General features: G+C 70.4%; 99 protein-coding genes, 3 tRNA genes and 1 pseudogene (2 of these 103 only partly in view). 56 read left to right on the plus strand and 47 right to left on the minus strand.

Translation table 11 applies throughout. The features are described 5' to 3' along the window. The 4 genes from gyrA to DEI98_RS01715 all read left to right on the plus strand — a co-directional run. A protein-coding gene (gene gyrA / locus DEI98_RS01700; protein ID WP_071404135.1) for a DNA gyrase subunit A crosses the window boundary here: on the plus strand, positions 1-956 show its 3' portion. The gene continues 1,702 nt to the left of window position 1, outside the view; the window shows 956 of its 2,658 coding nt (coding positions 1,703-2,658); its start codon lies off the left edge, out of view; it ends in the stop codon at positions 954-956. Then, a complete protein-coding gene (locus tag DEI98_RS01705; protein ID WP_027466922.1) occupies positions 949-1,356 on the plus strand; it encodes a DUF3566 domain-containing protein in 408 nt (135 codons plus the stop codon). Before gyrA ends, DEI98_RS01705 begins: the two co-directional genes overlap by 8 nt. A gap of 75 nt (positions 1,357-1,431) precedes the next feature. Next, a tRNA-Ile gene (locus DEI98_RS01710) sits at positions 1,432-1,508 on the plus strand. A gap of 56 nt (positions 1,509-1,564) precedes the next feature. Further along, positions 1,565-1,637 (plus strand) — tRNA-Ala (locus tag DEI98_RS01715). A 451-nt stretch (positions 1,638-2,088) separates the two neighbouring features. On the opposite strand, the gene DEI98_RS01720 is transcribed toward DEI98_RS01715, so the two are convergent. Next, a complete protein-coding gene (locus DEI98_RS01720; protein ID WP_110863680.1) occupies positions 2,089-2,664 on the minus strand; it encodes a hypothetical protein in 576 nt (191 codons plus the stop codon). A 115-nt stretch (positions 2,665-2,779) separates the two neighbouring features. On the opposite strand from DEI98_RS01720, the gene DEI98_RS01725 reads away from it, so the two are divergent. Next, on the plus strand, positions 2,780-3,319 hold the full coding sequence (locus DEI98_RS01725) for a peptidylprolyl isomerase (protein ID WP_027466924.1): 540 nt from the start codon (positions 2,780-2,782) through the stop codon (positions 3,317-3,319). Between the two features lie 7 nt (positions 3,320-3,326). Then, the gene (locus DEI98_RS01730; protein ID WP_111094124.1) at positions 3,327-4,181 is read left to right on the plus strand and encodes a rhomboid family intramembrane serine protease; all 855 of its coding nucleotides are present in this window, start codon (positions 3,327-3,329) and stop codon (positions 4,179-4,181) included. Between the two features lie 349 nt (positions 4,182-4,530). On the opposite strand, the gene DEI98_RS01735 is transcribed toward DEI98_RS01730, so the two are convergent. Continuing rightward, positions 4,531-4,785, minus strand: a complete 255-nt coding sequence (locus DEI98_RS01735) for a cell division protein CrgA (protein ID WP_071404137.1) — start codon at positions 4,783-4,785, stop codon at positions 4,531-4,533. 81 nt (positions 4,786-4,866) lie between these two features. Here DEI98_RS01735 and DEI98_RS01740 point away from each other — a divergent pair, with 81 nt between their 5' ends. Next, complete coding sequence (locus DEI98_RS01740) at positions 4,867-5,511, plus strand: aminodeoxychorismate/anthranilate synthase component II (protein WP_111022494.1); 645 nt, start codon at positions 4,867-4,869, stop codon at positions 5,509-5,511. A 272-nt stretch (positions 5,512-5,783) separates the two neighbouring features. Here DEI98_RS01740 and pknB read toward each other — a convergent pair whose 3' ends face one another. The 7 genes from pknB to DEI98_RS01775 all read right to left on the minus strand — a co-directional run bounded on the left by pknB (position 5,784) and on the right by DEI98_RS01775 (position 14,966). Next, positions 5,784-7,601: a Stk1 family PASTA domain-containing Ser/Thr kinase gene (gene pknB, locus DEI98_RS01745; protein WP_258370704.1), complete on the minus strand. Its 1,818-nt coding sequence runs from the start codon at positions 7,599-7,601 to the stop codon at positions 5,784-5,786. Between the two features lie 121 nt (positions 7,602-7,722). Then, the gene (locus tag DEI98_RS01750) at positions 7,723-9,489 is read right to left on the minus strand and encodes a serine/threonine-protein kinase (RefSeq protein WP_111099693.1); all 1,767 of its coding nucleotides are present in this window, start codon (positions 9,487-9,489) and stop codon (positions 7,723-7,725) included. Continuing rightward, positions 9,486-10,940 (minus strand): penicillin-binding protein 2, encoded by a 1,455-nt coding sequence (locus DEI98_RS01755; protein ID WP_110863675.1) that lies wholly within the window; start codon positions 10,938-10,940, stop codon positions 9,486-9,488. The genes DEI98_RS01750 and DEI98_RS01755 overlap by 4 nt, the downstream gene beginning before the upstream one ends. Continuing rightward, on the minus strand, positions 10,937-12,382 hold the full coding sequence (locus DEI98_RS01760) for an FtsW/RodA/SpoVE family cell cycle protein (RefSeq protein WP_111099694.1): 1,446 nt from the start codon (positions 12,380-12,382) through the stop codon (positions 10,937-10,939). The genes DEI98_RS01755 and DEI98_RS01760 overlap by 4 nt, the downstream gene beginning before the upstream one ends. Then, the gene (locus DEI98_RS01765; RefSeq protein WP_071404143.1) at positions 12,379-13,731 is read right to left on the minus strand and encodes a Stp1/IreP family PP2C-type Ser/Thr phosphatase; all 1,353 of its coding nucleotides are present in this window, start codon (positions 13,729-13,731) and stop codon (positions 12,379-12,381) included. Before DEI98_RS01765 ends, DEI98_RS01760 begins: the two co-directional genes overlap by 4 nt. A gap of 6 nt (positions 13,732-13,737) precedes the next feature. Beyond that, positions 13,738-14,289: an FHA domain-containing protein gene (locus DEI98_RS01770; protein ID WP_111099695.1), complete on the minus strand. Its 552-nt coding sequence runs from the start codon at positions 14,287-14,289 to the stop codon at positions 13,738-13,740. Beyond that, a complete protein-coding gene (locus DEI98_RS01775; RefSeq protein ID WP_017887797.1) occupies positions 14,286-14,966 on the minus strand; it encodes a DUF3662 and FHA domain-containing protein in 681 nt (226 codons plus the stop codon). Before DEI98_RS01775 ends, DEI98_RS01770 begins: the two co-directional genes overlap by 4 nt. An 86-nt stretch (positions 14,967-15,052) precedes the next feature. Between DEI98_RS01775 and DEI98_RS01780 the strand changes: the two genes are divergently transcribed. After that, positions 15,053-15,139: transfer RNA gene (locus DEI98_RS01780), tRNA-Leu, on the plus strand. Between the two features lie 86 nt (positions 15,140-15,225). On the opposite strand, the gene DEI98_RS01785 is transcribed toward DEI98_RS01780, so the two are convergent. Then, positions 15,226-15,705: a hypothetical protein gene (locus DEI98_RS01785; RefSeq protein ID WP_071404146.1), complete on the minus strand. Its 480-nt coding sequence runs from the start codon at positions 15,703-15,705 to the stop codon at positions 15,226-15,228. A gap of 90 nt (positions 15,706-15,795) precedes the next feature. Here DEI98_RS01785 and DEI98_RS01790 point away from each other — a divergent pair, with 90 nt between their 5' ends. Next, entirely contained in the window at positions 15,796-16,497 is a 702-nt protein-coding gene (locus DEI98_RS01790) for an NUDIX domain-containing protein (protein WP_111099795.1), read from the plus strand. On the opposite strand, the gene DEI98_RS01795 is transcribed toward DEI98_RS01790, so the two are convergent. Both DEI98_RS01795 and DEI98_RS01800 read right to left on the minus strand, forming a co-directional pair. Beyond that, the gene (locus DEI98_RS01795; RefSeq protein WP_111099696.1) at positions 16,480-17,097 is read right to left on the minus strand and encodes a TetR/AcrR family transcriptional regulator; all 618 of its coding nucleotides are present in this window, start codon (positions 17,095-17,097) and stop codon (positions 16,480-16,482) included. The genes DEI98_RS01790 and DEI98_RS01795 overlap by 18 nt on opposite strands. Before the next feature lie 20 nt (positions 17,098-17,117). Next, on the minus strand, positions 17,118-18,653 hold the full coding sequence (locus tag DEI98_RS01800) for a PucR family transcriptional regulator (RefSeq protein ID WP_111099697.1): 1,536 nt from the start codon (positions 18,651-18,653) through the stop codon (positions 17,118-17,120). 92 nt (positions 18,654-18,745) lie between these two features. On the opposite strand from DEI98_RS01800, the gene gabT reads away from it, so the two are divergent. The 4 genes from gabT (at position 18,746) to DEI98_RS18460 (ending at position 23,265) form a co-directional block, all read left to right on the plus strand. After that, complete coding sequence (gabT, locus tag DEI98_RS01805) at positions 18,746-20,107, plus strand: 4-aminobutyrate--2-oxoglutarate transaminase (RefSeq protein WP_111099698.1); 1,362 nt, start codon at positions 18,746-18,748, stop codon at positions 20,105-20,107. 68 nt (positions 20,108-20,175) lie between these two features. Beyond that, positions 20,176-21,663 carry an NAD-dependent succinate-semialdehyde dehydrogenase gene (locus tag DEI98_RS01810; RefSeq protein ID WP_111099796.1) on the plus strand — a complete coding sequence of 496 codons (1,488 nt, stop codon included), beginning with the start codon at positions 20,176-20,178 and terminating at the stop codon, positions 21,661-21,663. Then, a complete protein-coding gene (locus tag DEI98_RS01815; protein WP_111099699.1) occupies positions 21,660-23,057 on the plus strand; it encodes an NAD(P)/FAD-dependent oxidoreductase in 1,398 nt (465 codons plus the stop codon). Before DEI98_RS01810 ends, DEI98_RS01815 begins: the two co-directional genes overlap by 4 nt. 49 nt (positions 23,058-23,106) lie before the next feature. Continuing rightward, positions 23,107-23,265, plus strand: a complete 159-nt coding sequence (locus DEI98_RS18460; protein WP_155896911.1) for a hypothetical protein — start codon at positions 23,107-23,109, stop codon at positions 23,263-23,265. Between the two features lie 333 nt (positions 23,266-23,598). Here DEI98_RS18460 and DEI98_RS01820 read toward each other — a convergent pair whose 3' ends face one another. From DEI98_RS01820 to DEI98_RS01860, 9 genes are all read right to left on the minus strand, one after another. After that, positions 23,599-24,963 (minus strand): NAD-dependent succinate-semialdehyde dehydrogenase, encoded by a 1,365-nt coding sequence (locus DEI98_RS01820; protein ID WP_111099700.1) that lies wholly within the window; start codon positions 24,961-24,963, stop codon positions 23,599-23,601. Positions 24,964-24,985: 22 nt separating this feature from the next. Beyond that, positions 24,986-26,398, minus strand: a complete 1,413-nt coding sequence (locus DEI98_RS01825) for an APC family permease (protein WP_111099701.1) — start codon at positions 26,396-26,398, stop codon at positions 24,986-24,988. 132 nt (positions 26,399-26,530) lie between these two features. Continuing rightward, positions 26,531-27,541, minus strand: a complete 1,011-nt coding sequence (locus DEI98_RS01830; protein WP_111099702.1) for an agmatine/peptidylarginine deiminase — start codon at positions 27,539-27,541, stop codon at positions 26,531-26,533. Then, positions 27,538-28,572, minus strand: coding sequence for a nitrilase-related carbon-nitrogen hydrolase (locus DEI98_RS01835; protein ID WP_111099703.1), 1,035 nt, complete (start codon positions 28,570-28,572; stop codon positions 27,538-27,540). The genes DEI98_RS01830 and DEI98_RS01835 overlap by 4 nt, the downstream gene beginning before the upstream one ends. Positions 28,573-28,611: 39 nt before the next feature. Continuing rightward, positions 28,612-29,265: a DUF1345 domain-containing protein gene (locus tag DEI98_RS01840; RefSeq protein ID WP_111099704.1), complete on the minus strand. Its 654-nt coding sequence runs from the start codon at positions 29,263-29,265 to the stop codon at positions 28,612-28,614. Next, entirely contained in the window at positions 29,262-30,629 is a 1,368-nt protein-coding gene (locus DEI98_RS01845; protein WP_111099705.1) for an NAD(P)/FAD-dependent oxidoreductase, read from the minus strand. Before DEI98_RS01845 ends, DEI98_RS01840 begins: the two co-directional genes overlap by 4 nt. After that, the gene (locus DEI98_RS01850) at positions 30,629-31,993 is read right to left on the minus strand and encodes an FAD-binding oxidoreductase (RefSeq protein WP_110863663.1); all 1,365 of its coding nucleotides are present in this window, start codon (positions 31,991-31,993) and stop codon (positions 30,629-30,631) included. Before DEI98_RS01850 ends, DEI98_RS01845 begins: the two co-directional genes overlap by 1 nt. Before the next feature lie 2 nt (positions 31,994-31,995). After that, a complete protein-coding gene (locus DEI98_RS01855) occupies positions 31,996-33,453 on the minus strand; it encodes an aspartate aminotransferase family protein (RefSeq protein WP_111099706.1) in 1,458 nt (485 codons plus the stop codon). Further along, positions 33,450-33,932 carry an Lrp/AsnC family transcriptional regulator gene (locus DEI98_RS01860; RefSeq protein ID WP_035809531.1) on the minus strand — a complete coding sequence of 161 codons (483 nt, stop codon included), beginning with the start codon at positions 33,930-33,932 and terminating at the stop codon, positions 33,450-33,452. Before DEI98_RS01860 ends, DEI98_RS01855 begins: the two co-directional genes overlap by 4 nt. A gap of 133 nt (positions 33,933-34,065) precedes the next feature. Here DEI98_RS01860 and DEI98_RS01865 point away from each other — a divergent pair, with 133 nt between their 5' ends. The 5 genes from DEI98_RS01865 to DEI98_RS01885 are packed head-to-tail and all read left to right on the plus strand — an operon-like array spanning position 34,066 to position 39,765. Then, positions 34,066-35,520 (plus strand): gamma-aminobutyraldehyde dehydrogenase, encoded by a 1,455-nt coding sequence (locus tag DEI98_RS01865; protein ID WP_111099707.1) that lies wholly within the window; start codon positions 34,066-34,068, stop codon positions 35,518-35,520. Positions 35,521-35,550: 30 nt separating this feature from the next. Next, complete coding sequence (locus DEI98_RS01870) at positions 35,551-36,732, plus strand: ABC transporter ATP-binding protein (RefSeq protein ID WP_375334803.1); 1,182 nt, start codon at positions 35,551-35,553, stop codon at positions 36,730-36,732. Further along, positions 36,729-37,949, plus strand: coding sequence for a PotD/PotF family extracellular solute-binding protein (locus DEI98_RS01875; protein ID WP_220037047.1), 1,221 nt, complete (start codon positions 36,729-36,731; stop codon positions 37,947-37,949). The genes DEI98_RS01870 and DEI98_RS01875 overlap by 4 nt, the downstream gene beginning before the upstream one ends. Next, positions 37,946-38,887 carry an ABC transporter permease gene (locus tag DEI98_RS01880; RefSeq protein WP_146243383.1) on the plus strand — a complete coding sequence of 314 codons (942 nt, stop codon included), beginning with the start codon at positions 37,946-37,948 and terminating at the stop codon, positions 38,885-38,887. Before DEI98_RS01875 ends, DEI98_RS01880 begins: the two co-directional genes overlap by 4 nt. Then, the gene (locus DEI98_RS01885) at positions 38,884-39,765 is read left to right on the plus strand and encodes an ABC transporter permease (RefSeq protein WP_111099709.1); all 882 of its coding nucleotides are present in this window, start codon (positions 38,884-38,886) and stop codon (positions 39,763-39,765) included. Before DEI98_RS01880 ends, DEI98_RS01885 begins: the two co-directional genes overlap by 4 nt. Before the next feature lie 15 nt (positions 39,766-39,780). Here DEI98_RS01885 and DEI98_RS01890 read toward each other — a convergent pair whose 3' ends face one another. Both DEI98_RS01890 and DEI98_RS01895 read right to left on the minus strand, forming a co-directional pair. After that, positions 39,781-41,070, minus strand: a complete 1,290-nt coding sequence (locus tag DEI98_RS01890) for a hypothetical protein (protein ID WP_111099710.1) — start codon at positions 41,068-41,070, stop codon at positions 39,781-39,783. Further along, positions 41,067-41,783 (minus strand): ABC transporter ATP-binding protein, encoded by a 717-nt coding sequence (locus DEI98_RS01895; protein WP_111099711.1) that lies wholly within the window; start codon positions 41,781-41,783, stop codon positions 41,067-41,069. The genes DEI98_RS01890 and DEI98_RS01895 overlap by 4 nt, the downstream gene beginning before the upstream one ends. Positions 41,784-41,869: 86 nt before the next feature. On the opposite strand from DEI98_RS01895, the gene DEI98_RS01900 reads away from it, so the two are divergent. The 4 genes from DEI98_RS01900 to DEI98_RS01915 all read left to right on the plus strand — a co-directional run bounded on the left by DEI98_RS01900 (position 41,870) and on the right by DEI98_RS01915 (position 49,255). Beyond that, positions 41,870-44,455 carry a carboxylate--amine ligase/circularly permuted type 2 ATP-grasp protein gene (locus tag DEI98_RS01900; protein WP_111099712.1) on the plus strand — a complete coding sequence of 862 codons (2,586 nt, stop codon included), beginning with the start codon at positions 41,870-41,872 and terminating at the stop codon, positions 44,453-44,455. Then, positions 44,455-46,248 (plus strand): N-acetylglutaminylglutamine amidotransferase, encoded by a 1,794-nt coding sequence (locus DEI98_RS01905; protein WP_110863657.1) that lies wholly within the window; start codon positions 44,455-44,457, stop codon positions 46,246-46,248. The genes DEI98_RS01900 and DEI98_RS01905 overlap by 1 nt, the downstream gene beginning before the upstream one ends. Beyond that, positions 46,221-48,191 carry a prolyl oligopeptidase family serine peptidase gene (locus DEI98_RS01910; RefSeq protein WP_258370705.1) on the plus strand — a complete coding sequence of 657 codons (1,971 nt, stop codon included), beginning with the start codon at positions 46,221-46,223 and terminating at the stop codon, positions 48,189-48,191. Before DEI98_RS01905 ends, DEI98_RS01910 begins: the two co-directional genes overlap by 28 nt. Before the next feature lie 146 nt (positions 48,192-48,337). Then, the gene (locus DEI98_RS01915; RefSeq protein WP_220034106.1) at positions 48,338-49,255 is read left to right on the plus strand and encodes a GNAT family N-acetyltransferase; all 918 of its coding nucleotides are present in this window, start codon (positions 48,338-48,340) and stop codon (positions 49,253-49,255) included. Positions 49,256-49,276: 21 nt separating this feature from the next. Here DEI98_RS01915 and DEI98_RS01920 read toward each other — a convergent pair whose 3' ends face one another. Next, positions 49,277-50,161 (minus strand): phosphotransferase, encoded by an 885-nt coding sequence (locus DEI98_RS01920; protein ID WP_110863655.1) that lies wholly within the window; start codon positions 50,159-50,161, stop codon positions 49,277-49,279. 237 nt (positions 50,162-50,398) lie between these two features. Here DEI98_RS01920 and DEI98_RS01925 point away from each other — a divergent pair, with 237 nt between their 5' ends. Next, positions 50,399-54,907, plus strand: a complete 4,509-nt coding sequence (locus DEI98_RS01925; RefSeq protein WP_181437894.1) for an RHS repeat domain-containing protein — start codon at positions 50,399-50,401, stop codon at positions 54,905-54,907. A 567-nt stretch (positions 54,908-55,474) separates the two neighbouring features. On the opposite strand, the gene DEI98_RS01930 is transcribed toward DEI98_RS01925, so the two are convergent. From DEI98_RS01930 to DEI98_RS01940, 3 genes are all read right to left on the minus strand, one after another. Beyond that, entirely contained in the window at positions 55,475-56,035 is a 561-nt protein-coding gene (locus DEI98_RS01930; RefSeq protein WP_146243385.1) for a DUF6998 domain-containing protein, read from the minus strand. A 935-nt stretch (positions 56,036-56,970) separates the two neighbouring features. Further along, entirely contained in the window at positions 56,971-57,591 is a 621-nt protein-coding gene (locus DEI98_RS01935) for a recombinase family protein (protein WP_375334804.1), read from the minus strand. 276 nt (positions 57,592-57,867) lie between these two features. Beyond that, positions 57,868-58,617, minus strand: coding sequence for a DUF4145 domain-containing protein (locus DEI98_RS01940; protein WP_181437895.1), 750 nt, complete (start codon positions 58,615-58,617; stop codon positions 57,868-57,870). A gap of 714 nt (positions 58,618-59,331) precedes the next feature. Between DEI98_RS01940 and DEI98_RS01945 the strand changes: the two genes are divergently transcribed. The 9 genes from DEI98_RS01945 (at position 59,332) to DEI98_RS01990 (ending at position 69,153) form a co-directional block, all read left to right on the plus strand. Continuing rightward, positions 59,332-60,360, plus strand: coding sequence for a hypothetical protein (locus DEI98_RS01945; RefSeq protein WP_111099717.1), 1,029 nt, complete (start codon positions 59,332-59,334; stop codon positions 60,358-60,360). Between the two features lie 472 nt (positions 60,361-60,832). Next, the gene (locus tag DEI98_RS01955) at positions 60,833-61,330 is read left to right on the plus strand and encodes a hypothetical protein (protein ID WP_111099719.1); all 498 of its coding nucleotides are present in this window, start codon (positions 60,833-60,835) and stop codon (positions 61,328-61,330) included. A gap of 240 nt (positions 61,331-61,570) precedes the next feature. Beyond that, on the plus strand, positions 61,571-62,287 hold the full coding sequence (locus DEI98_RS01960) for a GntR family transcriptional regulator (protein ID WP_017887786.1): 717 nt from the start codon (positions 61,571-61,573) through the stop codon (positions 62,285-62,287). Positions 62,288-62,379: 92 nt separating this feature from the next. Continuing rightward, positions 62,380-63,402 carry a sugar phosphate isomerase/epimerase gene (locus DEI98_RS01965; protein ID WP_111099720.1) on the plus strand — a complete coding sequence of 341 codons (1,023 nt, stop codon included), beginning with the start codon at positions 62,380-62,382 and terminating at the stop codon, positions 63,400-63,402. Then, the gene (locus DEI98_RS01970; protein WP_111099721.1) at positions 63,399-64,352 is read left to right on the plus strand and encodes a 3-hydroxyacyl-CoA dehydrogenase family protein; all 954 of its coding nucleotides are present in this window, start codon (positions 63,399-63,401) and stop codon (positions 64,350-64,352) included. Before DEI98_RS01965 ends, DEI98_RS01970 begins: the two co-directional genes overlap by 4 nt. Before the next feature lie 15 nt (positions 64,353-64,367). After that, positions 64,368-65,153, plus strand: a complete 786-nt coding sequence (locus tag DEI98_RS01975; protein ID WP_111099722.1) for an SDR family NAD(P)-dependent oxidoreductase — start codon at positions 64,368-64,370, stop codon at positions 65,151-65,153. Between the two features lie 147 nt (positions 65,154-65,300). After that, positions 65,301-66,692 carry an MFS transporter gene (locus DEI98_RS01980; protein ID WP_111099723.1) on the plus strand — a complete coding sequence of 464 codons (1,392 nt, stop codon included), beginning with the start codon at positions 65,301-65,303 and terminating at the stop codon, positions 66,690-66,692. Then, entirely contained in the window at positions 66,689-68,395 is a 1,707-nt protein-coding gene (locus DEI98_RS01985) for a dihydroxyacetone kinase family protein (protein WP_111099724.1), read from the plus strand. Before DEI98_RS01980 ends, DEI98_RS01985 begins: the two co-directional genes overlap by 4 nt. Beyond that, positions 68,392-69,153, plus strand: a complete 762-nt coding sequence (locus DEI98_RS01990) for a triose-phosphate isomerase family protein (protein WP_111099725.1) — start codon at positions 68,392-68,394, stop codon at positions 69,151-69,153. The genes DEI98_RS01985 and DEI98_RS01990 overlap by 4 nt, the downstream gene beginning before the upstream one ends. Here the strand turns inward: DEI98_RS01990 and DEI98_RS01995 are convergent. Then, complete coding sequence (locus tag DEI98_RS01995) at positions 69,146-69,988, minus strand: NAD(P)H-binding protein (RefSeq protein WP_111099726.1); 843 nt, start codon at positions 69,986-69,988, stop codon at positions 69,146-69,148. The genes DEI98_RS01990 and DEI98_RS01995 overlap by 8 nt on opposite strands. 79 nt (positions 69,989-70,067) lie before the next feature. Between DEI98_RS01995 and DEI98_RS02000 the strand changes: the two genes are divergently transcribed. Further along, complete coding sequence (locus DEI98_RS02000) at positions 70,068-70,820, plus strand: TetR/AcrR family transcriptional regulator (protein ID WP_258370708.1); 753 nt, start codon at positions 70,068-70,070, stop codon at positions 70,818-70,820. On the opposite strand, the gene DEI98_RS02005 is transcribed toward DEI98_RS02000, so the two are convergent. Beyond that, entirely contained in the window at positions 70,817-71,488 is a 672-nt protein-coding gene (locus tag DEI98_RS02005) for a response regulator transcription factor (protein WP_056072621.1), read from the minus strand. The genes DEI98_RS02000 and DEI98_RS02005 overlap by 4 nt on opposite strands. Then, positions 71,485-72,696: a sensor histidine kinase gene (locus DEI98_RS02010; RefSeq protein WP_258370709.1), complete on the minus strand. Its 1,212-nt coding sequence runs from the start codon at positions 72,694-72,696 to the stop codon at positions 71,485-71,487. The genes DEI98_RS02005 and DEI98_RS02010 overlap by 4 nt, the downstream gene beginning before the upstream one ends. Before the next feature lie 341 nt (positions 72,697-73,037). On the opposite strand from DEI98_RS02010, the gene DEI98_RS02015 reads away from it, so the two are divergent. Beyond that, positions 73,038-73,919, plus strand: coding sequence for a manganese catalase family protein (locus DEI98_RS02015; protein WP_071404423.1), 882 nt, complete (start codon positions 73,038-73,040; stop codon positions 73,917-73,919). 81 nt (positions 73,920-74,000) lie between these two features. Here DEI98_RS02015 and DEI98_RS02020 read toward each other — a convergent pair whose 3' ends face one another. The 4 genes from DEI98_RS02020 to DEI98_RS02035 all read right to left on the minus strand — a co-directional run bounded on the left by DEI98_RS02020 (position 74,001) and on the right by DEI98_RS02035 (position 77,071). After that, on the minus strand, positions 74,001-74,327 hold the full coding sequence (locus DEI98_RS02020; protein WP_071404424.1) for a hypothetical protein: 327 nt from the start codon (positions 74,325-74,327) through the stop codon (positions 74,001-74,003). 11 nt (positions 74,328-74,338) lie between these two features. Continuing rightward, on the minus strand, positions 74,339-74,794 hold the full coding sequence (locus DEI98_RS02025) for an Hsp20/alpha crystallin family protein (protein WP_071248766.1): 456 nt from the start codon (positions 74,792-74,794) through the stop codon (positions 74,339-74,341). Positions 74,795-74,903: 109 nt separating this feature from the next. After that, a complete protein-coding gene (locus tag DEI98_RS18820; protein ID WP_258370710.1) occupies positions 74,904-75,557 on the minus strand; it encodes a helix-turn-helix domain-containing protein in 654 nt (217 codons plus the stop codon). Next, positions 75,554-77,071, minus strand: a complete 1,518-nt coding sequence (locus DEI98_RS02035) for an APC family permease (RefSeq protein WP_111099728.1) — start codon at positions 77,069-77,071, stop codon at positions 75,554-75,556. The genes DEI98_RS18820 and DEI98_RS02035 overlap by 4 nt, the downstream gene beginning before the upstream one ends. Positions 77,072-77,264: 193 nt before the next feature. Here DEI98_RS02035 and DEI98_RS02040 point away from each other — a divergent pair, with 193 nt between their 5' ends. From DEI98_RS02040 to glgX, 7 genes are all read left to right on the plus strand, one after another. Then, positions 77,265-78,758, plus strand: coding sequence for an APC family permease (locus DEI98_RS02040; protein ID WP_111099729.1), 1,494 nt, complete (start codon positions 77,265-77,267; stop codon positions 78,756-78,758). 49 nt (positions 78,759-78,807) lie between these two features. Continuing rightward, complete coding sequence (locus tag DEI98_RS02045) at positions 78,808-80,841, plus strand: primary-amine oxidase (protein ID WP_111099730.1); 2,034 nt, start codon at positions 78,808-78,810, stop codon at positions 80,839-80,841. A gap of 1 nt (position 80,842) precedes the next feature. After that, on the plus strand, positions 80,843-81,403 hold the full coding sequence (locus DEI98_RS02050; RefSeq protein WP_111099731.1) for a hypothetical protein: 561 nt from the start codon (positions 80,843-80,845) through the stop codon (positions 81,401-81,403). 141 nt (positions 81,404-81,544) lie between these two features. Then, positions 81,545-81,727: a hypothetical protein gene (locus DEI98_RS02055; RefSeq protein ID WP_071248776.1), complete on the plus strand. Its 183-nt coding sequence runs from the start codon at positions 81,545-81,547 to the stop codon at positions 81,725-81,727. Between the two features lie 18 nt (positions 81,728-81,745). Then, positions 81,746-82,282 (plus strand): MarR family winged helix-turn-helix transcriptional regulator, encoded by a 537-nt coding sequence (locus DEI98_RS02060; RefSeq protein WP_111099732.1) that lies wholly within the window; start codon positions 81,746-81,748, stop codon positions 82,280-82,282. A 133-nt stretch (positions 82,283-82,415) separates the two neighbouring features. Continuing rightward, a complete protein-coding gene (locus DEI98_RS02065) occupies positions 82,416-83,030 on the plus strand; it encodes a TetR/AcrR family transcriptional regulator (protein ID WP_027466979.1) in 615 nt (204 codons plus the stop codon). A gap of 59 nt (positions 83,031-83,089) precedes the next feature. Then, complete coding sequence (gene glgX, locus DEI98_RS02070; protein ID WP_111099733.1) at positions 83,090-85,108, plus strand: glycogen debranching protein GlgX; 2,019 nt, start codon at positions 83,090-83,092, stop codon at positions 85,106-85,108. 121 nt (positions 85,109-85,229) lie between these two features. On the opposite strand, the gene ctaD is transcribed toward glgX, so the two are convergent. After that, complete coding sequence (ctaD, locus tag DEI98_RS02075) at positions 85,230-86,927, minus strand: cytochrome c oxidase subunit I (protein WP_258370531.1); 1,698 nt, start codon at positions 86,925-86,927, stop codon at positions 85,230-85,232. Positions 86,928-87,128: 201 nt separating this feature from the next. On the opposite strand from ctaD, the gene DEI98_RS02080 reads away from it, so the two are divergent. After that, positions 87,129-87,404 (plus strand): hypothetical protein, encoded by a 276-nt coding sequence (locus DEI98_RS02080; RefSeq protein ID WP_146237649.1) that lies wholly within the window; start codon positions 87,129-87,131, stop codon positions 87,402-87,404. Here DEI98_RS02080 and DEI98_RS02085 read toward each other — a convergent pair. The 3 genes from DEI98_RS02085 to DEI98_RS02095 form a co-directional block, all read right to left on the minus strand. Beyond that, a complete protein-coding gene (locus tag DEI98_RS02085; protein WP_220035284.1) occupies positions 87,385-88,578 on the minus strand; it encodes a glutamate--cysteine ligase in 1,194 nt (397 codons plus the stop codon). The genes DEI98_RS02080 and DEI98_RS02085 overlap by 20 nt on opposite strands. Positions 88,579-88,779: 201 nt before the next feature. Further along, the gene (locus DEI98_RS02090; RefSeq protein ID WP_111099735.1) at positions 88,780-89,895 is read right to left on the minus strand and encodes a Gfo/Idh/MocA family protein; all 1,116 of its coding nucleotides are present in this window, start codon (positions 89,893-89,895) and stop codon (positions 88,780-88,782) included. Further along, on the minus strand, positions 89,892-90,692 hold the full coding sequence (locus DEI98_RS02095) for a sugar phosphate isomerase/epimerase (RefSeq protein WP_171907779.1): 801 nt from the start codon (positions 90,690-90,692) through the stop codon (positions 89,892-89,894). Before DEI98_RS02095 ends, DEI98_RS02090 begins: the two co-directional genes overlap by 4 nt. Positions 90,693-90,942: 250 nt before the next feature. Here DEI98_RS02095 and DEI98_RS02100 point away from each other — a divergent pair, with 250 nt between their 5' ends. Beyond that, the gene (locus DEI98_RS02100; RefSeq protein WP_111099736.1) at positions 90,943-92,241 is read left to right on the plus strand and encodes an MFS transporter; all 1,299 of its coding nucleotides are present in this window, start codon (positions 90,943-90,945) and stop codon (positions 92,239-92,241) included. 124 nt (positions 92,242-92,365) lie between these two features. Here the strand turns inward: DEI98_RS02100 and DEI98_RS02105 are convergent, their stop codons facing one another. Next, positions 92,366-92,878: a MarR family winged helix-turn-helix transcriptional regulator gene (locus tag DEI98_RS02105; RefSeq protein WP_111099737.1), complete on the minus strand. Its 513-nt coding sequence runs from the start codon at positions 92,876-92,878 to the stop codon at positions 92,366-92,368. A gap of 151 nt (positions 92,879-93,029) precedes the next feature. Here DEI98_RS02105 and DEI98_RS02110 point away from each other — a divergent pair, with 151 nt between their 5' ends. From DEI98_RS02110 to DEI98_RS02125, 4 genes are all read left to right on the plus strand, one after another. Next, the gene (locus DEI98_RS02110) at positions 93,030-93,341 is read left to right on the plus strand and encodes a hypothetical protein (protein ID WP_110863626.1); all 312 of its coding nucleotides are present in this window, start codon (positions 93,030-93,032) and stop codon (positions 93,339-93,341) included. 115 nt (positions 93,342-93,456) lie between these two features. After that, positions 93,457-94,779, plus strand: a complete 1,323-nt coding sequence (locus tag DEI98_RS02115) for a carboxylesterase family protein (protein ID WP_111099738.1) — start codon at positions 93,457-93,459, stop codon at positions 94,777-94,779. A gap of 77 nt (positions 94,780-94,856) precedes the next feature. Continuing rightward, positions 94,857-95,447: a TetR/AcrR family transcriptional regulator gene (locus tag DEI98_RS02120; RefSeq protein ID WP_111099739.1), complete on the plus strand. Its 591-nt coding sequence runs from the start codon at positions 94,857-94,859 to the stop codon at positions 95,445-95,447. A 421-nt stretch (positions 95,448-95,868) separates the two neighbouring features. Next, positions 95,869-96,309 (plus strand): NUDIX hydrolase, encoded by a 441-nt coding sequence (locus DEI98_RS02125; RefSeq protein ID WP_027466986.1) that lies wholly within the window; start codon positions 95,869-95,871, stop codon positions 96,307-96,309. Between the two features lie 286 nt (positions 96,310-96,595). Here the strand turns inward: DEI98_RS02125 and DEI98_RS02130 are convergent, their stop codons facing one another. Continuing rightward, on the minus strand, positions 96,596-96,964 hold the full coding sequence (locus DEI98_RS02130) for a VOC family protein (protein ID WP_071404443.1): 369 nt from the start codon (positions 96,962-96,964) through the stop codon (positions 96,596-96,598). A gap of 54 nt (positions 96,965-97,018) precedes the next feature. Between DEI98_RS02130 and DEI98_RS02135 the strand changes: the two genes are divergently transcribed. Further along, positions 97,019-97,660 carry a nucleoside/nucleotide kinase family protein gene (locus DEI98_RS02135; protein ID WP_110863622.1) on the plus strand — a complete coding sequence of 214 codons (642 nt, stop codon included), beginning with the start codon at positions 97,019-97,021 and terminating at the stop codon, positions 97,658-97,660. 94 nt (positions 97,661-97,754) lie between these two features. After that, positions 97,755-98,588: an SDR family oxidoreductase gene (locus tag DEI98_RS02140; protein ID WP_111099740.1), complete on the plus strand. Its 834-nt coding sequence runs from the start codon at positions 97,755-97,757 to the stop codon at positions 98,586-98,588. Positions 98,589-99,941: 1,353 nt separating this feature from the next. Here DEI98_RS02140 and DEI98_RS18865 read toward each other — a convergent pair. From DEI98_RS18865 to nucS, 4 genes and pseudogenes are all read right to left on the minus strand, one after another. Further along, positions 99,942-100,487: pseudogene (locus DEI98_RS18865) on the minus strand (ArnT family glycosyltransferase); the annotation flags it as partial. Positions 100,488-100,801: 314 nt separating this feature from the next. Continuing rightward, complete coding sequence (locus tag DEI98_RS02150) at positions 100,802-102,082, minus strand: CynX/NimT family MFS transporter (protein ID WP_111099742.1); 1,281 nt, start codon at positions 102,080-102,082, stop codon at positions 100,802-100,804. Continuing rightward, positions 102,079-102,753: an HAD hydrolase-like protein gene (locus DEI98_RS02155; protein ID WP_111099743.1), complete on the minus strand. Its 675-nt coding sequence runs from the start codon at positions 102,751-102,753 to the stop codon at positions 102,079-102,081. Before DEI98_RS02155 ends, DEI98_RS02150 begins: the two co-directional genes overlap by 4 nt. A gap of 101 nt (positions 102,754-102,854) precedes the next feature. Continuing rightward, entirely contained in the window at positions 102,855-103,550 is a 696-nt protein-coding gene (nucS, locus tag DEI98_RS02160; protein ID WP_017887754.1) for an endonuclease NucS, read from the minus strand. Between the two features lie 175 nt (positions 103,551-103,725). On the opposite strand from nucS, the gene DEI98_RS02165 reads away from it, so the two are divergent. The 6 genes from DEI98_RS02165 to DEI98_RS02190 all read left to right on the plus strand — a co-directional run bounded on the left by DEI98_RS02165 (position 103,726) and on the right by DEI98_RS02190 (position 111,835). Beyond that, on the plus strand, positions 103,726-105,123 hold the full coding sequence (locus DEI98_RS02165) for a cytosine permease (RefSeq protein ID WP_110863617.1): 1,398 nt from the start codon (positions 103,726-103,728) through the stop codon (positions 105,121-105,123). Positions 105,124-105,283: 160 nt separating this feature from the next. After that, on the plus strand, positions 105,284-106,840 hold the full coding sequence (locus DEI98_RS02170; protein WP_111099744.1) for a hydantoinase/oxoprolinase N-terminal domain-containing protein: 1,557 nt from the start codon (positions 105,284-105,286) through the stop codon (positions 106,838-106,840). Next, a complete protein-coding gene (locus DEI98_RS02175) occupies positions 106,837-108,021 on the plus strand; it encodes a DUF917 domain-containing protein (protein ID WP_258370711.1) in 1,185 nt (394 codons plus the stop codon). Before DEI98_RS02170 ends, DEI98_RS02175 begins: the two co-directional genes overlap by 4 nt. Then, complete coding sequence (locus DEI98_RS02180) at positions 108,018-109,142, plus strand: DUF917 domain-containing protein (protein WP_111099745.1); 1,125 nt, start codon at positions 108,018-108,020, stop codon at positions 109,140-109,142. The genes DEI98_RS02175 and DEI98_RS02180 overlap by 4 nt, the downstream gene beginning before the upstream one ends. Before the next feature lie 78 nt (positions 109,143-109,220). Further along, on the plus strand, positions 109,221-110,315 hold the full coding sequence (locus DEI98_RS02185; RefSeq protein ID WP_111099746.1) for a DUF917 domain-containing protein: 1,095 nt from the start codon (positions 109,221-109,223) through the stop codon (positions 110,313-110,315). Further along, positions 110,312-111,835 (plus strand): CdaR family transcriptional regulator, encoded by a 1,524-nt coding sequence (locus DEI98_RS02190; RefSeq protein WP_111099747.1) that lies wholly within the window; start codon positions 110,312-110,314, stop codon positions 111,833-111,835. Before DEI98_RS02185 ends, DEI98_RS02190 begins: the two co-directional genes overlap by 4 nt. Positions 111,836-111,847: 12 nt before the next feature. On the opposite strand, the gene DEI98_RS02195 is transcribed toward DEI98_RS02190, so the two are convergent. Continuing rightward, positions 111,848-113,131, minus strand: a complete 1,284-nt coding sequence (locus DEI98_RS02195; RefSeq protein WP_111099748.1) for an MFS transporter — start codon at positions 113,129-113,131, stop codon at positions 111,848-111,850. Between the two features lie 115 nt (positions 113,132-113,246). Here DEI98_RS02195 and DEI98_RS02200 point away from each other — a divergent pair, with 115 nt between their 5' ends. Next, entirely contained in the window at positions 113,247-114,380 is a 1,134-nt protein-coding gene (locus tag DEI98_RS02200; protein WP_111099749.1) for a substrate-binding domain-containing protein, read from the plus strand. A gap of 288 nt (positions 114,381-114,668) precedes the next feature. On the opposite strand, the gene DEI98_RS18200 is transcribed toward DEI98_RS02200, so the two are convergent. Then, positions 114,669-115,094 (minus strand): hypothetical protein, encoded by a 426-nt coding sequence (locus DEI98_RS18200; RefSeq protein WP_146243386.1) that lies wholly within the window; start codon positions 115,092-115,094, stop codon positions 114,669-114,671. A gap of 1 nt (position 115,095) precedes the next feature. Beyond that, on the minus strand, positions 115,096-115,343 hold the 3' end of the coding sequence (locus DEI98_RS02205) for an amidase domain-containing protein (protein WP_181437896.1). It continues 3,325 nt past the right edge of the window; the window shows 248 of its 3,573 coding nt (coding positions 3,326-3,573); the start codon falls outside the window, past its right edge; its stop codon occupies positions 115,096-115,098.

The following is a 115,343-nucleotide window of genomic DNA, read 5'->3' on the forward strand; positions in this document are numbered from 1 at the left end:
ACATCGTCGAGCACTTCTTCGTCACGACGACGCACCACTGGCTCCTGTTCCTCACCGACCAGGGCCGGGTCTACCGCGCCAAGGCGTACGAGCTGCAGGAGGCCGGCCGCGACGCGAAGGGCCAGCACGTCGCGAACCTGCTCGCGATGCAGCCCGACGAGCAGATCCAGCAGGTGCTCGACATCCGCGACTACGAGGTCGCGCAGTACCTCGTCCTCGCGACCGAGCACGGTCTGGTGAAGAAGACCGCGCTCACCGAGTACGACACGAACCGCACCGGCGGCATCATCGCGATCAACCTGCGCGACGGCGACAAGCTCCGGCAGGCGCTGCTCGTCGACGAGCACGACGACCTGCTCCTGGTGTCCCGCCAGGGCATGTCGCTCCGGTTCACGGCGACGAACGACACCCTGCGTCCGATGGGTCGCTCGACCTCGGGTGTGAAGGGCATGTCCTTCCGCGACGGCGACTCGCTGCTCGCGGCCCGCGTCGTCTCCGACGACGGCTTCGTCTGGGTGATGACCGAGGGCGGCTACGCCAAGCGCACCGCGGTCGACCAGTACCGGGTGCAGGGCCGTGGTGGTCTGGGCATCAAGGTGGCCAAGTTGGCGCTCGACCGAGGCGATCTTGTGGGCGCTCTCATCGTCGGCGAGGACGACGAGGTGCTCGTCGTGCTGCAATCGGGCAAGGTGGTAAGGTCTGCCGTGGCCGAGGTCCCTGCCAAGGGCCGTGACACGATGGGCGTCGTCTTCGCGAGGTTCGCGGAGAACGACCGGATCATCGCGGTGGCCCGGAACACCGAGCGGAACCTGGACGACCAGGACGACGCCGAGATCGAGCCCGCGGGCCCGGTGGAGACGGTCAGCCCTGCCGAAGCGGCCCCGGATTCCACTGATCCCATCGACACCGAGCCCGTCGCAGACGAGGCCGGAGAGGACCAGTCAAGCAATGAGTAGTGTCGCCGAGAAGCTCCAGAAGAAGGCGAAGCGACCCGTCGGCACCCGCCAGGTGCGGTTGCGACTGGTCTACGTCGACTTCTGGTCGATGGTGAAGCTGAGCTTCCTCATCGCCCTGGCCGGCAGCATCGTGATCGTGGTCGCCACGGCACTGGTGTGGGTCATCCTCAACCAGACGGGTGTGTTCACCCAGGTCGACGCCCTGTTGAAGGACGTCACCGGGCAGAACAGTTACTCGATCATGGACCAGTTCTCGCTGGGCCAGGTCCTCGGGTTCTCCATCGTCGTGGGCATCCTCAACGTGGTCGTCGGCACCGTGCTCGGCGCCATCGTGAGCGTGCTCTACAACCTCAGTGTTCGGATCACGGGCGGTCTGCTCGTGGGCTTCACGAACAACTGACACACCCGGGCCGGATGGGCCCACTGCTCGATTTCGTTCCGGCGGGATCGTACGGTAGGCTTTCATCCGGTCTGAGGGGCTATAGCTCAGGCGGTTAGAGCGCTTCGCTGATAACGAAGAGGTCCAAGGTTCAAGTCCTTGTAGCCCCACCAGTTCTCCGGAACAGCACGACAATCCCATCCTGTCGCCGATCACCTCGGTGGCACTCGGGGCCTTAGCTCAGTTGGTAGAGCGCCTGCTTTGCAAGCAGGATGTCGGGAGTTCGATTCTCCCAGGCTCCACTCGCATCAGCCCCTGGTTGCCGACTCCGTCGTCTTCCCAGGGGCTTCGTTCTGTGCCCATGCGCGCCGCCGCCCCTGCGGCGCGATCGTCGCGGGCGGCTCGGTCGTCGTGCTGGTCTGCGTGCCTTCGGCGACGCGCCGCTCCGCGATTGCTCGGTCCGCCACCGCGTCATCCTCGTCGAGTGGTCACGACATGCCGCGTGCGGTTCGCCGAGGTGGCTGGAACTGTCGTCTGCGCGTCCTCCGCACGACGGGTTGCGACCTCTCGGTGGCGTCACCGGGGCGCGTTGCGTGAGCGCGTGGCGGACGGGAGGCGCGGTGCCAGGTCGGCGCGGGCCTCCAGGTCGGTGGGTGGGTGCGTTCACGGCACGCGGTGCGCAGGTTCAGTGCGTGCCCGGGGAACGACGAAGGGCCCCGGCAGCAGCCGGGGCCCTTCGTACGAACCGGGAGGTCAGGCGGCGGGCTTCTCCGCCGTGTCAGCGTCGTCGGCGACCCACAGGTCGTCGTCGGCGCGGAGCGTCTGGTACGCGGCGTACGCAGCACCGGCGACGGCGACGACGCCGACGATGATGAGTGCGACTCCGCCGAAGCCGAGACCCTTCTTCTGCTGCGACGGGACGTACTTCGCGGCAGCCTTCTTCGCGCTCTTGCTCTTCTTGTGCGCGTTCTTCACGATCTTCTTGACCCGGGGGTCCTTCGCGAGGTCGGTCACGCTCAGCACCGAGCCAGCGGTCGAGACGAGTCCGGGGACCACCTCGGACTGGAACTTGTGCGAAGCGCTCTGCGCTGCCGAGGTGGCAGCGTGCACGCCGGTGGCGAACGCGGGACGGATCCCGTTGTCGATCGCGTTCTGCACGCGGGGTGCGATGTCCTTGCGAGCTGCGTCCGCGGCGTTCGACCGGGCCTCAGCCAGGATCGCGTTCGCGTGCTCGAGGACCTTGCGCTGCTCGCCGAGGAGCGAGGCGGTCTGGCCCTTGAGCTTCTTGATCTGCTTCCGACGCTTTCGCGGGATCTCGATCGTCGTCATCTGGTACCTCCATCGGATCGGCGTGACCCCATCCTGCCACCACACTGCCTGACAGGTCACGGAACCGCAGCTGTGCAATCCGTCCGCGGTCAGGAGTACATGCGAGAATCGGAACATGTCTCTGCACACCGCTGTCGCAACGATCCACACCAACAAGGGCGACATCCGCGTCAACCTGTTCGGCAACCACGCACCGAAGACCGTCAAGAACTTCGTCGACCTCGCCACGGGCCAGCAGGAGTGGACCCACCCCGGCACGGGCAAGGTCTCGACCGACAAGCTCTACGACGGCGTGATCTTCCACCGCATCATCAAGGACTTCATGATCCAGGGCGGCGACCCGCTCGGCCAGGGCATCGGTGGCCCCGGGTACCGCTTCGACGACGAGATCTCCCCGGAGCTCACGTTCCAGAACCCCTACATCTTCGCCATGGCGAACGCCGGCATCCAGGGCGGCCGCGGCACCAACGGCTCGCAGTTCTTCATCACCACGGTGGCGACGCCGTGGCTGCAGGGCAAGCACACCATCTTCGGTGAGGTCGCCGACGACGAGTCCCGTGCGGTCGTCGACGCGATCGAGGGCGTCCCGACCGACGGTCGTGACAAGCCCGTCGAGGACGTCGTCATCCAGAGCATCGACGTCGAAGGCGTCTGACCAGCACGTGACCGACCAGGCGTACAACCCGAACAACACCTGCTACCGGCATCCGGACCGGCAGAGCTTCGTGCTCTGCCAGCGCTGTGGGCGGACGATCTGCCCGGAGTGCCAGACGCCGGCGGCGGTCGGGGTGCACTGCCCGGAGTGCGTGCGTGAACAGCGCGCACAGTTCGCAGCGAACCGCCGAGCGTCCGGAGCCCCCAGTGGGCTCACGGTCGCTCGGCGGCGCTTCGCCATGCTCGACCAGAAGGGCACGACCGTCATCGTGGCGATCACGGTGGCGATCTGGTTGCTCGACCAGGTCAGCGGGCGGTTCTTCACGAGCTTGCTCGCCTACAACTCGCTGCTGCTGCCGACGCAGCCCTGGCGTGTGGTGACCTCGCTGTTCGTGCACTCGGGCATCTTCCACATCCTGTTCAACATGTGGGCGCTCTGGATCTTCGGTCGGATGCTCGAGAACATGCTCGGCACCTGGCGGTTCGTGGCGCTGTACTTCATCACGGGGATCTTCGGGTCCATGCTCGTCACCTTCCTGGCGCCGGGGACGACCGTGCTGGGTGCTTCGGGTGCGATCTTCGGGCTGTTCGCCGCGTTCTTCGTGCTGCAGCGCAGCCTGGGGAACAACGCCGTGCAGCTCCTCGTGCTCATGGGACTGAACCTGGTCATCGGGTTCCTGCCCGGCGTCAACATCTCGTGGCAGGCGCACGTCGGCGGGATCATCGGCGGCTTCCTGATGGGGTTCGTCTTCGCACAGACGCGCAACATCCGGAAGCGTCCGCTGCAGATCGCGCTGATCATCGGCGCGGCGGTGCTCGGCATCGCGCTCACCGCTGTGGGGTACGCGGTCACGATCGGCTGACACGGGCACAACGCTCCCCGAACGCCCCGTCGCACTGCGGCGGGGCGTTCGTCGTTCCCAGGGCTGTCCGTGTCCTGCTCGTCCACAGCTGTCCACAGCGCTGCTGCGAGTTATCCACCGGTGTGGAGAAGTCGGTGAGTTACACCAGTGTGATTATCCCCACTGTGGAATCGGTTGTGGATAACTCCGGGGTCGGGATGTGGATGACGGTGTGGAGAATGGGGAAAAGTGTGGAGAACGGTGGGATCCTCGAGGATGTGCGTTCCAGGAGCGCTTGAGCTTGTGGAGAACGACGACGCCCGCCGCACCTTGCGGTGCGACGGGCGTCGGGAGAACAGCGGGCTGAGGGTCAGCGCCAGCGGGTGGTCATGAGGAAGCCGACGAACATGATGCCGAAGCCGACGACGATGTTCCACGAGCCGAGGCTCGGAACCGGCAGCGTGGCGTTCGAGATGTAGAAGACGATCACCCACACCAGACCGATGAGCATGAAGCCGAACATGACCGGCTTGAACCACACCGGGTTCGGGGCGTCCCCCGCGGTGTCGACCGAGTCAGCTCGGGTCGTCCGGGCGGGCTTGGTGCGGTCCTTGTCCTTGGCCATGGCCGGTATCCTACCGTGACCACGTGTGTGGATCGGCCCGCGGACCGCCGCACACATCCCCCACGAGTACGGTGAACCGCCATGACCAGGATCCTCGTCGTCGACAACTACGACAGCTTCGTCTACACGCTCAACGGGTACGTGCAGCAGCTCGGCGCCGAGACCGATGTCGTGCGCAACGATGCCTTCCCCGAGTCCGAGATTGCCGACCGCATCGCCGAGTACGACGGCGTGCTGCTGTCGCCCGGCCCGGGAACACCGGCGGCTGCCGGCGTCTCGATCCCTACGGTGCACGCGGCCATCGCCGCCGAGACCCCGCTGCTCGGCGTCTGCCTGGGACACCAGGCCATCGCGGAGGCACTCGGCGCCACGGTCACGCACGCCGAGGAGCTCATGCACGGCAAGACCTCCGAGGTCGACCACGACGACAGCGCGCTCTTCGCCGGTGTCCCGCACCCCTTCACGGCCACGCGCTACCACTCGCTCGCGATCGTCGACGGTACCGTCCCCGACGAACTCACCGTGACTGCGCGCACCGAGGGCGGGGTCATCATGGGCGTCCAGCACCGGGCGCACCCTGTGTTCGGCGTGCAGTTCCACCCGGAGTCGGTCCTGACCGAGGGCGGGTACCGCATGGTCGGTAACTGGCTCGAGACCACCGGGCTGTCCGGCGCAGCTGAGCGCGCCGCCGACCTCGGGCCGCTCATCGCGACGCACCGCGCCTGACGAACATCCCATGGCGGCAGACGCCGTCGTGTCACCGAGACGCCGCCGGATCCGGCGGCGTCTCGTCCGTTCCGGGGCGTCTTGCTGACACGACGGCGTCTCCCGGGCGCTGGATCGCACCGTCTGCGTGACGTGCGGTCGGTTGCGGGCGGGCACCGTGCCTCCAGGCCGTCAGGAGCGGAGGCGACGAGCAAACGTGCCTGTGGGCACGGAGGGCGGACGGGAGGCCCGTCACCCGCCCGTCAGGACGGTCGCGTCACGAGACGGTCGGCTCAGCGGCCGTCGTCACCCTGGTCGTCGCCGCGATCGTTGTTCCCGCCGCTGTCGTTCTTGTCGTTGTTCGACGACGGTGCCTTCGGCGGCGCCGCAGCTCGTGCGCAGTAGGTGAGCGTGACGGCACTGCCCTGGGTGACGTCTCCGGCAGGGGTGTCCTGCTGGGTCACGAGTCCGCCGGTGCACGAGTAGGACGGCGCCGGGTTCACGGTGAGCCCGAGCTGCTCGACGGTGGCCTTCGCCGCCGAGTACTGCTGCTGCGTCACGTCGGGCAGCTGCACCTTGCCGTTGGAGATCGTGAGGTTGATCACGATGCCCTTGGTGTGCAGTGAACCCGACTCGGGGTCCGAGCTCAGCACCGTGCCCTCAGGGACGTCGGCCGAGTAGTCACTCGAGATCGCGCCGAGGCGGAATCCGGCATCGTCGAGGGACTGTTGCGCAGCCGCTTGCGATTGCCCGTTGAGCTCGGGCACGGGGACGCGTTCCGGGCCGAGGGAGACCACGACGTCGACGTTCTGGTTGCGCCCGACGTTCACCCCGGAGCCCGGGTCCGTCCGGATGACCGTGCCCTTGTCGACGCTGTCGGAGTTCTCCTCGACCTTGACGGGCTTGAGGTCCTTCTTGTCGAGGGCGCTGGCCGCGGCGCTGTAGGTCGACCCCGCCACGTTGGGCACGCTGACCGAGGACGACACCGGCGGCTTGCCCGGCTGCAGGTTCGCGACGAAGAACACCACGGCGACGATGACCGCGACGGTGAGCAGGATCCCGACCCAGATCCACGCGACCGGGGGACGGTTCTGCGTGCGCTGCGGTCGGTGCTCGGCGGTGTCGTCGTCGAGCTCGCGGAACGCCGATGCGGCGTTGGTCGTCGTGCGGGGGTCGACGCCGAAGAGCACGGTCGAGGCGTCGTTCGCCGCGTTCTGCTGCTGCTTCTTCGTGGACGCGGGCACCCGGCCGGCTGCGGCCTGCTGCAGGTCCGAGCGGAACTCGGCCGCGTTCTGGAACCGGCGCGTGCGGTCCTTGACCAGGGCGTGGAGGGTCACGGCGTCGAGAGCCGGGGACACGTCGGGCGAGATCGTCGACGGTGCGACCGGCTGCTCGCTGACGTGCTGGTAGGCGACCGCCACCGGGGTGTCCCCGAGGAACGGTGCGCGACCGGTGAGGAGCTCGAAGAGCACGACGCCGGTGGAGTAGAGGTCGGTGCGGGCGTCGACGGTCTCGCCGCGGGCCTGCTCCGGTGAGAAGTACGAGGCGGTTCCGAGGATCGACGTGGTCTGCGCGACCGTCGCCGAGGTGTCGGTGATGGCCCGGGCGATGCCGAAGTCCATGACCTTGACCTGGCCGGTGTGGGTGACCATGACGTTGGCGGGCTTGATGTCGCGGTGGACCACGCCCGCACGGTGCGAGTACTCGAGCGCGGTGAGGATGCCCTCGGTGATGCGCACGGCTTCGTCCGGGGCGACGGCGCCCTCGGCGATGATGTCGGAGAGCGGACGGCCCTCGACGTACTCCATGACGATGAAGGGGACCTGCACCTCGGCGCCCGACGGCTCGGAAACCGTCTCTTCGCCGGCGTCGTACACGCGGACGACGGTGGGGTGGGCCATGCGTGCAGCGGCCTGGGCTTCCTGCCGGAACCGCGTGCGGAAGGCCGGGTCGTTGGCGAGGCTCGGCTTGAGGAGCTTCACCGCGACCTTGCGGCCGAGGCGGGTGTCGTTGCCGAGGTGCACGGTCGCCATGCCGCCCCGACCGATGACGTCACCGATCTCGTAGCGATTGGCGAGGAGCGTGATCCCCGCGGTCACACCTTCTGGCACGTACTCCTCCGTCTGTTCGTCCGGGCTAGTGTACGGCAGCACCACCTGGTGAGACGCTGGTCGGGGATGGGTCGACCGAACCGTTACCGAACGGTGTCGACAGTCCCCTTCCGGGGGTCGTTCACAGGTCGTCTTGCGGGGTCTCGGTGGGGTTGATCCCGTCGTCCGGGTTCGTCGTCTCCTGGTCCGTGGGCTCGGTCCACTCGACCTGGGCGCCCGGCGAGGACTCGGAGACCACCGAGGAATCGGACTGCGGCGACTTGCAGGTCACCTTGTACGACAGGGTCACCTTGCCGTACTGGGCGCCGGCGACGGTCACCGCGGTACCGGAGGTGGAGCCGGAGCTGCTGCCGTTCGAGGGGACGGTGCCGTTGTCGATCGTGTACGTGTAGCTGACGTCCGAGTACCCGGCGGGGCAGCTCGTGTACGCGGGCCAGCTGAAGGTCACACGACCGGACTCGCTGACGGTCCCGCCGGTGGCACGCTCGGGCGCCGCTGCGGTCAGCACGTCGCCGAACGCCTTGACGGTGACGAGCGTCCCGGGGGCCAGACTGCCCTCGGGGCTGAGCGACTCGACGGTGCCGACCTGGTCGGACGACGTCGCGTTCGACCCGGCGACGACCTCGGCCTGCAGGCCCCGGGCGCGGAGCTGGTTCGCGACCTGCTCGGCGTTCTGCCCCTGGTAGTCCGCCGCCGACACCGTGACGCGGGTCTCGGTCGGTTCGGGGGACGGGGTCTGCGTGGGCGTACGGGTCGCCTTCGGCGTGCTCGAGGACTTCGTGGGCTCGGGTTCCGGGGCGTTGTTCGCGTTCAGGGCGTACGCGGCGCCGGCGGCGATGGCGAGCACGACGATGATGCCGACGACCCACCAGATCCAGGCGCGCTTCTTCTTCGGTTCCTCGGGCTCGTCGGAGACGGGGGAGCGGGGCGTGCCCGGTCCGCCGGCCATCGCTCCGGCCTGGGTGCCGAGGAGTGCGGTCGCGGCGTCGTTCCCCTGGCCCTGCGGCGGGTTGAACGCGACGGTGCCGTTCTGCGCGATCGCGGGGACGGCCACGGTGGCCGCGGCGACGTCACCACGACGCAGCGCCTGTGCGGCGCGGGCGAGGTTCGCGGCCGTCGCGGGACGGTCTGCCGGCTTCTTCGCGATGCACGAGATGACCAGGGCCGAGACCGGCTCGGGGATGTCCCCGGGCAGCGGCGGCGGCTGCTCGTTGATGTGCGCCATCGCGATCGCGACCTGCGACTCACCGGTGAACGGACGACGACCCGCCAGGGCCTCGTACGCGACGATGCCGAGCGAGTAGATGTCGGTCGACGGCGATGCGGGGTGGCCGCTCGCCTGCTCGGGCGACAGGTACTGCACCGTGCCCATCACCTGACCGGTCGCGGTGAGCGGGACCTGGTCGGCGATGCGCGCGATGCCGAAGTCGGTGATCTTGACGCGGCCGTCGGGCGTGATGAGCAGGTTGCCGGGCTTGATGTCGCGGTGCACCAGGCCGACCGCGTGTGCGGCCTGCAGGGCGTTCGCGGTCTGCGCGACGATGTCGAGCACCTTGTCGACCGGGAGCGTGTGCTCGCGCTCGATCATGGTCGACAGGGCCTCGCCGGGGACGAGCTCCATCACGAGGTAGGCGCTGCCGTCCTCCTCGCCGTAGTCGAAGACGTTGGCGATGCCCTCGTGGTTGACGAGGGCGGCGTGCCGGGCCTCGGCGCGGAAGCGCTCGAGGAAGCCGGGGTCACCGAGGTACTCGTCCTTGAGGATCTTGAGTGCGACGGTTCGGCCGATGACGAGGTCGGTCGCCTGCCACACCTCGCCCATGCCGCCGATGGCGACCCGGGAGGAGAGCTGGTACCGCCCACCGAAGGTGAGTCCGCTGGTGGGTCTCATTTGTTCAGCACCGCCTCCATGACTTTCTTCGCGACCGGGGCCGCGACCGTGTTGCCGACTCCGGACTGCCCGAGCCCGCCGCCGTTGCCGACGACGACCGCGACGGCCACCTCCGGGTCCTTGGCGGGGGCGAACCCCGTGAACCAGAGCGTGTAGGGATCGCCGGTGCCACCTTCGGCCGTGCCGGTCTTGCCGGCGACGTCGACACCGTCGATCTTGGCATTGGTACCGGTCCCCGCGCTCACGACGCTCTGCATGGCCTCGGTGAGGTCAGCGGACTCGGAGGACGACAGCGGATCACTGTACTGCTTCGGGGAGAAGGACTCGACCGTCTTCAGGTCGCTCGTGGTGATCGAGTCGACGAGTGAGGGCTGCATGACCTTGCCGCCGTTCGCGATGCCGGCCGACACCATCGCCATCTGCAGCGGGGAGACCCGGACGCTCGCCTGGCCGAAGGCGCTCAGCATGAGCTGGGCCGTCGAGTCGACGTCGGGGTACTGGCTGGCGGTCGCCGCCATCGGGATCTCGATCGCGTCGCCGAAGCCGTACTTGTCGGCCATGCTCTTGATCGCGTCGTACCCGAGCTTCTGGCCGAGTTCGGCGAAGGGGATGTTGCACGAGTACTGGATTGCCGTGCGCAGCTTGACCTTGTCGCCGCCGCCGCACGTGCCGCCCTCGGCGTTGTTGATGTACGAGCTCGTGCCGGGCAGCTGCAGTCGCGACGGGTTCGGGAACGTGGAGTCGAGGTTGTACTTGCCACCCTCGAGTGCCGCGGAGGCCACCACGAGCTTGAACACCGATCCGGGGGTGTACAGGTCGCCGCCGATGGCACGGTTCTGCAGCGGAGCGGTGTCGGCCCCGAGCAGCGCGTCGTACTGCCGCTTGACCTCGGCCGTGTCGTGCGAGGTGAGCGAGTTCGGGTCGTAGCTCGGCTTCGACACCATCGCGAGGATCTTGCCGGTCTTCGGCTGGATCGCGACGACGGCGCCGCTGTTGGTGCCGAGCGCGTCGTACGCGGCCTGCTGCACGTCCGGGTCGATGGTCAGGTTGACGTTGTCGCCCTGGACGTCCTGGCCTGTGAGGATCGAGTTGAGGTTCTGGAAGAACGAGGCGTCCGAGTTGCCCGAGAGCACGGTGTTCTCCGCGCTCTCGATGCCGGTGTTGCCCTGCCCGATCGTGAAGTACCCGGTGACCGCGGAGTACAGGTCACCGTTCGTGTACTTGCGCTGGTACTGGTACTGGTCGTCCACCGGGGTCGACTCGGCGATCGGGCTGCCGTCGACGAGGATCGCGCCACGCTTGGTGGAGTAACTGTCCAAGATGGTTCGGGAGTTCCGGGAGTCGGCGCGCAACGAGTCGGCCGCGAAGAACTGGATCGACGTCGTCGACACGAAGAGTGCGACGAACATGAGCACGATGACGGTCGAGACACCGCGGAGCTGTCGGTTCATCGACGACGCTCCTTCCTGGTCGCGCGCGCAGACCGCCCGCTCGCGGCGGGGATCGCGCCCTGCTGGACGCGTTGTTCGGCTGGGATGGAATCGGTGAGTCGCAGCAGCATCGCGGCGATGATCCAGTTGGCGATGAGCGAGGAACCACCGGCGGCCATGAACGGCGTGGTCAGACCGGTCACCGGGATGATCCGGGTGATGCCACCGACGACGACGAACACCTGCAGGGCGATGATGAAGCCGAAGCCGACACCGAGCAGCTTGCCGAAGTCGTCCTGCGCCATGAACCCGACGCGGATGCCACGCGAGGCGAACACGATGAAGAGGGCGAGGATCGCGAAGACGCCGATCAGGCCGAGCTCTTCACCGAGCGACGCGACGATGTAGTCGGCGTTGGCGACCGGCGTGATGTACGGCCGGCCCTGCCCGAGCCCGGTGCCGGTGATGCCGCCGTTCGCGAAGCCGAACAGGCCCTGCACCAGCTGGTAGCTCGCCTGGGTGTCGCGGCTGAAGACCTCTTGGTTGAACGGGTCGAGCCACTGTTCGAAGCGACCGCGGACGTACTCCAGGACGCTCTGTGCGACGAGGGCTCCACCGATGAACAGCGTGAGACCGATCGCGACCCAGCTGATGCGTGCCGTGGCGACGTAGATCATCACCAGGAACAGGCCGAAGTAGAGCAGGGCGGTGCCGAGGTCGCGCTGGAACACGAGGACGGCCATCGCAGCGCCCCACATGACCAGGATCGGGCCGAGGTCACGGGCACGCGGGAACGTCATGCCGAGGAACTTCTTGCCGACGATCGACAGCGAGTCGCGGGCGGTGACGAGGTACCCGGCGAAGAACAGCGCCATGGTGATCTTCGCGAGCTCACCGGGCTGGAACGAGAACGGGCCGATCTTGATCCAGACCCGCGCGCCGCCGATGTTCGTGCCGATGCCGGGCAGCATCGGCAGGAGCAGCAGGACGATCGTCAGCGCCATGAAGATGTACCGGTACCGCTGGAGGAACCGGTGGTTGCGGACGGCGACGAGCGTGATGATCGCCAGGACCATCGCGAGCATCGTCCACACGATCTGCTTCACGCCGATCGCGTCCCAGCCGGACAGGCCGTTGTGGACGTCGATGCGGTAGATCTCGGCGATGCCGATGCCGTTCAGGACGAGCGCGATCGGCAGGATGAACGGGTCGGCGTTCTTGGCGACGACCCGCAGCACCACGTGCATGACGAGCGCGAGGCCGAGGATGCCACCGCCGACCCAGAGCACCGACTGGTCGAACAGCCGGCCCTTGGTGCCGAGCTGCACGAGCGCCATCGCTCCCGCGCAGATGCCGCACGCGATGACGAGCAGGAAGAGCTCGAGGTTCCGCGCGCGGGCGGGCTCCCGGAGCTTGATCGTGATCGCCTGGGTGAAGGACTGGGCGGCCGTGGCGTTGCTCATCGCGGGCTCCGCGTGGGGCTCGGCGAGGGCGAACGGGTCGGCGAGGGCGACGGTGACGAGCTGGCGTCGCCGTCCCCACCGGTGCCGGCCTGGTCCTCGCCGGTCGCGGCGGCCTTGCGCAGGCGCTCGACGATGTCACGTGCGTCGGAGAGTGACTGCGCGTTGATCGTCGAGCGGACGTTCTCGCGGGTGTAGTCCGGCAGCGACGAGACCGTGATGTCGCTGTCCTCGTACACGTCCGACAGCGCCAACGGCCCGATCGACTGCTGCACGCCCTTGTAGATCGCGACGGTGCCCCGGTCGGTGCCGACGTAGTAGTGGTCCTGCGTGATCCGCCAGCCGACGAACACCGCGCCGACGAGCACGGCGACGGCGACCACGAGCGCAACGGTCCAGGACACCCGACGGCGGATGCGGCGTCGGCGGTCCTCGGCGATGAGCTCGGCGAAGAACTGGTCGGACTCGGGCTCGAAGTGCGAGTCCTCGGGGGCGGTGGTGACCTTGAGCGGGTGCAGCAGGATCGTGGGGAGGCGGATCGGCTTGCGACCGGTCGACGCCTCGAAGGTGAGCGGTGCCGCGGCGGAGCCGACCGTGGTGGCCGCGTCGTCGTCGTCCTCGGGTTCGGTGTCCGTGACGTCCATCACCACGACGGTGACGTTGTCGGGGGCGCCGTGGTCGAGCGTCTCCTTCACCAGGCGCTGCGTGACCTGGTTGGCGTCCATGTTCGACGCCAGGGCGTGGCGGATGCGCTCTTCGGCCAGGTACGAGGACAGGCCGTCGGAGCAGAGCAGCCAGCGGTCGCCCGGCTGGATGTCCATGATCGCCGTGTCGACCTCGGGTGCGGCGTCGACGTCGCCGAGCACGCGCATCAGCACGGAGCGACGCGGGTGGACCGCGGCTTCCTCCGGCGTGATCCGACCGCTGTCGACCAGCCGCTGGACGAAGGTGTGGTCGGACGTGATCTGCTGCAGCTCGCCGTCGCGGTGACGGTAGATGCGGGAGTCGCCGATGTGCGCGATCGCGATCTGCTCGCCGACGCGGATCATCGCCGACACCGTGGTGCCCATGCCGGTGAGCTCCTGGTGCTCGAACACGGTCTCGGTGATCAGCTGGTTCGCCGCGATGAGCGCCGACTGCAGCGCGAACTCGGCGTCGTGCGCCGACGGGAACTCGCGGTCGACCTCGCGGATGCGTCGGATCGCGATCGCCGAGGCGACGTCACCGCCGGCGTGGCCGCCCATGCCGTCCGCCACCGCGAACAGGTGCGCCCCGGCGTAGCCGGAGTCCTGGTTGTTCGCGCGGATGCGCCCCACGTGGGACACAGCGGCGCTCAGCGTGCGAGCGGTCATGCCGGGTTACCGCCGCAGCTCGAACGTCGTCGTCCCGATCGTGATGGGCGTGCCCTCTGTCACGAGGACGGGAGCGCTCACCTTCTGACCGTTGACGAAGGTGCCGTTCGTGGACTCGAGGTCGGTGAGGAGCCAGCCGTCGGCGCGGAGGTCGAGGCGGGCGTGGTTGGTCGAGGTGTAGTCGTCACGGATCACGACGTTCGACTCGCTCGAACGCCCGATCGTGATGGGGCCGCCACCCAGCGGCATCTCCATGCCCTCGCGCGCTCCCTCGGTGATGACGAGTCGGGCCGCGGCCGGCGAAGCGGGCCGCTGCCCACCACTCGGCTGACCGATCACGTCGGTGAACGCACCGCTCGACGCGGGCCCGGGGGCCGCCGCAGCGGGGACGGTGGGGGTGCTGGGCCCGGACGGCGCGGACTTGGGATCCGTCGGGATCGTGCGGACGCGTTGGCCGAAGAGATCGCTGCGCAGGGCGAACACGATCACGAAGACGAACAGCCAGAGCACCGCGAGGAACGCGAAGCGCAGGACGAGCAGGGTCAGGCCTGTGGTCATCGAGCACCTCCGTCGTTCTCCGGGATCACCCGGAACACCATACGGGTACGACCGATCTCGATGGTGGAGTCCGGCTCAACGATCGCCTGCTGGAAGTGCTGACCGTTCAGTTTCGAGCCGTTCGTGGAGCCGAGATCGGTGGCCTGGGCGTGCTTGCCGTCCCACAGCACCTCGACGTGCTTCCGGCTCGTCCCGGTGTCCGCGATGGTGATGTCCGCGTCGCTGCCGCGCCCGATCACCGTGCGCCCGCGGTGCAGTCGGTGTCGCTGCGAGCCGATGTCGAGCACCGGGATCCAGGCCACGTCGCGCTGCACGGTGGTGGAGTCGACCTGCAGGATGCCCGTCGAGAGCGTGCCGTCCTGCTGGAGCCGGATGGTGACCGGGCCGGAGAACGAGTAGTTCTGCGCGACGGCGTGTTGGTGCACCATCTGGGTCAGTTCGTCGATGAGCGGGCGACCGACGTCGTTCATGCGCGTGCAGTCCGGCGGCGCCAGGCGCACGGTGAACTCGTTCGGCACGAGGATGCGTTCACGGGAGACCACCGCGGCCTTCGTGTCGAGCTCGCGCCGCAGGGCGCTCGAGATCTCGACGGGCTGCACCCCGGAGCGGAAGGTCTTCGCGAACGCGCCGTTGACGGCGCGTTCCAACCCTCGCTCGAAGTTGTCCAGCAGGCCCATGCGTCTCCCGTGTCGTCGGTCGTCAACCACTGCATGGTAGTGGTTGGCGTTGACACCCGTCTGTGCGTGGTAGTGTTTCGGGGCTGGCGCGAGTGGCGGAATTGGTAGACGCGCACGGTTCAGGTCCGTGTGCTGGAAACGGCGTGGGGGTTCAAGTCCCCCCTCGCGCACCAGGCGAAAACAGGAAAGGCCCCGGAGGAATCCGGGGCCTTTCCTGTTTCTCGGGCCGGGCCGGGGACGGCCGTCGACGCGTCCGGCCTCAGCCCCGGTCGGCGTCCGTCGTGTGGTCGGCATCCGGCCTGGAGGCACGGCTCGGCCCCGACACGCCGGTTCCGTCGAACCCGTGGTCGGCTCTCCGGGCCTGCTGCGGGGCGAAGAACGGGCGCGCGCTGGGCAGGAACAGCAGGACCGCGGCGACGACCGACAGCGCGATCGTCAGGACCGCGAGTTCGCCGCCGGTGACGCTCAGGAGCGCGCGGAAGGCCGCGACGACGACGAGCACGATGCGCGCGACGCGGGAGCCCGCGGCCATCCGGAACACCGCCCACGTCACCAGGGCCCAGAGCACCAGGGCGACGATCCCGGCGAGGACCGGCGCCTGGCCGACCGCCGCGTCCGTCGCGAAGAACTGGAGCACCGTGGCCGCGACGCAGGCTGCCACCCACACCAGCCACAGCACGAAGGACACGGTGACCACCTGCGGTCGGTCCGGTCGTCGGAGGATGAACGTCCTGGTCATGCTGCACCGTCCTCTGCCGCTCCCTGGTGCGGCACGTCGAGCGTACCGAGCGGACGGGGTCCTGCCGAGGTGCCCCGCTACGGTGACCGGGTGACCGACGAACGCACCACCGTCCAGCGTCCGGGAGTGGACGTCCCCGACGACCGTGGTCGGACGGGCCTCGACGCCGTGGGCCGTGCCCTCGACCGCAACCCGGACGTCGTCGTGCGGGACGTCGAGGTGGTGTCGAACGGGTGGCACGTGCTCCGCCGCACGACCCTCGACGTCCGGCGCCGTGACGGTCGGTGGGACCGGCAGCAGCGCGAGACCTACGACCGCGGGAACGGTGCGACGGTCCTGCCGTTCGACGCCGAGCGCGGCACCGTCCTGCTCACGCGGCAGTTCCGGTGGCCCGCGTACGTGAACGGACACCCGGACGGCATGTTGATCGAGGCCGCGGCGGGACTGCTCGACGAGGACGACCCCGAGACCGCGGTCCGGCGTGAAGCCGCCGAGGAGCTCGGCATCCGGCTCGGCGCGCTCGAGCACCTGGGCGACGTGTTCATGAGCCCCGGTTCGGTCACCGAGCGGGTCCACTTCTACCTCGGCGCGTACACGCCGACCGACCGGGTCGAGGCCGGGGGCGGCGTCGAGGACGAGGGTGAGGACATCGAGGTGCTCGAGGTGCAGCTCGACGACGCGCTCGCGATGGTGGCGGACGGTCGGATCGCCGACGGCAAGACGATCATGCTGCTGCAGTGGGTGGCGATGCGGTCAGTGGCACTGCGGCGGGTGTCACCCCGACAGGGCTGACCCGTCCAGGCCCACCGCTCGTGCGATCGTCGTGCGGACCAGGCCCTCGCGGGTCGCGCGGTCGAGGTAGTCGACCAGGGCGTACCCGTTGGTGGCGTCGACGAGCGCGAAGAGCAGGCGTCCGACGCCGTCCGGGTCGTCGGTGTGCAGCACACCCGCGCGCACCCCGTCGGCGACGACCGTGGTGGCGAGGAGCTGCCAGTCGTCCATGACGTCCCGTGCCGCGGTCGCCAGTGCCGCGTTCGTGCGGCCGATGCTCCACGCGTCCGCCCACAGGGTGGCGACGTCGTCGCGGGCGGGATCGGCGATGCAGCCGAGCAGGGTGCGGAGGCCGGAGACGGGGTCGGGCGCAGCGGCGACGATCGCGCGGACCTCGGCGACCTCGGCGTCCGCGACGGTGCGGAACGTCTCGCCGACCAGGTCCTCCATGCTCGGGCGGTAGTGGGCGACGAGCGAGGGTGCGACCCCGATCACGGCGGCGACCCCGCGGAGCGTCACCGCCGCGAGGCCCTCGGCACGCGCCAGGTCGACGGCGGCCGCCGTGATCTGGGATCCGCGTTCGGCCGGGCTCAGGCGCCGGCGGGCCGGTGTCGACGGCATCGTCCCACCGTATCCGCGCGTCACGCGCCCTCGACCACGAAGGCTGCCCAGAGGTCGGCCCGGGTCGAGAAGACGGAGAGGTCACGGTCGAGGAGCCGACCGGCGTGCTCCACCCGGGCGCGGGCGGTGTGCCGGTGGATGCCGAGGACCCGTGCGGCGCGGTCGTACTCGCAGTTCTCCTGCAGCCAGGTCCGGACGGTGCCCGTGAGCTCGGTGCCGGCCGTGCGGTCGTGGTCGAGCAGCGGGGCGAGGAACGCGCGGGCGACGGCACCGGCGTCCACGTCGACGTGGGCGAGGTGGGCGAGCACCCCTTCTCGGGCGAGGTCGCCGAACTCGGTGGTGCCCGGGCGTCCTTCACGACGTCGATCGAGTGCCTGCACGGCCTCGGTGCGGGCGCGCCCGAAGGACCGGTACGCCGCGCCGTCGGACAGGCCGGCGCGCAGGTCGAAGCGGTCGACGAGTTCGGCGACGATCCCGGTGTCGTCTGCGTTCACGCAGAGGAACAGGGCGTCGTCGACCGCGAAGAACAGGTGGCCCGGCCGGTCCTGCACCCACAGTTCGAGCAGGTCCACCACGGTGTCGAGTTCGTGGTCGGGGACGTCGACAGCCGCGATCCGGACGGGTTCGGCGGGCAGCGGCCCCCACACCTCGCGTGACGTCGCCTGCACCACCTCGGGTTCGCCGACGGACAGCATCGTGAGGAGTCCGGTCCGCAGGAGCCCCCGGGCACGGGCGAGCTCGCGGTTCTGCTGCAGGGCGAGGCCGGCCAGGGCGATCACGGCCGTGACGACCTCGCGTCCGGCCCGGTCGAGTGCTCCGCCGTTCGCGATCGCGAGCACGCCGCTCAGGTGCCCGCCGCTGCCGAGCGTCTGCAGGGTGTACCCGACGCCGCGGTCCGTGGCGACCGGCAGGCTGGCCCGCTGCCCGGAGCGCAGCAGCCGCAGCGCCTCGGTGCGCAGGAGGTCGAGGTCGGCAGCGGGCAGACCGTCGGCGGGGTGGCCGCGGTCGAGCCGCCCGGAGACGTCGAACAGGCCGACCCACCCGTCGAGCTGGCGGGACAGCTCGGCGATGGTCGCGCCGAGTCCGTCCGGTCGCATCGCGGCGAGCGAGATGGCACGCTGCGCGGCGAGGGCCCAGGCGCCGCGCGCGTTGGCGTCCCGCGCGACCGCTTCGGCGTTGGCCTGCGCGACCGCGATGAAGGACGTCTCGTAGGGCACCTCGAACAGCGGCAGTCCGTGCCCGGTGCAGGCGGTGACCAGGGCGTCGGGAGTACCGGCGCGGACGACCTCGGTGCCGAACCCGAGCGCCACGACACCGCGGTCCACGAGCCGCCGGACGTAGGCCTCGGCGACGTCGTCGCGCACGTCGACCTCGGCACCGAACTGCGTGCCGGTCGTGAGCAGCCCCTGGCCTTCGGCGAGGAACGGGGTCGGGTCCTCGAGGTCCGAGCTGTGCAGCCAGGACAGCGGGGCATCGAGGGTGTGCTCGTTCGCGTCGGTGAGCGGGCGCAGGCGGAGTTCACGCCGGTGCAGCAGGGAGCGCAGCGTTGCGGGCATGCCGTCACCCTATCCACCGGGTCGATCCGCCCGGGGGTCGATGTACGCCGTGGACAGTACGAGTGTGCGGTGGTGGCTCCTACCATCGCGGCATGTCCTCCACCGCAGCGTCCGCGACCCGAGCGACCACCGGCGGCCCGTCGCTGCCCCAGGAACGACGGCTCGTCACCGCCGTCCCTGGTCCGCGATCGCAGGAGCTGCTCGCCCGGAAGGCCGGCGCCGTCGCGGCCGGGGTCGGCGTCGCCGTGCCCATCGCGGTCGTCGCGGCCGGCGGCGGCGTCGTGGTCGACGCCGACGGCAACTCGTTCGTCGACCTCGGGTCCGGGATCGCCGTGACGTCGGTCGGCAACGCCCACCCCGGCGTGGTCGCCGCCGTCACCGAGCAGGTCGCGGCCTTCACACACACGTGCTTCACCATCGCCGCCTACGACGGGTACGTCGCCGTCGCCGAGGCGCTCAACCGTCTGACCCCCGGCGACCACGAGAAGCGGACCGCCCTGTTCAACTCCGGGGCCGAGGCCGTCGAGAACGCCGTCAAGATCGCCCGGAAGCACACCGGTCGGCAGGCCGTCGTCGTCTTCGACCACGCCTACCACGGCCGCACGAACCTGACGATGGCGCTGACCGCGAAGAACCAGCCCTACAAGGACGGCTTCGGGCCGTTCGCACCCGAGGTCTACCGCGTCCCGATGTCGTACCCGTTCCACGACGGGCTGTCGGGGCCCGAGGCGGCGAAGCGTGCGATCAGCCAGATCGAGAAGCAGGTCGGCGCCGAGAACACCGCCGCGGTCCTGATCGAACCGATCCAGGGCGAGGGCGGCTTCGTCGTCCCGGCACCGGGGTTCCTCACCGCGCTGTCCGAGTGGACCACCGCCAACGGCGTCGTGTTCATCGCGGACGAGGTGCAGACCGGGTTCGCCCGCACCGGGGCGATGTTCGCCAGCGAGCACGAGGGGATCGTGCCCGACGTCGTCACGACCGCCAAGGGCATGGCCGGCGGACTCCCGTTGTCCGGTGTGACCGGGCGTGCGGCGATCATGGACTCCGCCCACGTCGGCGGCCTCGGCGGGACGTACGGCGGCAACCCGATCGCATGCGCCGCAGCCCTCGCGGCCATCGACGCCTTCGAGCACGACGGACTCGTCGAGCGCGCCGGGGCGATCGGCACGGTCCTGCTCGACGGCCTGCGCAGCGCGCAGGCCGACGACCCCCGCATCGGCGACGTCCGCGGCCGCGGTGCGATGGTCGCGATGGAACTCGTCGACCCCGCCACCGGTGATCCCGACCCCGGGCTCACCGGACGGGTGGTGCGGTACGCGTTCGAGCACGGGGTCATCGCCCTCACGGCCGGCACGTACGGCAACGTCGTGCGCTTCCTGCCGCCGCTGTCGATCGACGACGACCTGCTCCGCGACGGCCTGACCGTCGTCCTCGACGGGCTGGCCGCGTCGTGAGCGCGACCATCCCCGCGACTGCCTGGCCCAGCGTCCCCGACGCCACCGGACCAGCCGCCGAACAGGCGGTGCTCGACCGCGTCCCCACGGGCCTCCTGGTCGACGGTGTCTGGCAGCCGGCGGCCGACGACGCGACCTTCGCCGTCGTCGACCCTGCGACCGGCGAAACACTCCTGCACATCGCCGACGCCTCACCCGAGGACGGCCGGAAGGCGCTCGACGCCGCCGTCGCCGCACGGCACGGCTGGGCGACCACGCCCCCGCGGCAGCGCGCCGAGGTGCTGCGCCGCGCGTTCGACCTGCTGCAGGAGCGACGCGAGGAGTTCGCGCTCCTGATGACGCTGGAGATGGGCAAGCCCCTGGCCGAGGCCCGCGGCGAGGTCACGTACGGCGGCGAGTTCCTCCGTTGGTTCTCGGAGGAAGCGGTCCGCATCGGTGGTTCGTACGGCACCAACCCCGAGGGGACCGGCCGCGCCACCGTCTCGCACAAGCCCGTCGGGCCCGCGTTCCTGATCACGCCGTGGAACTTCCCGTTGGCGATGGCGACCCGCAAGATCGCTCCGGCGCTCGCCGCCGGCTGCACCGTCGTCGTGAAGCCTGCCGAACTGACGCCGCTGACCACCCTGCTGTTCGCCGACCTGCTCGTCGAGGCCGGCGTGCCCGCCGGGGTGGTCAACGTCGTCCCGACCACGCACGCCGCCGACGTCTCCGCGCCCGTGATCGCCGACCCCCGCCTGCGGAAGCTGTCGTTCACCGGTTCGACGCCGGTCGGACGCACCCTGCTCGGCCAGGCGGCACAGAACGTGCTCCGGACGAGCATGGAGCTCGGGGGCAACGCCCCGTTCCTGGTGTTCGCCGACGCCGACCTCGACCTGGCGGTGGAGGGCGCGCTCGCCGCGAAGTTCCGGAACACCGGCCAGGCCTGCACCGCCGCGAACCGGTTCCTGGTGCACGAGGACGTCGCCGACGAGTTCACCCGCCGGGTCACCGAACGGGTCGCCGCGATGCGGGTCGGCCGGGGGACCGAGGACGGCGTCGCCATCGGGCCGCTCATCGACGCCCGTGCCGTGGACAAGGCCCACCGCCTGGTCACCGACGCGGTCGAGCGCGGGGCGACGGTCCGGACCGGCGGGCATCCGGTCGACGGGCCCGGCACGTTCTACGCACCGACCGTCCTGACCGACGTGCAGCCCGGCAGCGCGATCCTCGACGCCGAGATCTTCGGGCCGGTGCTCGCGATCCGCACGTTCCGCTCCGAGGACGAGGCCGTGGCCGCCGCGAACGACACCGAGTACGGTCTGGTCGGCTACGCGTTCACCGAGGACCCGGCACGCGGGCAGCGCCTGATGGAGCGGCTCGAGACCGGCATGCTGGGGCTGAACACCGGGGTCGTGTCGAACGCCTCGGCACCGTTCGGCGGCGTGAAGCAGTCCGGCCTCGGTCGCGAGGGTGGCGGCGAGGGCATCGCCGAGTACCTCGAGACCATGTACACGCTCACCCCGGACCCGTTCCGGCACACCGACAGCACCACGACCGCACAAGGAGCAGCTCGATGATCGAGAAGGACGTCGTCGTCATCGGAGCCGGTGTCGCCGGTCTCACCGCCGCGAACCGCCTGCGGGCTGCCGGCCTGCGGGTCGCCGTGCTCGAGGCCCGCGACCGCGTGGGGGGCCGCACCTGGACGAACGACATCGACGGGGTGACCCTGGAGATCGGCGGACAGTGGGTCTCGCCCGACCAGACCGCACTGCTCGAGACCCTCGACGAGCTCGGCCTGCAGACGTACGACCGGTACCGCGAGGGCTCCAGCGTCTACGTCGACGCCGACGGCACCCGGACCGAGTACACCGGCGACATCTTCCCCCTGCCCGAGGCCACGGCGAACGAGATCGAACGGCTCGTCGCCGTCGTCGACGAGTACGTCGCGAAGGTCGACCCGGCGCGCCCCTGGGAGACCCCGAACGCAGCCGCCCTCGACGAAGTCTCGTTCCGCGCCTGGCTGCACGACCTCAGCCCGGACCGGGTCGCGACCGACAACGTCGAGCTGTTCATCGCCGGCGCCATGCTCACGAAGCCCGCGCACGCGTTCTCGGCGCTGCAGGCCCTGCTGATGGCGGCGTCCGCGGGCAGCTTCACCAACCTGGTCGACGCCGACTTCATCCTCGACAAGCGGGTCGTCGGCGGCATGCAGCAGGTGTCCGAACGGCTCGCCGAGCGCCTCGGCGACGACGTGCACCTGAACGCGCCGGTCCGGACGCTGCGCTGGGGCGACGACGGGGTCGTCGCGCTCGCCGACGGCGGGATCGAGGTGCACGCCCGACAGGCACTCGTCGCGGTCCCGCCGCCCCTGTACTCGCGGATCTCGTACGAGCCGCCGCTGCCCCGACGCCAGCACCAGCTGCACCAGCACCTGTCGATGGGCTTCGTGATCAAGGTGCACGCCGTCTACGACCGTCCCTTCTGGCGTGCGGCGGGCCTGTCCGGCACCGCGTTCAGCCCGTACGAGGTCGTGCACGAGGCGTACGACAACACCTCGCACGGTTCCGAGCAGGGGACCCTGGTCGGGTTCGTCTCCGACCAGCACGCCGACGACCTGTTCGCGCTGTCGACCGAGGAACGGCGGGCCCGGGTGCTCGCCTCGCTGGCGCACTACTACGGTGACGAGGCCCTGTCGCCGGTCGTCTACTACGAGAGCGACTGGGGCACCGAGGAGTGGACGCGCGGCGCCTACGCGGCGAGCTTCGACCTGGGCGGGCTCGTCCGCTACGGCGCCGACCAGCGTGCCGCCGTCGGTCCGATCCGCTTCGCCTCGAGCGACCTGGCCGGGCAGGGCTACCAGCACGTCGACGGTGCCGTGCGCATCGGTCGCGAGGTCGCCGAGGAGATCCTGGCGGTCGTTCCACAGGCCGCTGCGACGCGGGAACCACCTCGGTGGGTCACGGCTGGGTGACCTGTCCAGGTACTGACGTACCCAGGCGCTCGCGCGTACCGTCCGGGCCATGAGTGACGCAGCGAACGGGTCCAGCGACCCCACCAAGGACCAGGAGCAGTACACCGAGGACCTGCCGGACGGGTCGCCCACGGGCGACGCGACGGAGGACCCGCAGCAGGACAGCGACACGGACTCCGGCGGCGAGCCCGCCGACCCGCAGCAGTAGCGGCGACCGCACGGCAGCGCGGTGGTGCGGCGGCGCGGCGGCGGGAGACGCCGGCGTGTTCGCTCGACGCCTCCACGTCAGCGAGACGCCGCCGGATCCGGCGGCGTCTCGCGCGTTCCGCGGCGTCGAAGCGTGACGACGGCGTCTTCCGGTGGCGACGTGGGAGCGGCGACCGACGAGCAGACGGGAGGCGCGGTGCCAGCTTGCACCGCGCCTCCCGTCCGTCGTGGGTCCGGCTGCAACACACCGGCGTCTTGATCGGACGCCGTCCCGTCGGCGAGACGCCGGCCGATTCGGCGGCGTCTGGCGGAGACGCCGGCGTCTCCGCGCCGGTCAGCCGATGCGGATCAGCTTCTTGTTCACGAACTCGTCGGCCCCCAGGGGGCCGAGCTCGCGGCCGAAGCCGCTGCCCTTGACGCCACCGAACGGCAGCTCCGGGCTGTCCGCGCCGACGATGTTCACGTAGACCATGCCGGCCTCGATCCGGTCGGCGACCCGGAGTGCCTGGTCGGCGTCGGTGGTGAACAGGTACGAACCGAGGCCGTACGGGGTGTCGTTGGCCAGGGCGATCGCCTCGTCCTCGTCGGCGACGCGGTACATGGTGGCGACGGGGCCGAAGAACTCCTCGCGGTAGGCGTCGTTGTCCGGCGTGACGTCGGTCAGGATCGTCGGCAGGAAGGCGTTGCCCTGGCGGTCGCCGCCCGTGACGACAGTCGCACCCTGCTCGACGGCGGACGCGAGCTGTTCCTGCAGCCGATCGGCTGCGGCCGGGGACGACAGCGGACCGAGTTCGGCACCGGGCACGCTCGGATCCGTCGGTTCGACCGCCGACATCGCCGCGGTGAACTTCGCCAGGAAGTCGTCGTACAGGCCGTCGACCACCAGGAACCGCTTCGGGGCGTTGCAGACCTGGCCGTTGCCCTCGAGCCGGGTGGTGACGGCGGACTCGACGACGGCGTCCAGGTCGTCGGTGGACAGCACGATGAAGGGGTCGGAGCCGCCGAGTTCGAGCACCACCTTCGTCAGGTTCCGGCCGGCGATCTCGGCGACCGCGGCACCGGCGCGCGCCGAACCGGTGAGCGAGACACCCTGCACGCGCGGGTCGGCGATGAAGTCGGCGACCTGGTCGTTCGTCGCGAACACGTTCGTGTAGGCCCCGGCCGGGAAGCCGGCGTCGTGGAAGATCCGCTCGATGGCCAGGGCGGACTCCGGGCACTGCGGTGCGTGCTTCAGTAGGACGGTGTTGCCGATGACCAGGTTCGGTCCGGCGAACCGGGCGATCTGGTAGGCGGGGAAGTTCCACGGCATGATGCCGAGCACGACGCCGATGGAGGCCTTGCGGATGAACGCGGACCCCTCGGACCCGTCCGCCAGGGTGATCGGCTGGTCCGCCAGGAACTCCGACGCGTGATCCGCGTAGTAGTCGTAGATGTCGGCGCAGAAGTCGACCTCGCCCTCGGCCTGGTCGATCGGCTTCGCCATCTCGCGCACGATCGTGGCGGCGAGCTCGGCGTGCCGCTCCCGGTACAGGTCCGCGACCCGGTGGAGCAGGGCTGCACGGTCGGCGACCGTCGTCGTCCGTGACCACTCGGTGTGCGTGTGGTCGGCGACTGCGACGGCATCGTGCAGCTCGGCGTCCGTGATGGTCGGGTAGGTCTCGAGGGTCGTGCCCGTGGTGGGGTCGGTGACGGCGTACATGGCGTCCTCTCGTGGTGGCCGGTCAGGCCTGGTCGGTCAGCTGCTTGTTCACACCGGTGACGGGCTGGTTCTCGTCGAAGCCCTTCGGTGCGACCCGGAAGCCCTTGGTGATGACGAGCAGGTAGACGAACCCGATCGCCGCCCACGCTCCTCCTGCTATCAGGGCGTCGGCATGGAGCTGTGACCAGAGCACCCCGGTCAGGAGCATCGCGACCCCGGGCAGCACGATGTAGCGCCAGCGGTCGCCCGCCGTGTGACGGCGCCCGTTCCGGATCGCGAAGTGCACGATCACGGTGGCGTTGACGAAGGTGAACGCGATGAGTGCGCCGAAGTTGATGTAGGCCGCGATCGTGTCGAGCGAGAAGCTCATCGCCAGCAGGGTGACCGCACCGACGAAGACCACGTTGAACACCGGGGTGTGCGTGCGGGGGTGCACGTAGCCGAAGACCCGCTTCGGCAGCACGTTGTTCCGCCCCATCACCATGAGCATGCGGGCGACGCTGGCGTGCGACGCGAGACCCGAGGCGAGTGCGGCGACGAACCCGGCCGACACCAGGACCGCCTGGAACACCGGGCCGCCGACGAGCAGGCCGATCTGGGGGAGCGGGTCGTCGGTGAACTCGCCGAACGGTGCGTTGGTGGGGAAGCGGAGCTGGGCGAAGTAGGCGGAGACCAGGAAGATCGCGCCGCCGAGCAGGACGGTCAGCATGATCGCCTTCGGCATGATGCGGATCGACTTCGCCTCTTCCGTGTACATCGTCACGGCGTCGAAGCCGATGAACGAGAAGCACACCACCGTCGCCCCGGTGAGCAGGGCAGACATCGTCACGCCGTCGTGCACGAAGGGTTCGGCGCTGACGATCGTGCCCGCACCGGCACCGTGGGTGAGCTCGATGACGGTGAAGACCACGAACGCGATCATCGCCAGGACCGCACCGATGAGCAGCACCATGTTCAGGTTCGACGTGCCGCGCATCGACAGGCAGATCACCGTCGTCACGAACACCGTGTACACGACGACGGTCACCCACGGGGGCAGCCCCGGGAACACCTGCTCCAGGTAGAGCCGGATGATCAGGGCGTTCACCATCGGCAGCAGCAGGTAGTCGAGCAGTGACGCCCAGCCGACCATGAAGCCGAGGTTCGGGTGCATCGACTCCCGGACGTACGTGTACGCGGAACCGGCCGCGGGGTAGACGCGCACCATCTTCCCGTAGCTGATCGCGGTGAGCGCCATGATGACGAGGGCGATCAGGTACGCGCTCGGCACCGCGCCGTCGGTCTGCCCGGAGACGATGCCGAAGGTGTCGAACACGACCGTCGGGGTCATGTAGCCGAGGCCGAGTCCGACGATCGCCCAGAGCCCGAGGCTCCGCTTCAGCGACCCGCCGCGCACCGGTGCTGCCGGCGCGGTGACCGCGATCGGTGATGCCATGTGACTTCCCTGCTCTTGGTGCCGGGCAGCGTCGCCCGGATCAGTTCGGAGCACCATACCGACGGGTCGGCAGTGGGCGGACCGGCCGCGGTGTACAGGTGATCGGCACCCGCTGTACACCGCGGCAGTGGTTCAGGCAACCGGTTGCTGCTGCGTGATGCAGTGCAGCCCGCCACCGCGCGCGAACACCTGTCGCGCGTCGATCGAGCGGACCCGTCGGCCCGGGTACGCCTCGGCGAGGATGCCCCTGGCGCGGTCGTCAGCGACCGGGTCGCCGAACGAGCAGGCGATCACGGCACCGTTCACCACGACGTGGTTCACGTAGTTCCAGTCCACCGGTCCACCGTCGTCCGACAGCGTCGACGGGGCCGGCAACTCGATGATCGTCGCGTCGGTCGCCTGCTCGAGCGCTCGCCGGATCTGCGGCATCACCAGGTGGTCCGGGTGGCCGCCATCCGGCTGGGCGTGCAGCAGGACCGTGCCCGGATCGGCGAAGGTCGCCACCATGTCGACGTGGCCCCGGGTGCCGAAGCCGTCGTAGTCGCGCGTCAGGCCGCGGGGCAGCCAGACCACCCGCGTGGCGCCGATCGTGCGCGCCAGCTCCAGCTCGACGCGTTCCCGGTCGGCGTACGGGTTCCGGCGCGGGTCGAGCTGCACCGTCTCCGTCACCAGGACGGTGCCGGCGCCGTCGACGTGGATCGCCCCGCCCTCGTTGACGAGCAACGACGGGATCCGCGTGGCTCCCGCAGCACCGGCGACCGTGGCGGCGACCTCAGCGTCACGCGTCCAGGTCGACCAGGAGTTCGCGCCCCAGCCGTTGAAGACCCAGTCGACGGCACCGAGTGCACCGGTCACGTCGTCGACGACGAACGTCGGGCCGATGTCGCGCATCCAGAAGTCGTCGAGCGGCGCCTCGAGCACGTCCACGTCGGACGACAGCAGGCGACCGGCATCCCCCCGTGCGACCGGGTCCACGACGACGGTCACCGGCTGGTGCTCGCTGATCGTGTTCGCCGTGGTCGCCCAGGCCAGGCGCGCGGCCTCGGCGCTCGCCGCGTCGTCGCCGAGCGTCAGGCCGGGGCGCGGGAACGCCATCCAGGTGCGTTCCTGCGGAGCCGTCTCGGGAGGCATCACCCAGGTCATGCGCGCGCCTCGCGTCCGGTGGTGGCCGGTTCCACGGCCAGGGCCGCGTCGATCGCGTCGCGTGCGCCGTACGCGTGGCGTTCCTCGTCGACGGGGTCGACGAGCCCGGCGTACAGGTCGGGTCGCCGGGTCAGGTAGAAGGGGAACAGCCGGAGCCACTCCGTCCGGGCGTCGAGGTCGAGGTCGGCGACGAGCACCACGCTCGCGTCACGGGGCGCCTCGACGAGCACGCGGCCGAACGGGTCCGAGATGAAGGACGAGCCGTAGAACGTGATGTCGCCCTCGTCGCCCCACCGGTTCGGCACGACCATGAACTGTCCGGCGGTGATGCCGTTCGCCACGATCACCCGCTGCCAGATCGGCGCGGTGTCGAAGTCGGGGAAGGTCGGTTCGGAGCCGATCGCCGTCGGGTACACGAGCACCTCGGACCCGGCGAGGCCGTAGGACCGGGCCACCTCGGGGAACCACTCGTCCCAGCAGGTCGGCAGCCCGAGGCGCGCGCCGAGTCCGGCCGGCTCGTACACCGGGAAGGCATCGTCGTCGGTCCCCGGGCGGAAGTACGTGTCCTCGTGGTAGCCGGCGCTGATCGGGATGTGGGTCTTCCGGGTCCGGCCGACCAGGGTGCCGTCGGGAGCGACGAGGACCGCGGTGTTGTAGCCGCGGGGGTCGTCGGGCTGGTCGTCGTCGCCCGGCCGCTCGTACAGCGAGGCGTGCACGAACACCCCGTGCTCGATCGCCTGGGCACGGGCGAAGGCGACGGTCGGGCCGTCCTGCAGCGACTCGGCGAGGTCCTTCGGGGTCCCGCTCGCCAGGGTGTCGCCCGGGTAGCGGCGCAGCGTGAGTTCGGGCAGGAACACCGCGGTGGCTCCGTTCGCTGCGGCGGTCGCGATGCCGTCGGCGAGCTGGGCCCGGTGCTCGTCCGGGTCGGGGAGCCACCGCATCTGCACGAGGGCGATGCGGAGGGACCGGCGGGGTGCGCCGGTGTCGGCGTGCAGCGGCGACGGGAGCGAGGGTGCGGTGACGACGTCCATGTCGCCATTGTTGATCATGCGATCAACTGGAGCAAGGCGTCAGCTGATGATGTTGACCGCGCGCGAGATGACCAACGCCAGCAGGATGAACCCACTCAGTGCCTGGTAGGCCATGATCATCTTCGCCCGGACGGTCATCGGCATCGTGTCCGTCGGGCTGAACGCCATCATGTTCGTCATCGCCACGGAGAGGTAGTCGAGGTAGACCGGCCGCCAGTCCGCGGTCTTCGGGTCGGTCTCCTGCGGGAACTGGAAGTCCGCTTCGGCAGTCGCCCACAGTTCGGGGCGCCGCCGTGCCACCGGACCCCCGCGGTCGAGTTCCCAGTAGACGAGCCCGAACACGATGATCGTGCTCACCCAGACCTGCAGCGCGGTGAGCAGCACCGCCGCACCGTCCGCGTGGCCGCCGAGCAGCTCGGTGATGGTCCGGATGACGGTGAGCTGGCTGGCGACGGTGAGCAGAGCCGCCAGTGCGAACGACAGCCACCGTGACCACGTGGTCTCGCGCGTCAGACGCCGCGGGTTGAAGACGATGAGCGGCGTGAGCAGCAGGACGCCCAGGACGGGCACCACCCACGACGGGAAGAACAGCACCTCGTCGGGCAGGAACAGGCTCAACGCCAGGTTCACCAGGACCGCGACGGCGACCGGTGCCCGGTGTTCGTGTCGCGGTCGGGTCCTCGTCGGGGTCACGGAGCGAGTGTCGCACGGGCCGACACCGGGGACAGCGGGTCGGCGAGCGAGAGCGGCTCGACCTGGGTGCCGAGCAACCGCCCGGCCACCCGCAGCCCGGACAGCAGCGCACCGTGCACCGTCGCCGGGTCGTCGCTCCAGGTGGCCTCGCCGGCGAGCTGCACCCGGCCGGACGGGGTGCCGAGCAGGTCGTGGTCGTCGGGTGACGCCCCGACGTGCAGGTACGAGTACGAGCCCCGCGAGAACGGGTCCTCGGCCCACCGGGTGATCCGGAACGCCTCGGGCTGGGGGACGGACGGGCCGAACATCTTCCGCAGCGCCGCCACCCCCTCGTCGACGACCATGGCGTCCGGCAGGGTCTCGAGCCGACGGGCTCCGGCACCACCGACCAGGGCGGCGAGCACCGGCGCACCGGTCACCCGGGACATGTCGTACCAGGAGTGCCAGTCGACGCCGGCGGACCCCTGCTGCCGGATCACCCACGAGTCGCCCCAGAACCGTGTGGGGAACCGCAGGAACACCTTGTCGTAGGTGCCCATCCCGAGCCGGTCGAGCGCTCCGGTCACCGGCGCGGACAGGGGCGGTTCGAAGACCACGTCGCCGGCCTGCAGCACCCCGAGCGGCACCGTGAGGACGACCTGCGGCGCGACGACGGTGGTGCCGTCGGCGAGCCCCATTGTCACCGAGTCGCCGGCCTGGGTCACCGACCGCACGACCGACGACAGCCGGACGTCGAGCCCCTCGGCCAGCGCGCGGGCGTACTGGGCGTAGCCGCCGGGGAACACCACCTCGTCGCCTGGGACGTGCTCCTCGTCGAGGCCGTGCGCGTCGAGGACGGTGACGGGTGCGCCGCAGAGGTCCTCGGACCGGTGGGCCGTGTACTCGCGGACGCGCGCCGCTCGGTCGCCCTCCCACCGCAGCGAGCGGAGCACGGTGTCGACGGCGGCCGCGTAGGTCGAGGGCGGGGGCGCTTGCGCGACGACGGCGTCGAGGGCCGCGTCGACGGTGTGCAGGTCCGCCACGAACGCCGACGTGTCCTCGGCGGAGAGAGCGGCGCCGGACGGGTCGTGCCACGCGATCGGCCGGCCGTCGAACTGGAAGCTGCCGACCGTGAACTCGACGGTCTCGATGCCGAACCGGGGTGCCAGGGCCCAGAGCGGGTTGCCGTCGACCCCGTGGATCCACGAGGCGCCGAGGTCGACCGGCACCCCGAGTGACGCATCGGTCCAGGTGCGCCCGCCGATCCGGTCGCGGGCCTCGAGCACGACGACCCGCTGCCCGCCGAGTGCGAGCGCCCGGGCGGCGGCGAGCCCGGCGACCCCCGCCCCGACGACCACGACGTCGGCGTCGAGACCGGCAGCCATCAGTGCCCTCCGGTCAGTGGTGCCATGAGCCGAGCGGCCAGACTCGGCCGCCCGGTCAGTGCTTCCTCGCGGTCGGCCAAGTCGGTCGCGACGAGTCCCGCGTTCGCGCCGAAGAACCGCAGCGGCTCGGGCTCCCAGTCGGGCGATCGGTGGTTCACCCACGGCAGTGCGGTCAGTGCCGTCGACTCCCCGCGCACGAGGTCGGCGAGGGTCCGTCCGGCCAGGTTCGTCGTCGACAGGCCGTCCCCGACGTACCCGCCAGCGCTGCCGACGTGTCCGTCCCAGGTCACCGAGGCGCACCAGTCGCGCGGCACCCCGAGCGGGCCGCCCCACGTGTGGGTGACCGGGGCGTCCGAGACGACCGGGAACAGGTCGACCAGGGCCTTCCGCAGGTGCTCGAAGACCCGCGGCACCCGATCGTACCCGGGCGTGATCGAGGACCCCCAGTGGTAGCGGGCTCCGCGGCCGCCGAACGCCAGCCGGTCGTCGGCCGTGCGCTGCCCGTACACGAGCAGGTGCCGGTAGTCGGAGAACGTCTGCCCGTGCTCGAGACCGATGCGTTCCCACGCGGACGCCGGCAGCGGGGCCGTCGCGATCATGAGCGAGTACAGCGGCAGGATCCGCCGCTTCGTCTGCTCCAGCTGGGCGCCGTAGCCCTCGACTGCGATCACCACGGCACCTGCCGTGACGGTGCCGCGCGACGTGACCACACGCCCGCGATCCCAGGACGAGACGGGCGTGTGCTCCGCGATCCGGACGCCACGGGCCTCCAGGGCGGCCGCGAGGCCACGCACCAACGCGGCGGGCTGCACGCGCGCGCAGTCCGGGGTCCACGCGACCCCCGCCGATCCGGCGGCGTCGCCCGCTCGCGCGGGTCGCCACGTCATGTCGTCGCCCCATGCCGCGGAGGACGCGACCTCGTCGTGGGCGGCGCGTTCCTGCACGGCGGAGCGTGCGTACAGGACGGTCCCGCCCTTCACGTAGTCGCAGTCGACCTCGGCTTCGGACGCTGCGCGGCCCACCTCGTCGACGGTGTCGCGCATGGCGGCCCGCAACGCGAGCGCGGCGTCGCGCCCGTGCTCCTCGGCGATCGCCGCGGCGGACCGCGGGAACAGCGCCGAGCACCAGCCGCCGTTGCGACCGGACGCGCCGAAGCCGGCGATCTCGCGTTCCAGGACGACGATCTGGAGGCCCGGGTCGGCCTGGTGCAGGTACCACGCGGTCCAGAGACCCGTCAGTCCACCGCCCACGATCGCGACGTCGGCCGTCGTGTCGCCGTCGAGCGGCGGCCGGGGCGTCAGGTCGTCGCGTCCGGTGGACGCGAGCTGGTCGAGCCAGAACGAGACGCCCCGGTAGCCGCTCACGGTCAGATCTTCGTCCAGGCCTCGGACAGGACACTGCGCAGGATCGACGTCATCTCGCGGAACTCCGGCTGCCCGATCGTCAGCGGTGGTGCGAGCTGCACGACGGGGTCACCGCGGTCGTCGGCCCGGCAGTACAGCCCCGCGTCGAACAGTGCCTTCGACAGGAACCCGCGCAGCAGCCGCTCGGACTCGTCGTCGTCGAAGGTCGTCTTGGTGGCCTTGTCCTTGACGAGCTCGATGCCGTAGAAGTAGCCGTCACCGCGGACGTCCCCGACGATCGGCAGGTCGAGCAGGGTGTCGAGCTCGGCGCGGAAGAGCGGGGCGTTCTGCTGCACGTTGGTGAGCAGCCCCTCTTCCTCGAAGATGTCGAGGTTCTCCATCGCGACGGCGGCCGACACCGGGTGCCCGCCGAACGTGTAGCCGTGGTAGAAGGTCGTGTCCCCCTTGGAGAACGGCTCGAACAGCCGGTCGCTGATGATCGTCGCGCCGATCGGGGAGTACCCGGAGGTCATCGCCTTGGCGCAGGTGATCATGTCCGGTACGAAGCCGTAGGTGTCGCAGGCGAACATCGTGCCGATCCGGCCGAAGGCGCAGATGACCTCGTCCGAGACGAGCAGCACGTCGTACTCGTCGCAGATCTCGCGCACCCGCTGGAAGTACCCGGGCGGCGGGGTGAAGCAGCCGCCGGAGTTCTGCACCGGCTCCAGGAACACCGCGGCGACGGTGTCGGGGCCCTCGAACTCGATCATCTCGCGGATCCGCTCCGCCGCCCAGAAGCCGAACTGCTCTTCGGTGCCCCCGGGGAAGCCCATCTCCTCGGCGCGGTACGAGTTCGTGTTCGGCACCCGGAAGCCGCCGGGGGTCAGGGGCTCGAACATCTCCTTCATCGCCGGGATGCCGGTGATCGCCAGGGCGCCCTGCGGGGTGCCGTGGTAGGCGACCGCGCGGGAGATCACCTTGTGCTTCATCGGCTTGCCCTGGAGCTTCCAGTAGTACTTCGCGAGCTTGAAGGCGGTCTCCACCGCCTCGCCGCCGCCGGTGGAGTAGAAGACCTTGTTGAGGTCACCGGGGGCGTGCTCGGCCAGCCGGTCGGCGAGCTCGATCGCCGCGGGGTGCGCGTACGACCAGATCGGGAAGAAGCTCAGCGTCTCCGCCTGCTTCGCGGCCATCTCGGCCAGGCGCTTCCGCCCGTGCCCGGCGGCGACGACGAACAGGCCGGACAGCCCGTCGATGTACTCCTTGCCGTGGCTGTCGTAGACGTGGTGGCCCTCGCCGCGCACCATGATCGGCACGTCGGCGCCGGCCTGGTTCGCGCCGTGCCGGGCGAAGTGCATCCACAGGTGGTCCCGGGACTTCCGCTGCAGGTCGGCGTCGTCGACCGGTGCGAACGGGTCGTAGGAGTGGAGGCGGGCGGCCGGGCCCGTCGTGGTCCGGCCTGTGGCCTGTTCGGAGATGGTCATCGCGTTCCCCAGTCGTAGAGCTGTTTGCGGAGTTGCAGGTAGACGAAGGTCTCGGTGCCGGCGACGCCCGGGATGGCCCGGATGGTGCCGTTGAGCAGTTCGATCAGGTCGTCGTCGTCCTCGCACACGACCTCGACCATCAGGTCGAAGCTGCCGGCGGTCATCACGAGGTAGTCGACCGCCGGCAGCTGCTCCAGGGCATCGGCGACGGTTCGGGTGTCGCCGCTGACCCGGATGCCGATCATCGCCTGGCGGTGGAAGCCCAGTTGCATCGGGTCGGTGACCGCGACGATCTGCATGACGCCGGTCTCGGTCAGCTTCTGCACACGCTGCCGGACCGCCGCTTCACTGAGACCGACGGCCTTGCCGATCTCGCCGTACGGGCGGCGCCCGTCCGCCTGGAGTTGTTCGATGATCCGCTTCGAGGTGTCGTCGATCGGTCCCGGACGTCGTGGTGCTGCCGCCATGCCGGACAGCATGGCAGCGAGGTTCGGGGTGCGCAAGGGATTCCGTTGTGAACTCCGTGTTTCGCGACGATTTCCGTTGTTACAGTTCTCCACAACCTCCGGATCCTTCTTCCGCACCGCCGGAATCCGTGTCAGTATCACCGCCATGCTGGACGCACAGAGCACGGCGACGGCGGACACCGACACCCGGGTCCTGCGGAACTTCGTCGGGGGCGCCTCCGTCGAGTCGACCGCCGACACCACGTTCGACCTGGTCGACCCGACCGACGAGCACGTCTACGGCACGTCCCCGGTGTCCACCCCCGCCGACGTCGACGCCGCCTTCGGTGCGGCCGCGACCGCGTTCGAGACCTGGCGCCGCACCACCCCCGGCGAACGGCAGCTCGCCCTGTTCCGGATCGCCGACGCGATGGAGCAGCGGGCGTCGGAGTTCGCCGACCTCGAGTCGCTCGACACCGGGAAGCCCCGCGCCACCCTGGTCGAGGACGAGATCCTGCTGTCCGTCGACCAGATCCGCTTCTTTGCCGGGGCCGCCCGGAACCTCGAGGGCCGGAGCGCCGGCGAGTACCTGGCCGACCACACCTCGTTCGTCCGGCGTGAACCCATCGGTGTCGTCGCCCAGGTCACCCCGTGGAACTACCCGCTCAACATGGCGGTGTGGAAGTTCGCGCCGGCGCTCGCGGCGGGGAACACCACCGTGCTCAAGCCGAGCGACACGACACCCCTGTCGACCCTGCTGCTCGCCGAGGTCGCCGCCGAGTTCCTGCCGCCGGGGGTCCTGAACGTCGTCGTGGGGGACCGCACCACCGGCGCCGCGATGATCGACCACCCGACCCCGCAGCTCGTGTCCATCACCGGCTCCGTCCGCGCCGGCATGGAAGTCGCCCGTGCCGCCGCCGGTGACCTCAAGCGCACCCACCTGGAGCTCGGCGGCAAGGCACCCGTGATCGTGTTCGACGACGCCGACATCCCCTCGGCGGTGGCCGGGATCGTCGCCGCCGGGTTCTGCAACGCCGGACAGGACTGCACCGCCGCCACCCGGCTGCTCGTGCAACAGGGCATCCACGACGAGTTCGTCGCAGCGCTCACAGCAGAGGCACGCGTCAACGCGAGAACCGGGTCGGACGGTTCCTACGGTCCCGTCAACAACGCGAACCAGCTCGCGCACGTGCAGTCGTTCCTGGACACGCTGCCCGACCACGCGACGATCGAGCTCGGCGGCGCACGACAGGGTGACCGCGGGTACTTCCACGAGGCCACGATCGTCGCCGGCCTGCGCCAGGACGACCGTGCCGTGCAGCAGGAGATCTTCGGCCCGGTGCAGACCGTGCAGCGGTTCTCGACGGAACAGCAGGCCCTGACGTGGGCGAACGGCGTCGAGTACGGCCTGGCGAGTTCGGTGTGGACGACCGACCACACGCGTGCCATGCGCTTCGCCCGCGACCTGGACTTCGGCTGCGTGTGGATCAACACGCACATCCCGATCGTCGCCGAGATGCCGCACGGCGGGTTCAAGCACTCCGGCTACGGCAAGGACCTGTCGCAGTACGGCTTCGACGACTACACCCGCATCAAGCACGTCATGTCCTACATCGGCTGAGGCCGACCACCCCCTGGAGGCACCATGGCAATGACCGGAACGTTCGCCGAATCGGGAGCCGATCTCCGGCTCGACCAGATCACGAAGTCCTTCCCCGGCCACACCGCGGTGGACAGCCTCGACCTGACGGTGCCCGCCGGCTCGTTCTTCGCGTTGCTCGGCCCGTCGGGCTGCGGCAAGACGACGACCCTGCGGCTCGTCGCCGGGCTCGAGGAACCCACGAGCGGCACCATCACCATCGGCGGCCAGGACGTCACCGACACGAAGCCGTACCAGCGGCCCGTCAACACGGTGTTCCAGAACTACGCGCTCTTCCCGCACATGAGCGTGCTCGACAACGTCGCGTTCGGGCTGAAGCGGCGCCGGATCCCGGACCCGATGACGAAGGCCACGGAAGCGCTCCGGCTGGTCGAGCTCGAGGGGTCGGCGTCGAAGCGGCCCGCCCAGCTCTCCGGCGGCATGCAGCAGCGCGTCGCCCTGGCCCGCGCGATCGTGAACCGGCCGGCCCTGCTGCTGCTCGACGAGCCCCTCGGCGCCCTCGACCTGAAGCTCCGCCACCAGATGCAGCTCGAGCTGAAGACGATCCAGGCCGAGGTCGGGCTCACGTTCTTGCACGTCACCCACGACCAGGAAGAGGCGATGACGATGGCGGACACGGTCGCCGTCATGAACGGCGGTCGGATCGAGCAGATGGGCAGCCCGCAGGACCTGTACGAGCTGCCGCGCACGGCCTTCGTCGCGAACTTCCTCGGCCAGTCGAACCTGCTCGAGGGCGAGGTGCGCGGCACCGATGCCGGCCTGCTCGTCGTCGCGACCGCGGCCGGTTCGGTCGCCGTGCCGGCCGACCGAGCCGTCGCCACGACCGGTCGCGTCGTCGTCGGCGTCCGGCCCGAGAAGCTCAAGATCCGCACCGCCGAACCGACCCCCGAGGCCGGACGGAACATCCTCGGCCCGGGTCGCGTCGTGGACGTCTCGTTCTCCGGCGTCAGCACCCAGTACCTGGTCGACGTGCCGGGTGCCGGTCGCGTCTCGGTGTTCGCGCAGAACTCGAAGGGCGGGCCGCGGATCGCGACCGGTACCGAGGTCTGGCTCACGTGGGGCGTCGACCACGGTTTCGGTCTGGAGGCGCACCCCGCGTCCGACGCGACCGTCACCACCCAGGACGACCCGGGCCTCCAGAGCGTCCCCGCCACGGCAGGATCGCTCGCGTGACCGGCGCGGTGCCCGGTCCGGACCTGCTGCGCGGGCTGACGTCGGCCCGCGTCAGCCGACGCGGCCTGCTGGCCGGCGGCGGGGCCGCCGCGCTGGCCGCCCTGCTCACCGGGTGCAGCATCAAGGGCTCCGCGGCCGCCGGCGCCGAGGACACCGTCGACTGGGCGGCGTTCTGGAAGGACGCGAAGGCGACCGGCACCCTGAACTTCGCGAACTGGCCGCTGTACATCGACTCCGACCACGGCAAGTCCGAGTCCCTGGCGCTGTTCAAGAAGGAGACCGGCATCGCGGTCGACTACCAGGCGGTGATCCAGGACAACGCGACCTTCTACGCGACCGCCTCACCGATCCTGCGGGCGCACGGTGCGACCGGCTACGACCTCGTCGTCATGACGAACGGGTTCGAGCTGACCCAGATGATCAAGAACGGGTTCGTGTGCGAGCTCGACCACTCGCGGTTGCCGAACTTCGCCGCGAACGCCTCGGATTCCGTGAAGGACCCCATCTACGACCCGGGCAACAAGCACTCCGTCGTGTGGCAGACCGGGTTCACCGGGCTCGCCTACAACCCGAAGTACACCGGGCGGAAGATCACCTCGCTCAAGGACCTGCAGGACCCGGCGTTCAAGGGCCGCATCGGGCTGATGAGCGACAACACCGAACTCGGGTCGCTCGGACTGCTCGCGCTCGGCATCGACCCGGAGACCTCGACGCCCGCCGACTGGCGGAAGGCCCAGGCCTGGCTGCGCGAACTGCGGCCGAGCGTCACCGGCTTCTACGACCAGAGCTACATCAACCGGTTGGAGAACGGCGACACCTGGATCACCCAGGCGTGGTCGGGCGACGTGTTCCAGGCGCAGCAGTCCGGGTTCCCCGACCTGGAGTTCGTCACGCCGGAAGAGGGGCAGATGACCTGGCACGACAACATGCTCATCCCACGGCAGGCCGAGAACCCGGTGTCGGCGCTCGAGTGGATGAACTTCTACTACACGCCGAAGATCGCCGGGATCGTCGAGGACTGGGTCAACTACGTCTGCCCGGTGCCCGCTGCCGAGGACTACGTGCGGGACGAACTCGACGACGCCACCGTGGCGGACAGCCCGCTCGTGTTCCCCTCTGCCGACGTGCTGGAGCAGTCGCACGAGTTCCGTGTGTTCGAGAACTACGACGAGTACTCGGAGTGGAACGGCATCTTCAACGCGGTGGTGCAGTCGTGAGCGCGGTCGGAGTGGCACCGGGGCTCGGTCCCGGTGGTTCCGCCGGTCCTTCCGGTTCCGCGCCGGTGCGGCGGGGACGCCGTCGGAGCACGCCGTTCTTCCTGGCGCTCGTCGGCACCGCGTACCTCTGCGTGTTCTTCGTCATCCCTCTGGTGTCCGGGCTGATCGTCTCGCTCATGACCGGCAACCCGGACGACGGCTACACGTTCACCTGGAACTTCGGGATCTACGGCTCGCTGTTCGTCGACCCGCAGGTGCCCTACCTGACGTTCCTGCTCCGGTCGCTCTGGTACGGCGCCGCCGCCACGATCGCCTGCATCATCGTCGGGTACCCGGTGGCGTACTTCATCGCGTTCCGGGTGTCCCCGCGGTGGAAGAACCCGCTGCTCATGCTCGTGTTCATCAGCTTCCTGGTGTCGTTCATCATCCGGACCGACATGTGGGCGTTCGTGCTCGCGTCGCAGGGGCCGGTCGTCACCTTCTTGCAGGGGGTCGGGCTCGCCGGCAAGGACTTCCACATCCTCGGCACCGGCGGCGCGGTGATCTTCGGCGACGCCTACAACGACCTGGCCTTCATGGTGCTGCCGATCTACGCCGCCCTCGAGCGCATCGACCCCCGGCTCGGCGAGGCCGCCAACGACCTGTACGCCGGCAAGTTCCGGGCGTTCTGGCACACCACGCTCCCGCTGTCCCGCTCGGGCATCTTCGCCGGGGTCCTGCTCGTCTTCATCGACAGCGTCGGCGACCCGGTGAACTCGGCCCTGCTCGGCGGCACGAACACGTACACGATCGGTCAGGCGATCCAGGACGCCTACTCCGGCAACCAGCAGTACAACGTCGCCGCGGCCCTGTCGACCGTGCTCATGGTCGTGCTCGGCATCATCCTGTTCATCTACGCCCGCGTCTCCGGCACCGACGACCTCGAGGACCTCGTATGACCGCCGTCGCACCGTCCCCTTCCGCCGCCGCCGCTCCGGCCTCGCCCGTGACCGGTTCCGTCGCCGGCCGTCCGCGTCGTCACGGCGTGAACCGCCGCGGGCCCTGGCTCGCCATCGTGTACTGGGTGACGATCGCGATCACCCTGGTGCCGATCGTCTACATGATCGTGTACTCGTTCAACGACGCCCCCACCAACCGGCTGTCGTTCGCCTGGAACGGGTTCACGACCTACTGGTACGCGAACCTGGTGAACGTGTCCGGGCTCGGAGCCGCCTTCGTCACGTCGGTCGTCGTCGCGTTCCTCGCCGCGGTCATCTCCGTCGCGATCGGGCTGCCCCTCGCGCTGGCCCTGGAGCGGTACCGGTTCCCGGGTCGCGGTGTCGTGAACACCGTCGTGTTCGCCGACATCGCGGCCCCGTCGATCGTCGTCGGTTCCGCGTCGCTCTCGTTCTTCCTGTCGGTGGGGCTCGGCACCGGGTTCCTGACCGTGCTCATCACGCACGTGGCGTTCGACGTCGCCTACGTGGTCGTGGTGCTGCGGGCTCGGATCGCGGGGACCTCGCGGGCGCTCGAAGAGGCCGCGGGTGACCTCGGGGCGACGCCGTTCCAGGCCTTCCGGCTCGTCACCCTGCCGCTGCTGGCGCCGGGCATGCTCGCCGCGGGGCTGCTCGCACTCGCGATGTCGATCGACGACTACGTGATCACCTCGTTCGTCGCCGGACCCGCGGTCACCTTCCCGCTGTTCGTCTACGGGGCTGCGAAGGCCGGGATGCCGCCGCAGGTGCTGTGCTTCGGGACGCTCGTGTTCGCGGTGGGGCTGCTCGTCGCGCTGCTGAACGGGGCGCTCAACCGGCGGCTGGCGCGCACGCGGGGGTAGGGCCTCGCGCTGGGCTCAGACTCCGGTGTCGACGAGTTGTGGGCCCAACGGTCGGCGCCGAGCCTGCAGGACCGGTGCGGTCGTCGCCACCACCATGATGACGAGTCCGACGGCGACCACGAACGGAACGGGACGAAGCGGATCCGTCCAACTCGTCAGGGCCGCTGGGATGGTCGCGATCGCGAGTGGTACTGCGATGAGCGCCGCGGTGACGACCACCGCGACGGCTTCCAGTACCGCAGCGACGAGCCCCGTCCGGAAGGTCCCGCCAGCGGCGACGAGCAGGGCAACGCCCCGTCGTCGGCCCATCGTGGTCATCACCACGGTGGCAGCACCGGTGAAGAGGACGATCAGGACCGGGCCGCCGAAGATGGCGAGGCCGCCCAGGTAGTACGCGGGCGAGTCCCAGACGCCCGCCAGGCCGGTGAGTGAGCCCAGCAGCATCGCCACCGCGAGCAGTGCGATCGCCGAGTGGCTCCGCGCGACGTGGTACCTCAGCGACTCGCGCGCGAGGAACCACGCCGCCGGAGCCCCGGGGAGCACCGCGGTCCACGCCGACACGAGCGCTCGGCAGGACCAGGGTGCGACCGTGATCACGAACCCCATCGCGGGCACGAGGAAGAGCATCGTGACGCCTCGCGCGCCGAGCAGCGTCAGCGCGTACATCGTGACGGTGACGCCTCCGAGCACCCAGGCGGTGGTCTTCCGGCCGCGGCTGGGACGGGCGGGCTCGGATTCGGGCTCACGGACGGCGTCCAGGGCGGGGGTCGTCGACGCCGAACGTGCAGCCCCGAGTGCGCTGAGGAACACCACGAGCTCGAACACCACGAAGGCGGTGACTGCCTCGAGCACGCCGAGGCGCGGATCGAGGGCTGGCGCACCGGGGTTCCGGAGGGGCGCCGAGAGGAAGGCCATCAGGCTCCGGAGTGTGAGAGGCATCAGCGCGAGGGCGGTTCCGAACGCGACGAGGGACAACGTGACCGCCTGGGCGAGCACGACCCGGCGGATCAGCGCAGGCCCGAGACCGCCGAACTGCCACAGCGCGTACGTCCGGCGCTGGACGCGGATCGCGAACGTCACGAGCACGTTGAGTGCGCCGATGACCACGATGGCGTTCATCGCTCCGAAGACCATCGCGTGGTTGCGCAGGCCGGCTGCGTCGACGGTGTCGGTGATCCCAGCGGCGGTCGAGACGTCACCCGCGCAGACGAGCGCGACGACGGCGGTCAAGACCATGACGACGAACGTCGAGGTCCAGAGCCGCCAAGCCCGGACGACCTCGGCGAGGACGAGACGTGTGATCACCGGGACACCGCCTCGAGGATCTCCGGCACCGAGGGAGTGACGAGCTCCCGGTGCAGGCGTCCGTCGCGCAGGACGAGCACGCGGTCGCCGAGTGCCGCGGCCTCGAGGTCGTGCGTGACCATCACGACCGAACGCGACCCCGTGGCCGCCGCCCGCAGGAGTTCGAGCACGCGTGCTCCGGACTCGGTGTCCAGGGCGCCGGTCGGTTCGTCGGCGAACACGACGTCCGGCTGGGTGACGATGGTGCGGGCGATCGCCACGCGCTGCTGCTGACCGCCGGAGAGCTGGCCGGGGCGGTTCTGGGCGAACGCGCCGAGACCGACCGCTTCGAGGGCGTTCCGGACGACCACGCGATCGACCGACCCGGTCACGAGCCGGAGCGGCAGCGCCACGTTCTCGAACGCGGTCAGGGCGGGGATGAGGTTGTACGACTGGAACACGAACCCCAGGTGGTCGCGTCGGAAGGCGGCCAGCGAGTCGCCCCGGAGGGTTGCGAGGTCGGTGCCGTCGATCCGGACGGTGCCACTGGTCGGCGAGTCCAGCCCGGACAGACACTGCAGGAGCGTCGACTTGCCGGAGCCGCTCGGACCGACGACGGTCACGAACTCGCCGCGGCCGACGTTCACGGAGACGTCTTCGAGGACGGTCGCGTCATGGCCTGCTGCGCTGCGGAACCGCCGCGTCAGCGCCGATGTCTCAAGGAGGGGAGTCATCACACCAATATATGACATATGTTACGAGCGTGAGTCGGCCGGAGCGGCGGCGGACGCGCCACAGGGCACACGCGTAGGTTCCAGCCATGAGTGCAGAGCTGACGCTCGGCGCCGAGGAAGAGCTGCACCTCATCGACCTCGAGTCCGGCCGACTTTCCGCGAAGGCCCCGCGCCTTCTGCCCAAACTGCCCACCGACCGCTTCGGCGCGGAGCTGCAGCGCACGACGATCGAGACGAACACCCCGGTGGTGCGGACCCTCGACGACCTGCGGCGGGTGATCGTCGACCTGCGCAGTGAGCTCAGTGCCGCGATCGCCCCGGCCGGCGTCACGATCGCGGCCGTCGGCACCGCGCCGAGGTCGGAGTACGCCGACTTCGAGCTGAGCTCCGGCGGTCGGTACGGCCGGATGCAGGAGCAGTACCGGATGCTCGTCGACGAACAGCTCATCTGCGGCCTGCAGGTGCACGTCGGGGTGAGCGACCGCGACCTGGCGGTGCTGATCGCCCAGCGGGTGGCGCCGGTGCTCCCGGTACTGCTCGCCCTGAGCGCGTCGAGTCCGTTCTGGAACGGGCAGGACACCGGGTACGCCTCGTTCCGCAGCATCATCTGGCAGCGGTGGCCGTCGGCCGGCAGCTTCGGTCCGGTGGAGGACGCCGCCGAGTACGACCGGGTGCTCGACGACCTGATCGCCTCGGGCGTGATCGCCGACAAGAAGATGGCCTACTTCGACGTGCGGCCGTCGTCGCACGCACCGACGCTCGAGCTGCGGGTCTGCGACGCGACCCCGGTGGTGGACGACGCCGTGCTCATCGCCGGACTCTTCCGCGCCGCCGTACGCAAGGCGGAGAAGTCGGTCGTGTCGGGCGCCGAGTGGCACCCGCGCAGTGAACCCCTGCACCGTGCAGCGATGTGGCAGGCCGCCCGCTCCGGGTTGAGCGGGGAACTCGTCGGCCTCGGGCAGCACCCCGAACGGCTGCCCGCCGAGGTCGCGGTGCGCCAGCTCGTGTCCCGCCTGCGTCCGGAGCTCGAGGAGCTCGGCGACTGGGGGACGGTGACGGAGCTGCTCGACGCGACCCTGGCCCGTGGCAACTCCACCGACCGGCAGCGCACCGCCTACGCCGAGCGCGGGGAGATGGACGACGTCGTCGCCCTGGTGGTGGAGGACACCGCGGGGCTCCCGTCCGGACGCGACGAGGACCCGGTGGTCCCGATCCCCGGGTACCGCGTCCGTGCCGGTGACGAGGCGGTCGGCCCCGGGGCGCGCCCCCGTCCGGCGTTCCGTGACCTGGCGGCCTTCTTCGACGGCTGGGACGCCGAGACCGCGATCGAGCGCTGCACCGCCCGCGACGTCTGGACGCGCGAGCACCACGTCGGCTTCGTGGTGGACGGCGGAGCGCAGGAGTTCGGCTGCGACCTGGTGCCCCGGACGATCAGCGCGTACGAGTGGTCGCAGCTCGAGCGTGGCCTGGGGCAGCGTGCCCGCGCGATCGAGCTGTTCCTGCGTGACGCGTACGGCGACCGGCGGATCGTGGCCGACGGCGTGCTGGACGCGGACCACTTCGTCGGCGCGAAGGGCTGGGACCCGGACGCCACCCGGCTGCCGGCGACCGCCGTCCGTGCGCCGGTGCTCGGGTTCGACCTGGTGCGCAACGAGTTCGGCGGCTGGCGGGTGCTCGAGGACAACGTCCGCTCGCCCTCGGGCGTCGCGTACGGCATCGCCCTGCGCGAGCTGATGGACGACGTCGTGCCGGACGCCCCACGGCCGGCGCACCTGCGCGACCCGCACGGCGTGACCGACCGGCTGCGCCGGACCCTCTGCGCGAACACCACCGCGGTGACGGGCGCGACGGACCCCGTGATCGCGCTGGTCAGCGACGGCCCCGCCGCCGGCGCGTGGTTCGAGCACCGCAGGCTGGCCGACGGGGCCGGGTTGCGCCTCCTGTCCGGGTCGGACCTGGACGTCCGTGACGGACGCGTGGTCGACGCGACGACGGGTGACGTGCTCGACGGGCTGTACCTGCGGATCGACCGCGACGTCAGCGCGCTGACGGCGGAGCACGCTCCCGACCTCGGTGCGCGGATCCTCGACGCGGCGGAGGCAGGACGGGTCTACCTGGCGAACGCGCCGGGCAACGCGCTGGTCGACGACAAGGCGATGTACGTCACCGTGCCGGACCTGATCTGGTACTACCTGGACGAGAAACCCCTGCTGGCATCGGTGCCGACGTACCGCACGAGCATCGAGGTCGAACGGCTGTCGGTCCTGGACCGCGTCGGGGAACTCGTCACGAAGCCGGTCGACGGCGAGGGCGGCCGCGGGGTCCTGATCGGACCGAGCGCGAGCGCCCCCGAGGTGGCCGAGCGACGGCGCGAGATCGCGGCCGACCCCGCCGGGTGGGTGGGGCAGGAGGTGGTGCAGCTGTCCTCGCACCCGACGATCGGACCGGCCGGACTCGACCCGCGGCACGTGGACCTGCGGGCCTTCGTGTACGCGACGGGGACCGGACCGGACGACGTGCACCTGGCCGACGTGGCCCTGACGCGCGTCGCGCCCGAGGGCAGCATGGTCGTCAACTCGTCGCAGGGCGGCGGCGCGAAGGACACGTGGATCGTCGGGAACGCCCCGGCGGACACCGACTCCGCCCCGGCGGACACCGAGGGAGAGCGCTGATGTGTGGACTCGCGGGTGAGATCCGGTTCGACGGCCGAGCGCCGGACGTCGGGGCGGTCGCCCGGATGACCGGCTGCATGACGCACCGCGGCCCGGACGGCGACGGCCTGTGGGCTCGCGGCCCGGTCGCCCTGGGGCACCGACGGCTGTCCATCGTCGACCTGTCCACTGCGGGCGCGCAGCCGATGGTGTTGGCCGAGGCCGGGCTGACGATCGCCTACAACGGGATGGTCTACAACTACCGGCAACTCCGCGACGAGCTGCACGGCAAGGGGCACCGGTTCGCGTCGACGTCGGACACCGAGGTGATCGCCCTGGCGTACGCCGAGTGGGGCACCGCGTTCGTCGACCACCTGATCGGGATGTTCGCCATCGCCATCTGGGAGCACGCCAGCGGTCGGCTGGTCCTGGCCCGGGACCGGCTCGGTATCAAGCCGCTCTACGTCGCGCCCGTCCCCGGCGGGCTCCGGTTCGCTTCGTCACTACCCGCGATCCTTGCGGGAGACGGTGGGTCGGGCATCGACACGTCCATCGACCCCGTCGCCTTCGCCTCGTACATGAGCTTCCACTCCATCGTCCCCGCACCCCGCACGATCCTGGCCGGCGTCGGCAAGCTCCCGCCCGCGACCGTCCGCGTGATCGACCCCGACGGCACCACGCACGACACCGTCTACTGGGAGCCGCGCTTCGAGCGTGACCCCGCCCGGGCCGACTGGTCCGAGCGGGACTGGGAGCAGGCGTTCATCGGCTCGCTCCGCACCGCCGTCGAGCGCCGGATGGTCGCCGACGTCCCGGTCGGGGTGCTGCTCTCCGGCGGGATCGACTCGTCGCTCGTGGTCGGGCTGCTCGCCGAGGCCGGGCAGCAGGACCTCGCCACGTTCAGCATCGGGTTCGAGGCAGCCGGCGGTGAGTCCGGCGACGAGTTCGAGTACTCCGACCAGGTCGCGAAGCACTTCGGCACCGACCACCACCGCATCCACATCCCCTCGTCGCGGCTGCTCGACGGCATCGACGGTGCGGTCGCCGCCATGAGCGAGCCGATGGTCAGCCACGACTGCGTCGCCTTCTACCTGCTGTCACAGGAGGTCTCGCAGCACGTCAAGGTGGTGCAGTCCGGCCAGGGTGCCGACGAGGTGCTCGCCGGCTACGACTGGTACCCGCCGCTCGCCGACGTCCCGCGCGACCAGGCCGCCGAGGCCTACCGCTCCGTGTTCATGGACCGCCGGTGGCCGGCGCTGCAGGGCCTGCTCGGGGAGCGGTGGAAGAGCGACGACGACACCCCGTCGGCGTTCGTGGACCGCCAGTTCGCACGGCCGGGCGCGGAGACGAGCGTGGATGCCGCGCTCCGCAGCGACACCACGATCATGCTCGTCGACGACCCGGTGAAGCGGGTCGACAACATGACGATGGCGTGGGGGCTCGAGGCCCGCGTGCCCTTCCTGGACCACGAGTTCGTCGAGCTCGCCGCCGCGATCCCGCCGTCGATGAAGCTCACCGACGGCGGCAAGGGCGTGATGAAGCGCGCCTCGCGCGGGATCGTCCCCGACGCCGTCATCGACCGCAGCAAGGGCTCGTTCCCGGTCCCCGCCATCCGGCAACTCGAGGGCCCGTACCTGGAGCGCGTCCGCGACGCGCTGCACGCACCCGAGGCGCGGGAGCGCGGGCTCTTCGACCCCGCCACCGTCGAGCGGATGCTGCAGGACCCGAACAGCACCAGGACCGCGATCGGCGCGAACGCGCTCTGGCAGCTCGGCCTGATCGAGATGTGGCTGCAGCAGCAGGGGGTGCGGTGATCGTGGGTTCCGTCCGGCCTGGAGGCGCGCAGGGCGTCGCGTCGTCGGCCATCGTCGAGCCGTCGGTCACCACCAGGGCCGCGGCCGACCTGGGTGCGCGGCTCACCGCCGCCTGGGGATCGTGGGGACCGACCATGACCCGGAACGCCCGGCGCGTGGCGTTCGTGAGCGACCGGCACGACACCCCCGAGGTCTTCGTGCAGGACGTCGTCGTCGGCGACGAGCTGCCTGAGCCGGTGCGGATCGCACTGTCCGACGACCCGGTGATCCGGGTGTCGTGGTCGTCCGACGGGGAGTGGCTCGCCGTCGCCATCGCGACCGACGGCGGCGTGAAGCAGCAGGTCTGGGTGGTGCGGCCGGACGGCTCCGACGCCGCGCAGATCGCCGGCTCGCGGTACCAGCACGCCGAACTCGGACCGTGGAGCCGCAGCGGCCACCGGGTCGTCATCACCCTGCCCTCGACCGAGCCCGAGCAGCCCGCCCGTGCGTACCTGGTCGACCCGGTCACCGGGGACCGCGACGACCTGGCCGTGGGGGAACTCATCCACATCCTCGACCTGTCGGTGGAGGAACGGCTCGTCGTGCTGAGCGACGGCCAGCGCGGCCAGGAGTTCGTGGTCGTCGTCGACCGGCTGACCGACGAGAGCCACGCCCTGTTCGCCGACGACCCCGACGGGTCCGCCGAGATCGCGTTCCTGCGGCCCTCGCCCGCGAGCGAGACCAGTCCGCTCGTCGCCTACGTCGCCACCGAGGCCGGACTGCCCCGCCGCGGACTCGTCGCGCAGCCGGTCGGCCCGCACGGCTGGCGCGGCACACCCCGGCGGATCGTCGAGCGCGACGACGCCGAGCTCGAGTACCTGGACGCCGACGACGCCGGCCGCACGCTGCTGCTCGTCTGGAACGTCGACGGCCGGAGCGAACTCGACCTCATCAACACGCACGACGCCTCGCGTACCCCGGTGCCGGACCTGCCCGGGTACGTCGTCACCGACCCCGTGCTCAGCCGTGACGGCCGGAGCGTGCTGCTCGCCGTCGAGGGGCCGACCCGTCCGCGCGAACTGTGGCGGCTCGACACGAACGCGCTGACCTGGAGCCGGGTCACCGACGTCCCGGTGCTGCCGGACGTGCAGTTGGTCGAGCCGACGCTCGAGCGGTTCGCCGCCCGCGACGGACTGGAGCTGACCGGGTGGCTGTACCGGGCCGTGGAGCCGACCACGTCGGCAGCGGGCGCCGACCCTGGTGCTGGTGCCGTGCCTCCCGGCCGCGCAGCGCTCGTCCACCTGCACGGCGGACCGGAGTCGCAGGAGCGACCCACGTTCTCGCCGCAGCACCAGGCGCTCGCCGCCGCCGGGGTGACCGTGTTCGCGCCGAACATCCGCGGGTCCTCCGGGTACGGCCACGAGTTCGTGCACGCCGACGACCTGGCGCTGCGGTGGAACGCGCTCGCCGACGTCGTCGACTGCGCGCGGTTCCTGGTGACCAACGGGTACGCCGAACGGTCCCGCGTCGCCGTCGAGGGGCGCTCCTACGGCGGGTACGCGACATTGGCGTCGTTGGCGTTCACGCCCGAGGTGTTCGCGGCCGGGGTCGCGGTGTGCGGGATGAGCGACTTCGCGACCTTCTACCGGGACACCGAACCGTGGATCGCGGCCGCTGCCGCCACGAAGTACGGGCACCCCGTCGAGGACGAGGCCCTGCTCGCGGCACTGTCACCGATGCGCGCGATCGACGACGTCACGGCGCCGCTGCTCGTCGTGCACGGGGAGCTCGACACGAACGTGCCGATCGGTGAGGCGCACCAGGTGGTCGCGGCGCTGCGGGAGCGGGCGCACGACGTGGAGTACCTGGAGCTCGAGGGCGAGGGGCACGAGTACCGGCGGGCGGCGTCGCAGGCGCTGCTCGTGCGGCGGATGGTCGAGTTCGTGGCGGCGCGGCTGGGGTAGGTGGGGGCGGGTCTGGTTTTCCGTGGTGCGAGGTTGCACGCCCGGTGCGAGGTTGTTTCCTCGCACCGGGTGGTCAACTTCGCACCGTGCCGTCACCGGGTGCAACGATGCGCCGACGGCGCTCGCCGCGGGCGGAGAATGGTGGGATGACGACGACTGCGCCGACCTCGACCGCGCTTCCCCGACCCGGAGAGGTCCTCGTGGCCTCGGCAGCGGACGTCGAGCAGGTCGTCCACCGTGCCACGAACCACTACGCCTCCGGTGTCGTCGCGGACACCGCCGGGTGGGCGGACGGCGATCGACGGCAGATCGAGGACCTCGGGTTCCGCGGCGGAGACTCCCGCGGCGAAGCGCTCCGGACCCTCGACCTGACCATCGCCGACGACGGCACCCCGACGCGCATGCTCGACGCGCCCGCGATGGCCGCGCTGAACAGCCAACACGCGCGGTTCGCCGAGCGGCGCGGCGACGTCGTCCGCTACCAGACCGACGTGTCGGTGTGGACGGGGATCCCCGCACAGCCGACCGCGCAGGACTGGGCGGACGTCCGGGCGCTGCTCGGGTCGGGCGGGATGCTCGGCGTCGGTGCGGCTGCCGTCCTGCCCGAGGGGTGGGAGCTCGTCGAGGGTGCCGGCGGCGTGCAGCTGACCGGCGAGGCGATCGAGGGTGCGCCGGACGACGAAGCCGTTGTGCTGACGCCCGACGACGTGCCGGAGATGACCGCCCTGGTGGAGCGGACGAAGCCGGGGCCGTTCCTGCCGCGCACGATCGAGCTCGGCACGTACCTGGGCATCCGGCGGGACGGACGGCTCGTGGCGATGGCGGGGGAGCGCCTGCACCCGCCGGGGTGGACCGAGATCAGCGCGGTGTGCACGGACGAGGCGTACCGGGGGCAGGGGTTCGGTCGGCGGCTCGTGCTCGCCGTCGCGCACGGGATCCGCGAGCGGGGCGAGACCCCGCTGATGCACGCGGCCGCCGGGAACACCGGGGCGATCGGGCTGTACCAGCACCTCGGCTTCCGGTTGCGGGACCGTGGGGCGCCGCGGTTCGTGCGGGTGCCGTGAGCTGCGTCCTGGTCTGACGGGTCAGAACGCGGCGAGGGCGCGGCGGAGCATGTCGTGGCCCTGGGCCTCGAAGCCCTCGTCGCCGACCGCGTAGGCCCAGGTCGCGGTGCCCACTGCTTCGCGGAGTTGCAGCCAGCGCCACGCGTCCGCAGTGCGCGGGTCGTCCCCGTACCCGTCGAAGAACGCCGCTTCGAGGGCGGGATCGTGCTGCCAGTGCAGCACCGCGAGGCGGGTGAGGTCGAAGGACGCCGGGCGCCAGCCGAAGCGGCCGAAGTCGATGACGCGCAGCCTGCGGTGGTGGTCGTTGCGGTCGTCGCGGGCGTCGTCGTCCACGATCCAGTTGCGCGGGTGGAAGTCGCCGTGGGTCGGGACGAGGGACTGCGTCGTGTGGTCGGTCGGGAGTGCGCGCAGTGCTGCTCGCGCGCGGGCGACCACGTCGTCGGGGATCCGGTGCGGGGCGTCGAGCGCGGCCAGTGCCTTCGCCTGCTCGTGCTGCAGGAACGTCGGGTCGTGGCGGGTGTCCTGGTCGTGCAGCCGTCGGAGCAGTGCTCCGGCCTGTCGGTGGACATAGGGATCGTGCTCGTCCGGGGTCCCGAGGGCGAGGTGCCCGGGGACGCGTTCCAGCACGAGGACGCGGTGCTCCTCGTTCGCGGCGACGAGGGCACCGGCGTCCCCGCTGGCTCGGAGTGCAGCGGTGGCGGTGCGGTGAGCGTCGAGCTCGCGGGGGAAGTGCGTGTTGGTCGGGCCGGAGGCCTTCACGGTGAAGCCGTCGTCGCCAGCGCGGACGTGCAGGACCCTCGTGTCGAGGAGCCCCCACGACTCATCGGCCACGACGACGGCATCGGGGAGCGTCTGCTGCACGAACGCGATCTGGTCGTCGTCGAGTCCGGTGTCCCCCCAGTGCATGGCGGCACGTTACCGTCCTGCTCCGCGGATCGTTCCACGCCGGTCCTTATCGGTTCCGCCGTGGAACTTTCGACCCCCTCATCTGGGGGCGCAGGCCTGAGAGAAGCTCCGTAACGTTCTGGTTGGTTGCACAGCACCGTCGCAGGGACTGGTGAGCTGCAGCAGCCGCAAGAGGGGTTTCTTAGCGTGTTCGCTGCGTCGTGGTCCGGTCGTGTTCGTGGAGTGATGCTGGCAGTGGTGACGTTGGTCGCCTTGCTGGGTTCGTTGTTGGTGGTGGTGTCGCAGCCGACACCGGCGCAGGCGGCTGTGACGGGGACGGGCGGGCAGTACGTGCCCATGCCGTCGAATGCTCGGGTGCTGGGTGGTGGGACGTCGAAGGGCACCTACCGCACTGTCAAGGTTGCCGGGGTCGATGGTCTGCCCTCGACGGGAATCGGTGCGGTGACGATGATGGTCACGATCGTCGCTCCCGCGGGGCAGGGCCAGCTCTTCGGTCGTCCGTCGTCGTCGGATCCGTCGACGCTGCTGATGGTCTACAACGCCGGAGTTGGTGGGAACACGTCGAACTCGAGCCTGCTCGCGGTCGCCGATGACGGCACGATCCAGGTGATGACGGAGACGGCGCAGTCGACCGTGATCATCGACATCACCGGTTACTACACGTCGACCAAGAACGGCGTCTCGGCGGGTGGTTTCGTGGCGATGTCGCCGGCGCGCGTGCTGGACTCTCGCGACGGTACTGGGGCCGCAGCTGGGCAGATCCCGGCCGGGTCGCAGCGCACCATCCAGGCGACCGGGTCGAACGGCATCCCCGAGGGTGCGGCGGCGGTCGCGGTGAACATCATCGTGATCAACCGCGAGGCCAAGGCCGGCTACGTCCGGCCCACGCCGACGGGTGGGGTCCGCAGCACAGGCGTACTGAACTACAACTCCACCGCGGGTCTGACGACGGCGATGAACGCGCAGGTGGCGCTGAGCGACGATGGGAAGTTCAGTCTCAGTACCGCCGAAGGTGGCGGGAAGATCGACCTCGTCGTCGACATTCAGGGCTACTTCCTGCAGTCCAACCCGGGTGGAGGCTTCACACCCCAGGCCGGCCGGCTCGTTGACACCCGCACCACGGCCAGCATCGCCGCGGGTGCGTCGTTTGCGGTGCAGGTTGGTGGTCGCGCTGGTGCTCCGACGGTCGAAGGTGGACTCTCGGCTGCTGCGGTGACGTTCACCGCGGTGAACAACAGCGGCGCGGACTCGTACGCGAAGATGTGGGCCGACGGGGCGGCGGAGCCGGACTCCTCAGCGATCAGCAGCGACACGACGTCGATCGTGTCGAACACCGTGGTCACACCGGTGGGTGCGAACGGCAACATCCGGATCAAGAACATGGGTAAGGCGGCGATGAACTACGTCGTCGACCTGCAGGGCACCTACAACTCGCTTCCCGGTGGCCCGTCCGACACGAACCGGACCGGCAAGCGGACCTCGGCGACGACGCTCCCGTTCCCGATCACCGATCAGACCAGCGCGTCCGTCGACGTCGGCACGGGCAACCTGCTCGTCACCACGACCGCGATGAGCCTGCCGGGAGTGACGCAGAACACCACGATCGGTGCCGCGTACAACTCGCGCAGCACCACCGTTGGTGACGCGAACACGATGGACGCGAACCGGTGGCAGTACGCCCTGGCCGGCGCCGGGGACCTCACCGCGAACGCAGCCGGTGTCATCTACACGGACGCGGTCGGGACGGCGTGGCAGTTCCGTCCGTCCGGGGCGCAGGGTGCGTTCACCAGCCCGGCCGGTCTGCAGCAGACCCTGACCCGCGTCGACAACAGCACGACGCACGAGTACACGCTGAAGGGGTGGACGTCGAACTCGACGACACACTTCAACCTCGCGGGCCAGCCCACCTCGATCGTGGACCGGAACAAGAACCAGATCAGCTTCAACTCCGACGAGCCCGGCTTCACCCTGAAGTCCCTCGTCTCGACCGCGGGTGTCACCGGGGCGCGGACGGCGAACTCGTCGTACGCCAACGGTGTGCAGACGTTCTCGCAGACCAGCGGCTCGAGCTCGCGTTCGGTGTCGTGGACGAAGAACAGCACCGGCGACATCACCACGTACACGGACGCGCTCGGCAAGAAGACCACGTTCGGGTACACCAGCGGGGACCTCACCTCGATCACGGCACCCGAGGGTGGCGTGACGGCGTTCACGTACGACTCGTCCGACCGGGTCACGAAGGTCGAGCAGCGCAACACCACTGCCGGCTCGCCGGGGACCGCTGTGACGCGGTTCTCGTTCAAGGACGACACCACCACCCTGGTTGCTGACCCGCGGTCGGATCAGTCGGTCGCGGTCGCCGACGCCAAGCACACCACGTACACGCTCTACGACACCGACCTCGTCAAGAAGGCCGTCGACGCGGCGGACCGTGAGCAATCCAAGACGTACAACCCGGCGAACAACGGGGTCGCGACGTCGCAGGTCGGCGCCAACGGCGCTGACGGTACCGGCACGACGACGAACAAGTACGACAAGAACGACGGCCAGTCGTTGACGCAGTCCCAGTCCAGCTCCGGATCGACATCGACAACGGACTACGGATCAGGCGCTGCGACGGCGTACCTGCCGTCGAAGGTGACGTCGAGCTCGAAGACGTCGACCTCGATGGGCTACGACGGTGTCGGCAACCAGACGTCCTCGCAGTCGGGTAGCGATCCCGCGGCCATGGCCGAGGTTGCGTACAACAAGAAGGACGACGGCGACAAGTACGCCTGGGGTGCGGTGAAGACCGCGACCGCTCCTGGGAACAAGGGCAACCCGACGAAGTACTTCTATGACACCCACGATCAGCTCGGCTCGATCACCCCATCCACTGACACCAGCCTCGGTGAGCAGAAGTACTCGTACGACGACTTCGGCCGTGTGCGCAATCACACCGACGGTGGCGGTGGGGTCACCACCTACACGTACGACAACGACGACCGTCTCCTGACGACAGAGTTCGACGACGGCACCGCGACGGTGACGAACACGTACGACGGCAACGGGAACCGTCTCACCGAGACCTCCGCCACGGGCACTATCACCAGCACGTATGACCAGCGGAACTGGCTCACCTCCACGGTGAACACCGCCGGCGGCGGCACCGTGTCGTACGGCTACGACCTTGCCGGGAACACGGTGAAGGTCACCGACGCACAGGGCACCGTCACGCACGAGTACGACCCCTCCGAGGTGCTCACGTCGACGACCTACCCGACGAGCTCCGGTACGGCGAAGCAGCTGTACAAGACCGACGATCACGGCCGCCGTACGGACACCTGGCTCAACGCGACACCGAACGCGGACCCGGCAAAGGACCCCGAGGTGTGGGCTGCGCACCAGAAGCTGACCTACGACAAGTCCGGCAAGGTCACCCGCGTCCAGGCCTCGGCCGACAGTGCCGCCCCGAAGGTCATCGTCGACACCACCTACTGCTACCTCGAGGGTGTTGCCGTCGGTTCGGCGTGCACGGCGACGGACGGGAAGAACGACCGCGATCGACTGCAGTGGCTAAAGGACAACATCAGCAAGCAGACCACCGAGTACGACTACACCACCAAGGCCTCAGACGGCACCACCTCGAACACGACCCGTCTGCAGAAGGCGACCCAGGCCGGCGGCCCCACGAACAGCACCTGGACGTACACGTACGACTCAGCGGGAAACCGGCTCACCGAGACGGTGACGGGTGACCGTAGCACGTCGCAGGCGTTGAAGTTCAACGCTGTCGGTCAGATCACCAACAGCGGGTACTCGTATGACGGCACCGGCAACATGACCGCTGCACCTGGCGCCACGTTCACCTACAACGGTGCGCAGCAGATGACGTCGTCGACCAAGGATGGGAAGAAGACCACCTACACGTACGCCGGCGCGGACATGAACCGCCTCTTGTCGCAGCGAACCGAAGACGGGCCCGAGTACCGGTACACGTACGGTAAGGGCCTCACCTCCCGCGAGGTCATCGGTAGTGGCGTTGCCTCCGTGCTCACGGACCCGTCGACCGGGCAGCCGCTGAACCTGCGAACCACGGACGGCACCACCGCTATGTGGGTTCTCGACGGCATCGGCAACCCCGCCGCTGCGATCGCTGACACCGGGGAGAAGGCGTACACCGTCAGCTACGACCCGTACGGGACGGAAGTCGTGACCTACGGTGAGGGCAGCCAGCAGTGGAAGCAGAACCCGTTCGGCTTCAAGGGCGGCATCCGCGCCGGCGAGGGCAACAGCCTCACCAAGTTCGGCTACCGCTGGCAGACAGCGACCACCGGTGGTTGGGCGCAGCGCGACACGCTCGACGCACCACTTGACCCCAACAACGCAAACCGCTACGCCTACGCAGGTGACGACCCCATTAATGGCTCGGACCCGAGTGGTCGGCTCAGCGTGGGAGCTGGTCCGGGTATCAGCGCGTGCTTCGTGCTCTGCCTCAACGTTGGGATTGGCTTCGGGAATGACGGCATTCATCCGTATGTCGGCGGCGGGATCGGACCGGACGTCGGGGTCTCCGGAAGGGCCGGAGTCGACGTGAACAAGTCGACCGGTGCGACGGGGGGTGTCAGTTGTCAGGCAGCTGTCGGGCCAGTTGGCGTGTACGGTGAGGTCGGAGCGAACGACTCTGACAAGAGTATCTACGGAGGCGGCGGCTATGCGCCTGGTGCCGAACTTGGATGTGCCGCAGAGTTTAATTATGTCTTTTGATGAATATGCCAGCTAGTAGCTGGTTTGGCCTGGCGCTTTCAATCGCTGTGTTCGCCACAATCGAATTGCTTGCTCGAAAGCGCTTGGGTGCGCATGCGCACAAGCAGTGGCGCGAAGCAGGCTTGGAGCGGTTAGCTAAGAGTCCCGCATGGTGGGAAAAGTTCACAATCGGAGCATCAATAGTATTGTACGCTGTCGCGTTGATACTGGGATTGATTGGTTTACTAAGTTGAGCAGCGATAGTCTTATTGCCTTGATTTTCGGCGGGTCATTCACGTTGATTGCGGGCGTGATTGGTATGACGCTATTCGTCCGTAAGTACGGAAAGCGGGACAAGTAGCAGCTCAAACGGCAAGCTTGGCTGCCGTGTCCTGGATGTTTGAACTACCGTCTTGGTTGCTATTCGTTCATTCGTGACTAGCAGAATGGCCAAAGGCCCCCAGGGCATTCACCTTCGGTCCTTATAGGCTCTTTACCCCGAGGGATACTGACGTATCGACTGCGGGCTGGTCCCAGAGGGTCGCTTACTGAGCCGCGATGACGTCCCACAGCGGTACGCGTGGCCCCTTAGCGGGTCTGGCTGAGCAGATTTCGCCATGCTGCATTGAAGTCGGCGGTCCGGTCGCGTCCGCGTGCCTTCGATGATCGCACCTGGGAGACGGTGACGACGGTGCCGTTGGTGTGCTGCTTGAACGACCCGTGCTCGCGAACCTCTTCTGGGGTCCACTCTCGTGCTGCAACGACCTGACCGGCCGTGTTGTCGATGACGAGGAACGCGCACAGGTCGAAGTCGAACGACCGGATCGGTGAGAACACGGCACCGCCGGCCATGCCAGGCCGCACCAGTCGCACTTTCACCTGTACCTTGCGGCCATCGGCAGCAGCGAGGTCGTAAGACTTCTCAGAGTTCGGTGCCAGCAGCCCGTCGTAGACCATCGCGGCGCAGAACTCGGCGAGGTCGCCGATGGGTGCGTTATTCGTGCGAATGAGGTGCCGGGTGTGAAGCTCGGCGAGAACGTCTGTGTAGGTGTCGAGGAGTTCACCGACGCTCAGGTGTGCAAGCGGCGCTTCGTCTTCACCACCGATGTCGTCGAGGTTCCCCGGCACCGGTGTGGAAGCTGGCTGCATTGCGATCGACCCTGCGGAACACGCTGGGGTGTCCTTCGAGAACCGCGTCGTGAGAATCGCGACTTGCTCGCCGGTGAGTGCCCACGGTTGCCCCGCCTCGGTCGGGTGCCGCCAGCCCTGTGTACGCATCCACCCGCGGATCCGCTTGGGGTCCGCGCCAATCTGCGCAGCAAAGTTCGGGGACTGACGGATGCTCGCTCATGAGCAAACGGTAGCGGGCCGACGCCGGTACACGATTCGGCGACGGCGAGCCTCATGCTGGTCCTCGCGCCCCGTCATGATCCTCGGGCTAAGGGGCGAGGTCAATCGCTTTCGCGCGGCCTGTCTGCCAGGCTCGGGGGATGACTGGAGACGCTGGATACGGGGCGACCTCAAGCATCATCGCGGGCGTGTCTGCGATCGTGGCTGTCGTCGGAGCCATTCGTGCTCAATGGTCCGCACACGAGGCTAAGTCGTCGACTGCCGCTGCACGTTTCCTTGAAGTGGCTTCGCGTAGGGTCACACGACGAGGTCGAGTAATCCAAGAAGTCGATGGGCGCCTGCAGTCGATTCGCTTGACGTTCGAGCCTCGAAGGACGGGGCTTGCACCGGTTCTCATCGTGCAGAGCGGTGGGGTTGGCAGCTCCACGGGTTTTTCCCCGTTGACGTTGAATCACTTCACCGTGGAAACAGCGTTTACGACGGCAATATCCCGGTAGGGGCGGGCGGGGACGCAGACCGGATTTTCACTCTGATGATCTGCGGCGTGCCGCAGTCCTTCGCCGGCTCCGTAAGCAAGGTCATTGAGGGCAATCAAAATGGTCGTGGTCAAGACCGCTGGGACGATCTGCCAAAGGAGCTCGGCAGTCCTCTCGCCTCGCTGACTGTCCACCGTCGGGCTTGATGGAGCGGAGCGCTTCGCGGGTGCGAAGATGCCCGCTAACGGGTTCCGAACGCTATGCGCTGGCGACGTTGCCGGCGGCGGCGTGTGGGGCTGAGGGGGAGAGGGGCTTCGCGAGCATGCGGTAGAGGGTGGTGCGGTCGACGCTGAGCCGTCTGGCGACAGCGGTCTTCGGGACACCGGTGCTGATGAGTCGGCGTGCTTCGGCGATCTGGTCGTCGGTGAGCTTCCGCGAGCGGCCCTTGTACTTACCCGCCGCTTTGGCTATCCGGATGCCTTCGCGTTGGCGTTCGCGGATGAGGGTGCGTTCGAACTCGGCGAACGCGCCGAGGAGGTTCAGCATGAGCCGGCCGATCGCGTCATCGGTGTCGCGACTGTAGGTCTGCTGCTCCTTGACGAAGTCCACCGAGGCGCCCTTAGCGGTGACCTCGTCGACGATGTCGCGGAGGTCACCAAGGGAGCGGGCGAGCCGGTCCATCGACGCGACTCGGACGACGTCCCCGTCGCGGACGTAGCCGATGCAGTCGAGGAGCGCGGTTCGGTCGGTGCGGGAGCCGCCGGAGACCTTCTCTTCGAACACCCGGTCGACGTCGCCGATGGCCTCGAGCTGTCGGTCGAGGTTCTGATCGATCGAGCCCACCCGAACGTACGCGACGGTCTGCGTCTTGTGTTGCACCACCCTAGACCCTCGCACACTCCTGTAGCAAAAGGACGAATCGGCACCCTAGAACCACGCGATTCGAACACCGGCGCCAGTGTGCCCTGGGGTATACCCCAGCGCGACGCAGAGGTCTTGGTCGCTGGATTCTTCACGGTGCTGGACGCTGTCTCGGAATCCACGACCGCTACGTCGAAATCGCGGGGAGTGGCCTCAGCTGCGAAGCGGCTCGCAACCGTACGGTTGAGAGTCGTGAACACGCGCAGTGTTTCGTGACAGCTATGCCTTGTCTTGCTAGCCGTCTTGGTCCTTGGCCTCTGCCGCCACCTTCTTGCGTTCGACTGCCTCAATGACCGACGCTGGCACGGTGTTGAGCAGTCGTTGTCGGGCGTTGGGCTTGGTAACGAGTTCGTCGACGAGATCATTGATTGCGGAGAAGAGCAACTCGACGATGCCCTCATCCTCCTCGTCCAGCACCAGGACGAGAGTGTCGTCAGGGGCGTCTGCGACATGCAGTGCCTTGTTCCCCGCGTGTCTGATGACCGTGAGTGCGGGTTCAAGTGCCGAAGAGACACGGGGAATGACGTGAATGATGCGCTCGTCGAGAGCTGGCCTCGGAACGTCCATAGGGTCGAGCTCGATGAGTAAGCGTTCGAGCGTTGCTCGCGCCATTGCCGCGCCGGCGCGACGTGACACCTGCATGACGGCCGCAGCTTCCTCGTAGAGTTCTCGAGGGACCGGAGGCATGTCCGGGCTCGGCTGTGGAGCGGTGCGCGCTGCCGGGAACACGATTCGGTTGTCGTGCCACACGGTTCCGCGCCGACACGCAAGGCACCTGCTCACAGCCCAGCTCTGAGAATCGCGCCACTGAGGCGGAGTGACGGCTGCCTGCTCCCAGGGGTCTAGTGCCCCGGCGGCGTGTTCGAAGAGGTTGTAGGTCTGGTTCTGCGCGACAACCTCCGTTTCCAGGGGCTGGAACCAGGTCTGCCCGTCGCCGTCATCAGACTCAACAACAAGGCCGCTCCACTCTTGCTGGCTGTACACGCCGCACCTTGGGCAATAGAAGCCAGCGCTAAACCGACTGGGTGCACGTGAGGACTCATCAGACATGGACGCAGCTTAGGAGTTCACGGGGTGGTGGCGGTCGACATCGAAGCTGGTCGTCGAGCTGTTCGGCGTCGTATTGTCCTCGACTGTCCCCGGCGCCGTACGCCGATCCGGCGTGGCACCTCACGCGGTACGTCAGCGGTCGTCCTCGCGGGTGTCGTCCCTCGCCGCCCCACCTCTCTTTCCCCTGCGCCCCGCCCACGAATCACATCGCTGTCATTCGCGGACATGGCGTCCCGCCTCCGAGAAGGCGTCCCATAGGTTCCTCAAGGCCCCTAGGATGCCCGATCTCCGGTGCCGACAACATCTGCGTCCAGGAGGCACTTCGGCCCTGCAGATCGCAAATGGCGGTGGTTGTCGGTAGAATGGGGGACAGAACGAAACAGCCCCGAGCTGCAGCGATGCATAACGGTGCTGCACAGCAGATCGGGGCTGGGTGCCTTTGGAGAGACACCTTGACCTTACGGGCTCGAACGCTCGGACGCGAGTCGCACGCGCTATCCGCGACGAACTGGATCTGCTGCCACAGGTACGCAAAGGACACCATGGCCGAACCGGCTGGCATCGCACTTCATCGCTAACTAGAGTTTGAAGCGACGGTGTCGTCCTTGCGGACCCGAACCCCGGCAGGGGAGAACGGTACTGCAGCAGATGACCCACCTCAGTGACCTCCTGGACACAGTCCGGGATCAGATCGAAGCCGACGACAGCGCTCTCGCTGAAACCCGGACCCGGCTGGCGCTGGTCCGTGCCAAGGCAAACACCTTCTACGGGGTGCTTCGGACTTACCGCAGCGGCTCGCTCGCGGTCCACACCATGAACCATCCCGTGACCGACGGGGACGGCGGTGTCGTCCTCAACCGGAACTACTATCCCGGGCTGGGCCCGGAGGGCACCGGCGAAGAAACACCCTCGGAAATCGTGGAGGAGATGCGTGTCCACCTCGGACCGCTCATCCGAGAAACCTACCCGAACGCCACTGTCGGTACTTCGAAGCGCGGCCCAAAGGTGTACTTCCACGACCCCCTTCCGGACGGCGCTGACCCCACAGTTGACCTCGTCGTGGCGTTGACCAGGAAGGACGGCGACGGCATCTGGATTCCGAACCTCGACGACGACACCTGGGACGCGTCCGACCCGGAGCGCCACCGCGACCTGTTTAACGATAGCGCCGCTGGGTTCCGCTCCACTCGACGCAAGATCACGCGGCTGGCGAAGGCTTGGAACAAGCAGTGGAGTATCCCAGGAGCGTCATCCTTTGAGATCTCTGTCTGGGCGTATGAGTTCGTCGAACCTGGACACGGCGTCGCGAAGGGACTGCGCGCTCTTTTCGACCAGGCCGCCTCTCGGCTGGAGAACGGTGACCCCACTCCAGATCCCGCCGGTGTCTCCACCGACCTGCACCTTGAAATCGCTACACACCTCATGGCAAAGCGTCTGCGCACCGCTGCCGACAGCATGCAGGATGCCCTGGACGGCGCCACTGACGACGACGTGCAGGAAGCCCTCGCAGCAGTGTTCTTCAACTACCTGGACGCTCCCGCCGGCTCCGCATCAGCGGCACTGGCCGTCGCCGCGCAAAAAGTCCGCACAACGACGGTCGCGGCCAGTATCGGCGTTCCTGTGGCGGCCAGCACCCTCGGCGCGACAACCGCCCGTGCGTACGGCGGCCATCGGTAACGGCAGTGCGCACTGCATGGCGTCCACCGCCGTGGTTCGCGGCCCCGGCACCGCGCATCCGGTTCCTCCACGAACTCAAGGCGGTGGGCGCCACCACCCACCCCGCCACCAAGCAGTACCCCGGCGGTTTTCACATCCACCTCACGCTGCACGCTGACGGGCTCCCGGCACGGCAGGTCTGCATCCAGTTCTCTCAGCACAGCCCAGACACTCCTCGCGTCAGCGTCGGCGGACCCTCGCGGTCCCCGCACCGATACAGCGACGGCACACTATGCATGTGGCACCCGGACGATCCGCGACACACCCGATGGGTACCCGGCGACGGGGCAGCTGATCTCGTCACCCGGATCGCCGTCCACCTCATCAAAGAAGCCTGGTGGCGGCGAACCGCCGAGTGGATCGGCCCTGAGGTCACCCATGGCGATCCCGACCCGCTCAACGACCCTCGCCCGCACATCGAGACGGATTGACCATGCATCACGCGACGACACCAGCACCTGAGCAACCCTGGATCCTTGGCGACGGCGCCGCGACCATCGCCGCCGCCGTCCTCGGCGCACTCGTCGTGGCCATCGGATACCTCGTCCAGCAGACCGCCGCGCGCAACGAACGTCGCGCCGCAATATACAGCGAAGCCATTCGCGCTGTCGAGGACTACCTCGAAGCACCCTTCATCGTGCTCCGGCGTGAAGAGAACAAGACCGCGATCCGCGAGATCACCACACACATCAGCGACATCCAGTCACGCATCGCTTACTACGAAGCCATGCTCCGCGTGTATGCACCTGAGGACGTTGCGCTCATTTACATGGACTTCGTCGCCGCCGCTCGACGCGAAGCCGGAACCGCTATGACAGGTGCCTGGAACGCCGCTCCGATCCGCCGGGGTGACCAAGTTCCGATCGGACAACGCTTCGACCGATCGGCAAGCAATGACGCCCTCACTCGCCTCATCACAGCGATGCGATGACACCAGTAGCTTGCGGCTTCTGGGGAAATACAACTAGGGGCGGCCCCCAGGGGGCGAGCCATCCACTCCAGTTGACACAGGAGCGCCCTATCGGCGCGCGGGGAGCGGCAATCGAGCAAGCCCATCGGCGACATGAGCGCGTGGTCGAGGCGACGTCAGGGCGGGCGACGGCCGTGATGGCGCAGCGTGGCCCGGAGCCCTCCCACCGAGACCAAGTCGTGGATTCTCTAGGATCGACCCATGTCCACGACCATGCCCGGCTTCGGGACGGAGCGCATCACGCAGCTCGGCCTGCGTGACCGCGTCTACGACCGGGTGCTCGAGGTCCTGATGGGCCACGACGTCGAACCGGGCATGCGGCTGTCGATCGACGGACTGGCCCGCTCCCTCGGAGTCTCGCCGACCCCGGTGCGCGAAGCCCTCGTGCAACTCGAACGCACCGGCCTCGTCACCCGTGAAGCGAACAAGGGCTACCGGGTCTCCCCGCCCCTGGCCGGCGACCAGCTCGAGGCACTGTTCGACGCCCGGCTGATCGTCGAGAGCGGCGCCGTCGAGCTCGCGGCCCGCGGCGACGTCGACGGCCTGCGCGAGCGACTGGCAGCAGCGCTCGACGAGCAGGCTGCGGTGGCCGCCGAGGTCGCCTCCGTCGGTGCTGCGCACGCTCCGGAAGAACTGATGGCCCGCTTCTTCCGCAGCGACTGGCAGTTCCACCAGCTGATCTTCGACGCGACGCGGAACCCGTTCCTCGAGGAGATGTCCGAGATCATCACGACGCGCGTGCACCGCATGCGGCAGATCGTCGAAGGTGGCGGGGACGACACGGATCGTGCGGTCCAGGAACACCGGGCCATCCTGGAGGCGCTGGCTGCGGACCCGACGTCGGCCGTCGCCGCGATGCGGCTCCACATCGACGCCGTCCGGTTGCGTTCGCGCGCGGACGCGTCCCACACGAGCTGAGGCAAGGGGTTGCGTTCCGGCGTCGTGCGAGTATCTTTCCTATAGGAAAGAGGTTCAATGCTGAACCACCACGACATGCAAGGGAGCATTCCGTGACCACTCCACAGGACTGGGTCGACCAGGATTGGCACCCCACCACCTGGACGTCGGAGACCTGGCCGATCGCCGCGTGCCTGCACGGGTTCGCGCAGGTCACCCGCGACGGGACGGCCTTCCACGACGCCCCCGCCGAAGTGTGGGACGAGGTGTTCGGGCAGATCGAGGCCGTCGGCTTCTCACTCGCCGAGCTCGCCGACAGCCACATCCGGCCCGCTGACCTCGAAGCCTCGCGCCGCGACGAGCTGTTCGCCGTCGCGAAGGCGCACGGCATCGGCATCCCGTCGGTGCACCTGCAGCGCAAGAGCGTCATCCAGCCCGGGCACGAGGACGAGAACCTCGCCTACGCCCACCGCACCATCGACGCGGCGGCCGAGTGGGGCATGCAGGTCTTCTCGACCGGGCTGCACCAGCCGTTCACCGACGCCCAGAAGCGGGCGCTGTGGTTCTGGACGGCGCCGGGCCCGAAGGACCCGGACGACCCGGAGGTCTGGGCCGCTGCGGTCAAGCGACTGCGGGAGCTCGGCGAGCACGCTGCGAGCGTCGGGCTGCCGATGGCGCTCGAGCTGTACGAGGACACGTACCTCGGCACCGCCGACAGCGCGGTCCGCCTGGTCGAGGAGATCGGGCTCGACAACGTGGGCTTGAACGCGGACGTCGCGAACCTCATCCGCCTGCACCGTCCGGTCGAGGACTGGCGGGAGCTCTTCGCGAAGACCATGCCGTACACGAACTACCTGCACGTGAAGAACTACACGCGTGACGAGGCCGGCGACGGCAGCTGGGCGACGAGCGCGCCGAGCACGATGGAGACGGGCCTCATCAACTACCGCCAGGTCCTGCGCGACGCCGTCGCCGACGGGTTCCGCGGGATCGTCATGACCGAGCAGTACGGCGGCGACAGCCTCGGCGTCTGCGCCACCAACCAGCAGTACATCCGATCCGTCCTCGCGACGACGAAGCTCGACGCGACGGCGACCCCGACCGCAGCAACCAGCACCGAAGGAGCAATCCGATGAGCACCCTCGACATCGCCGTCGTCGGGTCCGGCTACATGGGCGGCGGGATCGCCCAGGTCCTCGCCCTCGCCGGCCACACCGTCCGGATCGCCGACGTCTCGGCCGAGATCGCCCAGCAGAACCTGGAGCGACTGCTCGGCGAGACCGCACAGTTCGTCGCCGACGGGCTGTTCCCCGAGGACGCCGTCGAACGGGTCCGCGCACACCTGAGCGCTGCCGAGTCGATCGAGGCCGCCGTCGCCGACGCGGACTTCATCGAGGAGGCCGTGCCCGAGAAGCTCGAGATCAAGCACGCGACGCTCCGCCGCATCAGCGAGGCCGCCCGCCCCGACGCCGTGATCGGCTCGAACACGTCGACGATCCTGATCGAGTCGCTGGCCGAGGCGGTCGTGGGCCCGGAGCGGTTCCTCGGCGTGCACTTCTCGAACCCGGCACCGTTCGTCCCCGGCGTCGAGCTCATCCCGCACCCGACCACGAACGAGCACGCGATCGAGGTCGGCGAGACCGTCGTCGCCGCGACCGGCAAGCAGTCGGCGCGGGTGAAGGACTCGACGGGGTTCGTCCTGAACCGCCTGCAGTACGCGCTGTTCGAGGAGGCCACGAAGATCGCCGACGAGGGCATCGCGAGCCCCGACGACATCGACACCATCGTGCGGACCACGTTCGGGTTCCGCCTGCCGTTCTTCGGTCCGTTCGCGATCGCCGACATGGCCGGGCTCGACGTCTACGCGTTCTGCTTCGAGTCGCTGCAGACCCGCTGGCCCGAGCGCTTCGCCACCCCGCCGTCGCTGCAGCAGCACGTCGACGCCGGTGAGCTCGGCACGAAGTCCGGCGCCGGGTACCTCGAGGTGCCGGCCGACCGAACGCCCGAGCTCGTGGCCTACCGGAACAAGGCGTACGTCGCGATGCAGAAACTCCTCGACGAGCTCGGCCCGGCACCGATCCACTGAGGCGGGAGGGACACCATGAGCGACCAGAACCAGTCAGCCGGCCAGCACCGCGACCGCACCGTCGTCCTCACCGGGGCTGCCTCACCGCGGGGCATCGGCCGCGCCACCGCCCACCACCTGGCCGAGGCCGGGTGGGACGTCGGGATCATCGACCTCGACCAGACGGCGAGCGAGCAGGTCGCCGCCGAGATCCGCGAACAGCACGGCGTGCGGGCCGTCGGTGTCGGTGCGAACGTCGCCGACGAGTCCGCCGTCCGTGCGGCCTTCGACACGATCGAGGCCGAGCTCCGGCCGATCACCGCACTCGTGAACCTGGCGGGGGTGTCGTCCGCGCACGCCTACCTCGACCTGCCCGAGGGGGAGTGGCACCGGGTGCTGTCGATCAACCTCGACGGTGTGCACTTCGCCAGCCTGCGGGCGGCGGAGTCGATGGTGCGGTCCGGCTACGGGCGCATCGTGAACCTGTCGTCCGTCTCCGCCCAGCGCGGCGGCGGCACCTTCAGCAAGACCCCGTACACGGTGGCGAAGGCCGGCGTGATCGGCCTGACCCGCGGACTGGCGCGCGAGCTCGGCCCGCGCGGCGTCACCGTCAACGCGATCGCCCCCGGTCCGATCGACACCGACATCATGGGCGGCACCCTGTCCGAGGAGCGGAAGGCCGAGATGGCCGCCGACGGCGTGCTGCCGCGCATCGGCACACCGCGGGACATCGCTGCCGCGATCGCCTACCTGATCAGCGAGGACGCCGGGTTCGTCACGGGCCAGACGCTCAACGTCGACGGCGGCCTGTACATGCACTAGGGCCAGCCGCCCACGGAACGCGCGCCGACCGGGCGACGCGATCCGTGCCTCCCGTCCGACAGGCCGACAGGCCGACAGGCCGACCAGCCGACAGGCCGACCGCCGGACGCCAGAACGACCGCACCGTGCTCGCAAAGGAGCGAACCCGTGTCACTACCCCCTGCCCCCGCGCTCGGGTCGACGAACGACCCCGGCCTGAAGTCCGCCATCGGCAAGGCGACGAAGCACCTCATGCCGATGCTCGTCATCCTGTACTTCGTCGCGTTCCTCGACCGCACGAACGTCGGTTTCGCCGAAGAGGCCCTGCGCGTCGACCGCGGCATCTCCGACGCCGCCTTCGCCCTGGGCGCCGGCATCTTCTTCATCGGCTACGCGATCTTCGAGATCCCGTCGAACCTGCTGCTCAAGCGGTTCGGTGCGCGCTTCTGGCTCGCCCGCATCGCCGTCACGTGGGGCATCGTCGCCGCACTGTTCGCCTTCACGACGAACGACACGATGTTCATCATCCTGCGGTTCATCCTGGGTGTGACCGAGGCCGGGTTGTTCCCGGGCGTGATCATGTACCTGTCCGAGTGGTTCCCGAACAAGGTGCGCGTGCGCATGTTCGCGATCTTCTACCTGGCGCAGCCGTTCTCGCAGATGATCGGCGCCCCGCTGTCCGGTGGGCTGATCAGCATCGGTGACCAGGTCACCCCGTTCCACGGCTGGCAGGTGATGTTCGCCGGCGAGGGGATCCTCGCGGTGCTGGCGGGCATCGCTGCCCTGGTGTTCCTGACGAACAGTCCGCAGCAGGCGAAGTGGCTCGAACCGGGCGAGAAGGCGTCGCTCACCGCGGCCATGGAGCGCGAGGACACCGCCCGCAGCGAGGACGGCCCGAAGGGCATCTGGCGCGCGATGGCGAGCGGGCGCGTCTGGTACTTCACGATCATCTACTTCTGCCTGCAGGTCGCCGTCTACGGCACGACGTTCTACCTGCCGCAGCAGGTGTCCTCGCTGCTCGGGCAGGACGTCGGCTGGCAGGTCGGTCTGGTGTCCGCGATCCCGTGGCTCGTCGGGCTCGTCGCCTGCTACCTGATCGGGTCGCGTGCGGACTCCGTCGGACGCCGTCGTCGCTGGGGCACCCTGTTCTACATCACGACCGGCCTGTCGATCCTCGGCTCGGCGTGGGCGGGTGCGAACGGGCAGCCGGTGCTCGGCATCCTGTTCATCACCCTGGCCGTCGCGAGCTTCCTGGCCGTCGGCCCCATCACCTGGGCGTACCCGACGGCGTTCCTGACCGGTGCCGCAGCCGCAGCGGGCATCGGCCTGATCAACTCGCTCGGCAACCTCGGCGGGTTCGTCGCCCCGATCATGCGCACCGCGATCAACGAGGTGGTGCCCACCGACAGCGGTGCGTTCGGCATCGTCTCGCTCGGCGTCCTGGCGTTCGTCGCCGCGGTGATGATCTTCTGCACCAAGTTCTTCCGCGGGGCCAAGGCCGACGAACTGCTCGACACCTCGCACGTCCGCACCACCGACCCGAAGGGCAGCAAGCGATGACCAGACTGTTCAACGACCCGGCGGACTTCGCCGACGAGGCGACCGACGGCTTCGTCGCCGCGAACGAGCGGTGGGTGCGGAAGGTGCACGGCGGCGTCGCCCGCGCCACCACGAGCCCCGACGGCACGGTCGCGGTCGTGATCGGCGGCGGCTCGGGCCACTACCCCGCGTTCGGCGGGCTGGTCGGACACGGACTGGCCGCGGGTGCCGCGATGGGCAACCTGTTCGCCAGCCCCAGCGCCCAGCAGGTCACCGGGGTCGCGAAGGCCGCGGAGCACGGTGGCGGGGTGCTGCTCAGCTACGGCAACTACGCCGGTGACGTCCTGAACTTCGACGCTGCGGCGCGCACGCTCGAGGCCGACGGCATCCCGGTCCGGACGGTCCGCGTCACCGACGACGTGACGAGCGCTCCGGCCGACGACCGCGCGAAGCGCCGCGGCATCGCGGGTGACCTCTGCGTCTTCAAGGTGGCCGGCGCCGCTGCCGAGCGCGGGGACGACCTCGACACGGTCACCGCCGTCGCCGAGCGGGCGAACGACCGGACGCGGAGCTTCGGCGTCGCGTTCTCCGGGTGCTCGCTGCCGGGCGCCGAGGAACCCCTGTTCACGGTGCCCGAGGGCCGGATGGCGATCGGCATGGGCATCCACGGCGAGCGTGGGATCGACGAAACGGACGTGCCCACCGCGGACGGGCTGGCCGAGCTGCTGGTGTCCCGGCTGCTCGACGAACTTCCCGACGGCGTGGCACTCGAGGGCCAGCGGGTGGTCCCGATCCTGAACGGTCTGGGCTCGGTCAAGTACGAGGAGCTCTTCGTCGTCTACCGCTCGGTGCAGCGGCGCCTGGCGGACGCCGGGGTCTTCTTCGTGGAGCCCGAGGTCGGCGAACTCGTCACGAGCTTCGACATGGCCGGGGTCTCCCTGACGCTGTTCTGGCTCGACGACGAGCTCGAGGAACTCTGGGCAGCACCCGCGGACACGCCCGCCTACCGCAAGGGCGGTGCGGTCGCCGAACAGCGGGTCGACCCGTCCACCGTGGCGGCGGACGCCGAGGGCGTCGGCATCGGCCCGGCGACCGACGAGTCCCGTGGGGTCGCCGAGCAGGTCGCCGCCGGGTTCGCGGCGGTCCGAGTCGTCCTCGACGAGCACGCCGACGAACTCGGGCGCATCGACGCCGTGGCCGGTGACGGCGACCACGGCATCGGGATGCAGCGCGGATCGCACGCCGCCGACGTCGCGGCCGCCGACGCGGTCCGCCGCGGTGCCGGTGCCGGCACCGTCCTGCTGGTCGCCGCGGATGCCTGGTCCGACAAGGCCGGCGGCACGTCCGGTGCGATCTGGGGTGCCGCCCTGGAGGCACTGGGTCGCGTGGTCGGGGACGACTCGCGTCCGTCGGGTGCCACCGTCGCGCAGGGGGTCCGCGCGGCCACCGAGGCCGTGCTCGCGTTCGGCGCCACCGTCGGTGACAAGACGATGGTGGACGCCCTGGTGCCGTTCGAGGAGGTGCTCCGCACCCGGCTCGACGCCGGGGCGGCGCTCGCCGAGGCCTGGGGCGACGCCGTCCGTGCCGCTCGCGAAGCGGCCGACACCACGGAGTCCCTGGTGCCGAAGATGGGCCGGGCGCGCACCCATGCCGACCAGGCCGTCGGCACCGCGGACCCCGGTGCGCTGTCCTTCGCCCTCGTCGTGGAGACGGTCGCCCCGTGATCACCGTCGGGGTGTCGCTGAAGACGTACTTCTCGCACGCCCGGACGCTGTCGTGGGCGGCCGAGGTCGCCGACATCGCCCGGCGACACCCCGCGGTGCGCTCGGGTGCGGCGTCGCTCTTCGTGGCGCCGACGTTCCCGGCCCTCGTCCCGGTGCGTGAGCTGCTCACCGGCACCGGTGTGCAGCTCGCCGCGCAGGACCTGTCGTGGGCCGACGCGGGCGCGTTCACCGGCGAGGTCTCCGGCGCCGAACTGCTGGAGATCGGTGTCGACCTGGTCGAGATCGGGCACGCCGAACGGCGCTCCCTGTTCCACGAGGACGATGTGACGATCACGGGGAAGGTGCACGCGGCCTTCCGCAACCACCTGCGTCCGCTGGTCTGCGTCGGGGAGCCGGACCGGGCCTCCGATCCGACGGAAGCGGTGGCGGCGGTGACCGCGCAGCTCGACCGGGCCGTCTCGACCGCCGTCGCGGACGGTCTCGCCGGAGCCCTGACCGTCGCCTACGAACCGGTGTGGGCGATCGGCGCACCGGCACCCGCACCGGACGACCACATCGTGGCGGTGCTCGCCGGGATCGAGCAGCACCTCGGCACCCGGCCCGAGCTGCACGGCAGCACCGTCCTCTACGGGGGCAGTGCCGGACCGGGCCTGCTCACCCGGGGGCAGGGCCGGATCGGCGGGCTGTTCCTCGGACGGTTCGCCCACGACCCCGCAGCGGTCGAGGCGATCCTCGACGAGGTCGCGGCGCTCAGCTGAGCTGGTCGCGGACCGGCCGTGGGGCGCGACCGAGCAGCTCGCCGAGCAGCGGATCGGTGCCGGCGAACAGGCCCCGCTCGGCGGCCTGGTACATGCCGAGCAGGAACCCGACCATGTGCGGGTCCTGCCCCGCTGCCAGCGCACGGGCACGCCACTCGTCCTCGCCCAGGGCCTCGAACCCGATCGTCCGACCGGACACCTCGGACGCCTGCCGAGCCAGGTCGGCGAACGTCGGCGCGTCCGGAGCGGTGAGCGTCACCGGCCCGTCGAACGGCTGATCGGCGAGCAAGATCGCGGCGGCTGCCTCGGCGGCGTCCTCGCGGGCGGTCCACGACACCGGACCGTCGACGGGGACGGACACCGTGCCGGTCTCCTGCCACGGTCCCGTCATCCAGGCGGCGCTGTGCGCGTAGAAGCCGTTCCGCAGGCTCGTCCACGGCAGCCCGGAGTCGCGGAGCAGGTCCTCGGTGGCGGCGTGGTGCGCGGCGGGCACGAAGGGCGAACCGTGCGCGGCGCCCTGGTGGCTCGTGTACAGGACCCGGCCGACGCCGGCGTCCACGGCTGCGTCGACCGCGGCACGGTGCAGCGCGACGGCGTCGGCGGCCGGGTCGCTCGACGAGACGAGCAGGAGCTGGTCGGCGCCCGCGAAGGCTGCAGGCAGGGTCTCCGGTTCGGCGTAGTCGCCTCGGCGGACCTCGACGCCGCGGTCGGCGAACCGCTGTGCTCGGGCCGGCTCACGGGTCACCACCGCCAGGTCGGACGGCGCGAGGTGCTCGAGCAGGTGGTCGGCGGTCGCGCCGTTGAGGGCTCCGGTGGCCCCGGTGATGACGATCATGGCTTCTCCGTATCGGTGGAAACAGCGCGTTGGTAGCGCTGGTAACACAGTGATAGCACAAATCCGTTATCGTTGTTCCGTGATCGAGCAGGGAAGCCAGCGCGACGAGACGCGTTCACGCATCGTCGAGGTCGCCGGCACCATGCTGCGCGAACGCGGTGCCGCGGCGGTGACCACGCGGGCGGTCGCGGACGGCGCGGGCGTCCAGGCACCGACCATCTACCGGCTGTTCGGCGACAAGGACGGTCTGCTCGAAGCGGTCGCCGAGCACGCGATGGCGACGTTCTCGGCGATGAAGGCCGACGCCGTCCGGGCTGCTCGTGACGAGGCGACCGACCCCGTCGAGGACCTGCGCACCGGGTGGTCGATGACGATCGGCTTCGGGCTGGCGAACCCCGACCTGTTCGTGCTGTTGAGCGACCCGGAGCGCGGCCGTCGGTCGGCAGCCGCCCGCGCCGGCACCGCGCTGCTCGCCGAACGCATCCGCCGGGTGGCCGAGGCCGGACGACTCGCCGTGCCGGAACACCGCGCGGTCGAGCTCGTGCACGCGGCCGGCACCGGTGCGGTGCTCGCGATCCTGGCCGCTCCGGCGGATGAGCGGGACCCGTCACTCGCCGATGACGTCCTCGATGCCGTGCTCGGGCGGATCCTCGTGCCGAGCGGGCCGACGAGGGGCGACGGCGGCGCGGCCCCGGGTGGTCGCGGTCGGGGGACTGAGCCCGTGACGAGCGCCGCGATCACGCTCCGTGCCGCAGCGCCCCGGCTCGATCGACTGTCGGCAGCCGAGCGGACGATGCTCGCGGAGTGGCTCGACCGGATCGCCGCGGACTAGTCCTCGCGGGTGCCCGCCAACCCGTGGTCGTGTGCGTAGACGACGAGCTGCACCCGGTCGCGCAGCGACAACTTGCCGAGGATGCTCGAGATCTGGGTCTTCACCGTCGACTCGGTCACGTACTCCTTCGTGGCGATCTCGGCGTTCGAGAGCCCACGGGACGCCCACCCGAACACGACGCGCTCCCGCTCGGTCAGGGTCGCGAACTCCGGCGGCTGCGGTGCCGGGGCCCGCGCCACGTCGGTGCCGAACAGCTGCGCGAGGTCGTTCGGTGCAATGACCGAGCTGCCCTCGTGCACGGCCCGCACCGCGGCGAACAGGAACGGCGGCGTGGTGTCCTTGAGCAGGAACCCGCTGGCGCCGAGCCGGATCGCGGTCGCCGCCGCCGGGTCGAGCCCGAAGGTGGTGAGCACGACGACCCGCGGCAGTGGGCCCGGGACGGCGCCGGAGTAGAGCTGCCGGACGGTCTCCACGCCGTCCATGCCGGCCATCCGCATGTCGAGGAGCACCACGTCGGGGCGCACCTCGGGGATGAGCGCGAGCGCTTCGGCGCCGTCGGAGGCCTCACCGACCACGCGCATGTCGTCCTGGGCATCGAGCACCACCCGGAGCCCGGCGCGGAACAGCGCCTGGTCGTCGGTGAGCAGGATCCTGATCGGTTCGGTCATCGGACGGGTCCCCCTTGGACGTCGAACGGGATGCGGGCGCGTGCCGTGAACACGTCGTCCAGCACGGCGGCGTCGAACGACCCACCGAGGGCGCCGAGGCGCGAGTCCATGCCGTCGATCCCGCGGCCCGAGCCGGCGGTGGTGCCGTCACCGGCGACGTTCTCGACCTCGAGCACCAGGTCGGCGTTCCGCCAGGTCTCCCGCACGACGACCGGGTTGCCGGGGGCGCCGTGGCGCAGGGCGTTCGTGAGCATCTCCTGCAGCACGCGGCGGGCAGCGGTGCCGGTGTCCGGGCGCAGGGCCAGGGGGACCCCGCGCACCGTGCGGTCGACGTCGACCCCGGCATCGCGGATGCCCTGCACGATCTCCTCGAGCGAACCCGGGCCGGTCGCCTCGGCGGAGCCGTCGATGTGCCCGAGGACCTGTCGGACCTCGACCAGGGAGCTGCGGGCGGTGCTCGCGATGGTGGCGCTGACCGCTCGGATGCGCGCCTCGTCGTCGAGGAACGGCACCGAGTCGGCCTGCGCGATGATGACCGCGAGCGAGTGGCCGACGACGTCGTGCACGTCGCGGGCGATGTCCGCGCGGATGCGTTCGGACTCGGCGACGTCGATCGCGCGGGTGGCGGTGGCCTCGGCCTCGGTGGCGACGGCCTCGGCACGCGATGCTGCGGCCTCGGCGTCGGCACGGCGCTCCGACTCCCGGTCGCGGGAGCGGAAGGCCCGGACGGCGACCCCGCCCGCCCAGACCCCGAGCAGCGCGGTCACCGGGGCGGCCATCGCCAGGAACGCCTGGTCGCGCGGGCCGTTGATGAGCACGAGGAACCGGAAGCCGGTCGACGCCAGGTAGACCGTCGCACCCGCCCCGGCGACGACCGCGAGTACGCCCGAGACGACGACCTCGGTGCGGGTGCCCACGACCGCGGCGGTGCCGATCACGACGAACATCGCGAGGTCCACCAGCGACGGGCGCTCGCCGCCGCCGACCTGGATCACCCCGAGGACGACCACCATGGCCATCGCGGCGGACGGGGAGATGCGACGCAGGGCGATCGCCACCGAGGCCGACAGGACCGCGGCGAGGCTCGCGTGCTCGAGCTCGAGGTCGATGGGCAGCAGGAACACGAACGCCGCCAGGGCCGCCCAGGCCACGTCGATGACGATCGACCGGGTGGCGAGCGGCCGGAGGAACCTGCCCCGTTCGGTCACGAGAGCGATCCTCCCATGCCGTACCGGCGTCACGCGGGCGGGGCCATGGCCATCAGTGCGATGACGGTGGCGACCACGATCGCCGCGCAGAGCAGCAGGGTGGCGATCGTGTGCTTGGTCGAGGTCTGCATGCTCCCAGCCTGCGCAACCGGACGGCCGAGGGCATCGGGCGGCCGACCGAAGGGCCTCGTCCTGCCGGGTGAAGCCGACGGTGGACCCGGAACCGTGGAACGGCGCATCCGGGACACCCTCTGCGTGATCCGGCCACCTTGGACGGCCGCTCAGTGCCCCCGGCGAACCATCGGCCGTGCAATCGCTCGATCGAGACGAAGGAGCACGATTTGTACTTCCACAAGCAGGAACTCCAGTTCAAGGCAACGCCCGACAAGCCCGACGCGATCTACGCCCGCAAGCTGCAGGAGGTGCTCGGTGGCCAGTACGGAGAGATCTCCGTCGCGCTGCAGTACCAGTTCCAGGCGTGGAACATGCACATCCCCGGCAAGTACCGCGACATGGTGTTCGGCATCGGCGCCGAGGAGATGGGCCACGTCGAGATGCTCGCGACGATGATCGCGCAGCTGCTCGAGAAGTCCCCGCTCGGCATCACCGAGGACGCGCTGCAGGACGACCCCACGGTCGCCGCGATCGTCGGCGGCACCGACGTCCAGCACGCGATCGTCGCCGGTGCGGGTGCCCGCCCGGTGGACAGCAACGGCAACCCCTGGCAGGGCTCGTACATCACCGCCAGCGGCAACCTGCTCGCCGACTTCACGGCGAACGAGAACGCCGAGATGCAGGGTCGTGTGCAGGCCGCCCGGCTCTACCACATGACCGACGACCACGGCGTGCGGGACCTGCTGTCCTTCCTCATCGCTCGCGACACCATGCACCAGAACATGTGGGCGACCGCTGCCGCCGAGCTGCGCGAGAAGGGCGTCGAGGGCTTCCCCGTGCCGAGCAACTTCCCGCAGTCGAAGGAGAACCAGGAGGTCAACTACCAGTACCTCAACTTCTCCGACGGTGCCGAGGCGAAGAACGGCCCGTGGGCGAGCGGCCCCTCGTTCGACGGCAAGGGCGAGTACTCGTACCACGACGGCCCGACCACCTCGGTCCCGATGCCCCCGCCCACGCACCCCGACGTCCGGCTCTACGGCACCACCGAGCTGCCGAACGTCGTCGAGAAGACGGCCGGCCTGGTGCAGGACAAGCTGAACAAGGAGTAGTCCCGACGGTCGCCCACGCGACCGACGGATGACAGGAGGCCCGGCGCACGACGTGCACCGGGCCTCCTGTCCGTCAGGTGGTCACCGCACCGACGGGGCGGACCCGCCCACGGTCATCAGCGCCCCCGTCTCGGGTTCTTCGTCGCGTGGTGCCTCGAAGATGCCCGAGTACGCGCGGACCGCGCTCCACCCCGCGATCAGCAGGGCCGTGCCGAGGACCGCCGCGACCCAGGGCGCCAGGAGCGACTGCTCGAACAGCCGGGGCGCGGCGACCCAGGTCAGGAACGTGCCGGTCAGGCTGCCGGTGGCCCCGAGGAGCAGGGCGGTGCGCCGGTCCAGGCTCGTCAGCGCGAGCGCCGCGGTGACGACGAGGACCGCGACCACCGCGTTCAGCAGGACGGACGTCATCGCTCAGCTCCTCACTCGGCGGCGCCGGAACCGGCGGCGCCGGAACCGACCGCGAGCTGCTCGGACGCGCCACCGACGGTGACGGCGATCTTGCGCGGCTTCGCGGACTCCTTGACGGGGATCGTGACGCTCAGCACGCCGTTGTCGTACCCGGCGGTGATGCGCTCGGCGTCCAGACCGTCGCCGAGCGTCAGCTGCCGGACGAACGTGCCCGGCTGGCGCTCACGCGTGAGCCACTGCGAGCCCTCGGGCGCGCCCAGGGTGCGCTCGGCGCGGATGGTCAGGACGGAACCGTCCACGTCGATGTCGACGGAGCCCGGGTCGATGCCGGGCAGGTCGACGTCGAGGACGTAGTGGTCCCCGGTGCGGTACAGGTCCATCGGCATCGAGCGCGGGCCGGCGGCGGTGCCGAGGAGCGAACCCGCGAGTCGGTCGAGCTCGCGGAACGGATCGAAGTTCATCGTCATCGAAATCAACTCCTTCGTGGTTCTCGTTGAGTCCCCTCGACTCAACTGCCACCGTTTTAGCACTCGACCCTGGTGAGTGCCAAGAGATCGCTCGGAGGACGCCGAGAACTCAGCCGAGCAGGGGCTCGAGCCGCGCGACCGCCGTCCGCAGGTGCACCAGGGCCTGGCCAGGGGACTCCACCCGGGCCGCGGGCGCGGACAACGTCAGCCCCGCCACGAGCTCACCGCGCTCGCCGCGGACGGGCAGTGCCAGGCACCCGAAGCCCCGCACGAAGGCACCGACCTGCGACGCCGAGGCACCGCCGGCCGCGTGCAGCCGCCCCATCGCGCTCGACCCGGGTGCCGATCGCAGGGCGGTCGCGTCGAGGAGCGGGAAGTCCGGGTCGACGTCGACGTCGCAGATCCCGTCGGCGTCGTACCGGGCCAGGTGCACCCCGGCGCGGACCGCCGAGCGCACGTCGGACAGCACGGACCGGACGGCTCGGGGGAGTGGTGGGACCGACGGGGCCGCGGCCGGGGCGACGCCGGCGAGCTCCGAGACCTTGTGCCCCAGTGCGAAGCCGCGCAGGTCCGGCAGCCGCACCAGGTACTCGTCCTCCACGAGCAGCGTGATGAGCCGGTAGGTGGTCGCCCGCGGCATCCCGAGCGCGTCCGAGATCTGCTGGGCGGTGACGCCGGGCCCGGCGTGCGCGACCGCCTCGAGCACCGCGAGGGCGTTCTGGATCGCCTTCGGCTGCCGCGCGCGGAGACCGGGTTCGCTCACCGCACCCCCGTCCCGTGGCCGGGTCCGGCGGACGACCGGGAGGCGCCCAGCAGGTCCGCCTCGACCGGCACGTCGTACACCGCCCGGCTCCGACCCCGTCGCCAGGGTCGCCGACGGGTCGCCACCAGGAACGCGACGACGACCGCGGTGACCGCCCCGACGGCGAGGACGACGGCCGGCCACCGGGGCGATGCGGCCTCGACCCCGGCGTAGGTGAGCAGCACGGCGGTGAGCAGGACACCGGTCGTCACCGCGGTGGTCGCCACCCCGGTCGTCAGCTCGCCGATGCGTCGCAGGAACACCGGAGCCGCGAAGCACGTCATCGCGTACGCCGTCAGGTACCCGAGTGCCGCGACGACCAGTTCGGCCTCCATCAGGGACCAGGTCGGGATGCCGGTGAGGAGCCCGAGGACCGGCAGCGCGGTCAGCACCGAGCACGCCAGCACGCCCGCGACGAAGGGTGTCCGGAACCGTGGCGACGCCCGCCCGAGCGCTGCGGGCAGCACCCCTTCACGGCCCATCGCGAACAGCACGCGGACGAGCGCCGTCGTCGAGGCGATCGCGCACGCGGCGAACGAGGCGGCGATCCCGAGGTCGAGCGCCCACCCGACCCACTGCATGCCGAAGGCCGTGGCGAGCTCGTTGACCGGCGAGGCGCTCGTGGCGAGGTCGGCGCCGATCGCGGCGAACCCGGTCTGCTGGGCGGCAGCGCTCACGACGTAGAGCACGCCCGCGACCAGGACGGTCCACGAGATCGCGCGGGGGATCGCCTGGAACGGGCGCCGGGCCTCCACGCCGAGCACCGACGCGCTCTCGAACCCGACGAAGGCGGTGACCGCGAGCGCCGTGCCCACCGCGAAGGGTGCCGGTGCGGTCGGACCGAGTGCGAGGGCGGACGTGTCGACGGGCTGCAGCCGTGCGACCAGGGCGACGATCAGCACGACGATGACGGCGACGGACAGGGTCTCGACGAGCAGCGTGAGGCGCGTCGACAGCCGGACCCCGAGGGCGATGACGGCGAACACCGCGGCGCCCATGGCGGTGACCACCACGACCGTGACCAGGGAGCCGGTGCCGGCCGTCGGGACGAACCGGGACAGCAGGTAGTCGAGGTAGTAGCCGCTGCCGGTGAGCGAGAACATCGCGATGAACCCGTAGCCGAGCAGCAGTGCGGCGCCCGCGACCACACCGGCCGCCGGCCCCAGGCCGAGCGAGACGTAGGTGTAGAGCGAGCCGGTGCCCGCCACGCGTCGGACGAACTGGTTCACGGTGCGTCCGACCAGGAACGACAGCGTCATCGCGGCGAGCAGGGACCACGTCGCGCCCTGCCCGGCGACGGTCGCGACGAGCACCGGGATCGTGGTGGCCGCCGCCGACGGTGCGACCGCGGACACCGACTGCGCCAGCACGTCGACCGGGCCGACGCTCCGCCGGGACAGCCCGTCGACGGGGGAGCGCGTGCCGATGCCCGGCACCCGTGGCGGGTCGGCGATGGCACGGTCGAGCGCGGTCATGCGGCAACGGTACGGGGGCTGCGTTGCCCCGGTGTCTCGGTCGTGTTTCGCGGTGGTCTCGGGCAAATGAGACGCCTCGTCCGGGCCGTCCCATTCGGGTGCGTGCGGGTTTCACACCCGTGGAACGGGGGCGCAACCCCAGCGCGGGACCGTGGTCCCACCCCGACCCAGTCACCCGAACCGGAAGGCCACGATGTCCAGCATCACGAAGGACCCCGCGTCACTCGGAGCCGTACCCGCACCGCAGCGGACCATGCGCGGCTCGCTCGGCGTCACCGCGATCGTGTTCATGGTCGTCGCGGCCGCCGCCCCGCTCACCGTCGTCGGCGGTGCCGCCCCGCTGGGCATGCTGCTCGGCAACGGCGTCGGGTTCCCGTCGCTCTACGCCGCGTCCGCCGTGATCCTGCTGCTGTTCTCGGTGGGGCTGGCGGCGATGACCCGGCACCTGCCACGACCCGGCGCCTTCTTCACGTTCGTGGGTCACGGGCTCGGTCGTCCGGCCGGTGCGGGAGCGGCCACCCTGGCGCTGCTGACCTACACGACGATCCAGGTCAGCGTGCACGGCTACATCGGGTACCTGCTCGGGGTGACCGTCACGGGCCTCGGTGGGCCGGACATCCCCTGGTACGTGTGGTCCCTGGTCGTCGTGGCGCTCGTCGGGGTGCTGGGCTACCGGCACATCGACCTGTCGAGCAAGGTCCTCGGCGTCCTGCTCGTCGGCGAGGTCGGGATCGTGCTCGTCCTGGTGGCCGCGATCGTGTTCCGCGGCGGTGCCGACGGGCTCTCGCTCGCGCCGTTCGAACCGACCCACGTCATGTCCGGCTCGCCCGGCGTCGGCCTCATGTTCGCCATCGCGGCGTTCATCGGGTTCGAGGCGACCGCCATCTTCCGTGACGAGGCGAAGGACCCGGAGCGCACGATCCCGCGGGCCACCTACACCGCCGTCATCGGGATCGGGGTGTTCTACACGCTGGCGTCGTGGGGACTCGTGATGGCCTGGGGTCCGGACGGCGTGCTCGCCGAGGCCGCGAAGGACCCGGGCGCGCTCATCCTCACCACGGCGGCGCGGTACATCGGCACCGCGGGCGAGGCCGTCATGAACGTGCTGCTGCTCACGAGCATGTTCGCCTGCGTCCTGTCCTTCCACAACGTCATCACCCGGTACCAGCACTCGATGGCGAACGCCTCGCTCCTGCCCGGTCGTCTCGGCACGGTGCACCGCAAGCACGAGTCACCGCACACCTCGAGCGTCGTGCAGACCGTCACCGCCGCCGTGCTCATGGTCCTGTTCGCCGTCCTCGGCCTCGACCCGGTCCTGCAGGTCTTCAGCTGGTTCGCCGGCGTCGCCACCCTGGGCGTGGCGATCCTGATGGCCGCGACGAGCCTCGCCGTCATCGTGTACTTCCGCCGGAACCGCGCCGACCGCCGCATCTGGAACACCGTCATCGCCCCGGTCCTGGGGTTCGTCGGGCTCGTCGCCTCGGCCGTCCTGATCTGGGCGAACTTCCCGACGCTCGTCGGTGACGTCGACGGTTCCGGAGCGAGCGTCTTCGGTGTCGTCAGCACCCTGCTCACCGGCCTCGTCGTGGTCGTGCCCGCCGTCGGCGTGCTGCAGGCCGTGGTGCTGCGCCGGCGCGACCGCCGCCGCTACGACCAGATGCTCGACCGTCTCGCCAGCGACGGCTGACCGACCCACCCGACCCGCGCCTCCAGACCGAACCGAAGGAACCACCAGCATGACGCTCACCGACCCCGTCACCGCCACCACCCACCCGCTCGCGAACCTGAGCCCCGACGAGTTCACCGCCGTCCGCGACGTCGTCACGGCGCAGCCGGACTGGACCGACACCACGCGCTTCGTCTACGTCGGCCTCGACGAGCCGCACAAGCAGCAGGTCCTGGCCTGGCAGGCCGGCGACGGGCGCCTGCCGGACCGCCGTGCCCGCGTGATGCTCCTCGACATGGCGACCGGACGCTCCACCGACGGCGTCGTCTCGATCACCGACCGGATCGTCCTGTCCACCGACGTGCTCGACGGGTCCCGTGGACAGCTGCCCGTCCTCATCGAGGAGTTCGACGCCGTCGGCGAGATCGCGAACGCGGACGAGCGCTGGGTCGCCGCCCTGGCCAAGCGCGGCCTGACGCCGGACGAGGTGAAGTGCGTCCCGCTGTCGGCCGGGTACTACGACTACCCCGAGGAGGAGGGGCGCCGGATCCTCCGCGTGCTCGCCTTCCGCCAGGACCACCCCGCCGACCACGTCTGGGCGCACCCCGTGGACGGCCTGTCCGTGTACGTCGACGCCGCCAACCGTGCGGTGACCCGCATCGTGGACGTCGCGGAGATGCCCGTGCCCGCCACGTCCGGCAACTTCGACGACCCGGCGGTGCAGGGCGAACCGCTCGACCTCAAGCCGATCGTCATCACCCAGCCCGAGGGGCCGTCGTTCTCGGTCGACGGCGAGTTCGTCGAGTGGGCGAACTGGCGGTTCCAGGTCGGGTTCGACGCCCGAGAGGGGCTCGTGCTCCGGCAGCTGTCGTGGCAGGACGGTTCTCGGCTGCGGCCGATCGTCTACCGGGCCTCGATCGACGAGATGCTCGTGCCCTACGGTGACCCGTCGCCGGTGCGGTTCTGGCAGAACTACTTCGACACGGGCGAGTACCTGTTCGGACGCTTCACCAACTCGCTCGAGCTCGGCTGCGACTGCGTCGGCGAGATCAAGTACTTCGACGCCGTCCTGGCCGACGAGCTCGGCAACCCGCAGACCATCCGGAACGGCATCTGCATGCACGAGGAGGACTTCGGCACGCTGTGGAAGCACGGGGACATCTACACCGGGTCGCAGGAGGTCCGACGCTCCCGTCGGCTGGTGATCTCGTTCTTCACCACCGTCGGCAACTACGACTACGGGTTCTACTGGTACCTGTACCTCGACGGCACGATCGAGTGCGAGGCGAAGCTCACCGGTGTCCTCTTCACCTCGTCGTACCCGGGTCGGACGGAGTCCGGTGCGGATTACCCGTACGCCTCCGAGGTCGCGCCCGGACTCGGCGCCCCGTACCACCAGCACCTGTTCTCGGCGCGGCTGGACATGATGGTCGACGGGCTGTCGAACGCGGTGGACGAGGTCGACGCCGTCCGGGTCCCCGTCGGCCCGGGCAACGAGCACGGCAACGCGTTCACGAAGTCGGTCACCCGGCTGTCGTCCGAGTCGTCCTCCGGCCGTCTCGCCGACGCGTCGAAGGCCCGGACGTGGTTCATCTCGAACACCGAGGAGCGCAACCACCTCGACCGCCCGACCGGGTACGTGCTGTACCCGCAGGACGCCCCGGTGCTGCTCGCGGACGACTCGTCGTCGGTGGCCGCACGCGCCGAGTTCGCACGGAAGCACCTCTATGTGACGCAGTACGACCCGGCCGAGCGCTTCGCCGCCGGTGACTTCGTGCACCAGAACCCCGGCGGGGACGGTGTCGCCCGGTACGTGCAGGGTGACCGTCCGCTCGACGGCGAGGACATCGTGCTGTGGCACACCTTCGGCCCCACGCACTTCCCCCGGCCCGAGGACTGGCCCGTCATGCCCGTCGACTACGCCAAGTTCACGCTCAAGCCGTACGGGTTCTTCCCGCGGAACCCGGCCCTGAACGTGCCGGCGTCGATCGGGGCGGCGGCCGGGTCGCACTGCTCGCACCACGTCTCCGGCGCCGTCGAGGCCGCACACGACGCAGCCGAGCACCAGCACGACCACGGGCACGACCACGGGGTCGGGCACTGACGTGACCGATCTGCTCGGGCTCGCGGCCATCGTGCCGGCGTCGGCCGGGGCCTGCTGCACGGTCGGGGCGTGGCGCCCCGGCCGTGCGGTCGACGTGGTCGCCGCGGTCGCGATGGTGGCGGCGATGGTCGACGGGGCGTTCGGACCCCGGGTCCTGCCGGGTGTCCTCTGGTTCCTGGTGCTGGCGTTCCTCGCCGTGGTGGTCGCCGGGGTGCACCGGTTGCAGTCCACGTCCGCCTGGAGGCGCGGGTCGGCTCAGCCGCCGGGCGCGGCTTCCGCACACGGCCGGTACGGGCGACTGCACGCCGCCCTGGGCCTGCTCGTGATGGGTGCGATGGGTGTCGGCATGGCGCACGACGCCGGCGCCGCGGGGATGCACCAGCACCTCGGGGTGGTCGCGGTGACGTGGCAGGTGGTGCTCGGCGGGTTGACCCTCGGGTACCTGGTGCTCACGGTCCACATGCTCCGTGACGGCGTCCGGCGACGATCACGGCCGCTGCCGCTGGTCGAGACCCTGGCGATGGGGGTCGCGGTCGCGGTGATGTCCGCGGCGATGGCCTGAGGCGCGTGCCGCGTGCCGCCGAACCGTTCGGCGCGCAAAACGTACACAGCGCGAATGGTTCGTTGAACTGACCGTTCACTTTGTGAAAGAGTTCAGCCGTCCGCAGGGGACACACGGCAAGCAAGAAGGGCGGGACACGACATGCACAGCACGTACTCCGGGATGCCTCGGACGGCACGGATCGGTGGCAGCCACACCCGCGTCGGTCTCACCGACCCGGCGATCATCGACGCGTACGTCGAGCGTCGCATCCAGGACCCCTCGCTGCTCGCCGGTCGTTCCGAACCGTCCTACGCGGACTTCTTCAGCACGCCTGCCGTTTAGCAAGGAGCGCATGACCCCATGCCGTTGACCGTCGTCCGTCGAGAGCACGTCCACCTCTACGCCCGCGAACCCGAGTCCGGGGTCGCGAAGACCGCCGTCGACGCGCTGCTCCGCCTGCAGCACGCCGAGGACCAGCAGATCGAGTCCGCCCGCATCGAGAGCGGCCTGTCGAAGAACGAGTTCCTCGCCGTCCGGTACATGCTCCAGGCGCACCGGGACGGCCGCACGATGGGCCCGAAGGACCTCGCCGTGATGCTCGCCGTCTCGAACGCCTCGGTCACCAAGATCGTCGACGGGCTCGTGCAGAAGGGCCTGCTGTCGCGTACGGCGCACCCCACCGACCGTCGTGCGCAGGTGCTCGCCCCGACCGACCAGGCCGCCGAGAAGATCGACGCCTCGTACGCGCGCTTCCACGCGGCAGTCGTCGAGGTGCTCGAGCAACTCCCCGACGCGGACAACGCCGTCCTCGCCGACTCGCTCACGAAGATCGTCGACGCGCTCGCCGCGGGCGCGCCCGCGCCGGTCGACGAGTACACGGTCGACGACCAGGACTGACGCGAGCGCGCCCGGCTGACGCGACCCGGCGGGTGCGACGCGACCCGATACGGACTGGAGGCCCGTGGTGCGCCCGCCACGGGCCTCCAGGCCGGACGGTGGCGAGAAAACCTTCCAGCGGTAAGTTGGGTGCATGACCCACCCCGCGGACGACGCCGACGCGGCCCAGCCGCGCCGCGGCGGGTACCGCAAGGGCGCCGAGCGGCGCACGCAGATCCTCGACGAGATGATCCGCATGGTCGCGGAGCAGGGGGTCGACGCATCGTCGCTCCGCTCGGTGGCCGAGGCCCTCGGGATCACGCACGCGGCACTGCGCCACTACTTCCCGAGCCGTGACGAACTGCTGCTCGCCGTCTACCGGGAGCACGAGGTCCGCGAGCAGGGCGCGCCCGACCGGATGAAGTCGGCGATCGGCGACATGCGCGAGAGCGCGTCGCGCAACCGGGCCGTGCCGGGGCTGGTGCAGCTGTACACGACCCTCGCGGCCGACGCCGTGCAGGAGGGCCACCCGGCCACGCGCGACTTCATGCGCGAACGCTTCGCCCGGCTGCGTGCTGAACTCGCCGAACTGATCGAGGCGGACCAGGCGAGCGGCCGGATCCGCGCCGACCTGGACCCGGTCGACCTGGCGAGCCTGAGCATCGCGGCATCCGACGGACTGCAGGTCCAGTGGCTGCTCGACCCCGACGCCGTCGACGGCGAGCGGGTGCTGCGGCTGCTCGAGCAGCTCGTCCCGCCGGTGCGCTGAGCGGCCAGGGGTACGCCCAGACCGCCGGTGGCACAGCGACCGGCCGGTAGAAGGGCAGCATGACCACTTCCACGCGCACCCCGCTCGGCGTCACGCTCGTCGACGGGGGCGCCAACGTCGCCCTGTTCTCGAGCACCGCCGAGCGGGTCGAGTTCTGCACCTTCGACGACGACGGCACCGAGCACCGCACCGAGCTCCGCAACCGCACCGGCTACACCTTCCACGACGTCGTCCCCGGCGTGACCGTCGGCACCCGCTACGGCTTCCGCGTGCACGGTGCGTGGGACCCGGCGAACGGCCTGCGGCACAACGGCGCGAAGCTCCTGCTCGACCCCTACGCCACCGCCGTCGACGGCACCTACGAGTGGGGCCAGGCCCTGTTCGGCCACGACATGGACGACCCCGAGCGCCTCGACGACACCGACTCGGCCAGCGCGATGCCCAAGTCCGTCGTCGCCGACCGGTCCTTCGACTGGGACGGTGACACCCTGCTGCGGACCCCGCTCGCCGACACCGTCGTGTACGAGGTGCACGTCAAGGGCTTCACGAAGCAGCACCCGGACGTCCCCGAGGAGATCCGCGGCACCTACGCCGGCATGGCCCACCCGGCGGCGATCAAGCACCTCACCGACCTCGGCGTCACCGCGGTCGAGCTGCTGCCGACGCACCAGTTCGTGCAGGACTCGACGCTCCTCGACAAGGGCCTCCGCAACTACTGGGGCTACAACAGCATCGGCTTCTTCGCGCCGCACGACGAGTACTCGTCCTCCGGCACCGCCGGGCAGCAGGTCGCCGAGTTCAAGGAGATGGTGAAGGCCCTGCACGCCGCGGGGCTCGAAGTCATCATGGACGTCGTCTACAACCACACCGCCGAGGGCAACCACATGGGCCCGACACTGTCGTTCAAGGGGATCGACAACCAGTCGTACTACCGGCTGGTCGAGGGTGACGAGGCGAACTACTTCGACACCACCGGCACCGGCAACAGCCTGAACGTCGGGCACCCGGCGGCCCTCGGACTCATCATGGACTCGCTCCGCTACTGGGTCGAGGAGATGCACGTCGACGGCTTCCGGTTCGACCTGGCCACGACGCTCACCCGCCAGGACGGCGAGGCCGAGAAGCACTCCGCGTTCCTCGACATCATCCACCAGGACCCCGTGCTGCGCGAGGTCAAGATGATCGCCGAGCCGTGGGACACCGCCGGCTACCAGGTCGGCGGGTTCCCGGCCGACTGGTCCGAGTGGAACGGCAAGTACCGCGACGACCTGCGCGCCTTCTGGCGCGGCGACGAGGGCGCACTCGGCGACGCCGTCCAGCGGGTCCTGGGCAGCCCGGACGTCTACGAGGGCTCACGGCGCTCCCCGCTGTGCTCGATCGACTTCGTGACCGCCCACGACGGTTTCACCCTGGCCGACCTGACGATGTACGCCGACAAGCACAACGAGGCGAACGGCGAGGACAACAACGACGGTGAGAGCGACAACACCTCGTTCAACGGCGGCATCGAGGGCCCGACCGACGACGGCGCGGTGAACGACTACCGCGACCGGCAGCGCCGCAACTTCCTCGGCACCCTGCTGCTCTCCGCCGGCGTGCCGATGATCCTGGGTGGCGACGAGCTCGCCCGGTCACAGGGCGGCAACAACAACGCGTACTGCCAGGACGACGAGATCTCGTGGTTCGACTGGGCCGCCGCCGACCAGGACCTGCTCGCCTTCACCACGGCGGCCATCGCGTTCCGTCGGCAGCACCAGGCCCTGCGTCCGGAGTGGTTCCGCACCGCGCCGGGTCACTCGGAGTCGACGGTGACCGTGCTCCGTGCCGATGCCGCCGGGTTCGAGGACGGCGACTGGGCGGACGGCGGCAACCGGGCCGTGACGCTCGTGCTGCACCAGGGCGACGACACCGTGGCCGTGCTGCTGAACGCGTCGGACACCACGGTGGAGTTCACGCTGCCGGAGCGTCCGGGTGGGGGCAGCTGGTCCCTCGGGCTGTCGAGCGATCCCGACCAGGCCGTGGTGGGCGACGCGGCGACGCTGCTCGTGCGCGACGCGTCCTTCACCGCGCTGGTCTGACGGGCGCGGGCTCGCGCGGGGGCGTCGTTCGCGTCGCTCGTGTCGTGGTCTTCGCTTGGTGAGCAGCAATGGTCGGGTCCCCGTTCGGGACCCGACCATTGCTGCTCACGAAGTGGTGCCGTCAGAACTTCTGGTCGGTCTCCTTCGGGTGCCGGGTCTTGCCCGTCGCCTGGTCGTGGGTGGCCGCGTCCGGGGCGTCCATCGCCGGGCCCACCCCGACCGGGACACCGGCCTCGGGGTGGTTCAGGTCGAACGCCGGCGACTCCGACCGGATCCGCGGTACCGACGTGAAGTTGTGCCGGGGCGGCGGGCAGCTGGTCGCCCACTCGAGCGACCGGCCGTAGCCCCACGGGTCGTTGACGAGCACCTTCTGGCCCTTCCGCATCGTCTGCACGATGTTCAGGAAGAACGGGATCATCGACGCCGCCGTCAGGACAGCACCGACCGTCGAGACCTGGTGCAGCCAGGTGATGTCGTCCTCGGGCAGGTAGCTCGCGTACCGGCGGGGCATGGCGATCACACCGAGCCAGTGCTGGATCAGGAACGTCATGTGGAACCCGATGAAGAGCATCCAGAACTGCACCTTGCCGAGTCGCTCGTCGAGCATCTTGCCGGTGAACTTCGGCCACCAGAAGAAGAACCCCGAGAACATCGCGAAGACGACGGTCCCGAAGACCACGTAGTGGAAGTGCGCCACGACGAAGTAGGTGTCGTGGACGTGGAAGTCGAGCGGCGGCGACGCCAGGATCACGCCGGTCAGCCCGCCGAACGTGAAGGTCACGAGGAACCCGATCGCCCACAGGATCGGCGTCTCGAAGGTCACCGACCCGCGCCACATCGTGCCCACCCAGTTGAAGATCTTCACGCCGGTGGGCACGGCGATCAGCATCGTCATGAGCGAGAACCACGGCAGCAGGACGCCACCCGTCGCGAACATGTGGTGCGCCCACACCGACACGGACAGCGCCGCGATCGAGATCGTGGCGTACACGAGCGTCTTGTAGCCGAAGATCGGCTTCCGGCTGAAGGCCGGGAACACCTCGGACACGATGCCGAAGAACGGCAGGGCGATCACGTAGACCTCGGGGTGGCCGAAGAACCAGAACAGGTGCTGCCACAGCAGGGGTCCGCCGTTGGCCGGGTTGAAGATCTGCGCGTCGAAGACCCGGTCGAGCAGCAGGCCGAACAGCGCCACCGCCAGCACCGGGAACGCCATCAGCACGAGGATCGACGTGATCAGCACGTTCCACGTGAAGATCGGCATCCGGAACATCGTCATCCCAGGGGCGCGCATGGTGATGACGGTCGTGATGAAGTTCACGGCGCCGAGGATCGTGCTGAATCCGGTCATGCTCAGGCCGGCGACCCAGAGGTGCCCGCCGATGCCCGGTTCGAAGGTGGTGTCCGACAGCGGTGCGTAGGCCGTCCACCCGAACGCAGCGGCTCCGCCCGGTGTCAGGAACCCGCCCATCGTCACCAGGCTGCCCATCGCGTAGAGCCAGTACGAGAACGCGTTGAGCCGGGGGAACGCGACATCGGGGGCACCGATCTGCAGCGGCATGATCGCGTTGGCGAACCCGGAGAACAGCGGGGTCGCGAACAACAGCAGCATGACGGTGCCGTGCATCGTGAGCAGCTGGTTGTACTCCTCACGCGTCTCGAGCACGTCGAGCCCGGGGGTGAAGAGCTCCGTCCGCATCACCACCGCCATGACCCCGGCCAGGCAGAAGTACCCGAACGACGTCACCAGGTACAGGTTGCCGATCGTCTTGTGGTCGGTGGTGGTGTGCCAGTGCACGAACCGCGCACCGAGCTTCACCGGACGTCCGGGGCCGACGTCCGCCGGGTGTTCGCCGAGGACGGGCGGGTTCTCGAGGTCGGTCACGGGGTGCTCCCATCGGATCGTTCCGAAAGCGCGAGGCTGATGTGACCGTGATGTGCGGTCGCGTTGATTCTGTCCATCGGGTGCGCATTGCGTCCGAAGGAACGGGCGGAATGCAGCGAGATGTGGATACGGGTCGTGTTGCCCCGCGAGGTCCGGGCACGAAGCCTGCCGGGGGTCCTCCGTCGTGCCTGGGTGGTCGGCTTCTCCACCCGCGTCCTGCCCGTCCGACCGGCCGGCTGCGACGACCCGGAGTGGACCCCGGTCGAGTTCCTGCTCGACGTCGAATCGTCGAGCACCGGCTGGGCCGAGGCGTTCGAGATCGAGTTCACGAGTGCGATGACGCCCCGGTGTCGACGAGCGATCCGGGGGAACGGTTGCCACCTGGAACCCATCAGCCGACCGCACCGCTGAGGCCCGAGCTCGCCGGGTGACCCCCGATGACCGAACCGGTGTCCGCACCGGGCCACAGGCCGGCTGCGACGCGGCCGGTCCGTGCGTGCACGCTCGTCATCGCGGCAGCGAGTGCGACCTGCCCGAGGTCACCGGTCGTCGCGTAGGCCGCACGTTGCCTGGACGCGCCGGTGCCGCGCGCGAACAGGTCGGCCAGGCCGCGTTCGACGAGCTGGTCGTCGCCGTTCGCGACGAGCGCCGGCAGCACGTGGGCGAGCAGGAGCGTGACGACCTCGCGTGCGGGTGCGGCGCGGCCCGTCAACGGGTCGACCAGTTCACCGTCCAGGCCCTCGAGCGCAGCGCGCCAGTTCGCGAGCCGGACGGTGCAGGCGGGGGTGTCGCGCTCGAGCGACCCTGAACGCCACTCCTCGGCAGCGGTGTCGACCATCGCCCGGACGAGTCCGGCGATCGTCACGGTCACCGCGGGGTCGAGGGGGACGTCGGCGACGCGGACCTCGACGGTCGGGTGTGCGTGGGACAGGCGCGCGTCGAGGTAGAGCATCCCCTCGTCGAGCAGGGCGCCGGTGCGGAGCATGCCCTCGGTGACGGCGCGGTAGCGCTCCTCGGAGCCGAACCGCTCCATCGGCCCGGCCGACGGCCACTGGCTCCAGGCGATCGACCGGAAACTCGCATGACCGGTGTCCACTCCGGCATGGAAGGGGGAGTTGGCACTCAGGGCGATGAGCACCGGTGTCCACGTGCGGATCCGGTCGAGCACCGCGACACCCTCGGCGGGGGAGTCGATCGCGACGTGGACGTGCAGGCCGCAGGTCAGGCCCTGCCGGGGGATGGACCCGTAGCGCTGCATCATCCGGTGGTACCGGGCGCCGTCGCTCACGTGCGGGGTCACCGGGGTCGGCGACGTCGCGAGCGGGGCGGCGTGCGCACCGAAGCCGTTCGCGACCTGTTCGACGAGTGCCCGGTTGTCGAGCACCTGCGCGCCGAGCGCGGCGAGCGAGGTGTGCGGGCGGGTGGTGACCTCGATCATCTCGCGCTGCATCTCGCCCACGACGCCGCCGGGGTCCGGCACCCGCGTCGCCCTCGCACCGGCCAGCACACCGTCGGCGACCGGCACGGGCACGCCCGTCGACCGGTCGATGAGGAGGAGCTCCTCCTCCACACCCATGGTTCTCATCACCCGAGTGAAGAAGCCACCGACTTCGGGCCGTTCCAGATGGCCGACGAGCGCGGATCCGTTGGCCGAACCGCGCGGTCCGGTCCACGGAGCGCAGGGTCGAGCGATCACACACCCTGGTGAGCAGCAATGGTCGGGTCCCCGTTCGGGACCCGACCATTGCTGCTCACGAAGTGGTGCGTGTGGCGCTCCTGGGCGCTCCTAGGCGTTCGCGCCGGCGGTCAGCACGGCTGCCGCGGGGTCGAAGTCCTCGGGGAGCGGCGGGATCGCGTCCACGGCCGACGTGATGTCGACGGCGGAACCCGACTCGGCCGCGTCACGGATGCCGAGCAGCACGTCGAGCACGTGCAGCGCGACGGCGCCGGAGGCACGCTCGGGGCGGTCCTCGGCGATGGCGCGGGCGAGCTCGACGACACCGGTGCCACGACCCCAGGTGGAGCCGACCGCCTCGAGCGTCTCGGGCTCGTCCTGCCCGTAGCGCCAGAGCTGCGACGAGCCCTCGAACGTGTTCGGGTCCGGCAGCGAGATCGTGCCGAGCGTGCCGTTGATCTCGACGAAGCCCATGCGCGGCAGGGCGTGCTGGAACGAGAACGTCGACTGGGCGGACTGCCCGCCGGCGAACTCGATCAGGGCCGCGTGGTGCGTCGGGACCTCGACCGGGAACGTCTCGCCGGCGCGGGGGCCGGACGCGATCGTGCGACGGTCGAGCGACTTCGACGAGACGGCCTGCACGCGCGAGGCGGTGCCGAACGCGTGCACCAGGGTCGTCACGTAGTACGGGCCCATGTCGAACAGGGGGCCGGCACCGGTGGCGAACAGGAAGTCCGGGTTCGGGTGCCACGCCTCGGGTCCGGGCACGTGGAACAGCGTCGTCGCGGAGAGCGGCTCGCCGATGTCACCGCGGGCGATGGCCCGGAGCGCCGTCTGGATGCCCGCGCCGAGCACGGTGTCCGGAGCGGTCGCGACGCGCAGGCCCTTGGCCTTCGCCGACTCGAGCACCGCGGCGGCCGACGCGTGGTCGGTCGCGATCGGCTTCTCGCTCCAGACGTGCTTGCCGGCGTCGATGATCTGCTGGTCGACCTCGGCGTGCGCGGCCGGGATCGTCAGGTTGATCACGATCGAGATGTCGTCGCGGGCGAGGAGCTCCTCGACCGATCCCGACGAGGCGACGCCGTACGCAGCCGCCTGCTCAGCGGCACGCTCGAGCAGCACGTCGGCGACGAAGCGGACCTCGACGTCGGCGAACTTGGTCAGGTTCTCGAGGTACTGGGTGGAGATGTTGCCGGCACCGATGATGCCGATCCCGACACGGCTCACTTGTCGTTGTCCTTGAGCCAGGTGAGGGACTCGGTGATGCCCTCGAAGACGTCGCCCTTGTAGGCGTCGAACTCGACCACGCGGATCGCCTGCGGTGCGGCGGCGAGGATCGCGGTCACGTCGACGTCACCCTGACCGGCCGGCGTCTGGTTCTCGAAGGCGCGCTGCAGCGCCTCGGGCACGATGAGGGCGCTCTCGGACGAGGGCAGCGCAGTGCGGATGTCTCCGTCGACCTTGCCGTCCTTGACGTGGATCGCGACGACGCGGTCGCCCAGGCCCTTGAGCACGGCGGGGGCGTCGGCGCCACCGACGGTCGCCCAGAAGGTGTCGACCTCGAGGACGGTCTCCGGCGACAGCTGCGACACGAACAGGTCGTAGACGGTGCGGCCGTCGACCTTGTTCGTGAACTCCCACTGGTGGTTGTGGTACCCGAACTGCAGGCCACGGCCGGCGGCCTCGGCGGTCAGCTCGTTGACGCGCTCGGCGATCTTCGCGACGTCGTCGGCGGTCTGCCAGCGGTCGGTCGGGATGAACGGGTCGATGACGGTGCGGATGCCGAGGCGCTCGGCGGCGTCCCAGATCGGCGCGGTGTCCTCGGCGTCGATCACGGCGACGTGGCCGGACGGAGCCTTGAGGCCGGTGGCCGCGAACGCACGCTCGAGGTCGGTGGCGCGCTCGACGAACGCGTAGGGCTCGACGTTCTCGTACCCGATCTCGGCGACACGGGCGATGGCCTTGTCGAGGTCTTCGGCGATGGCGTCGCGCAGCGAGTACAGCTGCACAGAAGTGGTGGGCATTGCAGAGGCTCCTTCGATCCTGTCTGGGTGTCGCGGCCCGTCGAGGAGCGATGCTCCGCGGCGAGATCGATGACGACGCTACCCCAAAAACCACCCGGTGTGTAGTTTTTGCTGCCCCGTGTGACGCGGCCCGGATGGCCCGCGCGTCACGGCCCGGGACGCGGCCGGTGTTGCAGACAACACGTGTCGATGTATGCTCGCGTCGGAAAAACCTTGTCAGGCAAGGTTTTCATCGACTCAAGGAGGCGTCATGAGCACACCCGAACCCGGCAGCCCGGCACTGCTCAACCCGGAAGAGGGCATCACCCAGCCCGTCAGCACGGTCAAGGTGGGCATCGGCTACCAGATCGCCCTGTTCCTCGGGCAGTTCGGCCTCTTCGTCGCGCTCATGGCGCCCGTCTACGTGAGCATGCAGCTCAAGGCGCAGGCCCTGGTCGGCGACGACGCCGCGAACGTCATCGGCTCGGTGCTGCCGATCGGCGCGTTCGGTGCGCTCATCATGAACCCCCTCGCGGGTGCCCTGTCCGACCGCACCCGCACGCGCTGGGGCCGTCGTCGCCCCTGGCTGCTCAGCGGTGTGGTGGTCTTCGCGATCGCCCTCGCGTGGATCGCCTACTCGCCCGACGTCCTCAACCTGACGCTGGCCTGGCTGCTCGCCCAGCTCGCCGCGAACGCCACGCTCGCCACCCTCCTCGCGAGCTTCGCCGACAACGTGCCGCAGCTGCAGCGCGGCCGGTCCTCGAGCATCATCGCGCTCGCGCAGAACATCGCCGTGCTCGCTGGCACCTACCTGTCGGTCTTCTTCGTCGCGAACCTGCCCGTGCTGTTCATCGCGCCCGGCATCCTGGCGATCATCCTGGTCGCCGTGTACGCCGTCGTCGCGCGGGACGACCTGCCCACGTACACGCTCAAGAAGTTCACGTTCCTGAACCTCATCGCGTCGTTCTGGACGAACCCGGTCAAGAACCCGGACTTCGCGTTCGCGTGGTGGTCGCGCTTCCTCATCATCTTCGCGACCTTCATGTTCACGACGTACCGCCTGCTCTACATGGAGCAGCACCTCGGCATCGAGAGCGCGAAGGAGGCGACGGCCGCCGTCGCCTTCGGTGTGCTGCTCTACACGATCGCGCTGCTGGTCAGTGCGGCGCTGTCCGGCTGGGCCTCGGACAAGCTCGGTCGCCGCAAGGTGTTCGTCGGTGGCTCCACGGCGATGTTCGCGGTCGGACTCATCGTGCTGGCGCACGCCGACACGGTCAACGGCTTCTACGTCGCCGAGGTCATCATGGGCTTCGCGTACGGCATCTACTCCGCGATCGACACCGCACTCGTCGTCGACGTGCTGCCCAACGCGGACCGTCCCGGTAAGGACCTCGGCGTCATCAACATCGCCAACGCCCTGCCGCAGTCGCTCGCGCCGGCCGTCGCCCTGTTCTTCCTGAAGATCGGGTCCGGGGACGCCGCCGACAACTACACGCTCATGTGCTGGGCCGCCGGCGCGATCGCCATCATCGGCGCACTCGTCGTGATCCCCATCAAGCGGGTGCGGTAGCGCCCGTCGCGCAACGCGACCACACGTCGCGCAACGCGACAAGAGGACGGACTGGAGGCCCGTGGCGACGCCGCCACGGGCCTCCAGTCCGTCGCAGCCACCGACCCACCGCGCCGGGCCGGCGTCAGGGGGCGCCGGGGGAGGGCAGCTCCTGCCGGAGCGCCTCGGCCAGGCGGGAAGCGAACCGTCGGACCGCCGTCGCCTCGTCGACGCTCAGCGCGTCGATGGTCTCGATGAGCGGAGCGTGGATGTGCCCGTAGGCACGCGCGAGGTCCTGCTCGGCGGACCCGGTCGCCGTGATGATGACGCCGCGACGGTCCTCGGGGTTCGCCCGCCGCTCCGCCCGCCCGTCACGCACCAGGCGGTCGATGAGCTTCGTGATCCCGGCGGTGGAGAGCCGCAACGCCCGCGCGAGCTGCGTCGGGTTCACCAGCCGTCCGTCTCGGTCCGCGAGCACGAGGTGCCGCAGCGCGAGTGCGTCGACGGGCAACATCCCCAGGGTGCGGAGCGCCTGCTCGTCGGCCTCGTGGACGCTGTCGCTCAGGGCCTGCAGACTGGCGATCGCGGCGGCGCCCTCGGCGGTGCGCGGCTGCCGGTCGAACAGATCGGATCCGCGCTGCTGGTCGTCTTCGCTCATGGTCGCCCCTGCGTCCTCTCGTTTGGTGGACAAACCCTATGTTCCCCGACCTCCCTGGGAACCCAAACTGGGGAAGTAATCAGCCAGGCGAGACAAGTGTTGCGGTCATGACGCCATCGATGTCCGGTGGCGGAGATCAGAAGGAGTGACCATGTCGAACACGGCAGGAAATCCCGCACGACACGACTCGGTCGTCCGTGCCACCTGGAACGAGACCAAGTCCGCACTCAAGACCACCGAGTTCTACGCCTGGCTGGTCGTGTCCATCGCGATCCTCGTCGCGTCGGCCGTCGTGGACAACGCGGACGAGGGCCACACCGGCTTCGGCGCCGACCAGGCCTGGCTGTACGTCGCGATCGTGACGGCCGCCTACGTCGTCAGCCGCGGCATCGCGAAGTCCGGCGTGCGCAAGCCCGACTGGAACGACGACGACCGACGCGACGTCAACGGCCGTTCGAACTGACGCCGAGCACCACGTGCACCCGGCTCCCACAGCCGGAGCGAGGCCGTCCCGATCACATCGGGACGGCCTCCGTCACGTCCGCTCGTGTCGTCGCCGCACCGATACCGTGAAACCCATGCTCGACGCCACGCCTGCCCCGTTCGACACCCCCGCCGGCCGCATCGTCGGGACGGTCGACGGCGACGTGGTCCGGGTGCTCGGGATCCCGTACGCGCGGGCCGAACGGTTCGCCCCGCCGCAGCCGATGCCACCGTTCGAGGCCGTGTTGCACGCGTCCACCCCGTCGCCGGTCGCACCGCAGCCGCACGAGGAGTTCGTCGACCTGCTGCTCAACCCGATCCAGGGCATCGAGGTCGACGAGCACTGCCAGCGGCTCTCGATCACGCTGCCCGCCGACGTGCGGCCGGGCGAACAGCTGCCCGTGATGGTCTGGATCCACGGTGGCTCGTACGTCATCGGCGGCGGCGACCTGCCGATCTACGACGCCCGCGACCTGGTGACCGAGCAGCGCGTGATCGTGGTGTCGGTCACGTTCCGGCTCGGCGTGCTCGGGTTCCTCGGTGACGGCGAGACGATCCCGGCCAACCTCGGGCTCCTCGACCTGGTCGAGTCGCTGCGCTGGGTGCGCGCGAACATCGCTTCGTTCGGCGGCGACCCCGAGCTGGTCACCGTCTTCGGGCAGTCGGCCGGCGGGGACGCAGCTGCGCACCTGATGATCAGCGCCGGCGCCGAAGGGCTGTTCCGCCGCGCGATCATCCAGAGCGCTCCGCTCGGGCTGTCCCGCCGTCGGGCACGGATGAACCGCGCGATGGTCCGGGCGGTCGGCACCGTGCACGCCGACACCCCGCTCGAGGACCTGCTCGACCGTCAGGCGCTCGGCATCCGGGCCGCTGCGCCGTACGGGCTCGCCGCCGGCATGCCCTTCGGCACCCAGTACGGCTTCGCGCCGCTGCCCGCCGAGCGTGACCTCGACGCCGCGTGGAGCCGGGTCGCCCCCGACGTCGACGTGCTGATCGGGTCCGGTTCGGACGAGGCCGGCATGTACGTGCCGCTCGTGCCCGGCCTGCGTCGGGTCACCCGGTCGCGGGTGCTGCGGTCGGCCCTGCGGTGGTGGGTCGTCCGTCCGCTGTCCGACGTCATCTACGGGCGCGACGCCCGACGGTTCACCGAACGGCACCGACGCGCCGGCGGCCGGGCGACCTCCTACCGACTGCACCGCGGTGTCACGAGCGCCCCGACCGGAGCCGTGCACATGAGCGACCTGCCGCTGCTGCTCGGTGGCCGCGAGGCCTGGGCCGGCACCCGGTTCGTCCCCGAACGCGACTGGCCCGAGGTCGAGCGCCGCGGCCGGGCCTTCCGGGCGATCTGGGCCGACTTCGCCCGCACCGGCGAGGTCCGGGCCCCCGATGACGAGACGCTGACGTTCGACCGCGGCTGACCCAGAGCCGGCGACGGTGGCCGCGCCCCCTGAACTGGCGGTCGCGGGCCGCTGACCGGCCCCGCACAATCGTCAGCATGCCCACGACCGATGTCGACCTCCGCGCACGCATCGTCGCCGGGGCGATCAGTGCCTACCGAGCCGGGGACTTCCACCGTGTCGGGCCCGACGAGGTCGCCGAGCACGCCGGGGTCACGGCCGACGAGTTCCACCGGGCGTACCCGATGTGGGAATCCCTGGTGGTCGCGGTCATGGACAAGTGGAACAACGGCAGCCGACGCGAGCTCTGGCCGATCGCGGAGCGGGACGGCACGGTCGCCTACCTGCGTGCCCGGCTCGCCGCGGGCGTGGAGGATCCGGCCCTCGTGCGCCTCCGGGTCGCCGTGCTCAGCGCCGCCTCGAACCCCGACCACCCCGCCGCCGGATGGTTCCGCACGCAGTACACGCGGGCGTTCGAGGACGTCACCCTCGCCCTGGTCCGTGACGTCGTTGCTGGCCGGGAACCCCGTGGCGCCTCGCCCCGGCACGCCGCCGAGCAGCTCATGGCGCTGTACGAGGGGCTCCAGCTGCAGTCCGTGATCCGCGACGACGGGGAGCCGCTCAGCGCCTTCGACCGGGCGGTCGCCCGGATGCGCGTGGGCTGGGCAGCGGCACGCGTCGGCGCCTGATCCGGGTCGGGCGTGCACGTCGGGTCCGGTTGGCACCACCCCGGGTCCGGGGCCTCGAGCGGCGAGCGGTCATGACTCCCCGCACGTGCAGCGTCGCGTGGTCACGTTCCGTCGTCGGGCGGTGCCGCAAGCAACGGTTCGTGACCGCTCGGCGGGCAGCCATCGGGGTGTCCTGACCGCGCGCGCCGGCCGTCCGGCGTGGACGCGGGGTGGTCACGACTCCCCGCACGTGCTGCGTCGCGTGGTCACGTTCCGTCGTTTGCGGGCGGCGGGGCCGACGGTCTGTGACCGCTCGGCGTGCGGGCCGCGGGGGGTCGTGACCGGTGGCGGGCTGGTGGAGCGTCCGCACCACCCCGGTCCACGGCCTGGAGGCCCGGCGCGGCTGGCAGACGTCGGTGCACCCACCTGGCATGGTCGGCCCATGGAGTACACGGACTACGACACCCGGCTCGCCGCCTACGGCGTGATCACGGACGGTGACCGCGTGCTCCTGGCGAAGCTGCGTCACCCCGACGCGGGCACGTGGACGTTACCGGGCGGCGGGGTCGAGTTCGACGAGACCGTCGAGCAGGCCGTCGTGCGCGAGATCCGCGAGGAGACCGGGTACGAGGCCCAGGCCGGTGCCCTGCTCGGGGTCAGACACCACATCGTCCCCGCCGAACGTCGCATCCACGCCAACGGTCGCCCGATGAAGGCCGTGCAGGTCGTGTTCCGGGCGACCATCACCGGGGGAGCCCTGCGGCACGAGCTCGACGGCTCGACCGACGAGTCGCGGTGGATCCCCGTCGCCGAGCTCCCGCACCACCGCCACGGCCTGCTCGTGCCGATCGCCCTCGGCTGGGCGGGCGCCCTGTCCCGCTGACCGCGTCAACCCGCGGCCTGCTCGGTCATCGCTCACCGAGCAGGAACGAGATGCTGTCCAGCCAGTCCTGTGCGAGGTACTCGTCGATGAACAGGTCGCACCACTGCTCGGTCGGCGCGAACTCCCGCTCGTCCAGGTTCCTCTGCGCGGACTCGTTCGCGCTCGGCGAGGAGCCCCTCGCGGGTCCAATGCCGTCCCAGCACCTTCGTCATGGCCGTCCTCTCATCGGTGAGAGGACGGTAGGACGATCAGCAGCGCCGGCGCGAGCTTTCGGAACACAACATGTTCACTCCTCGATGACGCTGAGGACGTTGCCCGACGGGTCGGTGAACCAGGCGATGAGCGGCCCGCCCTTCCGGTTCACACCCCGGTCGTCGGTCATCCCCTCGTACTGCAGGAACACGACGCCCTTCGCGGTGAGCTCGTCGACCGCGGCGTCGATGTCCGGTACGGGGAAGTTCAGCACCGTGAAGGCCGCTGGTTCGTGACCCGGGCCCTTCGGGTAGACGAGCACCTGGTGTCCGCCGCCGAGCTGCAGGAAGAGCATGCCGTGGTCCTCGGTGACCTCGACGCCCAGGACGTCCTGGTAGAACGCCTTCGCCTCGGGCACGTCGCGCACCGAGAACCCGCTGAACGCCTTCGTCGCATCGACCATGCGGCAAGTGAACCACCGCGGCCCGACGTCGGTGCGCTCTGCGAGGATGAGGCCGTGAGCGACTCCGGCACGACCGTCGACCAGGCCGTCGAGCGCGCCGTCGAACTGGCCCGTTCGAGCGAGCGCACCGTGCTCGGGATCGCCGGAGCACCGGGCGCCGGCAAGTCCACGCTCGCCCGTCGCATCGTCACCGCCGTCGACGACCGCCTGGGTGCCGGCACGGCGGTGCAGGTCCCGATGGACGGCTTCCACCTGTCGAACGCGGCGCTCGACGCCCTCGGCCGGCACGACCGCAAGGGCGCGGCGGACACCTTCGACGCCGACGGCTACGTCGCGCTCGTCCGCCGACTCGTCGCCGCCGACGAGGACGTGGTGTGGGCGCCGGACTTCGACCGTCGCGTCGACGAACCCGTGGCCGGCAGCATCGCGGTGCCCCGCGCAGCCCGACTCGTGGTGTCCGAGGGCAACTACCTGCTCGACGACACCGCACCGTGGTCGGCGCTGCCGGCGCTCTTCACCGAGACCTGGTTCTGCGCCGTCGCCGACGACGTGCGGCTCGACCGCCTGGTCGGCCGGCACATGCGGCACGGCCGCGACCACGACGCCGCCCGCGCATGGGCGGTGGAGGTGGACGGCGTGAACGCCGCGAGGGTCGCGCCCACGGTGATCCGGGCCTCCAGGACGGTGTGGACGTGACCACCGACCGACGCGACCGTCGACGACCACCAGGCGACCCCGACAACGACTTGACCCCGACGACGACCACGCGACACCGACACGAGGAGCGACCATGACCATCGCCATCACCGGAGCGACCGGCAACATCGGGGGCGCCGTGAGCGCGGCGCTCGCCGCGGACGCCGTGCCGTTCCGGATGCTCGTGCGCGACGCCTCCCGTGCGCCGGAGCTTCCGGGTACCGAGGTCGCCGTCGCGACCTTCGCCGACGCCGACGCGAGTCGAGCGGCGCTGCAGGGCGTCGAGGTGCTGCTCATGGTCTCGGCGGCCGAGGCCCAGGACCGCCTCGACCAGCACCGGGCGTTCGTCGCCGCGGCGGCCGACGCGGGCGTGCGGCACGTGGTCTACACGTCGTTCCTCGGCGCGGCTCCCGACGCGACCTTCACGCTCGGACGCGACCACTGGGCGACGGAGCAGGCGATCCGCGAGAGCGGGATGGCCTTCACGTTCCTGCGCGACAGCTTCTACCTGGACTTCGTCGAGGACCTGGTCGGTGAGGACGGCGTGATCCGCGGCCCCGCCGGCGACGGCGCCATGGCCGCGGTGGCCCGTGCCGACGTCGCCCGCGTCGCGACGGCGGTGCTGCACGACCCGGACGCGCACCGCGACCAGACGTACGAGCTGACCGGCCCCGAGGCGATCACCCTCGCCCAGGCGGCGGCGATCGTGTCCGAGGTCCGCGGCCGCACGGTCAGCTACCACCCGGAGACCCTCGACGAGGCGTACGCATCACGTGCGCAGTGGAACCCGGAGCCGTGGCAGGCCGACGCCTGGGTGAGCACCTACACGGCCATCGCCGAGGGGGCGCTCGCGCACGTGTCCGGCGACGTCGAACGCATCACCGGGCGTCCGCCGATGTCCCTGCGCGAGGTGCTCGCCGCGAGCTGACCCGTGGTGGCGGTGCGCACCGGGTCCGACCGACGGCCCGGGCAACCCGCAGTGCCACACGGTCCAGGCGATGCCGTCCGCCCGGCGCGGCTGCATCGGCAGGCGTGCGTGCCGGGTGCCGCTGGTGAGTGCTCGGCAGCCCCCGGCCAGTGCGGCGCGCAGGACCGGGTCGGTGCGGGGCGCGTGGGCCTCGACGACGAGGACGCGCAGGCCGTCGGCGATCCTCCGGCGGATCTGGTGCGTCGTGAAGACGGGCACGGTGCCCGAGAACCCGCCGTCCGTCAGCACGGGGAGTCCGGTCGCGTCGATGACGGGTGCGGAGATGTGCCACGTGTCCGTCATGAAGAGCGGTTCGTCGTGCCGGTACCCCTCCAGGCGTCGCGCGGTCGCGACGAGTCGGCTGAGGGCACGCGGGTAGGGCGTCGACCCGCCCCACGGGTCCGGGCGCGACACGTGGAAGACGTCCGGGCTGCCGACCGGGATCGGCCAGCGCGCGGGCCACGGCCCGACCGACGCGTCGACGCCGCTGCCGTCGCGGGTCGCGTCGAGGGCCTGCAGTGAGAACGCGGCGGGTCCGGCGACGAGCGCGAGCCCGGCTGCCAGCGCGATGACCGTCCGGGAGGCCCGGTGCCGGTCCGGCCCGCGCGTCGCCTCCCAGCGGGGTCGCCGCCACACCGCCACCAGCGTCGCGACGACGGCGACCGTCGAGACGGCGATCGCGGGCACGGCGAGCACGCTCGGCATCGCGGTGCCCCGCGCGAGGAACACCACCCAGCCCAGCTGCGCCGCGGCGAGGACGACCGGGAGCGCCCGGAGTCCTCGAGCCTGCGCCCGGACGAGCCCGACCGCACCGCGCCACCCGAGTGCTGCGAGCAGGGCCAGCTGCACGCCGATCGCGGCGACGTAGGCGGTGTGCGGCACCGCGGCCACCGAGAGCACGGCCGCCGCGGTGCCGAGCCAGACCACCAGGACGGCCAGGGTGGCGGATCCGGCGCGGGTGTCGAACGCGTGCCCGAACGGGGAGCCGAGGGCACCGGGTCGCTCCGCACGGCGGCGGACGAGCACCACGGCCGCGACCACCACGCCGAACACCGCCGCGGGCAGGAGCCAGGCGACCTGTGACGCCAGGTGCGGTCCGAGCAGCTTGCCGAACCCGGCCGGACCACCGCGCCAGGTGTGCGGACCGAACGGCACCGTGAACGACCGGACGGATCCGGGCACCGCGCCGGGCAGGAACCGGTCGATGCCGTTGTACCCGAACACCATGGCGAGCGGACTGTCGTCGGTGGAGCCGTCGGCCCACGGCCGCGAACCCGACGGGGTGAGCGCCAGCGCGGTGACCCACGACAGCGAGGCCACGACCGCGACGATCCCGAGCACCCCGGCACGGACCACCCGGGTGCCGAAGCGGAAGGGACGGCCGTCGTGCCGGGCCGAGGCCAGCAGGGTGCCGAGCAGCAGTGCCGGCAGGACGAACCACGCCTGCACCATCTTCGCCTGGAACCCGACGCCGACGGCCAGGCCCGCGGCGACGAGCGGCCACCAGCGCCCGGTCAGTGCCGCGTGCTGCCAGCACAGCAGGGCGACGGCCAGCGCGGCGGTGACCATACCGTCCTCCATCGGGTGCGCGAACATCGACACGAAGACAGGCGTCGACCCGGCTGCTGCGGCGGCGACGAGGCCCGTGCCGACCCCGGCCCAGCGGAGCCCGACCAACGAGCAGGCCCACAGGGTGACGAGCCCCTCGACGACCTGGGGGAACGCGAGCGCGGCGGTGGAGTGCCCGAACAGCCGGAGGCTCAGCGCCTGCGGGACGGCGAAGCCGCTGAGCTTGTCGAGCGTCACCGTCGCCGAGGGGTCGAACGCGCCCGAGAACAGCGCCGGCCACGACTCGGACATCGACCGCGCCGAGGCCTGGTAGAAGCTGAAGTCCCCGCCACGGCCCAGGTTCCAGGCGAGCAGCACGGTCGTGCCGCCCGCGATCACGAGCAGGGTGAGCCGTGCTGCGAGCGGCTGGTCCCGCCACCGGGCGGGTCGTCGGATGTCCACTCTCCGGACCTTGGCCGTCCGGGATGACGACCGGCCGGGACCGTGCCGCCAGCTGGCCCCGAAGCCGGTCCGCGCGCTGAGGGGTCGTGCGGGTGCGGCCCCCGTCGGTCAGCGCCTCGGGGGTCGAGCCGGAGCGGGGTCTCAGCCGGCGTTCGGGTTCGGGGTCAGGACACCCGTCGCGCGGCGAACGTCCCGACGACGCCGAGGGTGAGCACCGCGACGAGTACGACGAGCAGCGGCGCCGTCCAGTTCCCCGTCGCACCGTGCAGCGCGCCGGCGACGAGCGGCCCGGCCGACCCGAGCAGGTACCCGCCGCCCTGCACGAACGCGGACATCCGGCGGGCGTCGGCGTCGCTCGAGACGATTCGCACGATGACGATGAAGATCACGGTGATGCCGCCGCCCTGGGCTGCACCGCCGAGCACCGACCACAGCAACCAGAGCTGCGGGGCGAACAGCAGCCCGAGCGGCATCGCCAGCCACAGGGTGCCGACCAGGGCGATGATCGCCGCCGGACGCCACCGGGTCGCGAGCAGCGGGACACCGAGCGCCCCGACGACGGCCAGGATCTGGAACACCGACGAACTCGCACCCGACGACGCCTTCGAGAACCCGATCTCGTCGTGCAGCAGCGTCGGGATCCACGCGGTGAGGGCGTAGTACGAGAACGCCTGACCACCGAAGGCGAGTGTCAGGCCCCAGGTGATGAGCCGTCGTGCCGGCCGGATCGGCTCGGCGACGGCGACCCGTGCGGCCTCGGCGGCACGGGCGGTCCGGATCGCCCCGGTGTCGAGCACCTGGTCGATGGGCCCGGTGACCGGCAGCGGTTCGTCCCGCTCGGACGGCAGCGGGCGTCGCCAGGCGGCCCGAGCACCGACCGCGTAGGTCCAGGCGGCGGCGGCGATGAGTGCGAAGACCGCCCAGATCGCGATGGCGACCGACCAGCCCCACACGGCGGCCAGGGGAGCGGTGCCGAGCGACGTGATCATCGACCCGACGTTGAGCGCCGACGTGTACACGCCGGTGACCAGGCCGACGCGTTCCGGTGAGGTGTCCCGCCGGATGACCACCGGGATGACCACGTTGCCGATCGTGATGCCGATGCCGATGACCGCGGTGCCGATCAGCAGCGCCGCCGACGAGGGCATCGAGCGCACGACGGTGCCCGCGAGCACGATGACGAGCGACAGCGAGACCGCGCGCTCGGGGTCGGCCTTCGCGATGACCCAGCTGGCGAACGGCGTCGCGAGCGCGAAGCACAGCACCGGGATCGTCGTCAGCAGCCCGGCGATCGTCGCGGTCAGGCCGAGGTCGGCACGGACGTCGCCGATGACCGGGGCGGTCGCGACGATCGGGCCGCGGAAGTTCAGTGCGATCAGGACGATGGCCGCCGGCAGCAGCCAGGCGGCACCGCGGAGCCCCCGCCGGACGACGTCGCCGGTCATGCGGACGGCGTCGCGGACGGCAGCAGGATCGGCAGCAGGTCGAGCGGGGTGGCGGCACGGGCGATGGTGCCCTCGGCCTCGTCGGGGGAGCCGTAGCCCCACTCGGCGAAGACGACCGGGACGCCGTGCACGGTCGCGCCCTCGACGTCGTGCTTCCGGTCGCCGATCAGCACCGGGCGGCTGATGTCGAAGCCGTGGGCCTCGAGGCGTCGCAGGGCCTCTTCGACGACGTCGGCCTTGCTCGACCGCACCTCGTCGTCGCTCGCGCCCGTGATGATGTCGATGTCCCCGGTGAGCCCGTAGTGCTCGAGGATGTAGGTCGCCGGGGTCTCCGGCTTGCTCGTCGCCGTCGAGATCGGCAGCCCCGCCTGGTGCAGGGTGCGCAGCACGACGTCGATGTCCGGGAACATCTCGGAGTCGAGCGCCCCGTGCGAGAAGTAGTGCTCGCGGTAGACGGCGAGGGTGCGGTCGGCCAGTTCGTCGTCCATGCCCATCGCGATCCGGAACGTGTCCATGATCGGCGGGCCCACGAACGACATCAGGGTGTCGTGGTCCGGCACCGGGACGCCGACGGCGCGGAAGGTGTGCGTCAGGCTCTCGAGGATGCCCGGCGCGGAGTCGCTGATGGTGCCGTCGAGGTCGAACAGGATGGCGGAGAACGGGCTGGTCATGTCCTGTCCACCCTAGCCGGGCCGTGGCGGCGACCATCCGGGATCCGTCGGCGGCGGGGCGGGGGTGCGCCGTGCCTCCAGGCCGGACGGCCCGACGCGGGTCAGAACAGGCGGGTGTGGCCGCCCTCGATGCCGCGCATCGCGTCGTAGTCGAGCACGAGGACGCGGATGCCGCGGTCCTCGGCGAGGGTGCGTGCCTGCGGTGCCACCGTCTGCGCCGCCAGCACGCCCTGCACCGGGCGCAGGTGCGGGTCGCGGTTCATGAGCTCGAGGTACCGGGTGAGCTGCTCGACCGCGTCGATGTTGGCGTTGCGCTTCATCTCGACCGCGACGCTCGCCCCTGCGTCGTCACGCGCCAGGATGTCGACCGGCCCGATCGCCGTCATGTACTCGCGACGGACCAGGGTGTGGCCGTCACCGAGGAGCTCGATCTGCTCGGCCAGGAGCTGTTGCAGGTGCGCCTCGACCCCGTCCTTCACCAGGCCCGGGTCGACGCCCAGGTCGTGGGTCTCGTCGGACACCACCTCGTACAGGGAGACGATGAGCTTGTCCTGCGTCTTCTTCTGCGTCACCGTCCACACCTGCGTGATGCCGGCGACCGACTGCTCCTCGTCCGGCTCGGTGATCTCGATCGAGCAGGGCGGACTCATCCAGTTCAGCGGCTTGTAGCTGCCGCCGTCGGAGTGCACGAGCAGGGAGCCGTCCGCCTTCAGCATGAGCAGGCGGGTCGCGAGCGGCAGGTGGGCTGAGAGCCGGCCCGCGTAGTCGACGGAGCACCGGGCGATGACGAGACGCACCCCGGAAGCCTAACCGGCGTGGTGTCGTGGACCAGACGAGCCGCGCTGCCTGTGCAGCGCGCACGGATTCACATGCCCGTAACGACGTTCTGCACATGTACCGCAATCCGATGCCGTCCTACCGTGGCTGACACCCCGATCGGCCCACGCCGACACCCCTCCCCGAGGAGCCACGATGGCCAGCGAGACCGCAGTGTCAGCACCACGAACCCCCCGTTCCGAGTCGGTCGCCGTCGACGACTACTCGCTCAGCCGAGTCCCGATGTCCGCGCGCTACGGCTGGTTCCAGGTCGCCGTGCAGCGCTTCGGGCAGATCTCGGCCCTGTCCCAGTTCCTGCTCGGTGCGACGCTCGGCTTCGGCATGAGCTTCTGGGACGCCTTCTGGGCGATCACCCTGGGCGCCGTGATCCTGGAGATCGTCTCGGTCCTCGTCGGCGTCATCGGCGTCAAGGAGGGCCTCAACACCTCGGTCATCGCCCGCTGGACCGGGTTCGGCAAGGCCGGCTCGGCGCTGGTCGGGCTGGCGATCGGGCTGAGCCTGATCGGCTGGTTCGGCATCCAGTCGGGCGTCTCGGCGGCCGGCCTCGTCTCGATCCTGCCGATCCTGCCCGCCTGGGCGTGGTCGCTCGTGTTCGGGCTGCTCGTCACCGCGATCGTCCTGCGCGGGTTCCACTCGATGCAGTGGCTGGCGAACGTCACCGTGCCGCTGTTCCTGGTGCTCGTCGGCTGGGCGGTCATCGTCGAGCTGAGCCGCCACTCGATCGCCGAGCTCGCCGCGCGTGCCCCGGCCGGTCCGGAGCTGAGCTTCGTGGCCGGCACCACCCTGGTGGCCGGCGGGTTCATCGTCGGTGCGGTGATCACGCCGGACATGACGCGCTTCAACCGGTCGGTCGGCGACGTCGTGAAGCAGACGCTGCTCGGCGTGACGCTCGGCGAGTACGTCATCGGCCTGGCCGGTGTCCTGCTCGCACACGCCGTCGGCTCCGCGGACATCACCCGCGTGATCACGTCGAGCGTCGGCTGGGTCGGCATCCTCGTGATCCTGCTCGGCACGTTCAAGATCAACGACTGGAACATCTACAGCTCGAGCCTCGGCGTCACGAACTTCATCGACGCGGTGTTCGGCAAGCAGGTGAACCGCGGGCTCGTGACGCTCGTGATGGGCGTCGTCGGCTCGGTGCTCGCCGCCGTCGGGTTCCTCGGGGCCCTGACACCGTTCCTGTCCGTGCTCGGGGTCGTCTTCCCGCCCATCGCCGGGATCATGGTGGCGGAGTACTTCGTCGTGAAGCGCTGGCGCCGCGAGCTGAGCGACGCCGAGAACATCCCGGCGACCTCGCCCACCTGGGTGCCGGCCACCCTGGTCATCTGGGCGATCGCCTCGCTCATCGGGTACTTCGTCGCCGTCGGCATCCCGTCGATCAACTCCGTGGTCATCGCCTTCGTGCTCTACGTGGTCGCCGGCAAGGTCGGGCTGATCCGCGGCGTCGGTGTCAGTCGGACCGAGGCCGCGCCGGCTGCATCGTCCGCCCCGGTCGCCGCAGCACCCGCCGCACCGGCCACCCCGGCCGCCTGACCCGGGCGCTCCCCGAACGGCCGGTTGCGTCGGCGCACCCCTGATCCGCGCGACGGCGCGGCCGGTCCCCACAACAGGCACCACCCCACGAACCAGCAACACCCCCCCCGCGAAGACCCCGCACCCGCACCACCGCACCCGCACCACCGAAGGGAACCCCATGCGCATCGGCATCGACGTCGGCGGCACCAACACGGACGCCGTCCTGATGGACGGCAGCACCGTCCGTGCGGCGGTCAAGCGGTCCACCACCCCCGACGTCACCTCGGGCATCGTCGCCGTGCTCGACGGCCTGCGCGAGCAGCACGCCTTCGGCCCCACGGACATCGACGGCGTGATGATCGGCACCACCCACTTCATCAACGCCCTGGTCGAGGCACGCGGCCTCGCCCCGACCGCCGCGGTCCGCCTGGGCCTGCCGGCGACGGCGTCACTGCCCCCGTTCACGGACTGGCCCGGGCACCTGGTGTCGGCCGTGCACGCGCAGCCGTTCCTGGCCCACGGCGGCCACGAGTTCGACGGCCGGGTCATCTCGGAGCTCGACCCCGAGGAACTCAAGCGGCACGCGGGTGCCATCGCAGCGGCGGGCATCCGTTCCGTCGCGATCTCGTCGGTGTTCTCCCCGATCAACGACGAGTTCGAGCAGCGCGCGCAGGAGATCATGGCCGCCGAGCTCGGGCCGGACGTGGCGTTCTCGCTGTCGTCCGAGATCGGTCGCATCGGCCTGCTCGAGCGCGAGAACGCGACGATCATCAACGCGGCGCTCCGTGAGCTCGCCGACCGCATCGTCGACGGCCTGTCCGGGTCGGTCACGGGCAGCGGCATCGATGCGCCGCTCTTCCTGAGCCAGAACGACGGCACCCTGATGGACGTCGAGTACGCCCGTCGCTACCCGGTCGCGACGTTCGCCTCGGGCCCGACGAACTCGATGCGTGGTGCAGCCGTGCTGTCCGGCTTCGACACCTGCGCGGTCGTCGACGTCGGCGGCACGACGAGCGACGTCGGCGTCCTGACCGCGGGCTTCCCACGGGAGGCCACCGGCGAGGTCGCCGTCGCCGGCATCCGCACGAACTTCCGGATGCCCGACGTCCTGTCCGTCGGCATCGGCGGCGGCTCCCGCATCCGCGAGGACGGCAGCGTCGTCGGGCCGGACTCCGTCGGGTACCGCCTGACCGAGGAGGGCCTGGTCTTCGGCGGCACCACCCTGACCGCCACCGACGTGGCCGTCCGCGGTGGCCGCGGCGCGATCGGGGACCCGTCGCTCGTCGCCGGGGTGCCCGCCGAGGTCGCCGCACGCGCCCTCGACGTCATCGCGGAGCGCGTCGCCGACATCGTCGAGCGGATGCGCACCTCGTCCGATCCGCTGCCCGTCGTGGCGGTCGGCGGCGGCTCGGTGCTGCTGCCGGACACCCTGCCCGGACTCGGCACCGTGCACCGCCCGGAGCACTACTCGGTGGCCAACGCCATCGGTGCGGCGATCGCGCAGGTCAGCGGCGAGGTCGACAAGGTCTACGCGATCAGCGACGGCCGTCGGTCCGCCGTGGTCGACGAGGCCCGGCAAGAGGCGGTCGACCGCGCCATCGCGGCCGGCGCCGACCCCGGCTCGGTGGACATCGTCGACTTCGACGAGGTCCCGATCCCGTACCTGCCGGGCAACGCGACGCGGATCCGCGCCAAGGCCGTCGGCGACCTGGCACTCGGGGCGCTGGTCCGATGAGCGCCACGCAAGCAGCGCCCCGCGCCGCAGCCGCGCAAGCCGCAGCCACGCAAGCCGCCCTCACAGCACCCCTCCTCACCGCCATCGGCGCCGACTGCTCCGCCCTCGCCCGCGGCGCCGCGATCCTCGGCACCGGCGGCGGCGGTGACCCCTACATCGGACGCCTGCTCGCCGAGGCCGCCGTCCGCACCCACGGCCCGGTCGAGATCGTCCAGGTCGAGGACCTGCCCGACGACGCCGTGGTGCTCTCGGTCGCGATGATCGGCGCACCCACCGTGATGGTCGAGAAGCTGCCGTCCGCCGGCCAGTTCGCCGAGGCGATCCGCAGCCTGTCGGCGTTCCTCGGGGTCACCCCCACCCACCTGGCCTGCATCGAGGTCGGCGGCGTGAACTCGACGACCCCGATCGTCGCCGCGGCCGAGCTCGGCCTGCCCCTGGTCGACGGTGACGGCATGGGCCGCGCATTCCCCGAGGTGCAGATGGTGCTGCCGACCCTGTCCGGGGTCAGCGCGACACCGATGGCCCTGGCCGACGAGAAGGGCAACACCGTCGTCTTCGACACGGTGGACAACCGGTGGGCGGAACGGCTCGCCCGCACGGCGACGGTCGAGATGGGCTGCTCCGCGATCACGGCGCAGTACGCGATGTCCGGTGCGCAGGTGAAGGAGTCGTTCGTCCGCGGCAGCCTGTCGCTGAGCGTCCGGCTCGGCGAGACGCTGGTCCGCGCACGCAGCGAGAACGCGGACCCCGTCACGGCGGTCACCGAGGTGCTCGGCGGCACGGTCGTGTTCGAGGGCAAGGTCGCCGACATCGAGCGCAAGACCGTCACCGGGTTCGCCCGTGGCACGGCCCGCATCGCCGGTTCCGGCAGCGACACCGGCCTGGAGGCGGTGCTCCGGTTCCAGAACGAGCACCTGCTGGTCGAGGTGGCCGGCCAGGTCCGCACCACGGCTCCCGACCTCATCATCACCCTGGACGCCGAGACCGGCGAGCCGATCACCACCGAGGCCCTGCGCTTCGGCGCCCGCATCCGGGTCGTCACCGCACCGGCCGACGAGCGCTGGCACTCCCCGGACGGCCTGCGCCTGGCCGGCCCTCGGTACTTCGGCTACGACACCCCCGCGGTCCGCCACGACGGCACCACGAGCGCGGGCGAGACGAACACGGGAGCGCACCGATGAGCTGGATCCTCGACGTCGACGACCTGCCAGACCTGGCCCGCGGCGCCGCGCTGCTCGGCACCGGCGGCGGGGGCGACCCCACCGTCGGGATGCTCCTGGTCCGTGCTGCGATCGAACAGCACGGCCCCGTCACGATCCTCGACCCGTCCGAGGTGCCCGACGACGCCCTCGTCATCCCCACGGCGCAGATGGGCGCACCGACCGTGGTGCTCGAACGCATCCCGGCCGGACCGGAACCCCTCGGCGCCCTCCGTCGGCTCGAAGCCCACCTGGGCCGGACGGCGACCGCGACGATGCCCATCGAGTGCGGCGGCATCAACTCGATGATCCCGCTGCTCGTCGGTGCCACCGGCGGCCTGCCCGTCGTCGACGCGGACGGCATGGGCCGCGCGTTCCCCGAGCTGCAGATGGAGACGTTCTCGGTCTACGGCGTCCCCGGCAGTCCGCTGGCGATCAGCGACGAGAACGGCCACGGCGTCATCATCGAGACCGGCACGGACAACAAGAAGATGGAGTGGCTCGCCCGCGGGGTCACCATCCGGCTCGGCGGCGTCGCCTACATCGCCGAGTACGCGATGTCCGGCCGCCAGGTGAAGGAGACCGCCGTCCCGCGCACGCTCTCCCTGGCACTCGCCGTCGGTCGGGCCATCCGAGTTGCCCGCGAAGCCCACCGCGACCCCATCGACGCGCTCGCCGAGGCCCTCGGCACGACGATCTACACGCACCTGCGCGAGCTGTTCGACGGCAAGGTCGTCGACGTCGAGCGCCGCACGGTCGACGGGTTCGCCCGCGGTCGTGCCACCGTGCAGGGGACCGACGGCTCCGAGCTCGAACTCCGGTTCCAGAACGAGAACCTCGTCGCCCGGCGTGACGGGCAGCTCGTGGCCGTCGTGCCTGACTTGATCTGCGTCCTCGACGCCGAGACCGCCGAGCCGATCACCACCGAACGCCTGCGGTTCGGGCAGCGCGTCCGGGTCATCGGCATCTCGACCCCCGACCTGATGCGGACCCCGGAGGCGCTCGCCGTGTTCGGGCCGTCGTGCTTCGGGCTCGACGAACCGTTCGTCCCGGTCGAGGACCTGCACGAGCACGTCCGCCCGGCCGCCCCGGCGGTCGGCTGACGAACGGCCGCGCGCCGACCCCGGTGCCCGGCCCGTGCGCCCGGCCCCGAGACGCGACCACGGCAGCAGAATGGACCCATGGACCAGGGTGAGCGGCGAGGCGGCGGTGTGGCGGGCCTCCAGGCCGACGACGCGACCGTCTTCGGACGCGGCACCGCCCTGCTCGGCTGCGGTGGTGGCGGCCGCGTCGACCACATGGTCAGCGCGCTCCGATTCGCGCTCGGCGACCGCAGCGTGCCGGTCGTCGACCTCGACGACCCCGCGCTCGGCTCGGTGGTCGCCGTCGGGCTGATCGGGTCGACCACCGTGCTCGAGGAGAAGATGCCGAGCGGCGACGAGCTGCCGGCCGCGCTCGCGGCGGTCGAACGCTGGACGGGCACCCGTGCCGACGCCGTCGTCGCCGCACAGATCGGCGGCGTGACCGGACCGGCCGCGGCCCTCACCGCACACGCCGCCGGACTGCCGCTCGTCGACGCGGACCTGGTCGGCCGCGCGGTCCCGCGCATCGACCAGCTGTCGGTCTTCGTCGGCCCGACCACGACGGTCACGGCGGCGGCTGCGACCACGAGCGGCCTGCGGATCGTCGTCGACGCCCGGCACCCCCACGACGTCGAGACGGTCTGGCGCGAGGCCGTCTCGCACAGCGGCGGCTGGGCGGCCTTCGCGATCGGCCCGGTCCCGGTCGCGCTGCTGCGCGAGCGGGCCGTCGTCGGCAGCGTGCAGCGCGCCCTCCGGATCGGACGCGCAGCGGGTGGCGCACGGGACGCGGCGGAACTCGCCGCGCTCATCGGCGGACGGGTCGTCGCGCAGGGCCGGGTCATCGACGTGCAGCGCGAGGGGGACGCCCTCGCGTTCGTCCGCAGCAGCCTGGCCATCCGCGACGCCGACACCGGTGCGGTCGCCCGGGTCGAGGCGGGCAGCGAGTACGTGCACTGCCTGGTCGACGGCCTGCCGGTCGCCAGCACGCCGAGCGTCATCACGGTCGTCGACGCGCGCTCGCTCGCGCCGGTGGCGACCGACCGCACGCGGGTCGGCAACGAGCTCGCGGTGCTCGTGCTGCCGTCGGCGCCGTGGTGGTGGGCGGAACCCGACCGCACCGCGCGCATGGGACCGCGGGCGTTCGGCATCGACGCGGACGTCGTCCCCGAGGCCGTGGGCCAGGTGCTCACGTGAACGCCGTCGGCGACCTGCTCCCGCTCCTGCCGCCCGGCACCCGCCTGCTCGTCGGCCCCGGCAGCACCGCGGTCCGGAGCGTCCGCGGGGTGGTGGGGGCCCCGGACCAGGTCGGCCGGTCCCTGGCGTCGGGCGACGACGTCGTCGTGCTGCTCACCCCGGTCGACCGCGCGGACGCGCGCTTCGACGTGCTGCTGCGCCGGGCCTCCGCGGCCGGCGCCACCCTGCTCGTCGTCGACGGATCGCTGGAGCTCGGCCCCGGCACCACGACGCTCGCCGACCGGCTCGGCGTCGCCGTGCTCGCCACCCCGGACCCCTGGGCGACCTCGGTCCGCCTGCACGAACTCATCGGCACAGGGATGGGTCCGGCGGCCCGTGCAGCCCTCGACGCCTCCCGCGTCGCGCTCGACGCCGGCCCCGAACTCGACGACCTGTTCGCCCGGCTCGACCGCTCGCTCGGCCACCCCGTGCGGTTCCTCGACGCCTCGGGCCTGGCACTCCGCGGAGCCGCCGTCGACGACGCGGCCCGCGCCGTGCTCGTCCGCCGCGCCGGCACGAGCGACGTGCTGACCGCCGAGGGCGTCGACGAGACGCTCGTGGCGATCCCGGTCGGCACCGGCATCGGACCGCGCGCCTGGCTGGCCGTCGGCCTGCCCGTCCCGATCACCGCCGAACAGCAGGTGATCGCGAGTGCCCTGCAGGTCGCCGCCGTCGCCGTCGGGCACCGGCTGCTGCTCACCCGGCTCGACGACGAGCGCGACGCCCGCTACCGGATGGCGATGCTCGACGAACTCCGCGCGGCCGACGGGGCGCCCGCCCCGCAGCTCGTGCAGCGGACCATCGCCGCCGGGTGGCGGCTGGACGCCTGGCACGTCGGTGCGCGCGTGGTCGCGCGGCAGGGCGTCGACCTGGTCGCGCTCCGCCAGCAGGTCGACGCCGCGGTGCGCGCCGAGGGACTCGACGCGGTCGTCGTCGAACAGGCGGACGGCTGGGTGCTGTGGCTGTCGGAACCCGACGAACCAGGCCGGGAGGCAGTGGCCGACATCGCGGGTAGGCTGCGGCGCGCGCAGAACACGCTCCGCACCACCGTGGAGACCAACGTGGGCGTCGGCAGTCTGCAGGCCGGTCCTGCCGGGCTGGTCCGGACGCTCGGCGAGGCGGGCGACGCCGCCCGTCTGGCCGCCAGCCGTCCGGAGTCGGGGCACTTCGTGCACGTGGACCGGCTCGGGCTCGCGCAGCTGTTGCTCGCGTGGACGCAGACGGACACGTTCCTGCCGGCGTCGCGGCAGTTGCTCGCACCGCTCGAACGCGGTGGCGGGGCGCTCCTGACGACGCTCGCCGCCTACCTGGACGCGGAGTCGTCGATCGCCGAGACCGCCGCGGTGCTCGGCGTGCACCGGAACACCGTGTCCGACCGCATCGCGCGGGTGGAGCGGCTGCTCGGGGTGGACCTGTCCGACCCCGAGACCCGGCTCGCCCTGCACCTGGCGACGCGGGCGCGGGCGGGCGACGGCGGCTGAGGGCTCGCTGCGTCAGCTGCGGTCGCTGGCTCGCTCGGTCTCGCGCTTCGTGGTCCCGCTCGTCTTGTCGGTCCCGCGGGCGGGCCGGGCGGCGGCACCGGTCTCGCGCGCCGCACCCGAGGCCAGGCCGGCCGCGATGATGAACACGAAGACGATCAGCAGCGCACCGAGCAGGCCGATCTCCTCGCCGAGGAACCCGATCAGGGGCGGCCCTGCCAGGAACGCCACGTAGCCGATCGTCGCGACGGCGCTGACCTTGGCGGCCGCGGTGCGGGGGTCGTCGGCCGCGGCGGACATGCCCATCGGGAAGCCGAGGCTGGCACCGAGACCCCAGAGCACGACGCCCACGATCGCGAGTGGCACGTTGTCGATGAAGATGAGCATGCCGAGGCCGACCACCGCGACGGCGGCGCTGATGCGCAGGATCGGCACGCGGCCGAACTTGTCGATCAGTGGGCTGCCGGCAACACGACCGGCGGTCATCGCGGCCAGGAACACCGTCAGCACGGCGGCACCGCCGGCGTTGTCGAGCCCGTGGCCGTCGATCATCGCGAGGGGCAGCCAGTCGTTCGCGGACCCCTCGGCCAGCGCCATACCGAGCACGATCACGCCGATGAGCAGGGTGGAGGGCTGTGCCCAGACCTGCCAGCGGGTGAGCGGGGTCGCGACCGGGCTGGTGTCGGTGGACACCGGCTGCTCGAAGCGGTGCTCGTCCTGGAACTTCGTGACGGCGACGAGCATGGCGGCGCTCGTGATGACCACGAGCACGATGAAGTGCCACGAGACCGGGATCTCGAACCGCTCCGCCAGCGCACCGAGGCCTGCACCGGCGAGCGTGCCGAGGCTGAACGCGGCGTGGAACAGCGGCATGATCGTGCGGCCGCCGGCCTTCTCGGCGGCGGCGCCGGAGACGTTCATCGACACGTCGCACAGGCCGTTCCCGAAGCCGAACGCGATGAGCGCGATCCAGATGGCGGCGAAGCCCCACCCGAGCGTGACCGCCACACCGGCGAAGATCATCCCGACCGCCAGGCACGCCGCAGCCACCTGCACGCCCCGCCTCGCACCGAGCTTCGCGACGATGTGCCCGGCGAACGTCAGGCCGCCGATCGAGCCGACGGCCATGCCGAGCACGAGCAGACCCATCTCGAACGTGCTCGCCCCGAGGGAGTCGCGGACGCTCGGGATCCGGCCCAGCCACGTCGCGATGTCGAGCCCGGACAGGGTGAACACCACGAACACCGCGATGATCCAGGCCTTGGTGGTCGGGACGGTGCGGGTGGACGGCGTCGTCATGGTGGTTCCCATCGTGCTGCGGCGAGCGTGGTGCTGCGCGTTCTGGTGCGTGTCGGTGCTGGTCTTGCGGCTGTCGAATCGATTCGACCGCTCGTTCCGGCTACGCTAACGGGCGATGGACGAACCGGCAACAGGACCCGGCGCGTCGCCTTCCCGCGGCGGCGTCACCCGTTCGTCGCGCCCGACGCTGGCAGCGGTCGCCCGTGCTGCCGGGGTCGCGCCGTCGACGGCCTCGCTCGCCTTCAGCGGTCTCGGCCCGGTGTCCGAGGACGCCAAGGCCCGCGTGCTCGCCGCTGCCGCCGACCTCGGTTACGGCGGCCCCGATCCCCGTGCCCGTTCGCTGCGCCGCGGTCGTTCCGGCGTCATCGGTGTCGTGATGGACGAGCGGCTGAGCGACGCCTTCCGTGACCCGGTCAACGTCCTGACGCTCGACGGCATCGCCGAGGTCGCGGGTGCCGCCGGTGCCTCGCTGTTGCTCGTCCGGAGTCCGCTCGACGATGAGCAGGGCGCCGGCCCGTTGGTCGACGCCCCGATGGACGCCGTCGTGCTCGTCGGGTGCAACGTGCGGATCGACCCAGCCGTCGCCGTGCTGCGCCGTCGGCAGATCCCCGTCGTCGCGATCGAGGCGGACGAGATCGAGGGTGCCGTCCCCGTCCAGCTCGACAACCGCGATGCTTCACGCCGTGCTGCGGAGTACCTGCAGGGGCTCGGCCACCAGGACGTGACCGTCGTGACCCTGCCCCTCGACGCCGCACGCCGACGCGGGCCGATCGACGCAGCCAGGCAGGCCGAGGGCATCGCCTTCACCACGCTCGAACGCCTGCGTGGTGTGCGCCAGGTGTACCCGGACGCCGTCGCGATCGAGACCGCCGGCAGCTCGGTGGAAGAGGGACGTCTCGCTGGCACGGAGCTCTTCGCACCGGACGACCCCCGCCCCACCGCCGTCATCGCACAGAGTGACCTGATCGCCGTCGGGGTGATCTCGGCTGCACTCGACGCCGGACTCCGTGTGCCCGAGGACGTCAGCGTCGTCGGGTTCGACGGCATCACCGTGGACGACAGCCTGCTCCACCGCACCCCGATCCGGCACCTGACCACCCTGGTGCAGCCCTTCGTGCAGAAGGGCCAAGCCGCAGCCCGTGCTGCCCTGGCCATGCTCGAGGGGGCGGAGCCGCAGCCGGCGTCGTTCACCTCGGAGTTGCGGGTGGGGGACACGACGGGGCCGCCGCCCGGCGGAGGTTCGGATTGACTCCAGCCCAGATCCGACAAACGTGTGGCATTGGGCCCGGACCGTTGCACAGTCCAGAGGCGGAGTGCTCTGACGGGCCCCAGAATCACCCTTGTCCGACCGTCCATCGGTGCCGTGATGTGATGTCGATGCGCAACCCCCCTCGACGCCTGTGATGTTGACTTTGTTGGCGTTGGCGTTGGTGCTGGCGCCGGGGCTTTCAATCCCCGATGCTCCAGAATGATCATCGCGTGCGCGGCGGTGTCCGGTGCACTGGTCGGCGCTGGCGTGGGCAGGCCAAGCACGCGACTAACCCGTCTTGGCGGACAGTTCCGCCGTCATGCTCCAGCCCCGACCCTCCTTCCAGGACAACGTCACCCAGCACCCTTTCGCTTCCTTTTCGGCAGGGTGCACGAAGACGCCGACGATGGTCGTGACGACAGCATCGTTGTAGGTGACCTTGGCACCCGGTTTCAGAAGCGGCTCGCAGACCTTCCACGCTTTGACCGCTTCGGAACGCTGGTCCGGTGTTACCGCAGACACGAAGCGACCTTCGTCGTGATCCTTCAAGCCCTCGACCGCCGCTTGTCTCGCTGCGACCTCCGAAGCGTCCGAAGGTTCGCCTCCGACGTCTGTAGGGACGTTGTGCCCTGAGCAACCGACCAGTGCGATTGCCGCGAGGATCCCGACGCTCGCGATCAGAGTAGTGCGTGAGTGATTGCGTGCAGGCTTCATCTCAAATTCCGTAGGGATTGACGTAGAACGGTGCTGACATTCGAGGCTCCAGGTGTGACCACGTGTGACCGGAACCGAAGATTGCTTCATTCCTCGTGTTGTGCGAATGCTGCGATACGTAGATGTTGCTCCCGGTCACCTTTGTCACAACTGCAGCGTGGTCGATCGAACTCTTTCCGCCGCCGTTGAACGCTGCATAGGCGAGATAGCCGAGCTTGACGTTGCTTCTGCCAACACTCACCCCGCCGT

This window comes from Curtobacterium sp. MCLR17_034 (genome assembly GCF_003234485.1).
Taxonomy (GTDB): Bacteria; Actinomycetota; Actinomycetes; order Actinomycetales; family Microbacteriaceae; genus Curtobacterium; species Curtobacterium flaccumfaciens.

Excerpts from the sequence above, each read along its gene's own strand:
- DEI98_RS02020 (WP_071404424.1), bottom strand. The coding sequence starts at position 74,327 with ATGACGTCCGTCCTGCTGAACGCGGTGGTCGCGGTCCTCGTCGTCACC.
- DEI98_RS02085 (WP_220035284.1), bottom strand. The coding sequence starts at position 88,578 with ATGAGAACCATGGGTGTGGAGGAGGAGCTCCTCCTCATCGACCGGTCG.
- DEI98_RS02140 (WP_111099740.1), top strand. The coding sequence starts at position 97,755 with ATGACCATCGCCATCACCGGAGCGACCGGCAACATCGGGGGCGCCGTG.
- DEI98_RS01930 (WP_146243385.1), bottom strand. The coding sequence starts at position 56,035 with ATGCAGCCAGCTTCCACACCGGTGCCGGGGAACCTCGACGACATCGGT.
- DEI98_RS01815 (WP_111099699.1), top strand. The coding sequence starts at position 21,660 with ATGATCGAGAAGGACGTCGTCGTCATCGGAGCCGGTGTCGCCGGTCTC.
- DEI98_RS01895 (WP_111099711.1), bottom strand. The coding sequence starts at position 41,783 with ATGACTCCCCTCCTTGAGACATCGGCGCTGACGCGGCGGTTCCGCAGC.
- DEI98_RS01855 (WP_111099706.1), bottom strand. The coding sequence starts at position 33,453 with ATGACCATCTCCGAACAGGCCACAGGCCGGACCACGACGGGCCCGGCC.
- DEI98_RS02130 (WP_071404443.1), bottom strand. The coding sequence starts at position 96,964 with ATGGTCGATGCGACGAAGGCGTTCAGCGGGTTCTCGGTGCGCGACGTG.
- DEI98_RS01760 (WP_111099694.1), bottom strand. The coding sequence starts at position 12,382 with ATGAGCAACGCCACGGCCGCCCAGTCCTTCACCCAGGCGATCACGATC.
- DEI98_RS01905 (WP_110863657.1), top strand. The coding sequence starts at position 44,455 with ATGTGTGGACTCGCGGGTGAGATCCGGTTCGACGGCCGAGCGCCGGAC.
- DEI98_RS02045 (WP_111099730.1), top strand. The coding sequence starts at position 78,808 with ATGACGCTCACCGACCCCGTCACCGCCACCACCCACCCGCTCGCGAAC.
- DEI98_RS01960 (WP_017887786.1), top strand. The coding sequence starts at position 61,571 with ATGTCCACGACCATGCCCGGCTTCGGGACGGAGCGCATCACGCAGCTC.
- DEI98_RS02105 (WP_111099737.1), bottom strand. The coding sequence starts at position 92,878 with ATGAGCGAAGACGACCAGCAGCGCGGATCCGATCTGTTCGACCGGCAG.
- DEI98_RS01970 (WP_111099721.1), top strand. The coding sequence starts at position 63,399 with ATGAGCACCCTCGACATCGCCGTCGTCGGGTCCGGCTACATGGGCGGC.
- gabT (WP_111099698.1), top strand. The coding sequence starts at position 18,746 with ATGTCCTCCACCGCAGCGTCCGCGACCCGAGCGACCACCGGCGGCCCG.
- DEI98_RS01770 (WP_111099695.1), bottom strand. The coding sequence starts at position 14,289 with ATGACCACAGGCCTGACCCTGCTCGTCCTGCGCTTCGCGTTCCTCGCG.
- DEI98_RS01835 (WP_111099703.1), bottom strand. The coding sequence starts at position 28,572 with ATGGACGTCGTCACCGCACCCTCGCTCCCGTCGCCGCTGCACGCCGAC.
- DEI98_RS01955 (WP_111099719.1), top strand. The coding sequence starts at position 60,833 with ATGCATCACGCGACGACACCAGCACCTGAGCAACCCTGGATCCTTGGC.
- DEI98_RS02175 (WP_258370711.1), top strand. The coding sequence starts at position 106,837 with ATGAGCGCCACGCAAGCAGCGCCCCGCGCCGCAGCCGCGCAAGCCGCA.
- DEI98_RS02200 (WP_111099749.1), top strand. The coding sequence starts at position 113,247 with ATGGACGAACCGGCAACAGGACCCGGCGCGTCGCCTTCCCGCGGCGGC.
- DEI98_RS01735 (WP_071404137.1), bottom strand. The coding sequence starts at position 4,785 with ATGGCCAAGGACAAGGACCGCACCAAGCCCGCCCGGACGACCCGAGCT.
- DEI98_RS02025 (WP_071248766.1), bottom strand. The coding sequence starts at position 74,794 with ATGACGATGAACTTCGATCCGTTCCGCGAGCTCGACCGACTCGCGGGT.
- DEI98_RS02060 (WP_111099732.1), top strand. The coding sequence starts at position 81,746 with ATGCCGTTGACCGTCGTCCGTCGAGAGCACGTCCACCTCTACGCCCGC.
- DEI98_RS02155 (WP_111099743.1), bottom strand. The coding sequence starts at position 102,753 with ATGACCAGCCCGTTCTCCGCCATCCTGTTCGACCTCGACGGCACCATC.
- DEI98_RS02185 (WP_111099746.1), top strand. The coding sequence starts at position 109,221 with ATGGACCAGGGTGAGCGGCGAGGCGGCGGTGTGGCGGGCCTCCAGGCC.
- DEI98_RS02100 (WP_111099736.1), top strand. The coding sequence starts at position 90,943 with ATGAGCACACCCGAACCCGGCAGCCCGGCACTGCTCAACCCGGAAGAG.
- DEI98_RS02055 (WP_071248776.1), top strand. The coding sequence starts at position 81,545 with ATGCACAGCACGTACTCCGGGATGCCTCGGACGGCACGGATCGGTGGC.
- DEI98_RS02170 (WP_111099744.1), top strand. The coding sequence starts at position 105,284 with ATGCGCATCGGCATCGACGTCGGCGGCACCAACACGGACGCCGTCCTG.
- DEI98_RS18460 (WP_155896911.1), top strand. The coding sequence starts at position 23,107 with ATGAGTGACGCAGCGAACGGGTCCAGCGACCCCACCAAGGACCAGGAG.
- DEI98_RS01725 (WP_027466924.1), top strand. The coding sequence starts at position 2,780 with ATGTCTCTGCACACCGCTGTCGCAACGATCCACACCAACAAGGGCGAC.
- DEI98_RS02040 (WP_111099729.1), top strand. The coding sequence starts at position 77,265 with ATGTCCAGCATCACGAAGGACCCCGCGTCACTCGGAGCCGTACCCGCA.
- DEI98_RS02125 (WP_027466986.1), top strand. The coding sequence starts at position 95,869 with ATGGAGTACACGGACTACGACACCCGGCTCGCCGCCTACGGCGTGATC.
- DEI98_RS02150 (WP_111099742.1), bottom strand. The coding sequence starts at position 102,082 with ATGACCGGCGACGTCGTCCGGCGGGGGCTCCGCGGTGCCGCCTGGCTG.
- DEI98_RS01830 (WP_111099702.1), bottom strand. The coding sequence starts at position 27,541 with ATGACCTGGGTGATGCCTCCCGAGACGGCTCCGCAGGAACGCACCTGG.
- DEI98_RS01800 (WP_111099697.1), bottom strand. The coding sequence starts at position 18,653 with ATGCCCGCAACGCTGCGCTCCCTGCTGCACCGGCGTGAACTCCGCCTG.
- DEI98_RS01975 (WP_111099722.1), top strand. The coding sequence starts at position 64,368 with ATGAGCGACCAGAACCAGTCAGCCGGCCAGCACCGCGACCGCACCGTC.
- DEI98_RS01750 (WP_111099693.1), bottom strand. The coding sequence starts at position 9,489 with ATGAGACCCACCAGCGGACTCACCTTCGGTGGGCGGTACCAGCTCTCC.
- DEI98_RS01795 (WP_111099696.1), bottom strand. The coding sequence starts at position 17,097 with ATGCCGTCGACACCGGCCCGCCGGCGCCTGAGCCCGGCCGAACGCGGA.
- DEI98_RS02005 (WP_056072621.1), bottom strand. The coding sequence starts at position 71,488 with ATGACCGAACCGATCAGGATCCTGCTCACCGACGACCAGGCGCTGTTC.
- DEI98_RS01920 (WP_110863655.1), bottom strand. The coding sequence starts at position 50,161 with ATGCACTGGGGGGACACCGGACTCGACGACGACCAGATCGCGTTCGTG.
- DEI98_RS01900 (WP_111099712.1), top strand. The coding sequence starts at position 41,870 with ATGAGTGCAGAGCTGACGCTCGGCGCCGAGGAAGAGCTGCACCTCATC.
- DEI98_RS01775 (WP_017887797.1), bottom strand. The coding sequence starts at position 14,966 with ATGGGCCTGCTGGACAACTTCGAGCGAGGGTTGGAACGCGCCGTCAAC.
- DEI98_RS01740 (WP_111022494.1), top strand. The coding sequence starts at position 4,867 with ATGACCAGGATCCTCGTCGTCGACAACTACGACAGCTTCGTCTACACG.
- DEI98_RS01845 (WP_111099705.1), bottom strand. The coding sequence starts at position 30,629 with ATGGCTGCCGGTCTCGACGCCGACGTCGTGGTCGTCGGGGCGGGGGTC.
- DEI98_RS01865 (WP_111099707.1), top strand. The coding sequence starts at position 34,066 with ATGCTGGACGCACAGAGCACGGCGACGGCGGACACCGACACCCGGGTC.
- DEI98_RS01720 (WP_110863680.1), bottom strand. The coding sequence starts at position 2,664 with ATGACGACGATCGAGATCCCGCGAAAGCGTCGGAAGCAGATCAAGAAG.
- DEI98_RS01765 (WP_071404143.1), bottom strand. The coding sequence starts at position 13,731 with ATGACCGCTCGCACGCTGAGCGCCGCTGTGTCCCACGTGGGGCGCATC.
- DEI98_RS01825 (WP_111099701.1), bottom strand. The coding sequence starts at position 26,398 with ATGGCATCACCGATCGCGGTCACCGCGCCGGCAGCACCGGTGCGCGGC.
- DEI98_RS02180 (WP_111099745.1), top strand. The coding sequence starts at position 108,018 with ATGAGCTGGATCCTCGACGTCGACGACCTGCCAGACCTGGCCCGCGGC.
- DEI98_RS01785 (WP_071404146.1), bottom strand. The coding sequence starts at position 15,705 with ATGACCAGGACGTTCATCCTCCGACGACCGGACCGACCGCAGGTGGTC.
- DEI98_RS01985 (WP_111099724.1), top strand. The coding sequence starts at position 66,689 with ATGACCAGACTGTTCAACGACCCGGCGGACTTCGCCGACGAGGCGACC.
- DEI98_RS02035 (WP_111099728.1), bottom strand. The coding sequence starts at position 77,071 with ATGACCGCGCTCGACCGTGCCATCGCCGACCCGCCACGGGTGCCGGGC.
- DEI98_RS18200 (WP_146243386.1), bottom strand. The coding sequence starts at position 115,094 with ATGAAGCCTGCACGCAATCACTCACGCACTACTCTGATCGCGAGCGTC.
- DEI98_RS01860 (WP_035809531.1), bottom strand. The coding sequence starts at position 33,932 with ATGCTGTCCGGCATGGCGGCAGCACCACGACGTCCGGGACCGATCGAC.
- DEI98_RS01995 (WP_111099726.1), bottom strand. The coding sequence starts at position 69,988 with ATGATCGTCATCACCGGGGCCACCGGAGCCCTCAACGGCGCGACCGCC.
- DEI98_RS01885 (WP_111099709.1), top strand. The coding sequence starts at position 38,884 with ATGACCGCCGTCGCACCGTCCCCTTCCGCCGCCGCCGCTCCGGCCTCG.
- glgX (WP_111099733.1), top strand. The coding sequence starts at position 83,090 with ATGACCACTTCCACGCGCACCCCGCTCGGCGTCACGCTCGTCGACGGG.
- DEI98_RS01755 (WP_110863675.1), bottom strand. The coding sequence starts at position 10,940 with ATGAACCGACAGCTCCGCGGTGTCTCGACCGTCATCGTGCTCATGTTC.
- DEI98_RS02110 (WP_110863626.1), top strand. The coding sequence starts at position 93,030 with ATGTCGAACACGGCAGGAAATCCCGCACGACACGACTCGGTCGTCCGT.
- DEI98_RS02065 (WP_027466979.1), top strand. The coding sequence starts at position 82,416 with ATGACCCACCCCGCGGACGACGCCGACGCGGCCCAGCCGCGCCGCGGC.
- DEI98_RS02195 (WP_111099748.1), bottom strand. The coding sequence starts at position 113,131 with ATGACGACGCCGTCCACCCGCACCGTCCCGACCACCAAGGCCTGGATC.
- DEI98_RS02115 (WP_111099738.1), top strand. The coding sequence starts at position 93,457 with ATGCTCGACGCCACGCCTGCCCCGTTCGACACCCCCGCCGGCCGCATC.
- DEI98_RS01915 (WP_220034106.1), top strand. The coding sequence starts at position 48,338 with ATGACGACGACTGCGCCGACCTCGACCGCGCTTCCCCGACCCGGAGAG.
- DEI98_RS01705 (WP_027466922.1), top strand. The coding sequence starts at position 949 with ATGAGTAGTGTCGCCGAGAAGCTCCAGAAGAAGGCGAAGCGACCCGTC.
- DEI98_RS01820 (WP_111099700.1), bottom strand. The coding sequence starts at position 24,963 with ATGTACGCCGTCACCGACCCCACCACGGGCACGACCCTCGAGACCTAC.
- DEI98_RS02120 (WP_111099739.1), top strand. The coding sequence starts at position 94,857 with ATGCCCACGACCGATGTCGACCTCCGCGCACGCATCGTCGCCGGGGCG.
- DEI98_RS02165 (WP_110863617.1), top strand. The coding sequence starts at position 103,726 with ATGGCCAGCGAGACCGCAGTGTCAGCACCACGAACCCCCCGTTCCGAG.
- DEI98_RS02095 (WP_171907779.1), bottom strand. The coding sequence starts at position 90,692 with ATGCCCACCACTTCTGTGCAGCTGTACTCGCTGCGCGACGCCATCGCC.
- DEI98_RS01945 (WP_111099717.1), top strand. The coding sequence starts at position 59,332 with ATGACCCACCTCAGTGACCTCCTGGACACAGTCCGGGATCAGATCGAA.
- DEI98_RS01870 (WP_375334803.1), top strand. The coding sequence starts at position 35,551 with ATGACCGGAACGTTCGCCGAATCGGGAGCCGATCTCCGGCTCGACCAG.